Origin of the sequence: Streptomyces sp. NPDC050485 (assembly GCF_044458185.1) — a bacterium.
Lineage (GTDB): Bacteria > Actinomycetota > Actinomycetes > Streptomycetales > Streptomycetaceae > Streptomyces.
Genome location: NZ_JBITHR010000003.1, coordinates 224,387 through 337,609 on the forward strand (window position 1 = coordinate 224,387; position 113,223 = coordinate 337,609).

At 71.4% G+C, this 113,223-nt stretch carries 105 protein-coding genes and 1 pseudogene (1 of these 106 running past the window's edge); 31 read left to right on the forward strand and 75 right to left on the reverse strand.

The window, feature by feature from the left end; all coding sequences use genetic code 11:
* Window positions 1-278, reverse strand: partial view of an SIMPL domain-containing protein gene (locus ACIBK6_RS07615; RefSeq protein ID WP_399049646.1) — the beginning only. It extends 418 nt beyond the left edge of the window; 278 of the gene's 696 nt are visible here — the first part of the coding sequence; the start codon lies at window positions 276-278; its stop codon lies beyond the left edge, outside the window.
* A gap of 160 nt (window positions 279-438) precedes the next feature.
* Between ACIBK6_RS07615 and ACIBK6_RS07620 the strand changes: the two genes are divergently transcribed.
* Window positions 439-2,259 carry a bifunctional metallophosphatase/5'-nucleotidase gene (locus tag ACIBK6_RS07620; RefSeq protein ID WP_399049648.1) on the forward strand — a complete coding sequence of 607 codons (1,821 nt, stop codon included), beginning with the start codon at window positions 439-441 and terminating at the stop codon, window positions 2,257-2,259.
* A 46-nt stretch (window positions 2,260-2,305) separates the two neighbouring features.
* On the opposite strand, the gene ACIBK6_RS07625 is transcribed toward ACIBK6_RS07620, so the two are convergent.
* The 5 genes from ACIBK6_RS07625 to ACIBK6_RS07645 form a co-directional block, all read right to left on the reverse strand.
* On the reverse strand, window positions 2,306-3,718 hold the full coding sequence (locus tag ACIBK6_RS07625; RefSeq protein WP_399049651.1) for a lysine N(6)-hydroxylase/L-ornithine N(5)-oxygenase family protein: 1,413 nt from the start codon (window positions 3,716-3,718) through the stop codon (window positions 2,306-2,308).
* Window positions 3,715-5,145 (reverse strand): pyridoxal phosphate-dependent decarboxylase family protein, encoded by a 1,431-nt coding sequence (locus tag ACIBK6_RS07630; protein WP_399049653.1) that lies wholly within the window; start codon window positions 5,143-5,145, stop codon window positions 3,715-3,717. Before ACIBK6_RS07630 ends, ACIBK6_RS07625 begins: the two co-directional genes overlap by 4 nt.
* A gap of 260 nt (window positions 5,146-5,405) precedes the next feature.
* Window positions 5,406-7,898 carry an aminopeptidase N gene (gene pepN / locus ACIBK6_RS07635; RefSeq protein WP_399049655.1) on the reverse strand — a complete coding sequence of 831 codons (2,493 nt, stop codon included), beginning with the start codon at window positions 7,896-7,898 and terminating at the stop codon, window positions 5,406-5,408.
* A gap of 174 nt (window positions 7,899-8,072) precedes the next feature.
* Window positions 8,073-8,381, reverse strand: coding sequence for a chorismate mutase (locus ACIBK6_RS07640; protein WP_399049657.1), 309 nt, complete (start codon window positions 8,379-8,381; stop codon window positions 8,073-8,075).
* 5 nt (window positions 8,382-8,386) lie between these two features.
* The gene (locus ACIBK6_RS07645) at window positions 8,387-9,274 is read right to left on the reverse strand and encodes a helix-turn-helix domain-containing protein (protein ID WP_399049659.1); all 888 of its coding nucleotides are present in this window, start codon (window positions 9,272-9,274) and stop codon (window positions 8,387-8,389) included.
* 126 nt (window positions 9,275-9,400) lie between these two features.
* On the opposite strand from ACIBK6_RS07645, the gene ACIBK6_RS07650 reads away from it, so the two are divergent.
* The gene (locus ACIBK6_RS07650; protein WP_399049661.1) at window positions 9,401-11,161 is read left to right on the forward strand and encodes a beta-galactosidase family protein; all 1,761 of its coding nucleotides are present in this window, start codon (window positions 9,401-9,403) and stop codon (window positions 11,159-11,161) included.
* 152 nt (window positions 11,162-11,313) lie between these two features.
* Here the strand turns inward: ACIBK6_RS07650 and ACIBK6_RS07655 are convergent, their stop codons facing one another.
* From ACIBK6_RS07655 to ACIBK6_RS07665, 3 genes are all read right to left on the reverse strand, one after another.
* The gene (locus tag ACIBK6_RS07655; protein WP_399049663.1) at window positions 11,314-14,394 is read right to left on the reverse strand and encodes an endo-alpha-N-acetylgalactosaminidase family protein; all 3,081 of its coding nucleotides are present in this window, start codon (window positions 14,392-14,394) and stop codon (window positions 11,314-11,316) included.
* A gap of 159 nt (window positions 14,395-14,553) precedes the next feature.
* Entirely contained in the window at window positions 14,554-15,699 is a 1,146-nt protein-coding gene (locus ACIBK6_RS07660; RefSeq protein WP_399049665.1) for a sensor histidine kinase, read from the reverse strand.
* Window positions 15,700-15,706: 7 nt separating this feature from the next.
* The gene (locus ACIBK6_RS07665; RefSeq protein WP_399049667.1) at window positions 15,707-16,360 is read right to left on the reverse strand and encodes a response regulator; all 654 of its coding nucleotides are present in this window, start codon (window positions 16,358-16,360) and stop codon (window positions 15,707-15,709) included.
* Between the two features lie 169 nt (window positions 16,361-16,529).
* On the opposite strand from ACIBK6_RS07665, the gene ACIBK6_RS07670 reads away from it, so the two are divergent.
* The 8 genes from ACIBK6_RS07670 (at window position 16,530) to ACIBK6_RS07705 (ending at window position 24,003) form a co-directional block, all read left to right on the forward strand.
* Complete coding sequence (locus ACIBK6_RS07670; protein ID WP_399049669.1) at window positions 16,530-17,423, forward strand: hypothetical protein; 894 nt, start codon at window positions 16,530-16,532, stop codon at window positions 17,421-17,423.
* 105 nt (window positions 17,424-17,528) lie between these two features.
* A complete protein-coding gene (locus ACIBK6_RS07675; protein ID WP_399049671.1) occupies window positions 17,529-18,464 on the forward strand; it encodes a hypothetical protein in 936 nt (311 codons plus the stop codon).
* A gap of 140 nt (window positions 18,465-18,604) precedes the next feature.
* Window positions 18,605-19,816, forward strand: a complete 1,212-nt coding sequence (locus ACIBK6_RS07680; RefSeq protein ID WP_399049672.1) for an ABC transporter substrate-binding protein — start codon at window positions 18,605-18,607, stop codon at window positions 19,814-19,816.
* Window positions 19,817-19,823: 7 nt separating this feature from the next.
* Window positions 19,824-20,717: an ABC transporter permease gene (locus ACIBK6_RS07685; RefSeq protein WP_399049674.1), complete on the forward strand. Its 894-nt coding sequence runs from the start codon at window positions 19,824-19,826 to the stop codon at window positions 20,715-20,717.
* A complete protein-coding gene (locus tag ACIBK6_RS07690) occupies window positions 20,705-21,547 on the forward strand; it encodes an ABC transporter permease (RefSeq protein ID WP_399049676.1) in 843 nt (280 codons plus the stop codon). Before ACIBK6_RS07685 ends, ACIBK6_RS07690 begins: the two co-directional genes overlap by 13 nt.
* Window positions 21,547-22,596, forward strand: coding sequence for an ABC transporter ATP-binding protein (locus tag ACIBK6_RS07695; RefSeq protein ID WP_399049678.1), 1,050 nt, complete (start codon window positions 21,547-21,549; stop codon window positions 22,594-22,596). The genes ACIBK6_RS07690 and ACIBK6_RS07695 overlap by 1 nt, the downstream gene beginning before the upstream one ends.
* Window positions 22,593-23,240, forward strand: a complete 648-nt coding sequence (locus ACIBK6_RS07700) for an HAD family hydrolase (protein WP_399049680.1) — start codon at window positions 22,593-22,595, stop codon at window positions 23,238-23,240. The genes ACIBK6_RS07695 and ACIBK6_RS07700 overlap by 4 nt, the downstream gene beginning before the upstream one ends.
* A gap of 10 nt (window positions 23,241-23,250) precedes the next feature.
* Entirely contained in the window at window positions 23,251-24,003 is a 753-nt protein-coding gene (locus tag ACIBK6_RS07705; protein ID WP_399049682.1) for a GntR family transcriptional regulator, read from the forward strand.
* A gap of 99 nt (window positions 24,004-24,102) precedes the next feature.
* On the opposite strand, the gene ACIBK6_RS07710 is transcribed toward ACIBK6_RS07705, so the two are convergent.
* The 3 genes from ACIBK6_RS07710 to ACIBK6_RS07720 are packed head-to-tail and all read right to left on the reverse strand — an operon-like array spanning window position 24,103 to window position 26,274.
* Window positions 24,103-24,921 (reverse strand): class I SAM-dependent methyltransferase, encoded by an 819-nt coding sequence (locus tag ACIBK6_RS07710; protein ID WP_399049684.1) that lies wholly within the window; start codon window positions 24,919-24,921, stop codon window positions 24,103-24,105.
* Window positions 24,918-25,862 (reverse strand): XRE family transcriptional regulator, encoded by a 945-nt coding sequence (locus ACIBK6_RS07715; RefSeq protein WP_399049686.1) that lies wholly within the window; start codon window positions 25,860-25,862, stop codon window positions 24,918-24,920. The genes ACIBK6_RS07710 and ACIBK6_RS07715 overlap by 4 nt, the downstream gene beginning before the upstream one ends.
* Complete coding sequence (locus tag ACIBK6_RS07720; RefSeq protein WP_399049688.1) at window positions 25,846-26,274, reverse strand: hypothetical protein; 429 nt, start codon at window positions 26,272-26,274, stop codon at window positions 25,846-25,848. Before ACIBK6_RS07720 ends, ACIBK6_RS07715 begins: the two co-directional genes overlap by 17 nt.
* Window positions 26,275-26,643: 369 nt before the next feature.
* On the opposite strand from ACIBK6_RS07720, the gene ACIBK6_RS07725 reads away from it, so the two are divergent.
* The gene (locus ACIBK6_RS07725) at window positions 26,644-26,868 is read left to right on the forward strand and encodes a hypothetical protein (RefSeq protein WP_399049689.1); all 225 of its coding nucleotides are present in this window, start codon (window positions 26,644-26,646) and stop codon (window positions 26,866-26,868) included.
* Window positions 26,865-27,047, forward strand: a complete 183-nt coding sequence (locus tag ACIBK6_RS07730; protein WP_399049691.1) for a hypothetical protein — start codon at window positions 26,865-26,867, stop codon at window positions 27,045-27,047. The genes ACIBK6_RS07725 and ACIBK6_RS07730 overlap by 4 nt, the downstream gene beginning before the upstream one ends.
* 111 nt (window positions 27,048-27,158) lie before the next feature.
* On the opposite strand, the gene ACIBK6_RS07735 is transcribed toward ACIBK6_RS07730, so the two are convergent.
* The 3 genes from ACIBK6_RS07735 to ACIBK6_RS07745 form a co-directional block, all read right to left on the reverse strand.
* Window positions 27,159-27,575: a ribonuclease domain-containing protein gene (locus tag ACIBK6_RS07735; protein WP_399049692.1), complete on the reverse strand. Its 417-nt coding sequence runs from the start codon at window positions 27,573-27,575 to the stop codon at window positions 27,159-27,161.
* A gap of 130 nt (window positions 27,576-27,705) precedes the next feature.
* Complete coding sequence (locus ACIBK6_RS07740) at window positions 27,706-28,632, reverse strand: SDR family oxidoreductase (RefSeq protein ID WP_399049693.1); 927 nt, start codon at window positions 28,630-28,632, stop codon at window positions 27,706-27,708.
* The gene (locus tag ACIBK6_RS07745) at window positions 28,629-29,405 is read right to left on the reverse strand and encodes an SDR family oxidoreductase (protein ID WP_399049695.1); all 777 of its coding nucleotides are present in this window, start codon (window positions 29,403-29,405) and stop codon (window positions 28,629-28,631) included. Before ACIBK6_RS07745 ends, ACIBK6_RS07740 begins: the two co-directional genes overlap by 4 nt.
* A gap of 56 nt (window positions 29,406-29,461) precedes the next feature.
* Between ACIBK6_RS07745 and ACIBK6_RS07750 the strand changes: the two genes are divergently transcribed.
* From ACIBK6_RS07750 to ACIBK6_RS07765, 4 genes are read left to right on the forward strand one after another with little or no spacing between them, the layout of a single operon-like run.
* On the forward strand, window positions 29,462-30,223 hold the full coding sequence (locus ACIBK6_RS07750) for an enoyl-CoA hydratase family protein (RefSeq protein WP_399049697.1): 762 nt from the start codon (window positions 29,462-29,464) through the stop codon (window positions 30,221-30,223).
* Complete coding sequence (locus ACIBK6_RS07755; RefSeq protein WP_399049698.1) at window positions 30,220-31,062, forward strand: CoA transferase subunit A; 843 nt, start codon at window positions 30,220-30,222, stop codon at window positions 31,060-31,062. The genes ACIBK6_RS07750 and ACIBK6_RS07755 overlap by 4 nt, the downstream gene beginning before the upstream one ends.
* A gap of 20 nt (window positions 31,063-31,082) precedes the next feature.
* Window positions 31,083-31,817 carry a CoA-transferase subunit beta gene (locus ACIBK6_RS07760; RefSeq protein ID WP_399050166.1) on the forward strand — a complete coding sequence of 245 codons (735 nt, stop codon included), beginning with the start codon at window positions 31,083-31,085 and terminating at the stop codon, window positions 31,815-31,817.
* Window positions 31,818-31,837: 20 nt separating this feature from the next.
* Window positions 31,838-32,881 carry an NAD(P)H-dependent flavin oxidoreductase gene (locus ACIBK6_RS07765; RefSeq protein ID WP_399050168.1) on the forward strand — a complete coding sequence of 348 codons (1,044 nt, stop codon included), beginning with the start codon at window positions 31,838-31,840 and terminating at the stop codon, window positions 32,879-32,881.
* 110 nt (window positions 32,882-32,991) lie between these two features.
* Here ACIBK6_RS07765 and ACIBK6_RS07770 read toward each other — a convergent pair whose 3' ends face one another.
* The 5 genes from ACIBK6_RS07770 to ACIBK6_RS07790 all read right to left on the reverse strand — a co-directional run bounded on the left by ACIBK6_RS07770 (window position 32,992) and on the right by ACIBK6_RS07790 (window position 37,756).
* Window positions 32,992-34,617: a DEAD/DEAH box helicase gene (locus ACIBK6_RS07770; protein ID WP_399049699.1), complete on the reverse strand. Its 1,626-nt coding sequence runs from the start codon at window positions 34,615-34,617 to the stop codon at window positions 32,992-32,994.
* Window positions 34,618-34,738: 121 nt separating this feature from the next.
* Window positions 34,739-34,942 carry a cold-shock protein gene (locus ACIBK6_RS07775; protein ID WP_053727847.1) on the reverse strand — a complete coding sequence of 68 codons (204 nt, stop codon included), beginning with the start codon at window positions 34,940-34,942 and terminating at the stop codon, window positions 34,739-34,741.
* A gap of 205 nt (window positions 34,943-35,147) precedes the next feature.
* Window positions 35,148-36,305, reverse strand: a complete 1,158-nt coding sequence (locus ACIBK6_RS07780; RefSeq protein WP_399049701.1) for an acetyl-CoA C-acetyltransferase — start codon at window positions 36,303-36,305, stop codon at window positions 35,148-35,150.
* A gap of 26 nt (window positions 36,306-36,331) precedes the next feature.
* A complete protein-coding gene (locus ACIBK6_RS07785) occupies window positions 36,332-36,946 on the reverse strand; it encodes a TetR/AcrR family transcriptional regulator (protein ID WP_399049702.1) in 615 nt (204 codons plus the stop codon).
* A gap of 21 nt (window positions 36,947-36,967) precedes the next feature.
* Window positions 36,968-37,756, reverse strand: a complete 789-nt coding sequence (locus tag ACIBK6_RS07790) for an SDR family oxidoreductase (protein WP_399049704.1) — start codon at window positions 37,754-37,756, stop codon at window positions 36,968-36,970.
* 54 nt (window positions 37,757-37,810) lie between these two features.
* On the opposite strand from ACIBK6_RS07790, the gene ACIBK6_RS07795 reads away from it, so the two are divergent.
* Window positions 37,811-38,980, forward strand: coding sequence for an acyl-CoA dehydrogenase family protein (locus ACIBK6_RS07795; protein WP_399049705.1), 1,170 nt, complete (start codon window positions 37,811-37,813; stop codon window positions 38,978-38,980).
* Window positions 38,980-39,960, forward strand: coding sequence for an acyl-CoA dehydrogenase family protein (locus ACIBK6_RS07800; protein ID WP_399049707.1), 981 nt, complete (start codon window positions 38,980-38,982; stop codon window positions 39,958-39,960). The genes ACIBK6_RS07795 and ACIBK6_RS07800 overlap by 1 nt, the downstream gene beginning before the upstream one ends.
* 26 nt (window positions 39,961-39,986) lie before the next feature.
* Here ACIBK6_RS07800 and ACIBK6_RS07805 read toward each other — a convergent pair whose 3' ends face one another.
* From ACIBK6_RS07805 to ACIBK6_RS07835, 7 genes are all read right to left on the reverse strand, one after another.
* Complete coding sequence (locus tag ACIBK6_RS07805) at window positions 39,987-40,511, reverse strand: pyridoxamine 5'-phosphate oxidase family protein (RefSeq protein WP_399049709.1); 525 nt, start codon at window positions 40,509-40,511, stop codon at window positions 39,987-39,989.
* Window positions 40,512-40,552: 41 nt separating this feature from the next.
* Window positions 40,553-41,107 carry a HutD family protein gene (locus ACIBK6_RS07810; protein ID WP_399050169.1) on the reverse strand — a complete coding sequence of 185 codons (555 nt, stop codon included), beginning with the start codon at window positions 41,105-41,107 and terminating at the stop codon, window positions 40,553-40,555.
* Window positions 41,108-41,243: 136 nt separating this feature from the next.
* On the reverse strand, window positions 41,244-42,350 hold the full coding sequence (locus ACIBK6_RS07815; RefSeq protein WP_399049711.1) for a hypothetical protein: 1,107 nt from the start codon (window positions 42,348-42,350) through the stop codon (window positions 41,244-41,246).
* Window positions 42,347-42,565, reverse strand: coding sequence for a hypothetical protein (locus tag ACIBK6_RS07820; protein WP_399049712.1), 219 nt, complete (start codon window positions 42,563-42,565; stop codon window positions 42,347-42,349). Before ACIBK6_RS07820 ends, ACIBK6_RS07815 begins: the two co-directional genes overlap by 4 nt.
* Window positions 42,566-42,763: 198 nt before the next feature.
* Entirely contained in the window at window positions 42,764-44,224 is a 1,461-nt protein-coding gene (locus tag ACIBK6_RS07825) for a glutamate synthase subunit beta (RefSeq protein ID WP_399049713.1), read from the reverse strand.
* Window positions 44,217-48,782, reverse strand: a complete 4,566-nt coding sequence (gene gltB / locus ACIBK6_RS07830) for a glutamate synthase large subunit (RefSeq protein ID WP_399049715.1) — start codon at window positions 48,780-48,782, stop codon at window positions 44,217-44,219. The genes ACIBK6_RS07825 and gltB overlap by 8 nt, the downstream gene beginning before the upstream one ends.
* Before the next feature lie 397 nt (window positions 48,783-49,179).
* On the reverse strand, window positions 49,180-49,911 hold the full coding sequence (locus ACIBK6_RS07835) for a VIT1/CCC1 transporter family protein (protein ID WP_399049717.1): 732 nt from the start codon (window positions 49,909-49,911) through the stop codon (window positions 49,180-49,182).
* Between the two features lie 216 nt (window positions 49,912-50,127).
* Between ACIBK6_RS07835 and rbsK the strand changes: the two genes are divergently transcribed.
* Window positions 50,128-51,015: a ribokinase gene (gene rbsK / locus ACIBK6_RS07840; RefSeq protein ID WP_399049718.1), complete on the forward strand. Its 888-nt coding sequence runs from the start codon at window positions 50,128-50,130 to the stop codon at window positions 51,013-51,015.
* 196 nt (window positions 51,016-51,211) lie between these two features.
* On the opposite strand, the gene lgt is transcribed toward rbsK, so the two are convergent.
* The 9 genes from lgt to ACIBK6_RS07885 form a co-directional block, all read right to left on the reverse strand.
* Window positions 51,212-52,159: a prolipoprotein diacylglyceryl transferase gene (lgt, locus tag ACIBK6_RS07845; protein ID WP_399049720.1), complete on the reverse strand. Its 948-nt coding sequence runs from the start codon at window positions 52,157-52,159 to the stop codon at window positions 51,212-51,214.
* Window positions 52,160-52,238: 79 nt separating this feature from the next.
* Window positions 52,239-53,072: a DsbA family protein gene (locus ACIBK6_RS07850; protein WP_399049721.1), complete on the reverse strand. Its 834-nt coding sequence runs from the start codon at window positions 53,070-53,072 to the stop codon at window positions 52,239-52,241.
* Window positions 53,073-53,156: 84 nt separating this feature from the next.
* Window positions 53,157-53,972 carry a tryptophan synthase subunit alpha gene (gene trpA, locus ACIBK6_RS07855; protein ID WP_399049723.1) on the reverse strand — a complete coding sequence of 272 codons (816 nt, stop codon included), beginning with the start codon at window positions 53,970-53,972 and terminating at the stop codon, window positions 53,157-53,159.
* On the reverse strand, window positions 53,969-55,207 hold the full coding sequence (trpB, locus tag ACIBK6_RS07860) for a tryptophan synthase subunit beta (protein WP_399049725.1): 1,239 nt from the start codon (window positions 55,205-55,207) through the stop codon (window positions 53,969-53,971). Before trpB ends, trpA begins: the two co-directional genes overlap by 4 nt.
* Before the next feature lie 152 nt (window positions 55,208-55,359).
* The gene (gene trpM / locus ACIBK6_RS07865) at window positions 55,360-55,503 is read right to left on the reverse strand and encodes a tryptophan biosynthesis modulator TrpM (protein WP_399049726.1); all 144 of its coding nucleotides are present in this window, start codon (window positions 55,501-55,503) and stop codon (window positions 55,360-55,362) included.
* A 9-nt stretch (window positions 55,504-55,512) separates the two neighbouring features.
* A complete protein-coding gene (trpC, locus tag ACIBK6_RS07870; RefSeq protein WP_399049728.1) occupies window positions 55,513-56,322 on the reverse strand; it encodes an indole-3-glycerol phosphate synthase TrpC in 810 nt (269 codons plus the stop codon).
* 166 nt (window positions 56,323-56,488) lie between these two features.
* The gene (locus ACIBK6_RS07875) at window positions 56,489-56,941 is read right to left on the reverse strand and encodes a DUF2752 domain-containing protein (protein ID WP_399049729.1); all 453 of its coding nucleotides are present in this window, start codon (window positions 56,939-56,941) and stop codon (window positions 56,489-56,491) included.
* A gap of 70 nt (window positions 56,942-57,011) precedes the next feature.
* Window positions 57,012-57,281, reverse strand: coding sequence for an HGxxPAAW family protein (locus ACIBK6_RS07880; RefSeq protein ID WP_399049731.1), 270 nt, complete (start codon window positions 57,279-57,281; stop codon window positions 57,012-57,014).
* Between the two features lie 176 nt (window positions 57,282-57,457).
* Entirely contained in the window at window positions 57,458-58,111 is a 654-nt protein-coding gene (locus ACIBK6_RS07885; protein ID WP_399049733.1) for a TIGR02234 family membrane protein, read from the reverse strand.
* Window positions 58,112-58,408: 297 nt separating this feature from the next.
* On the opposite strand from ACIBK6_RS07885, the gene ACIBK6_RS07890 reads away from it, so the two are divergent.
* On the forward strand, window positions 58,409-59,626 hold the full coding sequence (locus ACIBK6_RS07890; protein ID WP_399049734.1) for a peptidase S8: 1,218 nt from the start codon (window positions 58,409-58,411) through the stop codon (window positions 59,624-59,626).
* A gap of 15 nt (window positions 59,627-59,641) precedes the next feature.
* Here the strand turns inward: ACIBK6_RS07890 and ACIBK6_RS07895 are convergent, their stop codons facing one another.
* The gene (locus tag ACIBK6_RS07895) at window positions 59,642-61,132 is read right to left on the reverse strand and encodes an anthranilate synthase component I (RefSeq protein WP_399049735.1); all 1,491 of its coding nucleotides are present in this window, start codon (window positions 61,130-61,132) and stop codon (window positions 59,642-59,644) included.
* Between the two features lie 5 nt (window positions 61,133-61,137).
* A complete protein-coding gene (gene hisI / locus ACIBK6_RS07900; protein WP_399049736.1) occupies window positions 61,138-61,488 on the reverse strand; it encodes a phosphoribosyl-AMP cyclohydrolase in 351 nt (116 codons plus the stop codon).
* Between the two features lie 83 nt (window positions 61,489-61,571).
* Between hisI and ACIBK6_RS07905 the strand changes: the two genes are divergently transcribed.
* On the forward strand, window positions 61,572-62,204 hold the full coding sequence (locus tag ACIBK6_RS07905) for a TIGR03085 family metal-binding protein (protein ID WP_399050171.1): 633 nt from the start codon (window positions 61,572-61,574) through the stop codon (window positions 62,202-62,204).
* Window positions 62,205-62,237: 33 nt separating this feature from the next.
* Here ACIBK6_RS07905 and ACIBK6_RS07910 read toward each other — a convergent pair.
* The 10 genes and pseudogenes from ACIBK6_RS07910 to hisD form a co-directional block, all read right to left on the reverse strand.
* Window positions 62,238-63,058, reverse strand: a pseudogene (locus ACIBK6_RS07910) (MFS transporter); the annotation flags it as partial.
* 42 nt (window positions 63,059-63,100) lie between these two features.
* Window positions 63,101-63,337: a hypothetical protein gene (locus ACIBK6_RS07915; protein WP_399049738.1), complete on the reverse strand. Its 237-nt coding sequence runs from the start codon at window positions 63,335-63,337 to the stop codon at window positions 63,101-63,103.
* Window positions 63,338-63,627: 290 nt separating this feature from the next.
* On the reverse strand, window positions 63,628-64,383 hold the full coding sequence (hisF, locus tag ACIBK6_RS07920) for an imidazole glycerol phosphate synthase subunit HisF (RefSeq protein WP_399049739.1): 756 nt from the start codon (window positions 64,381-64,383) through the stop codon (window positions 63,628-63,630).
* A complete protein-coding gene (locus ACIBK6_RS07925; RefSeq protein WP_399049740.1) occupies window positions 64,380-64,781 on the reverse strand; it encodes a RidA family protein in 402 nt (133 codons plus the stop codon). The genes hisF and ACIBK6_RS07925 overlap by 4 nt, the downstream gene beginning before the upstream one ends.
* Complete coding sequence (gene priA, locus ACIBK6_RS07930; RefSeq protein WP_399049741.1) at window positions 64,778-65,509, reverse strand: bifunctional 1-(5-phosphoribosyl)-5-((5-phosphoribosylamino)methylideneamino)imidazole-4-carboxamide isomerase/phosphoribosylanthranilate isomerase PriA; 732 nt, start codon at window positions 65,507-65,509, stop codon at window positions 64,778-64,780. Before priA ends, ACIBK6_RS07925 begins: the two co-directional genes overlap by 4 nt.
* Entirely contained in the window at window positions 65,509-66,153 is a 645-nt protein-coding gene (gene hisH / locus ACIBK6_RS07935; RefSeq protein WP_399049742.1) for an imidazole glycerol phosphate synthase subunit HisH, read from the reverse strand. The genes priA and hisH overlap by 1 nt, the downstream gene beginning before the upstream one ends.
* On the reverse strand, window positions 66,150-66,314 hold the full coding sequence (locus ACIBK6_RS07940; RefSeq protein ID WP_399049743.1) for a hypothetical protein: 165 nt from the start codon (window positions 66,312-66,314) through the stop codon (window positions 66,150-66,152). Before ACIBK6_RS07940 ends, hisH begins: the two co-directional genes overlap by 4 nt.
* A gap of 2 nt (window positions 66,315-66,316) precedes the next feature.
* On the reverse strand, window positions 66,317-66,910 hold the full coding sequence (gene hisB, locus ACIBK6_RS07945) for an imidazoleglycerol-phosphate dehydratase HisB (RefSeq protein ID WP_399049744.1): 594 nt from the start codon (window positions 66,908-66,910) through the stop codon (window positions 66,317-66,319).
* Window positions 66,907-68,010 carry a histidinol-phosphate transaminase gene (locus ACIBK6_RS07950; RefSeq protein ID WP_399049746.1) on the reverse strand — a complete coding sequence of 368 codons (1,104 nt, stop codon included), beginning with the start codon at window positions 68,008-68,010 and terminating at the stop codon, window positions 66,907-66,909. Before ACIBK6_RS07950 ends, hisB begins: the two co-directional genes overlap by 4 nt.
* Window positions 68,007-69,332, reverse strand: a complete 1,326-nt coding sequence (gene hisD / locus ACIBK6_RS07955; RefSeq protein WP_399049747.1) for a histidinol dehydrogenase — start codon at window positions 69,330-69,332, stop codon at window positions 68,007-68,009. Before hisD ends, ACIBK6_RS07950 begins: the two co-directional genes overlap by 4 nt.
* Before the next feature lie 135 nt (window positions 69,333-69,467).
* On the opposite strand from hisD, the gene ACIBK6_RS07960 reads away from it, so the two are divergent.
* The 4 genes from ACIBK6_RS07960 to ybaK all read left to right on the forward strand — a co-directional run bounded on the left by ACIBK6_RS07960 (window position 69,468) and on the right by ybaK (window position 73,546).
* A complete protein-coding gene (locus ACIBK6_RS07960) occupies window positions 69,468-71,072 on the forward strand; it encodes an oxidoreductase (protein ID WP_399049748.1) in 1,605 nt (534 codons plus the stop codon).
* A gap of 151 nt (window positions 71,073-71,223) precedes the next feature.
* On the forward strand, window positions 71,224-72,261 hold the full coding sequence (locus ACIBK6_RS07965) for a hypothetical protein (protein WP_399049749.1): 1,038 nt from the start codon (window positions 71,224-71,226) through the stop codon (window positions 72,259-72,261).
* Window positions 72,262-72,266: 5 nt separating this feature from the next.
* Complete coding sequence (locus tag ACIBK6_RS07970; RefSeq protein ID WP_399049751.1) at window positions 72,267-73,037, forward strand: LON peptidase substrate-binding domain-containing protein; 771 nt, start codon at window positions 72,267-72,269, stop codon at window positions 73,035-73,037.
* Between the two features lie 17 nt (window positions 73,038-73,054).
* Window positions 73,055-73,546: a Cys-tRNA(Pro) deacylase gene (ybaK, locus tag ACIBK6_RS07975; RefSeq protein ID WP_399049752.1), complete on the forward strand. Its 492-nt coding sequence runs from the start codon at window positions 73,055-73,057 to the stop codon at window positions 73,544-73,546.
* A 187-nt stretch (window positions 73,547-73,733) separates the two neighbouring features.
* Here the strand turns inward: ybaK and ACIBK6_RS07980 are convergent, their stop codons facing one another.
* The 4 genes from ACIBK6_RS07980 to ACIBK6_RS07995 all read right to left on the reverse strand — a co-directional run bounded on the left by ACIBK6_RS07980 (window position 73,734) and on the right by ACIBK6_RS07995 (window position 77,618).
* Window positions 73,734-74,417 (reverse strand): hypothetical protein, encoded by a 684-nt coding sequence (locus ACIBK6_RS07980; protein WP_399049754.1) that lies wholly within the window; start codon window positions 74,415-74,417, stop codon window positions 73,734-73,736.
* 34 nt (window positions 74,418-74,451) lie between these two features.
* Window positions 74,452-75,258, reverse strand: coding sequence for an ABC transporter permease (locus ACIBK6_RS07985; RefSeq protein ID WP_399050172.1), 807 nt, complete (start codon window positions 75,256-75,258; stop codon window positions 74,452-74,454).
* A gap of 32 nt (window positions 75,259-75,290) precedes the next feature.
* Window positions 75,291-76,298 carry an ABC transporter ATP-binding protein gene (locus ACIBK6_RS07990; protein ID WP_399049755.1) on the reverse strand — a complete coding sequence of 336 codons (1,008 nt, stop codon included), beginning with the start codon at window positions 76,296-76,298 and terminating at the stop codon, window positions 75,291-75,293.
* A 72-nt stretch (window positions 76,299-76,370) separates the two neighbouring features.
* The gene (locus ACIBK6_RS07995; RefSeq protein ID WP_399049756.1) at window positions 76,371-77,618 is read right to left on the reverse strand and encodes an NYN domain-containing protein; all 1,248 of its coding nucleotides are present in this window, start codon (window positions 77,616-77,618) and stop codon (window positions 76,371-76,373) included.
* Between the two features lie 265 nt (window positions 77,619-77,883).
* Between ACIBK6_RS07995 and ACIBK6_RS08000 the strand changes: the two genes are divergently transcribed.
* Window positions 77,884-78,072, forward strand: a complete 189-nt coding sequence (locus ACIBK6_RS08000; protein ID WP_399049757.1) for a hypothetical protein — start codon at window positions 77,884-77,886, stop codon at window positions 78,070-78,072.
* A gap of 68 nt (window positions 78,073-78,140) precedes the next feature.
* Here ACIBK6_RS08000 and dnaE read toward each other — a convergent pair whose 3' ends face one another.
* Window positions 78,141-81,680, reverse strand: a complete 3,540-nt coding sequence (dnaE, locus tag ACIBK6_RS08005; RefSeq protein WP_399049759.1) for a DNA polymerase III subunit alpha — start codon at window positions 81,678-81,680, stop codon at window positions 78,141-78,143.
* A 222-nt stretch (window positions 81,681-81,902) separates the two neighbouring features.
* On the opposite strand from dnaE, the gene ACIBK6_RS08010 reads away from it, so the two are divergent.
* The 3 genes from ACIBK6_RS08010 (at window position 81,903) to ACIBK6_RS08020 (ending at window position 84,894) form a co-directional block, all read left to right on the forward strand.
* Complete coding sequence (locus ACIBK6_RS08010; protein WP_399049760.1) at window positions 81,903-83,231, forward strand: DUF2252 domain-containing protein; 1,329 nt, start codon at window positions 81,903-81,905, stop codon at window positions 83,229-83,231.
* 125 nt (window positions 83,232-83,356) lie between these two features.
* Window positions 83,357-84,031, forward strand: coding sequence for a hypothetical protein (locus ACIBK6_RS08015; RefSeq protein WP_399049762.1), 675 nt, complete (start codon window positions 83,357-83,359; stop codon window positions 84,029-84,031).
* 50 nt (window positions 84,032-84,081) lie between these two features.
* Window positions 84,082-84,894 carry a thioredoxin domain-containing protein gene (locus ACIBK6_RS08020; RefSeq protein ID WP_399049764.1) on the forward strand — a complete coding sequence of 271 codons (813 nt, stop codon included), beginning with the start codon at window positions 84,082-84,084 and terminating at the stop codon, window positions 84,892-84,894.
* A 67-nt stretch (window positions 84,895-84,961) separates the two neighbouring features.
* Here the strand turns inward: ACIBK6_RS08020 and ACIBK6_RS08025 are convergent, their stop codons facing one another.
* Window positions 84,962-85,555, reverse strand: coding sequence for a dienelactone hydrolase family protein (locus tag ACIBK6_RS08025; RefSeq protein WP_399049765.1), 594 nt, complete (start codon window positions 85,553-85,555; stop codon window positions 84,962-84,964).
* A 30-nt stretch (window positions 85,556-85,585) separates the two neighbouring features.
* On the opposite strand from ACIBK6_RS08025, the gene ACIBK6_RS08030 reads away from it, so the two are divergent.
* A complete protein-coding gene (locus ACIBK6_RS08030; RefSeq protein WP_399049767.1) occupies window positions 85,586-86,638 on the forward strand; it encodes a mechanosensitive ion channel family protein in 1,053 nt (350 codons plus the stop codon).
* A 21-nt stretch (window positions 86,639-86,659) separates the two neighbouring features.
* Here ACIBK6_RS08030 and ACIBK6_RS08035 read toward each other — a convergent pair whose 3' ends face one another.
* From ACIBK6_RS08035 to ACIBK6_RS08055, 5 genes are all read right to left on the reverse strand, one after another.
* Window positions 86,660-88,246 (reverse strand): Na+/H+ antiporter, encoded by a 1,587-nt coding sequence (locus ACIBK6_RS08035; protein WP_399049769.1) that lies wholly within the window; start codon window positions 88,244-88,246, stop codon window positions 86,660-86,662.
* A gap of 116 nt (window positions 88,247-88,362) precedes the next feature.
* Complete coding sequence (locus ACIBK6_RS08040) at window positions 88,363-88,821, reverse strand: GNAT family N-acetyltransferase (RefSeq protein ID WP_399049771.1); 459 nt, start codon at window positions 88,819-88,821, stop codon at window positions 88,363-88,365.
* On the reverse strand, window positions 88,818-89,759 hold the full coding sequence (locus ACIBK6_RS08045; RefSeq protein WP_399049773.1) for an RluA family pseudouridine synthase: 942 nt from the start codon (window positions 89,757-89,759) through the stop codon (window positions 88,818-88,820). The genes ACIBK6_RS08040 and ACIBK6_RS08045 overlap by 4 nt, the downstream gene beginning before the upstream one ends.
* Before the next feature lie 44 nt (window positions 89,760-89,803).
* Window positions 89,804-90,370, reverse strand: coding sequence for a signal peptidase II (lspA, locus tag ACIBK6_RS08050; protein WP_399049775.1), 567 nt, complete (start codon window positions 90,368-90,370; stop codon window positions 89,804-89,806).
* A 61-nt stretch (window positions 90,371-90,431) separates the two neighbouring features.
* Entirely contained in the window at window positions 90,432-91,388 is a 957-nt protein-coding gene (locus ACIBK6_RS08055) for a TraR/DksA family transcriptional regulator (RefSeq protein WP_399049776.1), read from the reverse strand.
* A gap of 568 nt (window positions 91,389-91,956) precedes the next feature.
* Here ACIBK6_RS08055 and ileS point away from each other — a divergent pair.
* Entirely contained in the window at window positions 91,957-95,097 is a 3,141-nt protein-coding gene (ileS, locus tag ACIBK6_RS08060; protein ID WP_399049778.1) for an isoleucine--tRNA ligase, read from the forward strand.
* 177 nt (window positions 95,098-95,274) lie between these two features.
* Here the strand turns inward: ileS and ACIBK6_RS08065 are convergent, their stop codons facing one another.
* From ACIBK6_RS08065 to rsmH, 16 genes are all read right to left on the reverse strand, one after another.
* Window positions 95,275-96,456 (reverse strand): DivIVA domain-containing protein, encoded by a 1,182-nt coding sequence (locus ACIBK6_RS08065; RefSeq protein WP_399049780.1) that lies wholly within the window; start codon window positions 96,454-96,456, stop codon window positions 95,275-95,277.
* Window positions 96,457-96,505: 49 nt separating this feature from the next.
* Window positions 96,506-96,790, reverse strand: a complete 285-nt coding sequence (locus ACIBK6_RS08070) for a YggT family protein (protein ID WP_399049781.1) — start codon at window positions 96,788-96,790, stop codon at window positions 96,506-96,508.
* 72 nt (window positions 96,791-96,862) lie between these two features.
* Window positions 96,863-97,480: a cell division protein SepF gene (locus ACIBK6_RS08075; RefSeq protein WP_399049783.1), complete on the reverse strand. Its 618-nt coding sequence runs from the start codon at window positions 97,478-97,480 to the stop codon at window positions 96,863-96,865.
* Window positions 97,481-97,620: 140 nt separating this feature from the next.
* Window positions 97,621-98,340 (reverse strand): YggS family pyridoxal phosphate-dependent enzyme, encoded by a 720-nt coding sequence (locus ACIBK6_RS08080; RefSeq protein WP_399049784.1) that lies wholly within the window; start codon window positions 98,338-98,340, stop codon window positions 97,621-97,623.
* Window positions 98,341-98,346: 6 nt separating this feature from the next.
* Window positions 98,347-99,054 carry a peptidoglycan editing factor PgeF gene (pgeF, locus tag ACIBK6_RS08085; RefSeq protein ID WP_399049786.1) on the reverse strand — a complete coding sequence of 236 codons (708 nt, stop codon included), beginning with the start codon at window positions 99,052-99,054 and terminating at the stop codon, window positions 98,347-98,349.
* A gap of 52 nt (window positions 99,055-99,106) precedes the next feature.
* Window positions 99,107-100,309: a cell division protein FtsZ gene (gene ftsZ, locus ACIBK6_RS08090; RefSeq protein WP_399049787.1), complete on the reverse strand. Its 1,203-nt coding sequence runs from the start codon at window positions 100,307-100,309 to the stop codon at window positions 99,107-99,109.
* A gap of 277 nt (window positions 100,310-100,586) precedes the next feature.
* Window positions 100,587-101,393 carry a cell division protein FtsQ/DivIB gene (locus ACIBK6_RS08095; RefSeq protein WP_399049788.1) on the reverse strand — a complete coding sequence of 269 codons (807 nt, stop codon included), beginning with the start codon at window positions 101,391-101,393 and terminating at the stop codon, window positions 100,587-100,589.
* 23 nt (window positions 101,394-101,416) lie between these two features.
* Window positions 101,417-102,502: an undecaprenyldiphospho-muramoylpentapeptide beta-N-acetylglucosaminyltransferase gene (gene murG, locus ACIBK6_RS08100; RefSeq protein WP_399049789.1), complete on the reverse strand. Its 1,086-nt coding sequence runs from the start codon at window positions 102,500-102,502 to the stop codon at window positions 101,417-101,419.
* A gap of 6 nt (window positions 102,503-102,508) precedes the next feature.
* On the reverse strand, window positions 102,509-103,900 hold the full coding sequence (ftsW, locus tag ACIBK6_RS08105; protein WP_399049791.1) for a putative lipid II flippase FtsW: 1,392 nt from the start codon (window positions 103,898-103,900) through the stop codon (window positions 102,509-102,511).
* A gap of 58 nt (window positions 103,901-103,958) precedes the next feature.
* Window positions 103,959-105,398, reverse strand: a complete 1,440-nt coding sequence (murD, locus tag ACIBK6_RS08110) for a UDP-N-acetylmuramoyl-L-alanine--D-glutamate ligase (protein ID WP_399049793.1) — start codon at window positions 105,396-105,398, stop codon at window positions 103,959-103,961.
* Window positions 105,380-106,450: a phospho-N-acetylmuramoyl-pentapeptide-transferase gene (gene mraY, locus ACIBK6_RS08115; protein ID WP_399049794.1), complete on the reverse strand. Its 1,071-nt coding sequence runs from the start codon at window positions 106,448-106,450 to the stop codon at window positions 105,380-105,382. The genes murD and mraY overlap by 19 nt, the downstream gene beginning before the upstream one ends.
* Window positions 106,447-107,853, reverse strand: a complete 1,407-nt coding sequence (gene murF / locus ACIBK6_RS08120; RefSeq protein ID WP_399049796.1) for a UDP-N-acetylmuramoyl-tripeptide--D-alanyl-D-alanine ligase — start codon at window positions 107,851-107,853, stop codon at window positions 106,447-106,449. The genes mraY and murF overlap by 4 nt, the downstream gene beginning before the upstream one ends.
* Window positions 107,854-107,857: 4 nt before the next feature.
* A complete protein-coding gene (locus ACIBK6_RS08125) occupies window positions 107,858-109,525 on the reverse strand; it encodes a UDP-N-acetylmuramoyl-L-alanyl-D-glutamate--2,6-diaminopimelate ligase (RefSeq protein WP_399049798.1) in 1,668 nt (555 codons plus the stop codon).
* Between the two features lie 14 nt (window positions 109,526-109,539).
* Window positions 109,540-111,459, reverse strand: coding sequence for a peptidoglycan D,D-transpeptidase FtsI family protein (locus tag ACIBK6_RS08130; RefSeq protein WP_399049800.1), 1,920 nt, complete (start codon window positions 111,457-111,459; stop codon window positions 109,540-109,542).
* 4 nt (window positions 111,460-111,463) lie between these two features.
* The gene (locus tag ACIBK6_RS08135; protein ID WP_399049802.1) at window positions 111,464-111,976 is read right to left on the reverse strand and encodes a cell division protein FtsL; all 513 of its coding nucleotides are present in this window, start codon (window positions 111,974-111,976) and stop codon (window positions 111,464-111,466) included.
* Window positions 111,973-112,923, reverse strand: a complete 951-nt coding sequence (gene rsmH / locus ACIBK6_RS08140; protein WP_399049804.1) for a 16S rRNA (cytosine(1402)-N(4))-methyltransferase RsmH — start codon at window positions 112,921-112,923, stop codon at window positions 111,973-111,975. The genes ACIBK6_RS08135 and rsmH overlap by 4 nt, the downstream gene beginning before the upstream one ends.
* Between the last annotated feature and the right edge of the window lie 300 nt (window positions 112,924-113,223).

Sequence of the window (113,223 nt, forward strand, 5' to 3'; positions counted from 1 at the left end):
GTCTTCACGCGTTCGCCTCGGCCGTGTTTGGTGAGTTGGGGGCTGAGGGAGAAGGCGCTGGTTTCGAGTTTGTCGACGGCGTCGCCGTAGGTCTTGATGAGGTCGGTGACGTGGGTGTTGCGTCGGGTGAGGTCGTCCAGTGCGGTGCGGCGGTCGGTGCCGCGTGCGGTGACGGTGATGGTGATGCGGGCGATTTCGGGGTCGGCTTCGAGGTGGGCTTCGCCGTGGACGGCGAGGCGGGGGGCGTCGGGGGTTCCGTAGGGCTGGGTGGTCGTCATGGGTTCACTGTGGCATCCGGTTCTGTCAGGGTCCGGTCATCAGATAGAAACCTGCTGGGGGTGTTGCGGGGGGTTGGTTCTGCGTCAGAATCCGGGGGTCTACGCGCGTCGCCGTCTCCGTGCAACTTCTACGCGCGTCACACGACTTCAGGGAGAGACCATGCCGCTGAACCGCAGGACGTTCCTGGGCCGTACGGCCGCCGCCGGGGCCGGTGTCGCCGTCGCCACGGGCACCGCGCTGCCCGCCGAGGCCAAGGACCGGGACCGTGACCTGGACCATGGGCACGGGCACGCGCCGAAGCGGTACGCGTTCACCGTGATGGGCACCACGGATCTGCACGGTCACGTCTTCAACTGGGACTACTTCACGGACAAGGAGTACGACGACGCGGCGCACAACGACGTCGGTCTGGCGAAGATCTCGACGCTGGTGGAGCAGGTCCGCAAGGAGAAGGGCCACCGCAACACGCTGCTGATCGACGCGGGTGACATCATCCAGGGCACCCAGCTGTCGTACTACTACGCGCGGGTGGAGCCGATCACGGGTTCGGGCGGCAGGCGGGGCCCCAAGCATCCGATGGCGCTGGCCATGAATCACATGCGGTACGACGCGGCGGCGCTGGGCAACCACGAGTTCAACTACGGCATTCCGACGCTGCGGGCGTTCCAGGAGCAGTTGGACTTCCCGCTGCTCGGCGCGAACGCGCTGCACGCGAAGACGCTGAAGCCGGCGTTTCCTCCGTACACGGTGCGCCGTCTGAAGGTGCCGCACGGTCCGGATGTGAAGGTCGGGATCCTGGGTCTGACCAACCCCGGCATCGCGATCTGGGACAAGGCCAATGTGCAGGGGCAGATGACGTTCCCGGGTCTGGTGGAGCAGGCGAAGATCTATGTGCCGAAGCTGCGGGCGCTGGGCTGTGACGTGGTGATCTGTACGGATCATTCGGGTCTGGACGGCAGTACGTCCTACGGTGATGCGCTGCCGTATCCGGAGAACGCGTCGTCGCTGGTCGCGGAGCAGGTGCCGGGTATCGACGCCATTCTGGTGGGGCACACGCACAAGGAGGTGGCGTCGCGGACGGTGGTGAACGCGGAGACCGGGAAGTCCGTGGTGCTGTCGGAGCCGTACATGTGGGGCATGCGGCTGAGTGTCTTCGACTTCGCGCTGGAGTTCTCGAAGGGGCGCTGGCACGTGACGTCGGTGACGGCGGATGTGCGCAACGCGAACGCGGTGGCCGAGGATCCGGTGGTGGCGAAGCTGGTGAAGGCGGAGCACGACAAGGTCGTGGCGTACGTCAATCAGGTGGTGGGCACCAATGGTGCGGTGATGCGGTCGACCGAGGCTCCGTACAAGGATGTGCCGATCATCGACCTGATCAATCACATTCAGGCGGAGACGGTGAAGGCGGCGCTGGCGTCGACGGCGTACGCGTCGCTGCCGGTGCTTTCGCAGGCGGCGTGTTTCTCGCGGTCGGCGGTGATTCCGGCGGGCAAGGTGACGATCAAGGACGTCGCGGGCCTGTATGTGTACGAGAACACCCTGGAGGCACGGCTTCTGACGGGGGCTCAGATGCGGGCGTATCTGGAGTTCTCGGCGAACTACTACGTGCAGACGACGGGCAAGGTCGATCCTGCCGCGATCACCAACGCGAACAACACGCCGGACTACAACTACGACGTGGTGAGCGGCGTTTCGTACGAGGTCGATATCGCCAAGCCTGCCGGTTCGCGGGTGGGGAAGGTGATGTTCCAGGGCAAGCCGCTGGACGACAAGGCGCAGTTCGTGCTTGCGGTGAACAACTACCGGGCCAATGGCGGCGGCAATTTCCCGGGGGTGGCCGCCGCCAAGCAGGTGTGGGCGAACTCCGACGAGATCCGTAACACGATGATCGCGTGGGTGAAGGCGAAGGGTGTCATCGATCAGGCGGAGTTCGCTTCGGTGGACTGGAAGCTGACGCAGAACGGTGTGCCGGTGTTCTGAGCCGCTCGCGGACTCCTCACCGCTGTTTGAATCACCGTTGTTCGACTCACCGTTGTTCGACGAGCGGGACCAGGCCCTCCGGCTGCCGTGCCGGGCGGGTCTGGTCTTTTTTGTCGAGGCCGAAGGTGGTGAAGGCGGTGCGGGCCGGCAGCGGGTAGGGCTCCTTGCCGGTGACGGAGTTGAGGATGGCGGCGCTGCGCCAGGCGGCGAGGCCGAGGTCGGGGGCGCCGACGCCGTGGGTGTGCTTCTCGGCGTTCTGGACGTAGACGGAGCCGGTGACGTGGGGGTCGAGGACGAGCCTGAACTCCTCGTCCACGCGGGGGCGTTCGCCGGCGTCGTAGCGCATGTACGGGTCGAGTCCGGCGAGGATCCGGCCGAGGGGGCGTTCGCGGTAGCCGGTGGCGAGGACGACGGCGTCGGTGGTGAGGCGGGAGCGGGTGCCCTGCTGGATGTGTTCGACGTGGAGTTCGACCTTGGTGGTGGCGACGCGTCCGGCGGTGCGCACGGTGACGCCGGGGGTGAGCGTGGCGTCGGGCCAGCCGCCGTGCTGGGTGCGGCGGTAGAGCTCGTCGTGGATGGCGGCGAGGGTGTCGGCGTCGATGCCTTTGTGGAGCTGCCATTGGCGGGGCACGAGCTGGTCGCGTACGGGTTCGGGCAGGGCGTGGAAGTAGCGGGTGTAGTCGGGGGTGAAGTGTTCGAGGCCCAGCTTGGAGTACTCCATGGGTGCGAACGCTTCGGTGCGGGCGAGCCAGGTGAGCTTCTCGGCGCCGACGGGCCGGTTCCTGAGGAGGTCGAGGAAGACTTCGGCGCCCGACTGGCCCGAGCCGATGACGGTGATGTGGTCGGCGGCCAGGAGCCGTTCGCGGTTTTTGAGGTAGTCGGCGGAGTGGATGACAGGGACGGCCGGGGCGTCGGCGAGTGGTTTGAGGGGTTCGGGTACGTACGGTTCGGTGCCGATGCCGAGGACGAGGTTGCGGGCGTAGCTGCGGCCGAGTGCTTCGACTTCGCCGTTGACGTCGAGCTGGGTGAAGTCGATTTCGAACAGGGCGCGTTCGCCGTTCCAGCGTACGGCGTCGACCTGGTGGGAGAAGTGCAGGTCGGTGAGGTTTTCGCTGACCCAGCGGCAGTAGGCGTCGTATTCGGTGCGTTCGATGTGGAACTTTTCGGCGAAGTAGAACGGGAAGAGCCGGTCGCGGTGCTTGAGGTAGTTGAGGAAGGACCAGGGGCTGGCGGGGTCGGCGAGGGTCACCAGGTCGGCGAGGAAGGGGACTTGGAGGGTGGTGCCTTCGATGAGCAGACCGGGGTGCCAGTGGAAGGCGTGGCGCTGTTCGTAGAAGGCGGTGTCGAGTCCGCCGGGTACGCCGTGGGCGAGGGCGGCAAGGGAGAGGTTGAAGGGGCCGATGCCGATGCCGACGAGGTGGTGGGGCTGTTCTTCGGCGGTGGGGGGCTGGGGCGTCATCGGGGGCTGCCTTCCGCGTGGATGGGGGGTGCGGTGGTACTGAGTGCCGCATCGAGGAGGGTGTGCAGGTCGTGGGGGGTGAGGTGGGGGTTGAGCAGGGTGGCTTTGAGCCAGAGCCGGCCGTCGGCGCGGGCCCGGCCGAGTACGGCGGTGCCGTCGGTGAGCAGGGTGCGGCGGATGTGGGCCACGGTGTCGTCGTCGGCGCCGTACGGCCGGAACAGGACGGTGGAGATGGCGGGGGTTTCGTAGAGCTCCAACTGTGGGTGCTGGTCGATGAGTTGGGCGAGTTCGCAGGCGGCCGCGCAGACGCGGTCGACGAGTGCCGCGAGGCCGTCGCGGCCCAGGGCGCGCAGGGTGACGGCGATTTTGAGGATGTCGGGGCGGCGGGTGGTGCGCAGGGAGCGGCCGAGGAGGTCGGGCAGGCCGGCGTCGGTGTCGTCGTCGGCGTTGAGGTAGTCGGCGGTGTGCGCGAGAGGGGCGAGGCGTCCCGGGTCGGGGACGGCGAGGAGGCCCGCGGCTACCGGCTGCCAGCCGAGTTTGTGCAGGTCGAGGGTGACGGAGTGGGCGCGTTCCAGGCCGGCCAGTTGGTGTCGGTGCCGGTCGCTGAAGAGGAGGGGCCCGCCGTAGGCGGCGTCCACGTGGAGTTCGGCGCCATGTGCGGCGCACACATCGGCGATGGCGGGCAGCGGGTCGATGGCGCCGGTGTCGGTGGTACCGGCGGTGGCGACGACGAGGGTGGGGTGGGGGGAGGAGTTGAGGGCTTGGGGAAGAAGCCGAGAGCTTGGGGAGGGGTGGTGGAGGGCGGCGTCGAGGGCGGCGGGGTCGACGGTGCCGGCGGGGGCGGGCAGGACGACGGGTTCGGGCAGGCCGAGCAGCCAGGTGGCCCGGTGGACGGAGTGGTGGGTGTGGGCGCCGCACACGACCTGGACGGGGCCGTGTCGTTCTCGGGCGAGGAGGAGGGCGAGCTGGTTGGACTCGGTGCCGCCGGTGGTGACCAGGGCGTCGCCGTCCGGCCAGATCTCGGCGGCCAGGGTCCGGGTGACGAGGGCTTCCAGCGTGGAGGCGGCCGGGGCCTGGTCCCAGGAGTCCAGGGACTGGTTGAGGGCGGATGCGGCGAGGTCGGCGGCGGCCGCGAGGGCGAGGGGCGGGGTGTGGAGGTGGGCGGCGCAGTGCGGTTCGGCGGGGTCGGCGGCGCCCTCGGCGAGGGTGCGGACGAGGGTGGCGAGGGCTTCTTCGGCGCCGGTGCCGTGTGGGGGGAACACGGCGTGGGCCGCTTGGCGTACGCGCTGGGCGACGGCTTCGGCCCCGCCGCCGGGGAGCGGGCCGCCCCTGGCTCGCGCGCCCTGGTGCAGGGCGTCGAGTACGACGTCGAGGAGGGGGCGCAGGGCGGTGGGGCCTGCGGTGCCTCCGGCGAGGGGCGGGTGCATGGGGGTTCCTTCGGGTGTGCGCAGCTCGGCTGCTCCAGCGTGGGGTGGGGGGCGCTGGTGTGGCCGTCGTACGCAACGATCTCTACCCGAAAGTGGTACTGCCTTGCGGTTGGGGGGAGTTGGGGTGGGTGGGGGGTGCTATGGCCCTGCGGGGCTTGTTCCCCTACCCGCCCCTTCCCGAACTGGGGCTCCGCCCCAGACCCCGCTCCTCAAACGCCGGAGGGGCTTGATTTTTGGCTGAGCTCAGCTGAAAGCTCGGGTTACGCGCCCCGTACCTTCAGTGCCCTTCGTAGGTCGTCCACCTGGTCGGCCAGTTTGCGGCGGAGGGCCGGGAGGAGGTCGTCCTGGGTCAGGCACGCCTCGCCCAGGGCCAGCGTCTCCTTGTCCACCGCGTACAGCGGGAAGCCGTGGCGGCCCGCTGCCTCGGCGATCGCGGGGCCCCGGCGGGTGGCCAGGGGGACGACGTCCTGGTAGTAGCGGGCGACGTACGGCTGGAGCAGTTCGGCCTGCTCGGGCTGCCAGAAGCCCTGGGCGGTGGCGGTGAACAGGTAATTGGAGAGGGCGTCGCCGGTGAACATCGCGGACCAGGCGGCTTCCTTCGCGGCGGCGGTGGGCAGCGCGGCCCGGCAGCGGGCGGCGCCTTCCTCGCCGGTGGCGCTGGGGTCGTCGGTGAGGGCGGCGGCGATTTCCCGCTCGTCGCCGGCGCCGAGCACCGCGAGCCGGGTGAGGATGCGCCAGCGCAGCTCGGGGTCGAGTTCGGGGCCGCCGGGCACGCTGCCGTCGGTGAGCCAGGCACGCAGGGTGTCGGGCTGGGCGGCCGCCGCGATGAAGTGGCGTACGCCGGTGAGGCGCAGGCCGGGGTGGGAGCCGTCCTCGGTGCGGCGGATCAGGTCGCGGGTGAGGTCGGTGAGCAGCGCGAGGGCGGCGGGGCGGTCGGTGGCGGGCAGGTAGCGGTCGGCGATCTGGGTGCGGGCGAAGAGGAGGACGCCCTGGACGATGGCGAGGTCGTGTTCGCGCGGGAGGTGGGTGCGGGCGGCTTCCAGGTAGGCGGCGGGGGCGAGTTGGCCGTCGCGGACCATGTCGCGGGCGGCGTTCCAGATGACGGCGCGGGTCAGGGGGTCGGGGAGCCCGGACAGGGAACGCAGCGCCGTGTCCCAGGAGTCGGCGTCGAGGCGGACCTTGGTGTAGGTGAGGTCGCCGTCGTTGAGGAGGAGCAGGGCGGGGCGGCTGCCGGGGCGCAGTGCGACAGATTCGCCCTGGGGTACGTCGAGTTCGAAGCGTTCGCGCTGGATCAGGCGGCTGTTGTCGGCGGGGTCGGTGTCGTAGGCGCCGGCGGTGATGCGGTGGGGGCGGCTGCCGGTCTGGTCGACGGTGAGGTGCCAGCCGCCTTCCATTTCGCCGATGTGGGGGGTGAGGGTGTCGACGCCGGTGGTGCCCAGCCAGGCCTCGGCCCAGGCGTGGACGTCGCGGTCGGTGGCGGAGGCGAGGCTGTCGATGAAGTCGGCGAGGGTGGCGTTGGCGAACTTGTGGCGGGCGATGTGGGTGTTGATGCCGGCGAGGAAGTCCTTCTCGCCGAGCCAGGCGACGAGTTGGCGCAGGGCGGAGGCGCCCTTGGCGTAGGAGATGCCGTCGAAGTTGAGCATCGCGGAGGCGGTGTCGGGGACGGCGTCGGGGGCGGGGGCGACGGGGTGGGTGGAGGGCCGCTGGTCGGCGTCGTAGCCCCAGGACTTGCGGGTGATGCCGAAGTCGACCCAGGTGTCGGTGAAGCGGGTGGCTTCGGTGAGGGTCTGGTAGCCCATGTATTCGGCGAAGGACTCGTTCAGCCAGATGTCGTCCCACCAGCGCAGGGTGACGAGGTCGCCGAACCACATGTGGGCCATTTCGTGGGCGATGACCATGGCGCGGGTCTGGCGTTCGGTGTCGGTGACGGCGGAGCGGTAGATGAATTCGTCGCGGAAGGTGACGAGTCCGGGGTTCTCCATGGCGCCCGCGTTGAATTCGGGGACGAAGGCCTGGTCGTAGGAGTCGAAGGGGTAGGGCTCTTCGAACTTCTCGTGGTAGCGGTCGTAGCACTGCCGGGTGATCTCGAAGAGTTCGTCGGCGTCGGCGTCCAGGTGGGGAGCGAGCGAGCGCCGGCAGTGCAGGCCGAAGGGCAGTCCGGCGTGTTCGGTGCTGACCGAGTGCCAGGGGCCTGCGGCGACGGCGACGAAGTAGGTGGCGAGCAGGGGGGTGCGGGCGGCTTTCCAGCGGCCGTCGCCGTGCTGCTCGGTGATGCCGTTGGCCAGCACGCTCCAGCCGTCGGGGGCGGTGACGGTGAGGTCGAAGACGGCCTTCAGGTCGGGCTGGTCGAAGGCGGCGAAGACGCGCTGGGTGTCTTCCATGAAGAGCTGGGTGTAGACGTAGCTCTCGCCGTCGGCGGGGTCGGTGAAGCGGTGGAGGCCTTCGCCGGTGTGCGAGTAGCGCATGACGCAGTCGACGCGCAGTTCGTGGGGGCCCTCGGTGAGTGCGGTCAGCGGGAGCCGGTTCTCGACGAGGGTCTCCGGGTCGAGGTGGTGTCCGTCGAGGGTGACCGTGCGCAGGGTGGCCGGCTTGAGCTCGACGAAGGTGTCCCCGGTGCTGCGTGCGGTGAAGTGGATGACGGTGCGGGAGTCGAAGGTGTCCTCGCCGGTGGTGAGGTCGAGGTCGACTTCGTACCGCTGGATGTCGAGGAGTTGGGCTCGGGTCTGCGCTTCGTCGCGCGTCAGTACGGACATGGGGCCATGCTGCCTGACGTGGCGGGTTGCGCACAGTGGATTGGTGGCGTGGGCGGGGTGGGGGCTCGGCGCCGGTGTTCTGACCCCGGCCGGATCAGGCGGTGCGGGCGCCGGGCGCCGGTATGCGAGGCGGCCGGGGCCCACTGCGTCGGGCGGGGCAGCGGGCCGCTGTCGTCAGGCGGACTTGGCGATCGTCTCGTGGTGTCTGATGACTTCGGCGATGATGAAGTTGAGCAACTTCTCGGCGAAGGCCGGGTCGAGTTTGGCGTTCTCGGCGAGGCTGCGCAGCCGGGCGATCTGTTCGGCTTCGCGGGAGGCGTCGGCCGGGGGGAGTTTGTGTGCGGCCTTGAGGTGGCCGACCTGCTGGGTGCATTTGAAGCGTTCGGCCAGCATGTGCACGACGGCCGCGTCGATGTTGTCGATGCTGTCGCGGAGCCTGGTCAGCTCTGCCTGCACGGAGGGGTCGATCGTGGTCATGGTCATCGAGCTTACGTGGCGGGGCCCGCGATGGTAGGCGGATGTTCAGGATGCGGGATCCGGTTGCTCCAGCCTCCGGGTACGGCGCGGCCCTGCTGCTCGCGGAAGCGTACGGGGGCGAGGCCCACTCGGCGGGTGAACAGGCGAGAGAAGTAGGCGGGGTCGTCGTAGCCGACGCGGCGGGCGATGGCCGCTACGGGCAGTTCGGTGGCGGCGAGGAGTTCCTTGGCGCGGCCGAGCCGGATGCCGAGGAGGTAGTCCTTGGGGCTGCATCCGGCGCCCCTGCGTACCGCGGTGCGCAGTTCGGCGGGGGTCATGCCGTGCCGGGCGGCGTGTTCGGCGACCGACAGGGGCCGGCAGGCGTCGCGGGCCAGGGCCTGGAGCACCGGGTCGCCGTCGGGGGCTTCGTCGGCGCGGGCCCGGCGCAGTGCGACGAGCAGTTCGTGGACGGCGGCCGCGGTCTCGACCTCCAGGAGCGGGTTGCCGCGGCGGGCGGCTCTGGCTATCCGGCCGACGGCGGCGCGGGCGCCGACGGTGTCGCCGAGGGGGACGACGGGGCGGTCGGGTTCGATGAAGCCGAGTTCGGTGTAGGTGGCGGTGGCGGGGCCGGTGAAGTCGACGAAGGACTCGTCCCAGCCGGTGGCTGGGTCGGGCCCGTAGTGGTGGGGCACACCGGGGGTGAGCCAGATCAGGGCGGGTGCGGTGACGGTGGTCCGGCGGCCGTCGGCGCCGCGGAACCAGCCGCTGCCCGCGCCGATGACGACGGCGACGTGGTGGTCGAGGGTGCGGGGTCCGACGGTGGGCAGGGTGCCGTGCTGGAGTCCCACGCCGAGGCAGACCAGGCCGAGCCGGTGGTGGGCCGGACTCGGGGTGAAATACCGCATCCAGGTGTGATACATGGCGGTTCGCCCTCTCCCGTGTCCCCCTTGTGTCCAATCAGCGCCGATCTTTGTCCATGGACCGGCACCGCGCCAGGGGCGAGAGTGGCCGGGCGTTGTGATCCAGAGAGATGGGCGGGCTGGCCGGTGGCCGACTTCACCGTGGGGAACGAGGATTTTCTGCTCGACGGGCGGCCGGTGCGGCTGCTTTCGGGCGCGCTGCACTACTTCCGGGTGCACGAGGCGCAGTGGGGGCACCGGCTCGCGATGCTGCGGGCGATGGGCCTGAACTGCGTGGAGACGTATGTGCCGTGGAACGTGCACGAGCCGTTCCTGGGCCGGTACGAGGATGTGGGGGCGCTGGGCCGGTTCCTGGACGCGGCGCACGAGGCGGGTATGTGGGCGATCGTGCGGCCGGGGCCCTACATCTGTGCCGAGTGGGAGAACGGCGGTCTTCCGCACTGGCTGACCGGCCGGCTGGGGCGGCGGGTGCGGACGGACGACCCGGAGTACCTGGTGCATGTGAACCGCTGGTTCCGCGCCCTGCTCCCCCAGGTCGCCGAACGGCAGATCGACCGGGGCGGGCCCGTGCTGATGGTGCAGGTGGAGAACGAGTACGGCAGTTACGGCAGTGACCGGGGCTATCTGCGCCATCTCGCCGATCTGCTGCACGAGTGCGGGATCACGGTGCCGTTGTTCACCTCGGACGGGCCGGAGGACCACATGCTGTCCGGGGGCTCGCTGCCCGGTCTGCTCGCCACGGCGAACTTCGGCAGCGGGGCGCGGGAGGCGTTCGAGGTGCTGCGCCGCCATCAGCCGTCGGGGCCGCTGATGTGCATGGAGTTCTGGTGCGGCTGGTTCGACCACTGGGGTGCGGAGCATGTCGTACGCGGTGCGGTGGACGCGTCGGCGACGCTGCGCGAGATCCTGGAGTGCGGGGCGTCGGTCAACATCTACATGGCGCACGGCGGCACCAGTTTCGCGGGCTGGTCGGGTGCGAACCGGGCCGGTGAGCTGCATGTGGGCGCGCTCGAACCGACGGCCACGTCGTACGACTACGACGCGCCGATCGACGAGGCGGGGCGGCCCACGGAGAAGTTCTGGCGTTTCCGCGAGGTGCTCGCTCGGTATCAGGAGGGCCCGCTGCCCGAACTGCCGCCGGAGCCGGTGGAGTTGGCGGGTACGCATCCGGTGCGGCTGGACGGCTGGGCGCCGCTCCGCGATGTCCTGGACGTCCTGGGCGGCGACGAGATCGAATCGCCGGTCCCGCCGACGTTCGAGGAGCTCGACGTCGACCGGGGCCTGGTCCGCTACCGCCTGGACGTTCCCGGGCCCCGGCAGCCGTATCCGCTGGGCGTGCTCGGTCTGCGTGATCTGGCGACGGTGTACGTCGACGGGGAGCGGGCCGGGGTGCTGGACAGCGAGGACGCGACGCTGCCGGATCCGGTGCCGGGGGGCGCGGTGGTCGAGCTGTGGGTGGAGTCGCTCGGGCGGGTCAACTACGGGCCGCGCAGCGGTGAGCCGAAGGGGATCACGGGCGGGGTGCTGCATGAGCGGCAGTATCTGCACGGGGTGCGGGCCCGGGGGCTGCGGCTGGATGCGGTCGGGGCGGTGGGGGTGGCGAAGGTGCCGTTCCGGGAGCCGTCGCGGGCGGGGGCGGTCGGGCTGTACCGGGGGTGGGTCGATCTGCCGACAGACGCGGTTTCCGCTTCCTCTGCGGAGCTTCGACTCCCCGGGTGGGGGCGGGGGTTCGTGTGGGTGAACGGGTTCTGCCTGGGGCGGTACTGGTGGGTGGGGCCGCAGCGGGGTCTGCATGTGCCGGGGCCGGTACTGCGGGCGGGGGCGAATGAGGTGTGGGTGCTTGAGCTGGAGGGGGCGGTGGAGGTGGGCGGGGTGACGCTGGGCTGACTTTCCCCTACCCGCCCCTTCCCGAGACCCTCCGGGGGTGAGATTCGGTGCGGGCCGGTGGTCCTGGGGCTCCGCCCCAGACCCCGCTCCTCAAACTCCCCCAAGGCCTTAAGGGCCAGGGGGACCCCCATGAGGGGCTTAACTTCTGGGGGCTATATCTCCCTCACCTCGAAGGCGTCCAGCGTGAATTCCGCCGCCCCGTCGGCCCCCACCTTGCGCAAGCCGACCCAGGCCTCCCCGGCCCCCGGCGCCGTGAACTCGTAGGAGAACAGGGTGGGTTCGGTCGCGGCCGGGAGGGCGGAGCGTGTCAGTTCGCGCGGGGCGGGCTCGTCCACCGCCGTGATCCAGGCGTACTGGCCGGCCTTCTCGTTCTCGTAGCGGAACGAGATGCGGTAGCGGCGGCCCGGCTGGAAGCGGACGGTGTGCGGGACCGTGCGGTAGACCAGGCCGTCGTTCTCGCCCCGCGACTTCAGGGATTCCGTGCCGTCCACGATGTCGTCGATGGCCTTGCCGTTCCAGCCGCGCTGGGTGAACGGGGCGTGCCGCTGGGCGATGTGGGTGCGCGGGTCGGTGGAGCCGCCCGCGTCGCCCTTGACGAAGACGCCCCAGCCCTGGGGGACGTTCTGGAAGTCCTCATACGCGAGCGTGCCCGGTTTGGTGGTGGGGGTGGCGGGGACGACGCGGACGTTGTCGAAGCGGACCCGGGCGGCGCCCGCGTCGGCGCGCAGGGTGAGGGTGACGGGGCCGCCGCCGGCCGGGACGGTGAAGGGGGTGGACATGCGCTGGAAGCGGGTGTCGTGCTTGCGGTCGGCGGCGACGTAGTTGCCGGCGGTGGAGGTGTCCGTCCAGTTGGTGGCGGTCACCCCGTCCGCGGTGCGGATGTCGAGGGCGGCCCGGCGCCGCTCCCCCGCGCTTGTGCCGACCTCGACCTGGACGCAGGCCACATAGGTGCCGGGGGCCAGCCGGGCCAGGCGCTGGGAGACGGCCGCCGCGCCCGCGCCGGGCAGCACGAGTTCGTAGTCGCCGAGCGGGCTGAGGGCGACCTTCGCGGTGCCGGTGACCTGCCAGCCGTTCAGGGAGCCGGAGTTGAACCCGGGGTCGTGGACGGGGGTGAACTGGCCCCAGCCAGGGTCGCCCTGGGCGGGGGCCCGGTCCCTGTACACCACGTACGGCCGGCCCGCCGCCGCGCCGTCGATGGTGATCCGGCCGGCCCGGACCGCAAGGTCGCGGACGTGCACCCGGCCCTGGTCGGTGAGCTGGTACAGGGCCACCTTGCGCAGGCCCGACCAGCCGCGCGGCAGCCGCCAACTGCTGGTGCCGCCCGCCGGGTTGTAGTGGTAGAGCTTCGCCGGGTCGGTGGCGTTGCGGGGCTCCCACGGCAGCAGGTAGGTCCCGCCGTCGTACACCAGCCGGGTGTCGGTGGTGATGCGGCGGGCGCCGGAGGCGTCGGAGACGGAGGTGCGGGTGGGGCCCGAGAAGGTGACTTCGTGGTCGGTCCACCGCTGGATGGGGTACGCCTGGAGGTACTTGGCGGGCAGTGACTCGGTCCAGATCAGGTCGTAGAACGTCTTCCAGTCGGTCTTGCCGGTCCAGCCCTCGAAGTTGCCCATGTGGACGTGGCCGAGCAGGGTGGGCCACTTGTTGGCGAAGACGTCCTTCTGGTGGTGGCGGATGAAGCGGATCAGCTGGGAGTTGATGCCGCGCGAGGTGTCGGGGCCGTAGTCCGTCTCGTTCGCCCAGTGCGACCACACCGAGGAGCGCTCCAGGCCGTGGGCCCATTCGGAGGCCACCAGCCAGCCCTGGTCGCGCAGGGCGCGCTGGAGGCGGTCGGAGGTCCAGCCGGATTCGCGGAACACGTCGATGTAGACGGCGTTCAGGGCCGGGTCGGCGTCGCGGCGCAGATCGGCGAAGCGCCGGACGATGTCACCGGAGACGAGATCGCGGCGCTGGTCGATGCGGTACGACTGGTCGAGCCAGTCCCACTGCGGGTCAGTCCTGTCGACGAGGGTGTCGGAGAAGGCGTGGGCGACCGGGTAGGACTCGGTGGCGTTGACGTGGACGGCGAAGTCGCTGTTCCACTTCTTGCCTTCGCGCACCAGGGAGTTGAGGTCGGCGAGGCCGCCCGCCCGCTTGTTGTAGTTGCCCGCGTAGTCGGGGTGGGCGGAGTCGTGGCCCTCCGACTGGTAGCCCTTGAGCAGGGTGTACTGGCGCAGCCCGTCGGTGGCGAGCGAGATCCGCTTCACGTTGTCGAGGGTGGCCAGGAACGGGTTGGTGGCCTGCGAGGCGAAGTTGAAGGGGATGTGCGGGACGACCCTGAGGTGCTGTTCGTCGGCGCCGAGCGGGGTGACCATGATGTCGCGGAACGCGATGGCGGCGTCCTGCCAGTCGACCACGCCGTCGCCATTGCGGTCGCCGGTGATGATGACGGTGGCGTACGGGAGCGGCTCGGTGTCGCCGGTGGCGGCGGTCGCTGCGCGGTGGGTCCACTGTCCGGGTGCCAGCTGCGCCTTGACGTAGCCGTCCCTCTTGAGGGTCTGGCGCCACAGCCGGCCGTTCTCCCAGGTGGCCCCCGGGCTGCTGTCTGGCTTGTCGTAGACGGTGTTGGTCTCGATGGCGCCGCCGAGTGCGTGGTGGGCGAGGACGGCGTACGCGCAGCCGGTGGGCGCGGCGTCCGGGGTGGTCGTGGCGGTGGGCGTGAGCAGGGTGTCGCCGCTCTTGGACTTGTCCAACTGGAGCCTGGCCGCGAGGAGTTGGGCGCCGCTCTGGTCGCTGCGTACCGACAGCAGGGCGAGGCCCGGGATCTGGAGGGTGCCGACGCGCAGGGCCGCGGTGTCGTCGATGCGGGTGACGCGCCAGTCGACGCGATGGCCGTCGGCGCGGATCTCGATGCCGATCTCGGTGCCGCCGTCGAAGGCGAGGGTGTAGGCGATGCGGTCGGTGCCCGGGCGCGACGTCACCCGGGGGGTGCGCGGGGCGCCGTCGATGAGGACGTCGGTGACGGTGTCCTCCTGGCCGTGCAGTACGGCGCCGCTCGCGCGGTCGGTGTACGAGACGACGCGCGGGAATGCGGTGTCGACGCGCACGTCGAGTGCGGCGGAGCGCACCACGGCTTCCCCGGCCGTGCGGGCGGCGGCGAGCGCCGTCGAGGGGATGCCCAGGGCGGCTCCGGCTCCCGCGAGCGCGGTGGCCGCGACCACCGTCCTCCGCTTCGGCCCGTGCAGTTCGGCGTTCACGCTCGCTCCTCCTCGTGACGGCTTCGGGTGCACGCCACGATGGGCCGAGGTGCGCGGGTGCGCCCATGGACAAAGGAGGGACAGGTGTTGGACTAAAGGGGTCCGGCGGGCTCCGCGTCCAGCGGCAGGGGGGCGGGCGCCTGCTGGATCCGTGGGTGCCTACTCGGCGTCCAGCGGCAGGACCGCGGTGACCTGCCAGCCGCCTTCGGGGGCGGGGCCCGCGGCGAGTTCGCCGCCCATCGCGGTGACCCGTTCGGTCAGGCCGGCCAGGCCGAAGCGGCCGCCGCGGGCCTGCTCGGCGAGCTTCACCGCGCTCGATCCGTCGTCCGCGACGCGCACTTCGAGTCCGCCGCCGGTGACGCGGATGCCGATGCGTACCGCCGTGGCGTTCGCCGCGTGTTTGCGGACGTTGGTCAGCGACTCCCGCACCACCCGGTGGGCGACGGCCGCCACGTCGCCGGGCAGCCACTCCTCCAGGCCGGCCGCCACGTACAGCACGGCGGGCGGCCCGGCGCGTGAGAAGCGTTCGGTGAGCGCGCGGACCTGGGCGATGCCGGCCACCGGCTCGGTCTCCGCGGCGCCCTCGCGCAGCACCCGCACCAGGCGCCGCATCGCGCCGAGGGCCTCGCCGCCGGCCTCCTCGATCCGGGCGAAGGACGCGGCGGCGCGCTCGCCCGAGACGGCGGTGAAGCGGGCGGCCTGGGCCTGGACGACGATGCCGGTGACGTGGTGGGCGACCAAGTCGTGGAGTTCGCGGGCGAGTTCGATGCGCTCCGCGGCGCGGACGGCTTCGAGGTCGCGGACCCGCTGGCCCAACTGGGCGCGCATCAGCAGCGAGTACGCGCTGACCACGACGGCAAGCACGGCGAACAGCAGGGTGAAACGGCCGGGGTTGGCGTCGCGTACCGGCACCGCCGTGCAGCCGAGGCCGAGCAGCGGGCCGAGGACGGCGGCGGTGCGGGCCGGGGCGTACAGGAGCACGGAGGACAGCAGCACCAGGAGGGCGATCGCCTCGCCCATCCCCCAGACGATCTCGGGCCGCCCGGCGAAGAGCAGGCCGGTCGCGGTCCAGCTGATGGCGGCCGCGGTCCAGGCGCGCGGGATGAGCGGGATCTTCGGCCAGGGCACCGCGCAGACGCACACCATGATCCCGGCGCTCCACACGATGGCGTGCGGCCGGGTGGGCTGGCGGGCCAGCGCGACGCCTTCGTAGGTGACGAGGGTGACGAGGACGGCGGCGAGCAGCAGCGGGGCGGTGGCCGCGGCGCGCGGATGGCGCCCGAACCAGCTGCGTACGGGGCTCACCGGCGCCTCACGCGGCGCTCGTGGCGAGTCCGCTCTCCCAGGCCCAGGCGGCGATCTCGACGCGGTTGCGGGCGCCGAGTTTGCCCTGGACGTTGGCGAGGTGGGTCTTCACGGTGGACAGAGACACGTACAGCTCGCCGGCGATCTCGGCGTTGGTGGCGCCGCGGGCCAGGCAGCGCACGACGTCGCGTTCGCGTTCGGTGAGGGGTTCGGAGGGGCGGCGCCCGCCGTCGGCGGGGCGGGCCGAGGCGAGTTCCTTGAGGAGCCGGACGGTGATCGCGGGTGAGACGAGGGCGTCTCCGGCGGCCGCCGCGCGCACCGCTTCGACCAGCATTTCGGGGCTGGCGTCCTTGAGGAGGAAGCCGCAGGCGCCGCCGTGCAGCGCGGCGTGGACGTATTCGTCGAGGTCGAAGGTGGTGCAGATGACGATGCGGGGGCGGTCGCGGCCGGCCAGGCGGCGGGTGACTTCGAGGCCGTCGAGGCCGGGCATCCGGATGTCGAGGAGCAGTACGTCCGGGTCGAGGCGTTCGACGGCTTCGAGGGCGGCGAGCCCGTCGACCACGTCGTCCAGGACCTCGATGTCGGGCCTGCTCTCCAGGATCATGCGGAAGCCGGTCCGGACCATTTCCTGGTCGTCCGCGATGACCACTGTGAGAGACATGACCCTATATGAGCAGGTTGGGCCGGATGCCCGCAAATTCGGGGCGCCCGGCCGGACACCCCCTCCAGGGTGCTCGCCGCCGGTGCGACGGTCGCCCCGGCCGGTCCCCCGCCGGGCCCGGCGCCCGTACAGTGGGATCCGGTCCGCGGTTCGGAACGGGGGTGGCAGCGTGGGCGCCGGCAGTCCGGTCGTGCACGGCTATCCGCACCTCGACACGGTGCGCGCGGCGATCACCGCGCTGCACCGGCGGCTGTCCTACGACGGGCTCCAGGGGTACGCGACCAGCGTGCTCCCCGCCGACGTGGCCTTCGCCGACCACGACGACCTGTATCTGGGGGCCCAGCGGGTGGCCCGGGCGCTGGTCCAGCACCTGCGGCTGCCGGAGGCCCGGATGATCGTCAGCTTCCGCGAGATGGAGCACGCGGCGAGCGTCGAACTGGCCGCGGGGCCGGAGTACTTCATCGAGCTGAACGACCGGTTCCGCCGCCATCGCAGGGACATCGGGGCGGCGCTCGCGCACGAGATCACCCATGTGCTCCTGCACCGCCTGGACCTGGCGTTCCCCGGCACCCGCGACAACGAGATCCTCACCGACACCGCGACCACGTATCTCGGCGCGGGCTGGCTGCTGCTCGACGCGTTCCGCGAGGACGGGGTCTCCAGCCAGAAGCTGGGCTATCTGACCCCGGAGGAGTTCGGGTACGTGCTCGCCAAGCGGGCCGAGCTGTTCGGCGAGGACCCCTCGCCGTGGTTCACCAGCCCGCAGGCGTATCCCGCGTACACGGCGGGCGCGGCCCGCTCGCGCGGCGATGGGCAGCGGCCCCCGCTCGTCGCGGCCGGCTGGGCGGGGCGGCGGCGCTACGCCCAGGACCGCAGGTATGCGCGGGAGCACGGCGGCACCTGGGACCGGGCCGGCTCCCCCTACTCCTTCGAGCCGGGACCGAACGGCCTGCGGGTCTGCTTCGCCTGCCCTACCTGCCGCCAGCGGATCAGGGTGCCGGTGCGCGGCCGGGTCCGGGCCCGCTGCGGTCTGTGCCGCACGGTGCTGGAGTGCGACACCTGATCGGGGGCCCTCGTGGGGAGGAGCCCGCCGAACGCCAACTAGGCTTCCTGGCAGGGGGCTTGTGACGAGGGAACTGCCCCGGGGAGCGATGGGGTGGTGGGACGCATGAGTGCGCAGCGGACGGTCCGGGCACGGCGGGTCAGGGAGTGGTTCACCGGGGCACCGGCGCCCGAGCCGAGAACGCTGTCCGACGCGCTCGGCCTCGCCGAGAACGCGTCCGAACTGCAGCGCCTGTGGCGGTGGCAGCCGCAGCAGCTCGACCGGATCGAGCAGCTGTACGCGGCGGCCCAGCGGGCCTTCGAGCGGCGCACCCGCGACGACGTGTGCCGGGCCCTGGAGCAGGCGGTGCGGGGCGGTGTGCGGATGGCCGCGGTCGAGCACGCCGAGACGCGCGCCGCGGGCGCCGAGCGCCTCAAGGACGAGGCGGACGCGGCGGCCCGGCGGCTGGACGCCGACGCGGCGCTGGCCAGCGGCCGCGGGCTCAACACCGGGCTCGCCTTCGGCATGGTGCTCAGCCCGGTCGTGCTGGTCCTGGTCTTCGCCGTGGGCGAGGCGGTGCCCGCGCTGTTCCACAGCAAACTGGCCTGCCCGGAGCAGCTGAGTCTGATGCACGCGCTGGTGTGCTTCGCGGGCGGGGCGCTCGGCGCGGTGTTCAGCGTGATCGTCCGGCTGCGCAACGCCTACCAGCTGATGCAGCGGGCGCCGGGCCGCGGCGGGGTGCAGAACATACCCGCCGATCCCCGCCAGCTGGCCCAGATCATGCGGCAGGAGGGCTGGTACCGGGTGGTGGTCGGCTGGTTCCTGGCCACCTCGCTGTTCCTGCTCATCAACGGCGGTGTCCTCACCATCTTCGCGCCGCCCGCCACCCCGGCGGGCCTGTGCGGCGTGGGCCCGCTGTCCCTGGACGCCCACGAGGCCCTGATCAAGGCGTTCTTCTTCTGGGGCACGATCGGCTTTCTCGCGGGCCTGAACGAACGCTGGGCATACGGACTGCTGCGCCGCGGCGGCGGCGACCGCCACCCGAGCGACCCCGCCTCCTGAGCGGCCCGCCCCGCTCCGAGCACACGACCCGCGCCGGGCACCCCGCCCCGCGTGGCTGAAATCAGCTGACCGGATCCGTACGCCAACGGCATCGCGCCCGTCGCCCGGCGTTAACCGCCGGGTCATCCACCACCCCCGTAATGGAGTTGTCTGTACAACAGTTGTCCGTACAACTTGGAGCTCCCGTGATCGCCCCACGCATACGCACCGCAGGCCTCGCCGTGACCCTGGCCGCCTCCGCGCTCACCCTCGCCGCCTGCGGCGCCAAGCCCGGCGCCTCGACCGGCGCGGCCGACGCCGGCAAGGGCGGCAAGAGCCCCGCGACCGCCGCCTCGGCGAAGGACGCGGGCGGCCTGGACGCCCTGGCCGCCGCCGCGAAGAAGGAAGGCACGCTGAACGCGATCGCCATCCCGCGCGACTGGGCGAACTACGGCGCGGTCATCGACGGCTTCCAGAAGAAGTACGGCGTCAAGGTGTCCGTCGAGAACCCGGACGGGACCAGCGCCGACGAGATCAACGCCGTGAAGACCCGCAAGGGCCAGGACCGCGCCCCCGATGTGCTCGACCTCGGCGCCTCCTTCGCGCAGTCCGCCGGCCAGCAGGGCCTGACGGCCCCGTACCAGGTCGAGGCGTTCGACAAGATCCCCGCGAAGCAGAAGGACGCGCAGGGCCGCTGGTTCAACGACTACGGCGGCTACGTCTCCATCGGCTGCGACGCCCAGCGCGTCAAGGTGTGCCCGGCCACCTTCGCGGACCTCCTGAAGCCCGAGTACAAGGGCAAGGTCGCGCTCAACGGCAACCCCACCAAGTCCGGTTCGGCCTTCGCCGGGGTGTACGCGGCAGCGCTCGCCAACGGCGGCTCGCTCGACAACATCCAGCCCGGCCTGGACTTCTTCGCCAAGCTGAAGAAGGCCGGCAACTACAACCCGGTCGAGTCGACCCCGGCCACCGTCGAGAAGGGCGAGACGCCGATCTCCATCGACTGGGACTACCTGAACGCGGGCTACGCCGACGAGTTCAAGGCCAAGGGCCTGGACTGGAAGACCGTCGTCCCCTCCGACGGCGTCTACGCCCAGTACTACTCGCAGGCCATCAACAAGGACGCCCCGCACCCGGCGGCCGCCCGGCTGTGGCAGGAGTACCTGTACTCCGCCGAGGGCCAGAACCTGTGGCTGAAGGGGTACGCCCGCCCGGCGCTCATGGCCGCCATGGACAAGGACGGCACGCTCGACAAGGCCGCGGCCGCCAAGCTCCCCCAGGTCACCGGCACCCCCACCTTCCCCACCGAGGCGCAGAACACCCAGGCGAAGAAGGTCCTCGCCGACGGCTGGGCCAAGGCGATCTCGGGCTGATCACCTCATGACTGTCGCCACCACTTCAACCCCCGCCGCCACCACGGCAGTTGTGCGCACGGAGCAGCGCCGGGCCCGCAGGCACCCCGGCGCCTGGCTCGCCGCCCTCCCGCTGCTCGCCTTCGTCGCACTCGCCTTCGGCCTGCCCGCGTTCGCCATGCTGAACGGGGCGCTGTCCGTCGACGGCTCGTACGGGCTCGGCAATCTGAGCCAGTCCCTCCAGGGCGCGTACTGGACCGCCCTGCTCGGCAGCGTGAAGCTCGCGGCCACCACCGCCGCCATCGCCGCCGTGCTCGGGCTGCTGCTCGCGCAGGCCGTCGTCACCTCGCGTGGCAAGGCGCTGCGCGAGGCCGTGCTCACCGCCTCCGGGGTGCTCGCCAACTTCGGCGGCGTCCCGCTCGCCTTCGCCTTCGTCGCCACCCTCGGCAACGCGGGCGTCCTCACCACCAAGCTCGGTCTGGCCGAGCACGGCTGGAGCCTCTACAGCTTCTGGGGACTGGCCCTGACCTATCTGTACTTCCTCGTTCCGCTGATGGTGCTCACCGTGGCACCGGCGCTCGACGGGCTCCGCCCGCAGTGGCGCGAGGCGGCCCGCAACAACGGGGCCAGCGCCTGGCAGTACTGGCGCCACGTCGGCATCCCGGTGCTGCTGCCCACCCTGCTCGGCGGCTTCGTCCTGCTGTTCGGCAGCGCGTTCGCCGCGTACGCCACGGCCGCCTCCATGGTGGGCAGTTCGGTGCCGCTGGTCACCCTGCAGATCGCGGACGCGCTGTCCGGCAACGTGCTGGTCGGCCAGGAGAACGTGGCGCTCGCGCTCAGCCTCGACATGGTGATCGTCGCCCTCCTGGTGATGGCCGTCCATCTGCCCCTTCAGCGAAGGAGCGCCCGATGGCTCGCCTGACACATCCCCTGCGCCCGTGGCGCGGCGCGGTCCTGCTCGTCGCGGGCACCTACTTCCTGGTCCCGCTGCTCGCCTCCCTCGTCTTCACGGTGGACGTCCCCGGGACGGGCTTCACGCTCTCCTCGTACACCCAGATCTTCGCCGCCGACGGCTTCACCGCAGCGCTGCTGCGGTCGCTGGGGCTCGGCCTGTGCACGGTCGCGCTCGCGCTGCTGCTGACCCTGCCGGCCGCGCTCGCGGTGCGGCTCTCGGGTTCGGGGCGGCTGCGGGCGGTGCTCGAAGTGGTGTGCACGCTGCCGCTGGTGGTGCCGCCGGTGGCGCTGGTGGCCGGATTGGGGACGGTCCTCAAATGGGGCCCGGACCACCTCGCCGCGACCCCGCTGTACGCGACGTTCGCCGCGGTCCAGAACCCGAGCTTCCCGCTGGTCCTGGTCTTCGAGTACGTCGTGATGGCGCTGCCCTTCGTGTACCGCTCGCTGGACGCGGGGCTGCGGGCCGTCGATGTGCGCACGCTCGTCGAGGCCGCCCGCGACCTGGGCGCGTCCTGGCCGCGCGCGCTGTTCGCCGTCGTCCTGCCCAATCTGCGCACCGCGCTCCTCAACGCCTCGTTCCTGGCGCTCGCGCTGGTGCTCGGCGAGTTCACCGTGGCCTCGCTGCTCGGATTCCAGCCGTTCGCGGTGTGGATCGTGCAGGCCTCCGGCTCCAACGCCCAGCTGTCGGTGGCGGTTTCGCTGCTCAGCCTGCTGCTCACCTGGGGGCTGCTCCTCGTGGTGACCGCCCTCGCCCGCCCGCGCGGCACCCGTACGTCTCGCAAGAAGGAAGCCGTTTGATGACCACCGCACCGCCGCGCACCGGCACCGCCCTCACGATCCGGGGGCTGCGCCGCACCTTCGGGTCCGCCGTGGCCCTCGACGGGCTCGACCTCGATGTCGCGCCGGGTGAACTCCTGGCGCTGCTCGGCCCGTCCGGCTGCGGCAAGACCACCGCACTGCGGGTCCTCGCGGGCTTCGAGCGCCCCGACGCGGGCGAGGTGCTGCTCGACGGCGAGGACATCGTGCCGGTGCCGGCCAACCGGCGCGACACCGGGATGGTCTTCCAGTCGTACAGCCTCTTCCCGCATCTGAGCGCCGCCGACAACGTGGCCTTCGGCATGAAGATGCGCAAGGTCCCGGCCCCCCAACGGCGCGCGCGGGCCGCCGAGTTGATGGAGCTCGTCGGGCTTCCCGAGCACGGCGGCCGCTTCCCGCACCAGCTGTCCGGCGGCCAGCAGCAGCGCGTGGCGCTCGCCCGCGCGCTCGCCCTCCAACCAAGGCTGCTGCTCCTGGACGAACCGCTCTCGGCCCTGGACGCCAAGGTCCGCGTCCAGCTGCGCGAGGAGATCCGGCGCCTCCAGCTCGAACTCGGCATCACCACCGTCTTCGTCACCCACGACCAGGAGGAGGCCCTCTCGATGGCCGACCGGGTCGCGGTGATGCGGGGCGGGCGGCTCGAACAGTGCGCGGCCCCCGCCGAGTTGTACGACCGTCCGGCGACCGCGTTCGTGGCGTCCTTCATCGGCACGATGAACCGCGTGCCGGGCAAGGTCACCGACGACGGCCGCGCCGACGTGCTCGGCGTGCGCCTCCCGGTGGACGGCCCCGCGACGGGCTCGGTGTTCCTGCTGCGCCCGGAGGCCCTGGAGGTGACGGACGGCGGACCGGACACGGTGACCGGCAGTTCCTTCCACGGCGCGAGTACCCGGCTCAGCGTCCGCCTCGCCGACGGCACCGAGGTCAAGGCCGACCTGCCGTCGCACGCCGCCGGTTCCTTCGGCGCGGGCAAGAGCGTCACCGTACGGCCGCAGCCGCGTCCCGTGCTCGCGGCGGGTGAGGACGCGTGAGCGGGCTGCGAGCGGTCCTGTTCGACATGGACGGCACCCTCGTCGACACCGAGGAGGCCTGGGTCGAGGTCGTCGAGCAGGTCGCGGCCCGCTACGGCCACGAGCTGGCCGGCGAGCGCCGCCGGGCGGTGTACGGGCGCTCCGTCGAGGACACCGCCGAGCTGCTGTACGAGCAACTGGGCGCCCAGCGGGAGCAGTTGGCCGCCGAACTGGGCGCGGACTTCACGGCGCGCGTCGCCGACGGCGCCGAGCCCCGGCCCGGGGCGCTCCGGCTGCTGCGCTCGCTGCGGGAGTCAGGGGTGCTCACCGCGCTGGTGTCGGCGTCGCCGAGCGCCGTCGTGCGCGGGGTGGCGACCTCGCTGGACGGCCATCGCTTCGACGCGGTGTACGGGGCCGAGGACACCGAACGCACCAAGCCCGCCCCCGATCCCTACCTCGCGGCGGCCGCGGCGCTCGGCGCGGACCCGGCGTGCTGCGTGGCGGTCGAGGACACCGCGACGGGGGTCGCCTCGGCGGAGGCCGCGGGCTGCGCGGTGCTCGCGGTGCCGTCGGTGGAACCCATAGCGCCCGCCCCCGGCCGGACGGTCCTGACTAGTCTGGAGGAGGCGGACCTCACCTTGCTCCGCTCACTGATCGGCAGTTGAGGGGGTCGGGGTGTCCAGCAAGTCGCCGCTCTACCGGAAGGTGGCCGCGGATCTGCGGACCGCGATAGCGGCCGGTGAGTACGGTTCGGGGGCGCGGCTGCCCGCCGAGGACGAACTCGCCCGGCGCTACGGCGTGTCCCGGGGCACGGTCCGCCAGGCGCTGGCCGCGCTGCGCGTCGACGGTCTGGTGACCTCGCGGCGCGGCGCCCGCCGGGTGGTGCTCGGCGGGTCGGCCCGGTTGCAGAGTTTCGCGGAGCTGAGCTCGTTCGCCCGCTGGGCGCGCTCGCTGGGTGAGGAGCCGGGCGGCCGGACCGTCGCCGCAGACCCGGCGGCGGCGGACGAGGAGGAGGCCCTCCATCTCCAACTGCCCACCGGGACACGGGTGTTCAGGGTGCTCCGGGTGCGCACGCTGTCGGGCGCGCCGGTGATGGTGGAGCGGACGACCTATCCGGAGCGGATCGGCGAGCTGGTGGCCGCACTTGCGCCCGACGCGGTGTCGCACACCGACCAACTGGAGCTGCACGGCGTCCTGTTCACCGATGCCCAGCACACCATCGACGTGGTGCACGCGGACCCGGACGACGCGGAGCTGCTCGGCTGCCCGTCCGGACAGGCGCTGCTGCGCGAGCGGCGGCGTTCCACCGACCCGGCGGGCACCCCGGTCGAGTGGTCGCAGGACCGCTATCTGCCGGGGACGGTGGCGTTCACGGTGCACAACTCGACGGCGACCAGCGCGCTGGGACGCCGGTTCGGCGAGGAATGAGCCCGGGGAGCTACGGCGGGGCCCGCCCCGTCCCGCCCCGCCCCGGAAGGGGTGCTGGTCTGCCTCCGCCACGCGGGCCGTACGCAAGGCCGGGCGCCTTCAGCGGGAGCAGATCAACAGGCCGCCCAGACACGTGATCTCGAACGTGCCGTGCTGGTCGATGTGGTCGGCGAGGATGCCCCGCGCTCGTTGAATCGTCTCGTCGAACGGCACCTCATGATGGCCCGCCCACGCCCGGTAAGAAGCCATGTGCGCGATTACCGGACCGGGTTCGCGGACATTGATGGTCCCCGGCAGCTCGATGGTCTCGATCCTGGCGAACTCTTCACCGAGCAGTTGGGGCGCCTCCTCCAGCGAGAACCGAGCGCTGAGCGAGATCCTCGACGGGCCTTTCTCAATGCCGAGTACATCGCCGGCGGCACGCTCCCACAGCCGGTCCAGCTCAGCCTTGTCGCGCTCGCTGTTCGTGGACGCGATCACGATCCCGTTCTCGGTCACCACGCGGGCGAGTTCGCTGACCGCCGCCGGGATGTGTTCGACGTGGTACAGCATGTGGAGCGCCAGCGCGGCATCAAGGCTTGCGGACCGCAGCGGGAGCCGCGCGGCGTCCGCCGCCGCTACGGGGCCGGGCACTCCAGCGAGGATGCCCGGCGAGACGTCGAGCCCGAGAAGGCGGAGATCGGGGCGATCCTGCCGCAGGCGGCACAGGAACTTGCCGTTCCCGCACCCGATGTCGGCAACCGTCCCGTGCACCTCGCGAAGCTGCTCGGCGACGAGCCCCGGGAGGTCGTAGCGCGGCGTCTGAAACTGGTATAGCGACTGGCGGGCCGAAAGGTCACGGTCGGTGCTGTACGCGCTCGTGGTCAGGATGGCGCGGTCGGTCACGGCTGCGTCGTGCTCGGCGGACAGGTCGCTCACGTCGGCGGCTCCGGAAGGTCAGCGGTGGGCGGGGCTGCGGGGGTAGCGGCGTACTTGATGCGCTCGCGCAGGCGCGTGACCTGCACGGCACCACGGTACTGCGGGGCTCCCAACTCGCGACCGAGGGCGTCCAATCGCGTCAGGATGCTGGCCGAGAGCTTGCCCGGCGGACTGTCGAGCACGAAGCCCACAAGGGACTCGGTGCCGTCGAGGTCGCCGTTCAGCATGTGGCCACGCGCGATGTCGAGGTGGGCGGCGAACAGGTCACCGGTCGACTGATCGTCATCGGCTGCTCGGCGGTAGAGGTCGACAGCCGCTTGTGCACAGTCGATCGCCGTCAGGACGCTGGAGCGCCCTCCTATCGCCAGGTGGGTTGTTCCCGCGTACGCGTACTGCTTAGCCATGGGGAAGTTGAAGATGCCCGGATCTTCGTCGCCGCCACCTGCCCGTTCACGGGCGCGGTCGGCCGTCTCCAACGCGCTTGCGGCCCCCGCCGCATCACCGGATACCGCGAGCGCGCGCGCCTCCAGGCTCGCCAGCCGGACCCCGATGCTCCCCGGGCTCGAAAACTCCTGGCCGGCCTTGGCGAGTTGAGCGGCCTGCCTGGGCCTCCCGTTCCAGAAAGCAATGAGAGATTCGACGGACCGCACCCATGCCCGTAGTTCATTGTTCTCGGCCGCTTCCGCGCAAGCCCACACCGTACGGGCGTGCGTCTTCGCCGACGCATAGTCTCCGACGTCCAGGCAAACATGGGCCGAGAGCCCACACAACCGTCCCGCCATGATGTATAGGTCCGTGGTCTGCCGGGGGAATTGGCGCCCCCTCAGCAGCTCGAACGTCTCATCTCGAAGCCCTCGGATCTCGGCGAACAATTCCGAGAGCGGGTGGCTGACGAACTGGCGGGCGAGACGGGCGACATCGGAGTCAAGCTGCTCGACCACTGTCTCGTCCGCGTTCCATCGCGATGAGGCGGGTGAAGCGTGCGCAAGCGGCGGCGTCCACCGCCAACGGATCACGGAGCGAGACGCTCTCAGGGACGGCGCTGCGCGACTCGGCCCTCTCTGGCTCCCAGGGACGGCGACTGAGACCCAGCAGATGACCGGGGATGTGGAAGGCGTCTGCGATCTGCTCGAAGATCGCGAGCTTCTCCACTCGGCTCTTGCCATTCATGTAGTCGTAGAGACGTCCCTGCGTGACATCTACGGCCGCCGCGATGCGCCGAGTGCCCACGCCTCGGTGGTTCAGCAACCGAAACAGAGCACCGGCATCCCGTGCAGCACAGGCAGCAAGGAGCCGCTGGTCACCGAGCATCCCGGCGACAATCTCGCGAATGTCCGGTACTTGACGTTCCATCAAAAACCCCTCGCAGAAGTGCACTCCAGGGTATGACCTCCGGCTGTTCCCCGACCTCAAGTTGGAGTCACCCGACTTGGGGTCTCCTTGCCTCCCGGCTGGGCCGTTGACTGGCGACAGCCGCCCGGGGGAGCCGACTGAACCCGGCTCCCCCAGCGCCCTGGGCGGCTCCCATCTGCCGCCCGTAGGAGTCCGGATGACCAGCCCCCTCCCTCGCAGAATGCCGGACGAGAGCGCCCCGCGCCGCGCCCCGGATGAACAGACCTGGAACGCCTTCGGTGCGCCTTCACGCAGCCTTCTCAAACGGGCCGAGCAGGGCCTCGTCCGGTTTCTCCAGCGCCGGGCGCAAGAACCCGAGGACACCACGTCATGACCAAGCCGCGCAGTACATCCCCCACCCGGCGCGGGCTCGTCGACGCGCCGACTGTCCGTGCCGAGACGCTGAGCGCGGCGCAGAAGGACGGTCGGTCATGCTGCTGGTGCTCGGCCTGGGCCAACGAGCGCTTCCCGGTGCCGATACTGCGCGGCTCGGCGAACCTGCACGCCTGCGGGACCTGCGCGGGCGCGTACGGGGTACCGGCGGTGACCGCGTGACCACCGACGACACGTCGTTCCCGGCCGCCCTCGACCGCTGGACCGACGCGGACTGGTCCGACTACCGGCAGCGCGTCGAGGACGGCGAGCGCTCGTGCGCGGCGATCGACGCGGTCAACCGCCGCCTCCGGCAGACGGCACAGGAGGAGACCCGCGCGAGGGCGGAAGCGCCCCAGTGAGGGGGCGTCACGCGGCCGAGGCCCGTCCGAGCGCGGCGCTGCACGAACAACGAAGGCCCGCCCCACCCCTGGGAGGGGACGGAGCGGGCCCGAGTTGCTGCGGCTGCCGGCTCAGCAGCCGAAGTCGACGAGGCTGAACGTGGCGTAGTGGTCGGAGGTGTAGTAGTCCTCCTGGGACTGCTCACCCGTCACGATCCGGCGGGCGCCGCGCGTCGGCGCACCCGGCGTGATCACGGTGTACTCGTGGTAGTAGCCGCTGCTCTGGCTCGGCAGCACCTGCTCGCGGTTGGTGAAGACGACGCCGTCCTGGCGGTACGGGAACGGGCCGCCCTGGTCGATGAGGTCGAGGGTGTCGTGCGCCTGGGAGGGCAGCGCCGAGTAGCAGACGCTGCCGACGGACTGCACGGATACGGAGGCGGCGGTGGCCACGGGGGCGGCCGACGCGGTTGTGGCGACCGGTCCGGCGAGGAGGGCGGCGGCTACGGCGAAGGCGCCGCCGAGGGCTGCGATGCGTGGGGGGATTGTCATGTGCACCATGATGACGCGCGTAGAGCGGGGGCCGTCAACGCCAACTCCGTTGATTTTTCTACCTGTTAACCAAGCGGGCCGACCGCGTAACGCAAGCGCCGCCGCATCTTAAGCCGTACGCAACCTAAGATCATCCGCGGCTGTGCTGCGAGCCGTACACCGCCCCCGGCGGCTCCGCTTCGGCCAGAAGTTTCAGTGCCGTATCCCCCGCCTCCCGCGGGGTCCAGCGCGCCCCCTTGTCGCTGGTCGGGCCCGGGCGCCAGCCCTCCATCACGGTGATGCGGCCCGCCTCCGCCTCGAAGACCCGGCCGGTCACGCCCGCGCTCGCGGCCGAGCCCAGCCACACCACGAGCGGTGAGACGTTCTCGGGGGCCATCGCGTCGAAGGCCCCCGCCGCACCCGGCGCCGCCATGGTGTCCGCGAAGGTCCGCTCGGTCATCCGGGTGCGGGCGGCCGGGGCGATGGCGTTGACCTGGACTCCGTAGCGGCCCATCTCGGCCGCCGCGACCAGGGTGAGACCCACGATCCCGGCCTTCGCGGCGCTGTAGTTGCCCTGGCCCACCGAGCCCAACAAGCCAGCTCCGGAACTGGTGTTGACCACCCGCGCCGCGGCCTCGCGGCCCGCCTTCGCCTCGGCGCGCCAGTACGCGGCGGCGTGCTTCAGCGGCAGGAAGTGGCCCTTCAGGTGGACCCGCATCACCGCGTCCCAGTCGTCCTCCTCCAGATTGACCAGCATCCGGTCGCGCAGGAACCCCGCGTTGTTGACCAGCGTGTGCAGCGCGCCGAACGTCTCGACCGCCGTCGTGACGAGCGAGGCCGCGCCCTCGGTGGTGGCGATGTCGCCGCCGTGCGCCACCGCCGCGCCGCCCGCCGCGCGGATCTCGTCCACCACCGACTGCGCGGGCCCGCCGGACCCGCCCGCCCCGTCGAGTCCGACACCCAGGTCGTTGACCACGACCCTGGCCCCCTGCTCGGCGAACGCCAGCGCGTGCGCACGGCCGAGCCCCCGTCCCGCGCCGGTCACGATGACGACCCGGCCCTCGCACAATCCGCTCATCTTCCGTCCCCTTCAGGCTTGTTGACATTGGCCGCGTCCAGGAAGGCGGGGCGTTCGCCGCCGCCGTGGACCAGGAGGGACGCGCCGCTGATGTAGGACGCCCGCGCGGAGGAGAGGAAGACCGCGGCCGCGCCGACCTCCGCCGGCTCGGCGAGCCGGCCCAGCGGCACGGTCCTGGCCACCTCGGCGACACCCTCCGCGTCCCCGTAGTGCAGCGCGCTCAGTTCGGTGCGGACCATCCCGAGGACCAGGGTGTTGACGCGGACTTCGGGCGCCCATTCCACCGCCATCGAACGGGCCAGGTTCTCCAGGCCCGCCTTCGCGGCGCCGTACGCGGCAGTGCCCGGCGAGGGCCGCGCCCCGCTCACGCTGCCGATCATCACGATCGAGCCGCGGGAGGCTTGAAGATACGGCCGGGCGGCAAGAGATGCCTTCAGCGGGGCGGTGAGGTTCAGCGCGATGACCCTCACATGGTGCTCCGCCTCGCCCTCACCCAGCAGCCGGTACGGCGTGCCGCCCGCGTTGTTCACCAGCACGTCCAGCCGCCCGCGGTCGGCCGCGACCGCCGCGAAGAAGTCCCGTACGGCGTCCGGCTCGCGCAGGTCGAGCGGGCGGAACTCGGCCCGGCGGCCGCCGGATTCGACGGCCGCGCCGGGCGGTCTGCGGGCGCACACGATCACGTCCGCGCCCGCGTCGAGAAACGCCCTCGCGATCCCCGCGCCCACGCCCCGGGTGCCACCGGTGACGACGACTGCCTTCCCGGCCAGCTCCATCCGCTGCTACCTTCCTCACCTAACAAACGTTTGGTGGAAAGGTAGCTGATCCGCCCATGGGTGTCTCCACCGCAAGCCCCGAGAAGGGCATTCACGTCGTCACGGTCGACTTCCCGCCCGTCAACGCCCTTCCCGTACGGGGCTGGTACGAGCTCGCCGACGCGGTGCGCGTGGCCGGCCGCGACCCTGAGGTCCGCTGCGTCGTGCTGGCCGCGGCGGGCCGCGGCTTCAACGCCGGGGTCGACATCAAGGAGTTGCAGCGCGACCGCGGCCACACCGCCCTCATCGGCGCGAACCGGGGCTGCTACGAGGCCTTCGCCGCGGTGTACGAGTGCGAGGTGCCGGTCGTCGCGGCGGTGGGCGGGTTCTGCCTGGGCGGCGGCATCGGCCTGGTGGGCAACGCGGACGCCATCGTGGCGAGCGACGACGCCGTGTTCGGCCTGCCCGAGCTGGACCGCGGCGCGCTCGGCGCCGCCACCCACCTCGCCCGGCTCGTCCCGCAGCACCTCATGCGCGCGCTCTACTACACCTCGCGCACCGCGACGGCCCAGGAGCTGCACACCCACGGCTCGGTGTGGAAAGTCGTCCCACGGGCCGAACTAGCCGCCGCCGCGCTGGAGTTGGCGCGTGAGATCGCCCGCAAGGACGGCACCCTCATCCGGCTCGCCAAGGCCGCCATCAACGGCATCGACCCCGTCGACGTACGCCGCAGCTACCGCTTCGAGCAGGGCTTCACCTTCGAAGCCAATCTCAGCGGCGTCGCCGACCGCGTCCGCGACACGTTCGCAGCGTCAGGCACCGAGGAGGCTGACCGGTGACGGACAAGACCATGACGCCCGAGGACGTCGTCGCGCGGCTGCGCAGCGGCATGACCATCGGCATCGGCGGCTGGGGCTCGCGCCGCAAACCCATGGCGCTGGTGCGGGCGCTGCTCCGCTCCCCGGTCACCGACCTCACCGTGATCTCCTACGGCGGCCCCGATGTCGGCCTGCTCGCGGCCGCCGGACGGATCCGCAAGCTCGTCGCCCCCTTCGCCACGCTCGACTCGATCCCCCTGGAGCCGCACTTCCGCACGGCCCGCCAGACCGGCGCCTTCGAGCTGATGGAGGTGGACGAGGCGATGTTCATGTGGGGGCTGCACGCGGCCGCCAACCGGCTGCCGTTCCTGCCGGTCCGCGCGGGCCTCGGCTCCGACGTGATGCGGGTCAACCCGCAGCTGCGCACGGTCACTTCACCGTACGAGGACGGCGAGCGCTTCGTCGCGATGCCCGCCCTGCGGATGGACGCGGCCCTGGTCCACCTCAACCGGGCCGACCGGCTCGGCAACGGCCAGTACCTGGGCCCCGACCCGTACTTCGACGACCTGTTCTGCGCGGCCGCCGACAGCGCGTACGCCTCCTGCGAGCGCGTCGTGGACGGCTTCCGGGACGCCGTGCCGCAGACCCTCCTGGTCAAGCGGTACGCCGTCACCGGAGTCGTGGAGACCCCGAACGGCGCCCACTTCACCTCCTGCGCCCCCGACTACGGCCGCGACGAGCCCTTCCAGAAGCTATACGCGACCACGCCCTGGCCCGAGTTCGCCGAACGCTTCCTGTCCGGGCCCGACGAGAAGTCCTACCAGTCGGCCGTGCAGGCCTGGCACGAGGAGCGGAAGTGAGGACGGGTGTGAGTACGGAGGTGACGGCCGTGACCCGCGCCGAGTACTGCGTGATCGCCTGCGCCGAGGCCTGGCGCGACAACGGGGAGGTGCTCGCCAGCCCGATGGGCCTGATCCCCTCGGTCGGGGCCCGCCTGGCCCGGCGCACCTTCTCCCCCGATCTGCTGCTCACCGACGGCGAGGCGCTGCTGGTCGGCCCCGACGGCGAGCCGGAGGGCTGGCTGCCGTACCGCCAGCACCTCGCCATGGTCACCGGCGGCCGGCGGCACGTCATGATGGGCGCCGGCCAGATCGACCGCTTCGGCAACCAGAACATCTCCTGCATCGGCGACTGGTCCCGGCCCGCCCGCCAGCTCCTCGGGGTGCGCGGCGCCCCGGTCAACACCCTGAACAATCCGGTGAGTTACTGGGTGCCCAGGCACTCGACCCGGGTCTTCGTGCCGAAGGTCGACATGATCAGTGGGGTCGGCTACGACAGCGCGGCCGCCGCGGGCCCCTCCGCGACCCGCTTCCACCGCATCCCGCGGGTCGTCACCGATCTGGGCGTCTTCGACTTCGCGACACCGGACCACGCGATGCGGCTTGCCTCGCTGCATCCCGGGGTGACGGTGGAGCAGGTGCGGGAGGCGACCGCGTTCGAGCTCGCGACGGCCGACGAGATCCCGTACACCCGCGCCCCCACACCCGAGGAACTCCACCTCATCCGCGACGTGATCGACCCGGAGAACCTGCGCGACCGCGAGGTGGGGCCATGACGGCGCCCGCTCCTGACCGCATCGAGACCGCGCTCACCGAACTCGTCGGCGTCCGGCATCCGGTCGTGCAGACCGGCATGGGCTGGGTGGCGGGCCCGCGCCTGGTCTCGGCCGCCGCGAACGCGGGCGCGCTCGGCATCCTCGGCTCGGCGACCATGACGACGGCGCAGCTGAAGCAGGCGGTCCGGGAGGTCAGGTCCCGTACGGACGCGCCGTTCGGGGTGAACCTGCGGGCGGACGCCGGGGACGCGCGGGAGCGGGTGCGCATCATCGTCACCGAGGGCGTGAAGGTGGCGTCCTTCGCGCTCGCCCCCTCCCGCGGGCTCATCGCCGAACTGAAGGACGCGGGCGTCGTCGTCATCCCGTCCATCGGCGCCAGACGGCACGCCGAGAAGGTCGCGGCGTGGGGCGCGGACGCGGTGATCGTGCAGGGCGGCGAGGGCGGCGGCCACACCGGGGAGGTGGCAACTACCGTGCTGCTCCCGCAGGTTGTGGACGCGGTGGACATCCCCGTCGTCGCGGCGGGCGGCTTCCATGACGGGCGGGGCCTGGTGGCCGCGCTCGCCTACGGGGCGGCGGGCATCGCGATGGGCACCCGCTTCCTGCTCACCTCGGACTCGACCGTGCCCGATGCAGTGAAGGCCGCGTATCTGGCGGCGACGGTCAGGGACATCACCGTCACGACGGCCGTGGACGGGTTGCCGCACCGCATGCTCCGTACGGAACTCGTCGCCTCGCTCGAAGGGGCGGGGCGGGCGGTGGCGCTGTCGCGGGCGGTGCGGCGGGCGGCGGGGTTCCGGAAGCTCTCCGGGCTGTCCTGGGCCCAACTGGTCCGGGACGGCCTGGCGTTGAAGCACGGCAAGGATCTGACATGGAGTCAGGTGCTGCTTGCCGCCAACACTCCGATGCTGCTGCGGGCGGCCATGGTGGAGGGTCGCACGGACCTCGGCGTGATGGCCTCCGGCCAGGTCGCCGGGGTGATCGAGGACCTCCCGAGCTGCGAGGAGCTGCTCGGGAGGGTGATGAGGGAGGCGGCGGAGGTGCTGGCGACGCTGGCCGGGTGAGGAGTCGTTCCCCACCCCGCCCCTTCCCGAACTGGGGGCTTTGCCCCCAGACCCCCAGTCCTCAATCGCCGGACGGGCTGAAGAAGTTAAGCCTCGCCGGCGTTAGAAGATCAGCCCCGGCCCGCGCCGCCGCCCTGGCCGCGCCCGCGACCGCCCTGGGGACGGCCACCCTGACCAGAACCCTGGGGACGGCCGCCCTGGCCGGAGCCCTGCGCACGCGGCGCACGAGCGCCCTGCCCGGAGCTCTGCGTACGCGCACCCTGGCCGGAGCCGGCGCCGGAGCTCTGGGCACGCGTGCCCTGGCCGCCGCGGCGGCCCCGGCCACGCCCCCCGGAGGGCGCCCGCTTCGGCTCCGGCTGAACCGGCACCTCGATGACCACCGGCACACCGGACGGCTCCCGCGCCCCCGTGACCCGCACGAGCTCCTCGGAGCTCGACTTGACCTCGGCCGTCCGCGGCCGGATCCCCGCGAACGACATGAGCTTGGTCATCTCGCGCTTCTCGTCGGGCAGCACCAGCGTGACGACGCTGCCGGACTCCCCGGCCCGCGCGGTGCGCCCGCCGCGGTGGAGGTAGTCCTTGTGGTCCGTCGGCGGGTCGACGTTCACCACGAGGTCCAGGTCGTCCACGTGGATGCCGCGCGCCGCGACGTTCGTCGCCACCAGCGCGGTGACCTGGCCGTTCTTGAACTGGTCCAGGGTCCGGTTGCGCTGCGGCTGCGAACGTCCGCCGTGCAGCCCGGCCGCGCGGACCCCGCTCGCGAGCAGCCGCTTGACCAGCCGGTCCACGGAGCGCTTGGTGTCCAGGAACATGATGACGCGGCCGTCGCGGGCCGCGATGCGCGTGGTGACGGCCTTCTTGTCGGTCTCGTCGAGCACGTACAGCACGTGGTGTTCCATCGTGGTGACCGCGCCGGCCGACGGGTCGACGGAGTGCACCACCGGGTCGGTGAGGAACATCCGGACCAGGCGGTCGATGTTGGCGTCCAGGGTCGCCGAGAACAGCATCCGCTGGCCGTCCGGCTCGACCTGCTTGAGCAGCGCGGTGACCTGCGGCATGAAGCCCATGTCGGCCATCTGGTCGGCCTCGTCGAGGACGGTGATGCCCACGTTCTCCAGCGAGCAGTCACCCCTCTCTATGAGGTCCTTGAGCCGGCCCGGGGTGGCCACCATCACTTCGGCGCCGCGGCGCAGCGCGTTCGCCTGCTTGGTGATGGAGAGCCCGCCGACGACGGTGGTGAGGCGGAGATTCACGGACGTCGCGTACGGCGTGAGCGCGTCGGTGACCTGCTGCGCGAGTTCCCGGGTGGGTACGAGGACGAGCGCGAGCGGCGCCTTGGGCTCGGCCCGCCGGCCCGCGGTGCGGGCGAGCAGTGCGAGGCCGAAGGCGAGGGTCTTGCCGGAGCCGGTGCGGCCGCGGCCGAGGATGTCGCGGCCCGCGAGCGAGTTCGGCAGGGTGGCGCCCTGGATCGGGAACGGCTCGGTCACGCCCTGCGCGTCGAGCGTCTTGAGGAGCGCCGCGGGCATGTCCAGGTCGGCAAAGGCCTCGACGGCGGGCAGCGCGGGGGTGAGGGACTCCGGCAGCTTGAATTCGCCCTGCGGCGCCATCGTCCTGCCCTTGGCGGGCTTGGCGGAGGGTCGGCCGGAGCCCCTGCGGGGACCGGAGGTGGAGCCGGAACCGGAACGGGAGCCGGTGCCGGCACCGGAGCCCGAGCGCTTGCTGGTCATGCGCGTCATACGGTTTTGCCTTCCTGGGACAAGACAGCACAAGCCGGGACCCGCACCTGAGGGTGCGGGCCCCGGCTGCGAAATTCGCGAACCGCGGCGTGCGCGGCTGCAAAATACGCCTCGTCGGCGATTAGGCGGGGAGAATGTTCTCCGCCTGCAGGCCCTTCTGGCCCTGGGTGACCTCGAAGGAGACCTTCTGGCCCTCAAGGAGCTCACGGAAGCCGGAGGAGGCGATGTTGGAGTAGTGGGCGAAGACGTCGGGGCCGCCGCCGTCCTGCTCGATGAAGCCGAAGCCCTTTTCCGAGTTGAACCACTTCACGGTGCCAGTAGCCATGTCATTTCTCCTAAGACAGGGGCAGTTCCGGAAATCCGCGGATTTACGGATTCCTCGTCGCCGCATTGAGCCCATCCGGAGAAACCCGGAAAACAAATATGCGCCTGAGGAGCATTCCCGTCAGGCGCACATAAAGTATATGGGTACCAAAACTGCAACAGCCCCCACGATAGCATGCCGCCGCGCGGGGCAGCCGTGACGCCGGTTACAGCCGCTCGATGATCGTCACGTTGGCCTGGCCGCCGCCCTCGCACATCGTCTGGAGGCCGTAGCGGCCGCCGGTGCGCTCCAGCTCGTGCAGCAGTGTCGTCATCAGCTTGACGCCGGTCGCGCCGAGCGGGTGGCCGAGCGCGATCGCGCCGCCGTTGACGTTGACCCGGGCCGGATCGGCGCCGGTCTCCTTGAGCCAGGCGAGCACCACCGGCGCGAAGGCCTCGTTGATCTCGACCAGATCGATGTCGTCGATCTTCATGCCGGTCTTCTTCAGGGCGTACGCGGTCGCCGGGATGGGCGCGGACAGCATCCGGATGGGGTCCTCGCCGCGTACCGAGAGGTGGTGGATGCGGGCGCGTGGGGTCAGTCCGTGGTCGGCGACGGCACGCCCGGAGGCGATGAGCAGGGCGGCGGCTCCGTCGGAGACCTGGGAGGAGCAGGCCGCGGTGATGGTGCCGCCGGGCAGGACGGGCCCCAGGCCCGCCATCTTCTCCAGGGTGGTGTCCCGGCGCGGTCCCTCGTCCACCGTGGCCTCGCCGTACGGGACCGTCTCGCGCTCGAAGCGGCCCGCGTCGATGGCGCGGATCGCGCGCCGGTGGGAGCCGAGCGCGAACTCCTCCATGTCCCGGCGCGAGATGCCCCACTTCTCGGCGATGAGCTGGGCGCCGTGGAACTGGTTCACGGGTGCGTCGCCGTACCGGGCCCGCCAGCCCGCGCTGCCGAGGTAGGGGCCTTCGGCGAGGCCGAGCGGCTCGGCGGCCTGCCGGGAGGCGAAGGCGATGGGGATCATCGACATGTTCTGGGTGCCGCCCGCGACCACCAGGTCCTGGGTGCCGGACAGGACGCCCTGGGCCGCGAAGTGGACGGCCTGCTGGGACGAGCCGCACTGGCGGTCGATGGTGACGCCGGGCACCTCCTCGGGGAGTCCGGCCGCCAGCCAGGCCGTCCGGGCGATGTCGCCGGCCTGCGGGCCCACCGTGTCCAGACAGCCGAAGACCACGTCCTCGACGGCGGCCGGGTCGATGCCCGAGCGCTCGATCAGCGCCCTCAGCACATGGGCGCCGAGGTCTGCGGGATGGACCGCCGAGAGCCCTCCCCCGCGCCGCCCCACCGGGGTGCGTACCGCTTCGACTATGTAGGCTTCGGCCATGCCAACTCCCCATCCACACAGTTGAGTTACGTACGTACGGCGATTCCGTCCAGGACCATGGAGAGGTACTGACAGGCGATCTCCTCCGGGCTGTGCCGGCCGCCGGGGCGGTACCAGGACGCGGCCACCCACACGGTGTCGCGGACGAAGCGGTAGGTGAGCCGGATGTCCAGGTCGGCCCGGAAGGCGTGGGCGGCGACCCCGCGCTCCAGCGTGCCCAGCCATGCCTTCTCGAACTTCTGCTGCGAGTCGGCGAGGTAGTGGAAGCGTTCCTGGTCCACCAGGTGCTTGGCCTCCTTCTGGTAGATCGCGACGGCGGCGCGGTGCCGGTCGATCTCCCGGAAGGACTCGGTGACGAGGGCCTCGATGGTCTCCCGGGGGCCGAGCCCGGCGGCGAGCACGGTGTCGTACCCCTCCCAGAGCTCGTTCAGGAAAGCCGAGAGGATCTCGTCAAGCATCGATTCCTTGGAGTCGAAGTGGTAGTAGAGGCTGCCCGCGAGCATGCCCGCCTCGTCCGCGATCCTGCGGACGGTGGTGGCGTTGTACCCCTGGGCGGCGAACACCTCGGCCGCCGTGGCGAGGAGTTCACGGCGCCGCTCGGGCGAGGCGGTCACCTGCGTCTTCTTCTTGTTCGTTGGCACCCGACCATTGTGCTGCTCCCGTCAGGCGTGCTGGCTGCTGACGGAGAGGACCTCGCCGGTCAGGTACGAGGAGTAGCCGCTGGCCAGGAAGACGATGACGTTGGCGACCTCCCAGGGCTCGGCGTACCGGCCGAACGCCTCGCGGGCGGTGAGCTCTTCGAGCAGTTCGGCGGAGGTGACCTTCACCAGGTGGGGGTGCATGGCCAGGGACGGCGCGACCGCGTTGACCCGGACCCCGAAGCCGGCGGCCTCGATCGCCGCGCACCGGGTGAGCGCCATGACGCCCGCCTTGGCCGCCGCGTAGTGGGCCTGGCCGGCCTGGGCGCGCCAGCCGACGACGGACGCGTTGTTGACGATCACGCCGGCGCGGCCGGAGTCCTTGAAGGCGCGCAGGGCCGCGCGGGTGCAGCGGAAGGTGCCGTTCAGGGTGACGTCGAGGACCTTGGACCACTGCTCGTCGGTCATGTCGAGAAGTGAGCAAGTACCGCCGAGGCCCGCGTTGTTGACGACGATGTCGAGTCCGCCGTGTTCGCGGGCGGCGAGCGCGAAGAGGGCGGCGACCTGCTGTTCGTCCGTCACGTCGCACGGCAGGGCGGCGACGTTGTGCGGGCCGAACTCTCCGGCGAGCGCCTGCTCGGTCTCCTTGAGGCGGCGGGCGTGCGCGTCGCCGATGACGATCCGGGCGCCCTCCTCCAGGAGCCTGCGGGCGGTGGCGCCGCCGATTCCGGCGCCGGCCGCCGCCGTGACGACGGCGGTGCGGCCGTCGAGCAGCCCGTGTCCCGGCACGTACCGGGCCTTGTTGTCCGTCACGGCGCCACGCTAACCTACCAAACACTTGTTAGGGAAGGATGGTGCACCCCGACCATGGACCTGGACCCCACCCCCGACCAGGAGGCCCTGCGGGCCGAGGCGCGGGACTGGCTCGCCGCGCACGTCCCCGCCGCCCCGCTCCCCTCCCTGGAGACCGAGGCCGGTTTCGCCGCCCACCGCGCGTGGGAGGCGGAGCTGGCCGCGGACCGCTGGTCGGTCGTGTCGTGGCCCAAGGAGTACGGGGGCCGGGGCGTCGACATCTTCACGTGGCTGGCCTTCGAGGAGGAGTACTTCGCGGCGGGCGCCCCCGGCCGCGTCTCGCAGAATGGCATCAACCTGCTCGCGCCCACCCTGTTCGACCACGGGACGCCCCAGCAGCGGGCGCGGATCCTGCCGGACATGGCGAGCGGCGCGACGGTCTGGGCACAGGCCTGGTCGGAGCCGGAGGCGGGTTCCGACCTCGCCTCGCTGCGGTCCAAGGCCGTGCGCACTCAAGGGGGTTGGCTGCTGTCGGGGCAGAAGACGTGGTCGTCGCGGGCCGCGTTCGCCGACCGCGCCTTCGGCATCTTCCGTACGGATCCGGACGCGGCCAAGCCCCATCAGGGCCTGACCTATCTGATGTTCGACCTGCGGGCACCGGGGGTGACGGTCCGGCCCATCGGGCGCCTCGACGGCAAACCGGCCTTCGCCGAGCTCTTCCTGGACGGCGTGTTCGTCCCGGACGAGGACGTGATCGGCGAGCCCGGGGCGGGCTGGCGGATCGCCATGTCGACCACCGGCAACGAGCGGGGTCTGATGCTGCGCTCCCCCGGCCGCTTCCTCGCCTGCGCCGCGCGCCTCATGGAACTGTGGCGCGCGAGTGGCGATCCGGCCGACACGGCGCTGCGGGACCGGGTCGCGGACGCGGTGATCGGGGCGCGCGCCTACCAGCTCTTCACCTGCGCCAACGCCTCCCGCTTCGCGGCGGGCGAGTCGATCGGCGCCGAGTCCAGCCTCAACAAGGTGTTCTGGTCGCACTACGACATCGCCCTGCACGAGACGGCGCTCGACCTCCTCGGCCCCTACGGCGAACTGTCCGACGCCGCCAACGAGGCTCCTGCACACGGCAGTTGGTCGGAAAACTATGTCTTCTCACTCGCCGGTCCAATCTACGCCGGTACGAACGAGATCCAGCGCGACATCATCGCCGAGCGGCTGCTCGGCCTCCCGAAGGGCCGGCGCTGATGAGGTTCCTGCTCGATGCGGAACAGCTCGACTTCGCGCGCTCCCTGGACGCGATGCTGACCGCCGCCGAAACGCCTTCGGTGGTACGGGAGTGGGGTGCGGGGAATCCCGGGCCCGGCCGCGCCCTGTGGTCCCGCCTCGCCGGGGCCGGGGTGTTCGCGCTCGCCGCGCCCGAGGCGTACGAGGGCGTCGGACCGCTGCCCGTCGAACTGGCCGTGGCCTTCGTGGAGTTGGGGCGCCACGCGGTGCCGGGTCCACTGGTCGAGACGGTCGCCGCGACGGGCCTGCTCGCCCGGCTCGCGGAGCTGGGCGAGAGCGGCCCGGCCAAGCGGCTGCTGCCGGGGATGGTCGCGGGCGAGTGCGTGGCGAGCGTCCTGTTCCCGGGCCGGGGCCCGTACGCGCTCGACGCGGACGCGGCGGATGCGGTGCTGGCCGTCGGCGGCGGTGAGCTGCGGCTCGCCCCGGGGCACGGGCCCGTCCAGCCCTCCATCGACCCGGCCCGGCGCCTGTCCCGGCCACTGCCCGGCGGTGAACTCATCGCCACCGCACCGCAGTTGGCGGATGCCGTCGCGCATGCCACGGGGTGGGCGCGGCTCGCGGCGGCCGCGCAGTGCCTCGGGGTCGCCGAGACCCTGCTGCACCGGACGGTGGCGTACGTCAAGCAGCGCACCCAGTTCGGTACGCCCATCGGTTCCTTCCAGGCGGTCAAGCACCGGCTCGCGGACACGCTGGTCGCGGTGGAGTTCGCGCGGCCGCTGCTCTACGGGGCGGCGCTGTCGCTCGCGCCGCGCGATGTCGCGGCGGCGAAGGTGACGGCGGGAGAGGCCGCGTACGCCGCCGCCCGCACCGCACTGCAACTGCACGGCGCGGTCGGCTACACCGACGAGCTCGACCTGTCGCTGTGGCTGCGCAAGGCGCGGGCGCTGCGGGAGGCGTGGGGGTCGCCCGGCGAGTGCCGGGCCGAGGTGCTGGCCGGCTGAGCTCGCCGCCCCTCGGGCGCCAGGGCTCAGGCGTCCTCGCGGACTCCCTCGTCGCTGTTGCCGCGCCTGAGGGTGCGCAGGGCGGCGCCGGGTCGCCAGGCCCGTACGACCAGTTCACCGTTCTCGACACCGGTGCGCACGACTTCGGTCAGCTCGGCGCGGAAGAGGTGGAAGGGTTCGGGCGGCGCCACCTGGGAGGCGAACCGTGCCAGCACCGCGGGGTCGGTGACCTCCACTGCGCGCCCGCTGACGCGTACGTCGCCGTCGGCCATCTCGGCGTCCGGGCCGGGGTTCGCCTGGACGGCGAAGCGCGGATCGCCGCGCAGGTCGAGCGCCTTCATCGAGTTGGGCATCATGCCGAGCCACAGCTCGCCGTCCCGGAACTCCACCTCCAGGCCGGTCACCCGGGGCGAGCCGTCCTTGCGGAGGGTCGCGAGGACATGGTGCTTGTACTGCTTGAACCGCGCCTCGACGGTCTTTGCGAACTGCGGCTCCGCACCGCGGAAGTCCGACCAGCCGACCGCCGTGCGCGCTGTCTCGTTGGATGCCATGGTTCCAGCAAACCGCAGACAGCGGACAAGCTCTGTCCTGATTACTGCATCGGCGACGCGACCTCGCCCGAGCGCGGCAACGTGACGACGGCGGCGCGCCCCTCGGCCCGTACCGTCGCGCCGCCCTCGTCGGTCAGCACCGCGTCGTACCGGTCGAGGGTCACGCCGTCGACCCGTGCGGGCGCGTCGAGCGCGACGACCAGCGCGGGCCCGGCGACCGTCAGGGCGCCCCGCACCACGGCGACCGTCGGCGCGGGGCGCCCCCGGCGGTACATCACGTTGAAGTTGACGACGGGCCCGGCCAGGAGACGGCACTCGGTGGGGGCGTCGCCCGGGAAGCTCTGGGGCGCGAACTGCTCGTCCACCAGCCGTCGTTGGCCGCCGACGGTGAGGTCCATTCCGGCGCCCTCGACCACCGTCAGGATCCGGTCCACGCCGGGAAAGCCGGAGAAGGGGCCGTCCGCGCCGACCTCGGCGAGGCTCACCCGCCACTCGAAGTCGGCCGTCCCGGCGCCTTCGGGGTGGGCGGCGATGCTCCGCGTCACACCGCCGCCGTTCTTCCACGGCACGGCCGTCCTGTCGGTGGCCCGCAGCATCCTCACCGTACGATCCCTTCCGCAGCAGCCGGTGGAGTGGTGAGGTTACGCCACCGGGCCACCACGGCCGCTACCCCGCCCAGGGGGTGTCCGGCGGGTCATGGCCGGGGTCCGACCCTGACCCATCGGACACCCCTTAGCCCTGGAAGGCGGGCAGCGCGAAGATCCGCTCCTTGGCGGCGTCGTCCATCAACTCGACCAGCGGCATGACCGGTTCCCACAGGTTCTGCTTGTCGATCTCGCGGGCCAGCGCGTCCAGGTCCTCGTCCGCGAGGGCGCCCGCCACGTCGGCCATGACCTTGCGGGACCGCTCGGGCAGCAGCTCGACCAGCGGCAGGAACTCCGCCCACAGCGCGGTCGCCACGACCGCCGGGACGATCCCGGCGAGCACGGCGGGATCCGCCAGGGACGGCAGTACGGCGACGGCCCGGCGGTCCTCCTCGCCGAGCAGCGCCACCAGCGGGAGCAGGGACTCCCACAGGTCCTGCTCGGCGACCGTCCGCACCAGCGAGTCGAGCCGGTCCTCGGGCTGCCGGGCGGCGAGCGCGGCGATCTTGCCGCGCCGCTCCCCGGGCACCATCGCGGCGACGGCGAGCGCCTCGGGCCACAGCCCGTCGGCGGCCGATGCGACGACCTCGGCGAGCCGCTCCTCGCCCATCAACTCGATGATCCTGCCGAGGCGTTGGGGCAGATCGATGGCGAAGCCGGTGCGCAGGACGACGGCGTCGCCGACCTGGGGCAGGATGCGGATCAGCGCCGAGTCGCGCAGATGGCCGACGAACCGGCCCATGGTGAGGTGGTCGCCGCGCTCGGCGAGCGCGACCGAGATCCGTACCAGGAGGTTCTCGTCCAGGCGGTCCACGATCCCCGCGATGCGCCGCGGGTCCAGGTGGGCGCAGGACTCGGCGGTGAACGGCACCGGGAGCTTCTCGATGATGTCGGCGGCCCGCGCCGGTTCCAGCTTGCCCGCGACGGCGGCGGCGAGGCGCGGCCCCAAAGCCTTCTGCGAGATGGCGGCGGCGACGCCAGCCGGGACCAGTCTGGTGGCCCTGGCGATCCGGTCCAGCAGGTCGGGCGTGCCGTCGAACAGCGCGGCGACGGCCTGCTCGCGCAGCGTGCGTACGTCGTCGGCGGGCAGGGCGTCGAGGAAGGCAAGGCGGTCGGGGTCCGCGCCGAGCAGCGCGGCGATCTTCTCGGTCTCGGCCCGGTTGCGGAGCTTGTCCATCTGGATCACCCGGCTCACTTGAAGAGGATGCGGCGGACGGGACCGCGGGCGAGGGCGGGCACGAGGGTGAGCGCCGCTTCGGCGGCCTCTTCGAGCCCGGCGGCCCGCGCCTCGCGTTCCGTGCGCAAGGCGTCGGCGAGCAGGGCGAGTTGACTCTCCGTCAGCTTGGCGAATCCGTCCGGGGGCGCCGCCCCCAGCTCCGTACTCAACTGCGACAGCGCTTCGTTGCTCACGGGACCTCCCGGTGGCGGACGGCGGCTCGTCCCGAGAGTGGAGCGGAATTGACTTTTAGTCAATAGAGCGGGCAGGGGTGGCCCACGGCCGGGCCGGAACGCGCGCGGCGCCCGCCCTGTCGTCCGGTCGGGGACAGTTGGGCAGGCGCCGTGCTCAGTTCCGTACGTCGTTGTACGGGACGTCTGTGCGGAGCGGACTCAGACCGTGAGGGCCCGGTCCGTCGGGCGGATCGGGGCCGGCAGGTCGCTCGCGCCCGTCAGGTAGCGGTCGACGCCGCGGGCGGCCGAGCGGCCCTCGGCGATCGCCCACACGATCAGGGACTGGCCGCGGCCCGCGTCTCCGGCGACGAACACGCCGTCGACGTTGGTCGCGAACTCCGCGTCGCGGGCCACGTTGCCGCGCTCGTCCAGCGCCAGGCCGAACTGCTGGACGAGGCCGTTGGCCTGGTCGGTGCCGGTGAAGCCCATGGCGAGGGTGACCAGCTGGGCGGGGATCTTCCGCTCGGTGCCCGGCTTCTGGGTCAGCTTGCCGTCGACGAACTCGACCTCGACGAGGTGCAGGAACTGCACGTTGCCGTCCTCGTCGCCCTCGAAGTGGGTGGTCGAGACGGAGTAGACCCGCTCGCCGCCCTCCTCGTGCGCGGAGGTGACCTTGTAGAGCATCGGGAAGGTCGGCCAGGGCTGGCCCGCCGCACGCTCGTCGCCCGGCTTCGGCATGATCTCCAGCTGGGTGACCGAGGCAGCGCCCTGGCGGTGGGCGGTGCCCACGCAGTCCGCGCCGGTGTCACCGCCGCCGATCACGACCACGTGCTTGCCCGCCGCCGTGATGGGCGGGGCCACGAAGTCGCCCTCCTGGACCTTGTTGGCGAGCGGCAGGTACTCCATCGCGAAGTGGATGCCGGTCAGCTCGCGGCCCGGGACCGGCAGGTCGCGGGAGACGGTCGCGCCCGCCGCGATCACCACGGCGTCGTACCGCTTGCGCAGCTTCGCGGCGTCGATGTCGCGGCCGATCTCGACCTCGGTGCGGAACTTGGTGCCCTCCGCGCGCATCTGCTCGATGCGGCGGTTGATGTGCACCTTCTCCATCTTGAACTCGGGGATGCCGTAACGGAGCAGACCGCCGATGCGGTCGGCGCGCTCGTACACCGCGACCGTGTGGCCGGCCCGGGTCAGCTGCTGGGCGGCGGCCAGGCCCGCCGGGCCCGAGCCGATGACCGCGACGGTCTTGCCGGAGAGGCGCTCGGGCGCCTGGGGCCTGACGTCGCCGGTGTCCCACGCCTTGTCAATGATCGAGACTTCGACGTTCTTGATCGTGACGGCGGGCTGGTTGATGCCCAGCACGCACGCCGACTCACACGGAGCCGGGCACAGCCGCCCGGTGAACTCCGGGAAGTTGTTCGTGGCGTGCAGGCGCTCGGAGGCGGCCGACCAGTCCTCGCGGTAGGCGTAGTCGTTCCACTCGGGGATGAGGTTGCCCAGCGGACAGCCGTTGTGGCAGAACGGGATGCCGCAGTCCATGCAGCGCCCGGCCTGCTTGCTGATGATCGGCAGCAGCGAACCGGGAACGTAGACCTCGTTCCAGTCCTTGAGGCGCTCGCCCACCGGGCGGGTCGTGGCGACCTCGCGCCCGGTGGTCAGGAAGCCCTTGGGGTCAGCCATTGGTCGCCGCCTCCATCATCTTCTCGGTGGTCTCCTGCTCGGAGAGACCGGCGAGCTCAGCGGCGTCCTTGGCGGCGAGCACTGCCTTGTACGTGGTCGGGATGATCTTGCTGAAGCGGTCCACGTGCACGGACCAGTCGGCGAGCAGCTTCTCGGCGACGGTCGAGCCGGTCTCCTCGAAGTGGCGGCGCACGACGTCGTGCAGCCACTGCCTGTCGGTGTCGCTCAGGGCCTCGACGGCGTTCAGGTTCCCGGAGTTGACGTTGTCCCGGTCCAGGTCGATCACGTAGGCGATGCCGCCGGACATGCCCGCCGCGAAGTTGCGGCCGGTCTCGCCGAGGACCACCGCGTGGCCGCCGGTCATGTACTCGCAGCCGTGGTCGCCCACGCCCTCCGAGACGACCGTCGCCCCGGAGTTGCGGACGCAGAACCGCTCGCCGGTGCGTCCCCGCAGGAACAGCTCGCCGCCGGTCGCGCCGTACGCGATCGTGTTGCCCGCGATGGTCGAGTACTCGGCGAGGTGGTCGGCGCCCCGGTCCGGGCGGACGATGACGCGGCCGCCGGAGAGGCCCTTGCCGACGTAGTCGTTGGCGTCGCCCTCCAGGCGCAGCGTCACGCCGCTCGGGAGGAAGGCGCCGAAGGACTGGCCGGCCGAACCGGTGAAGGTGATGTCGATGGTGTCGTCGGGCAGGCCCGCACCACCGAACTTCTTGGTCACCTCGTGGCCGAGCATGGTGCCGACGGTCCGGTTGATGTTCCGGATCGCGATCTGGGCGCGGACCGGCTGGGCGGCCTCGGCGGAGTCGGCCTCCAGGGCGTCGGAGGCGAGCTTGATGAGCTCGTTGTCGAGCGCCTTCGCAAGGCCGTGGTCCTGCGCGGTCACCGCGTGGCGCACGGCACCCTCGGGCAGCTCGGGGACGTAGAAGAGCGGCTCCAGGTCGAGGCCCTGGGCCTTCCAGTGCGTCACGGCCCGGTCGGTGTCGAGGAGTTCGGCGTGGCCGACGGCCTCCTCGATCGTACGGAAGCCGAGCTCGGCGAGGATCTCGCGGACCTCTTCGGCGATGAACTCGAAGAAGTTCACGACGAATTCGGGCTTGCCCGAGAAGCGGTCGCGCAGCACCGGGTTCTGGGTGGCGATGCCGACCGGGCAGGTGTCCAGGTGGCAGACGCGCATCATGACGCAGCCGGAGACGACGAGCGGCGCGGTCGCGAAACCGAACTCCTCGGCGCCGAGCAGCGCCGCGATGATCACGTCTCGGCCGGTCTTCAGCTGGCCGTCGGTCTGCACGACGATGCGGTCGCGCAGGCCGTTGAGCAGCAGCGTCTGCTGGGTCTCGGCGAGGCCCAGCTCCCAGGGGCCGCCCGCGTGCTTGAGCGAGGTGAGCGGGGAGGCGCCCGTACCGCCGTCGTGGCCGGAGATGAGGACGACATCCGCGTGCGCCTTGGAGACACCCGCGGCGACCGTGCCGACGCCGACCTCGGACACCAGCTTCACGTGGATGCGGGCGGCCGGGTTGGCGTTCTTGAGGTCGTGGATCAGCTGAGCCAGGTCCTCGATGGAGTAGATGTCGTGGTGCGGCGGCGGCGAGATCAGACCGACACCCGGGGTGGAGTGCCGGGTCTTGGCGACCCACGGGTAGACCTTGTGGCCGGGCAGCTGGCCGCCCTCGCCGGGCTTGGCGCCCTGCGCCATCTTGATCTGGATGTCGTCCGCGTTGACCAGGTACTCGGACGTGACGCCGAAGCGGCCCGAGGCGACCTGCTTGATGGCGGAGCGGCGCGCCGGGTCGTACAGGCGGTCCGCGTCCTCGCCGCCCTCACCGGTGTTGGACTTGCCGCCCAGCTGGTTCATGGCGATGGCGAGCGTCTCGTGCGCCTCGCGCGAGATCGATCCGTACGACATGGCACCGGTCGAGAAGCGCTTGACGATCTCGGAGACCGGCTCGACCTCGGCGATGGGGATCGGGCCCCGGTCGCTCTTGAAGCCGAAGAGCCCGCGCAGCGTCATCAGGCGCTCGGACTGCTCGTTCACGCGGTCGGTGTACTTCTTGAAGATGTCGTACCGCTTGGTACGCGTGGCGTGCTGGAGGCGGAAGACCGTCTCCGGGTCGAACAGGTGCGGCTCGCCCTCGCGGCGCCACTGGTACTCGCCGCCGATCTCCAGGGCGCGGTGCGCGGACGGGACGCCGGAGGCGGGGTAGGCCTTGGCGTGCCGGGCGGCGACCTCCTTGGCGACGACGTCGAGACCGGCGCCGCCGATCTTGGTGGCCGTACCGATGAAGTACTTCTGGACGAAGGCCTCTTCGAGACCGACGGCCTCGAAGACCTGGGCGCCGCGGTAGGAGGCGACCGTCGAGATGCCCATCTTGGACATGACCTTGAGGACGCCCTTGCCGAGCGCGTAGATCAGGTTGCGGATGGCCTGCTCGGGCTCCAGGCCCTCGATGAAGGTGCCGGCCCGGACCAGGTCCTCGACGGACTCCATCGCGAGGTACGGGTTGACCGCCGCGGCACCGTAGCCGATGAGCAGCGCGACGTGGTGCACCTCGCGCACGTCACCGGCCTCGACGAGCAGGCCCACCTGGGTGCGCTGCTTGGTGCGGATGAGGTGGTGGTGGACGGCCGCGGTGAGCAGCAGCGAGGGAATCGGCGCGTGCTCGGCGTCGGAGTGCCGGTCGGACAGGACGATCAGGCGGGCGCCGCCCTCGATCGCCGCGTCGGTCTCCTTGCAGATGGCGTCGATGCGGGCGGCCAGCGCGTCGCCGCCGCCGGAGACCCGGTAGAGACCGGAGAGCGTGACGGCCTTCATGCCCGGCATGTCGCCGTCGGCGTTGATGTGTATCAGCTTCGCCAGCTCATCGTTGTCGATGACCGGGAAGGGCAGCGTGACGCTGCGGCAGGACGCGGCGGTCGGCTCCAGCAGGTTGCCCTGCGGGCCGAGCGTGGAGCGCAGGCTCGTCACCAGCTCTTCGCGGATGGCGTCCAGCGGCGGGTTGGTGACCTGCGCGAAGAGCTGGGTGAAGTAGTCGAAGAGCAGCCGGGGGCGCTCGGAGAGCGCCGCGATCGGCGAGTCGGTGCCCATGGAGCCGAGCGGCTCGCCCGCGGTGCGGGCCATCGGCGCGAGGATGACGCGGAGCTCTTCCTCGGTGTAGCCGAAGGTCTGCTGGCGGCGGGTGACCGAAGCGTGCGTGTGCACGATGTGCTCGCGCTCGGGCAGGTCCCCCAGCTCGATCCCGCCGGCTTCCAGCCACTCCTTGTACGGGTTCTCGGCGGCGAGCGCCGCCTTGATCTCGTCGTCCTCGATGATGCGGTGCTCGGCGGTGTCGACCAGGAACATCTTGCCGGGCTGGAGGCGGCCCTTGCGGACGACCTTCGCGGGGTCGATGTCGAGAACACCGACTTCGGAGGAGAGAACCACGAGGCCGTCGTCCGTCACCCAGTACCTGCCCGGCCGCAGACCGTTGCGGTCGAGGACCGCGCCGACCTGGGTGCCGTCGGTGAAGGTGATGCAGGCAGGGCCGTCCCAGGGCTCCATCATCGTGGCGTGGAACTGGTAGAAGGCACGGCGTGCCGGGTCCATCGACTCGTGGTTCTCCCACGCCTCGGGGACCATCATCAGCACCGAGTGCGGCAGCGAGCGTCCGCCGAGGTGGAGGAGTTCGAGCACCTCGTCGAAGGACGCGGAGTCGGAGGCGTCCGGCGTACAGACCGGGAAGATGCGGTCGAGCTTGCCGGCGCCGGAGTTGAAAAGACCGGAGGCGAGCTGGGACTCGCGAGCCACCATCCAGTTGCGGTTGCCCTTGACCGTGTTGATCTCGCCGTTGTGCGCGACGAAGCGGTACGGGTGGGCCAGCGGCCAGGACGGGAAGGTGTTGGTGGAGAACCGCGAGTGCACGAGGGCGACGGCGGTGGCGCAGCGGTGGTCGGAGAGGTCCGGGAAGAACGGCTCCAGCTGGCCCGTGGTCAGCATGCCCTTGTAGACGATGGTCCGGGCGGAGAGCGACGGGAAGTAGACACCGGCCTCCCGCTCGGCGCGCTTGCGCAGCACGAAGGCCTTGCGGTCGAGCGCGATCTGGGACGAGCTGCCGTCGCCCACGAACAGTTGGCGGAAGGCGGGCATGGTGGCGCGGGCGCCGTTGCCGAGCAGTGCGGGCGTGACGGGAACCTCGCGCCAGCCCAGCACGGTGAGGCCTTCTTCGCCGGCGATCGTCTCAATCTTCGAGACGGCTTCGGCGTTCTCTTCCAGGGGCAGGAAGCCGATGCCGACAGCGTACGAACCCGCCTCGGGCAGGTCGAAGTCGGTGACCTCGCGGAGGAACGCGTCCGGGACCTGGAGCAGGATGCCGGCGCCGTCACCGGAGTCGGGCTCGGAGCCGGTGGCACCCCGGTGTTCGAGGTTGCGCAGTACGGTCAGCGCCTGTTCGACCAGCTCATGGCTGGCAACACCGGTGAGGGTGGCCACGAACCCTACGCCGCAGGCGTCGTGTTCGTTACGGGGGTCGTACATCCCCTGCTGGGCGGGTCGACCGTCCATGGGCGACCAGGCGTCGGAACGCATCGGCTCTCCCGTCGTCGTCTTGGCAGATGGGGCCTCCCCTGCTCGAGCGAAGTCGAGAACTTGGGGAAGCAGTGCCGAGGGACGACGTTGGCCCTCTGCGAAATTTCGTGCAGGTTACATGATGGAACGCATCTCGGGAACTGGATAGTCCGTTCCAGCATGCGGACACCGAGGGGTGCGGGCTCCATTGCCCACGGGGGCGCACGGGGGTGCGATTCTCGGGTGTGTACGGGCCTATGCCCAGCGGTAAAAGATGCGAAACCGCCGAGTAACGGTTATTTATGTGGCCGCTTGCATACTCCGCCATTCTACGGCGCGGAGCCGGAAACCGCGCAGGACGTACGTCACACGGGGCGGGGCCGACGGCCCCACCCCGTGTCCTGCGCCGCGGTGCCCGTCAGCCGACGGCCGCACCGAACAGGCCGCCGAGCCCGAAGGTCAGCGCGGCCGCCGCGCCGCCGAGGACCAGCTGCCGCAGCCCGCTGAACCACCACGAGCGGGCCGTGACCTTCGCGACCACCGCGCCGCAGCCGAACAGGCCCACCAACGCGAGCAGCACCGCCGGCCACAGCGCGGTCGCGCCGAGCAGATACGGCAGCAGGGGCAGCAGCGCGCCGAGCGCGAAGGAGGCGAACGACGACACGGCGGCCACGGTGGGCGAGGGCAGATCGGACGGGTCGATGCCGAGCTCCTCACGGGCGTGGATCTCCAGCGCCTGCTCGGGGTCCTGCGACAGCTGGCGGGCGACCTCGCGGGCGAGGCCGGGCTCGACACCCCGGGACATGTACAGCTCGGCGAGCTCGCGCTCCTCGTCGGCCGGGTGCTTGCGCAACTCCCGCCGCTCGATGTCGAGTTCGGCCTGTACGAGCTCGCGCTGCGAGGCGACCGAGGTGTACTCTCCGGCCGCCATCGAGAAGGCGCCGGCCGCGAGTCCGGCGAGGCCGGTGATGATGATGGTCTGCTGCGCGACCGCGCCGCCGGCGACGCCGGTCATGAGGGCGAGGTTGGAGACCAGGCCGTCCATCGCGCCGAACACGGCCGGGCGCAGCCAGCCACCGTTGACATCGCGGTGGGTGTGGTTGTCGCGGTGCGCCTCGTGCAGCGTCGCTTCGGTATCGATGATGGACACAGCTATCCCCTTGCGTTCAGCAGCGGGCACCGTTCGCGTCCCGCACCCCTCAACAGAGTCGAAATTACGCTCGATGTAAGGCCCGCGCCAGCAAGCAAGGCCTTACTTAGTGAGGTGGGGCTCAGTCGGGACCCGAGGGCGTCGGCACCGGTCCCGGTGAACTCGCCGGGCCGCCCGCACCCGCCGAAGCGGCCGCCCAGGGTGGACAATTCCCGCATGACCCGTATCGCCGTGCTCGGCAGCACCAACATGGACCTCGTCGCGTACGTCACCACCGCGCCCCGCAGCGGCGAGACCGTCACCGGGCACGAGTTCCGCACCGCCCCCGGCGGCAAGGGCGCCAACCAGGCCGTCGCCGCCGCCCGCGCCGGGGCGGAGGTGTCGATGATCGGCGCGGTCGGCACGGACGACTTCGGCGACCGGCTGCGCACCTCGCTGGAACAGGCGGGCGTCGACATCGATCTGCTCCGCACCACCGAGGGCCCCTCGGGCACCGCCCATATCGTGGTCGACGGCGACGGCGGCAACGCGATCGTCGTCATCCCCGGCGCCAACGGCTCGGTCACCTCGCTCAGCCACGCCGACCGGGCGCTGATCGCCGAGGCCCAATCCCTGCTGCTCCAGCTGGAGTTGCCGATGAGCGTGGTCGTCGCGGGCGCCGAGGTGGCCCGCCGCAACGGCGTCCGTACGATCCTGACCCCCGCGCCCGCCCAGCCGCTGCCCGCCGAACTCCTCGCCGTCACCGACCTGTTGGTGCCCAACCAGCACGAGGCGGCCACCCTCACCGGCATCTCCGGCGACCCCGAGCGGGCCGCCGGGGCGCTCCTCGCCACCGTGCCCGAGGTCGTGATCACGCTCGGTGCGCGAGGCTGTCTGTACGCGTCGAGGGCGCAGCGGGAGCCGGTCGCCGTGCTCGCCCCGCCGGTCACCGCGGTGGACACGACGGGGGCGGGCGACACGTTTGTGGGCGCCCTCGCGGTGGCGCTGGGCGAGGGCCGCCCGATGACTGACGCGCTGGCCTGGGCCTCTGCCGCGGCGGCGCTGTCCGTTCAGCGGCCGGGGGCGGCCACATCGATGCCGTACCGGGCGGAGATCGATGCCTGAGGTTGTGGCGGGGGGTTCGCTGATTGCCCCGCGTTGCGCAGGGGGCCAGTACCGCGGGGGCTCCGCCCCCGAACCCCCGCTCCTCAGACTCCCCCAAGGACTAAAGGTCCAGGGGGGACCCCCATGAGGGGCTGGATTTTGCCCCGCCCGGCGCCAACCGGAGAGGCCTGATTTTGCCCCGCCCGGCGCGGAAGCCTCAGGCTTCCTTTGGCTCCGGGTGGCGCGGCGCCGAGTCGGCCTTGGCGTTGGTCTCGGTGTCGGCGGTCGGCTCGGTGGTGTCGGGCTGCTCGCCGGCGTCGGGCTTCCCCGGACCCTCGCCCTCCGCCGCCTGCGCGCCCGGCTCGACGATCTCCTCGCGGCCCGGGCGCAGCTTCGACGAGATCACGATGTAGGCGACCGCCAGCAGGAAGACCCCGCCCGCCGTCCAGTCGTTCAGGCGCAGGCCCAGGATGTGGTGGGCCTCGTCAACCCGCATGTACTCGATCCAGAACCGGCCCACGCAGTACGCGGCGACGTACAGCGCGAACGCCCGGCCGTGGCCCAGCTTGAAGCGGCGGTCGGCCCAGATGACCAGGAACGCCACGCCCACGCACCACAGCGACTCGTACAGGAAGGTCGGGTGGTAGGTGCCCGCGATCCGGTTCGGGCCCTCGCTGATCTTCAGCGCCCACGGCACGTCCGTCGGCTTGCCGTACAGCTCCTGGTTGAACCAGTTGCCCCAGCGGCCGATGGCCTGGGCGAAGGCGATGCCGGGGGCCAGGGTGTCGGCCCAGGCCGGCAGCGGGATGCCGCGGCGGCGGCAGCCGATCCAGGCGCCGACCGCGCCGAGCGCGATCGCGCCCCAGATGCCGAGGCCGCCCTCCCAGATCTTGAAGGCGTTGACCCAGTCCTCACCCTCGCTGAAGTACAGCTGGTAGTCGGTGATGACGTGGTAGAGCCGACCGCCGACGAGTCCGAAGGGGACCGCCCAGACGGCGATGTCGGCGACGGTGCCGGAGCGGCCGCCGCGGGCGACCCACCGCTTGTTGCCGTACCAGACGGCAACGAAGACACCGATGATGATGCAGAAGGCGTAGCCGCGCAGCGGGATCGGTCCGAGGTGGAGCACCCCGGTCGACGGGCTGGGGATGAAGGCAAGTGTCATGGCAGGGTCGACGCTACCGTGCCGGGCGGGCACAACGGGAACCCGCCCGGCAACTTATGAGTAACGGGAGACCGGGTGCTCAGGACGCCGGGGGCGTGGCCGCCGGGGTGGCCTTGCCCGGGTGCTTGCCCTTGTTGGCCTCGGTCACCCACTTCTTCAGGTTGGCCGGGGTGATGTTCTCGTTCCCCTTCTTCGGGAAGACCGACTCGCCGTTGAGCTGAACGGTCGGTGTCCCGCTGAACTTGCCCGCCTGGAACGCCTGGTTGGACTTCACGACCCAGCTGTCGTGCGTGCCGTTGTTGACGCAGGAGCGGAAGGCGGGCGTGTCCAGACCCGGGACCTTCCCGGCCAGCTCGATCAGCTTGCCGTTCTTGGCGTAGGCGTCGTCCGTCTCCTCCGGCTGGTTGGTGTAGAGGACGTCGTGGTACGCGGAGAACTTGCCCGCGTCCTGCGCGCAGCCCGCCGCGTTGGCCGCGCGCAGCGAGCCGCTGCCGCCCATGTTGCCGTCGATGAGGGTGGCCAGGTGGTACTGGACGCGGAGCTGGCCGCTGCTCTCCAGCTCGTGGACGGTGGTCCGGAAGCCGTTCTCGAACGCCGCGCAGGCCGGGCAGCGGAAGTCCTCCCACACCGTGAGGGTGGACGGTGCGTCGGCGGCGCCCACCGGGATGGCGAGGCTTTCCTTTTCGTCGGCCCCGGCCGGGGACACCGGCGGTCTGGCGGTGGCGCTCTTGCCGCTGTCGCCGCCGCCCGCGTTGGCGGCGATCACTCCGATCACGGCGGCCAGGCCCAGCACGCCCACGACGGCGCCGGCCACGATCAGCTGCCGCCGCCGCTGCTCGCCCGCCTTCTGCTGCTCGCGTTCTTTGATGAGCCGGTCTCGCGCGGCCCGTTTCGCATCACGGTTGTCACTCACACCCGCAGCAACGAACCGGGGAGGCACGGTCGTGCCTCCCCGGTCCCAGTTCCACTCGTACGGGTTATCTGTGTGATCGGCGCGCTACCGGGCCCGGCGAACGCCCTCGGCGAGCTCGGCCGCCAGTTCCCGTACCGCGGCCAGACCCGCCGCCTCGTCCGGTGCGTCCAGCATCCGCTTGACGAAGGCCGAGCCGACGATCACGCCGTCGGAGAAGGCCGCGACCTCCTTGGCCTGGACCGCGTTGGAGACGCCGAGGCCCACGCAGACCGGGAGTTCGGTGGTGGCCCTGGTCCTGCGCACCAGGTCCTCGGCCGAGGCGCCGACCGACTCGCGGGTGCCCGTGACGCCCATCAGCGAGGCCGCGTACACAAAGCCGGAACCGGCCGCCGTGATCTTGGCGAGGCGCTCGTTCCTGCTGCTGGGCGCGACCACGAAGACCGTGCCGAGGCCGTGCTTCTCGGCATGCTCGCGCCACACCCCGGCCTCCTCGACCGGCAGGTCGGGCAGGATGCAGCCGGCGCCACCCGCCTCGGCCAGCTCGGCGGTGAAACGCTCGACGCCGTAGCGGTCGATGGGATTCCAGTACGTCATGACCAGGACGGCCCTACCGGTGGCCGCGTGGGCCTCACGGACCGTGCGCAGCACGTCGGCGATCTTCACGCCGCCCTTGAGAGCGATGTCGTCGGCGGTCTGGATGACCGGGCCGTCGAGCACCGGGTCGCTGTGCGGGAGTCCGACCTCGACCACGTCGGCGCCGCCGTCGAAGGCGGCCTTGACCGCTTCGATGCCGCCGTCGACGGTCGGGAAGCCGGCCGGGAGGTAGGCGATGAGCGCGGCCCGGTTCTCGGCCTTCGCCTTGGCGAGGGTGTCGTTCAGGAGCTGTACGTTCCCGCTCACTTCGCTTCCTCCGTGTCGTACAGGCCGAAGTAGCGGGCCGCCGTGTCCATGTCCTTGTCGCCGCGCCCGGACAGATTGATCAGGATCAGTCCGTCCTTGCCGAGCTCCTTGCCGACGTCGAGGGCGCCCGCGAGCGCGTGCGCCGACTCGATGGCCGGGATGATGCCCTCGGTGCGCGACAGCAGGCGCAGGGCCTGCATCGCGGCGTCGTCGGTGACCGCGCGGTACTCGCCGCGGCCGGTGTCCTTGAGGTAGGAGTGCTCCGGGCCGATGCCGGGGTAGTCCAGGCCCGCGGAGATCGAGTAGGGCTCGGTGATCTGGCCCTCCTCGTCCTGGAGGACGTAACTGCGTGAACCGTGCAGGATGCCGGGCTCGCCCTTGGTCAGGGTCGCCGCGTGCTCGCCGGTCTCGATGCCGTGCCCCGCGGGCTCGCAGCCGATGAGGCGTACGCCGGTGTCGGGGATGAAGGCGTGGAACAGGCCGATGGCGTTCGAGCCGCCGCCGACGCAGGCCACGGCCGCGTCGGGCAGCCGCCCGGCGCGCTCCAGGATCTGGCGGCGGGCCTCGACGCCGATCACCCGGTGGAAGTCGCGGACCATCGCGGGGAAGGGGTGCGGTCCCGCGACCGTACCGAAGAGGTAGTGGGTGCGGTCTACGTTGGCGACCCAGTCGCGGAACGCCTCGTTGATGGCGTCCTTGAGGGTGCGGCTGCCGGAGGTGACCGGGATGACCTCGGCGCCGAGCATCCGCATGCGGGCGACGTTCAGTGCCTGGCGCTGGGTGTCGATCTCGCCCATGTAGATGGTGCATTCGAGGCCGAACAGGGCGCAGGCGGTGGCGGTGGCGACGCCGTGCTGGCCGGCTCCGGTCTCGGCGATGACCCGGGTCTTGCCCATGCGCTTGGTGAGCAGCGCCTGGCCGAGCACGTTGTTGATCTTGTGCGAGCCGGTGTGGTTGAGGTCCTCGCGCTTGAGGAAGACCCGGGCGCCGCCGGCGTGCTCGGCGAACCGGGGCACCTCGGTCAGCGCGCTCGGCCGGCCGGTGTAGTTGACCATGAGGTCGCCCAGCTCGGCGGCGAAGGCGGGGTCGTGCTTGGCCTTCTCGTACTCGACGGCCACCTCGTCGACCGCGGCGACCAGCGCCTCGGGGATGAACTTGCCGCCGAAGGCGCCGAAGTAGCCTTCGGCGTTGGGGACTTGGCCCTCGGGGTCGGGGATGAAGAACTCGTTGGACATGCGGTTACCTCGCAGGGGCGTTGCAGCCCCGGGTCCTGGGTTGGCGTGTTGTCGCGTACGCCGAGCGCCGATGCGGGTGCGCGCGGTTCTGCGTCCGCCCGCCGTCGTCGGCTGGTCGCGCAGTTCCCCGCGCCCCTATAGGGGCGCTCAGCTCAGCGGCGTCGCCATCGCATGCCGTTGACCTGGCCGGGCTCCGAGCCGATGGCGTACCGCACGCGCCGTCCGTGCACCCGGCGCGCGGGGGCGCGGCAGCCGCGGGGGCGGCAGCCGGGGGCGAGGCGGACGGCAATGGCCATGGTGACGGGTCAGCTCCGCCCGTGGCGCAGGGCCGGGTGGGCGCCTGCGGCGACCAGGTCGGCGACGGCCGCGCGCGGGTCCTTGCCGGTGACCAGCGACTCGCCGACGAGCACGGCGTCGGCACCGGCGTTGGCGTACGCGATGAGGTCGTGCGGTCCGCGCACGCCCGACTCGGCGATCTTGACGATGTGGTTCGGGATCTCCGGGGCGACCCGCTCGAAGGTCGTGCGGTCGACCTTGAGGTCCTTGAGGTTGCGCGCGTTGACGCCGATGATCTTCGCGCCGGCGTCGACGGCCCGGTCCACCTCGTCCTCGTCGTGCACCTCGACCAGCGGGGTGAGCCCGATCGACTCGGCGCGCTCGATCAGCGACACCAGGGCCGGCTGGTCCAGGGCCGCCACGATCAGCAGCGCCAGGTCGGCGCCGTACGCACGGGCCTCCCACAGCTGGTAGGCGGTGACGATGAAGTCCTTGCGCAGGACCGGGATGTCGACCTTGGCGCGGACCGCCTCCAGGTCGGCGAGCGAGCCGCCGAAGCGGCGCTGCTCGGTCAGTACGGAGATGACGGACGCGCCGCCCGCCTCGTAGTCGGCGGCGAGCGCGGCCGGGTCCGCGATGGCGGCGAGCGCGCCCTTGGAGGGGCTGGAGCGCTTGACCTCGCAGATGACCTTCACGCCGTCGCCGCGCAGCGCGGCGACGCCGTCACGGGCCCGGGGCGCCTTGTCGGCGCGCTCCTTGAGCTCGTCGAGGCTGACGCGCGCCTGCCGCTCTGCGAGGTCGGCGCGGACGCCTTCGATGATCTCGTCGAGCACACTCACGCGAGCGGCCCCCTTCCGGGACGGTGATGTCGGTCAGGACAAGGGTGACCGTCAGGAACGGTCACGATCAGCCATCTCGATGGTATCCGCACCGGGCCGAAGGGCTCGCATCCGGTTGACGGGCGTCCCAGCAAGTGGGACGTCACCTGCGGATTCGCCGGGCGCGTCATGGCGCGAGCGCCGATCCGAACGGAAGGTTCCGGACCACCGAGAAGATCAGCACGACGGTTCCGATGATCCACCAGTGGCGGTCGCCGAGCATGATCTTGAAGGGCAGCCCGCGGGCCGAGCGCACCGCCCACAGGACCCATCCCGCGGCGAAGAGCAGATAGCCGGCGACGGCGAGCGCGTTGGAGTGGACGGCCGCGGCGAAGTGGCCGGTGATGAAGTCGTGCGCGCTGCGCAGCCCGCCGCAGCCCGGGCAGTAGACGCCGGTGAGCCGGAACAGCGGGCAGACCGGGTAGTGGCCAGGGTGGTTCGGATCGACCAGGCCCACGTACGCGAAGGCGGCGGCGACCGCGCCGAGGGTGCCCAGCGGCACCAGGAGCCTGCGGGCCGGGGTGCCCGCGCCGGGCGCGTACACCGGGGCTGGGGCGGGGTTCGGCTTGGCTGCGTCCACTTGGTGATTGTCCCCGTTCACAGGGAAAGGCGCAGCCCGGAAGGGGCTGCGCCTTGCAGGGTGGCCGGGTTCAGCCGGCCTGGGCCTCAAGCCGGGCGCGGGTCGCGGCGGCGGCGGCCTCGCGCATGCGCTGGATCTCGGGCGTGTCCTTGGGGGTGCCGAGGCCGGCCATCTTCATGACGCCGCCGACGACGGCGGAGATGCCGAGGAGTGCGATGCCGGCCCAGAAGCCCACCGGGTTGGCGGCCACTATGAAGACGCAGGTCACGCAGAATCCGATGAAGGCAATGATGACACCGGTCCAGGCTGCCGGGGTGTGGCCGTGGCCGCTCTTCGCCATGGGGGTTGCTCCTCGTAGGTGTTTCCGTGTTGTCGTCGCCGTTGTCGCCGTCGCCGGACCCGACGCTCCCGCCATTGTCCCGTATCGCGGTAAGTGCGTGAGTGCGGGGGTCAGCTCAAGCGGGCGCCCTTGTGCGGGGTGGTCAGCTCTCAGGGGTTGCCCTTGTGCGGGGTGGGTCAGCTCTCGCGCGTCGGGTCCTCGCCGCGGTCCAGTGCCTTCCAGAGTTCCTCGGGGCGCTCCGGGTCGGGTGCGGTGCGGGTCCTGCGGGGGCGGGGGGTGCCGTCGCGCTCGTAGCGGCCGCCCATCGCGGGCCAGGCCGCGCCGCAGCGGAGCGCGAGCAGTCCGGCGAGCAGCAGCAGGACGCCGCCCGCGACGGCGACGTAGGGCCAGCCGGTGTGGGTGAGCGCGCCGATCGTGGCGGCGGCGTCGCCGCTGGTCCTGGCCGCCTTCTCGTCCAGGGCGGCGCTGTCGCCGACGCCGAGCCAGGCGGTCACCGCGGCTCCGGCCCCGCTCAGGGTGAGCAGCGCCGCGACCAGGACGCGGCCCGCGCCGCGGACGGCGAAGACGGCGACCAGCGCGGCGAGGCCCACGATCGCGAGGGCGGAGGGGACGCCGGTGATGTCACCGCCGGACGCCTTCAGCGGCAGCGTGCCGCCGCCGACGGCCGCGTTGCCGTCGGCCCAGGTCTGCCCGGAGGCCAGCAGGACGACGGCGGCGCCGACGGCGCCGGCGAGCAGTGCGGCGGCGAGACTGCGGCGCCCGCCGCGGGCGGACGGCGCGGCTGCTTCGGCGCGGGGCTGGGGTACGGATGCGGCACTCACGTACTCCACTATCGCCTGCGCGCGGCACGTCGTGTCACCCGGGGCCCGCGCGCTTCCCACACGGTGCCGCCCACGGGAACCAAGAGGGGGCAAGGGATCGGCCATCGAATGGCCGTGAACAGCCTGCGAAATGTCCTTGAACGGCCTGTGAAGGCAAAGCGGCGATAGAGACTCCGGCCCCGTTCTTGTTGGCATGCCCTGGTCACTCATAGGTTCACCCCCGGTCCGTGTCGCGAACCACGCGTCACGTCCTGCACAGCGCACCCGCACGTACTCCCGGTTCACCCACCTCACGGAGGCAGTAAGTTGCGCAGAACCCTCTCCCCCACCGCCGTGGCCGCCACTCTGGCCGCGGCAGCGCTCGCCCTGGCAACTCCCCTGGCCCAGGCGGCGAGCTCTTCCACCGCGGCGCACGTCACCACCGTCCGCTCCTGCGCGACCCCGGCGCACAAGGACGTCATGGCCTGCAAGGCGCTCAAGGTGACCGGCGGCACGGTCAAGTCCGCCAACGCCGAGCGTGCGCTGACCACCGCGGCCGCGCCCTCCGGCTACGGGCCCGCCTCGCTCCAGGCGGCGTACAAACTCCCGTCCTCGTCGGCCGGTTCGGGCCGGACGGTGGCGATCGTGGACGCCTATGACGACCCCAACGCCGAGTCCGACCTCGCCAAGTACCGTGCGCAGTACGGCCTTTCGGCCTGCACCACGGCCAACGGCTGCTTCAAGAAGGTCGGTCAGACCGGCACGTCCACGCTGCCGACCGCGGACGCGGGCTGGGCCGAGGAGATATCCCTCGACCTCGACATGGTCAGCGCGGCCTGCCCCAACTGCAAGATCCTGCTCGTCGAGGCCAAGTCGGCGTCGATGGCCAACCTGGGCACGGCCGTCAACGCCGCCGTGAAACTGGGCGCGAAGTACGTCTCCAACAGCTACGGCGGCGGTGAGTCGTCCGCCGACTCCTCGTACGACACCAAGTACTTCAACCACCCGGGCGTCGCCATCACCGTGAGCTCCGGCGACGGCGGCTACGGCGTCGAGTACCCCGCGGCCTCCCGCTATGTCACGGCCGTCGGCGGCACCTCGCTCAGCACCGCCTCCAACACGCGCGGCTGGACCGAGAGCGCGTGGAGCGGCGCCGGTTCCGGCTGCTCCGGCTACGACGCCAAGCCGAGCTGGCAGAAGGACACCGGCTGCGCCAAGCGGACCGTGGCGGACGTCTCGGCGGTCGCCGACCCGCAGACCGGTGTCGCGGTGTACGACACCTACGGCAGCGACACCGGCTGGGAGGTGTTCGGCGGCACCAGTGCCTCCTCGCCTCTGATCGCCGCGGTGTACGCGCTGGCGGGCGCCCCGTCCTCCGGCTCCACTCCGGCCTCGTTCCCGTACGCCCACACCGGCTCGCTCAACGATGTGACGAGCGGCTCGAACGGCAGCTGCTCCCCGAGCTACCTGTGCACGGGAGGCAGCGGCTACGACGGTCCGACGGGGCTCGGCACCCCGAACGGCACCGCCGCGTTCACCGGCTGAGCGGGCTGAGCCGACTCAGGCTCCGCCTCCCAGCCGATTGGCCGTGTTGACGGCGCGCAGCACGGCGGCCGCCTTGTTGCGGCACTCGTTGTCCTCCGCCACCGGGTCGGAGTCGGCCACCACACCGGCTCCGGCCTGCACGTACGCCGTGCCGTCCCGCAGCAGTGCGGTGCGGATGGCGATCGCCGTGTCCAGGTCGCCCGCGAAGTCGAGGTAGCCGACACAGCCCCCGTAGAGCCCGCGGCGGCTGGGCTCCAGCTCCTCGATGATCTGCATCGCGCGGGGCTTGGGGGCCCCGGAGAGCGTGCCGGCCGGGAAGCAGGCCGTCAGGACGTCGAACGCGGTGCGTCCCGGGGCCACCCGGCCGGTCACGGTCGACACGATGTGCATCACGTGTGAGTAGCGCTCGATCGACATGAAGTCCACGACCTCCACCGAGCCGGGCTCGCAGACCCGGCCCAGGTCGTTGCGGCCGAGGTCCACGAGCATGAGGTGCTCGGCGCGCTCCTTGGGGTCGCCGAGCAGCTCGTCGGCGAGCGCCTGGTCGTGCTGCGGGGTGGCGCCGCGCGGCCGGGTCCCGGCGATCGGGTGGACCATCGCCCGCCCGTCCTCGACCTTGACGAGCGCCTCGGGGCTGGAGCCCACGACGTCGAAGCCGTCGAAGCGGAAGAGGTACATGTACGGCGACGGGTTGGTGGCCCGCAGCACCCGGTAGACGTCCAACGCGCTGGCCGCGCAAGGGGTTTCGAACCGCTGCGAGGGCACCACCTGGAAGGCCTCGCCCGCCCGGATGCGCTCCTTGATGTCCTCGACGGCCGCCTGGTAGGCCGGGCCGCCCCACAGCGCCGTGTACTCGGGAAGCTCCGAATCCGGCAGCGCGACCGGCGCGTACTCGGCGGGCCGGGCGAGGTCGCGCTCCATCGCGTCGAGGCGCGCCACGGCGTCCGCGTACGCCTCGTCCACGCCGGTGTCGAGGTCGTTGTGGTTGATCGCGTTGGCGATCAGCAGGACCGAGCCGTCCCAGTGGTCGAGTACCGCGAGGTCCGAGGTGAGCAGCATGGTCAGCTCGGGCAGTTTCAGGTCGTCGCCGCCGTGCTCGCCGATCTTCTCCAGGCGCCGCACGATGTCGTACCCGAGGTAGCCGACCATGCCGCCGGTGAACGGGGGCAGCGAGGCGGCCAGGTCGCGCGGGGTGTGCAGGGCCTCGACGGTGGCCTTCAGGGCCCGGAGCGGATCACCCGAAGTGGGGACGCCGACCGGCGGCCTGCCGATCCAGTGGGCCTCGCCGTCGCGTGCGGTGAGGGTCGCCGCGGACCGTACGCCCACGAAGGAGTAGCGGGACCAGGAGCGACCGTTCTCGGCGGATTCGAGGAGGAAGGTGCCGGGCCGCTCGGCGGCGAGCTTGCGGTAGAGGCCGACCGGGGTGTCGCCGTCCGCGAGGAGACGGCGGTGGACCGGGATGACCCGGCGGTCGACGGCGAGCTTGCGGAAGGTCTCCAGATCCATGGGGGCTACTTCCCGAGGTCGAGTACGTCGGCGTCGAAGCAGGTGCGGTCGCCCGTGTGGCAGGCCGCGCCCACCTGGTCGACCTTGACCAGCACCGTGTCCCCGTCGCAGTCAAGCGCGACCGATTTCACGTGCTGGACGTGCCCGGAGGTGTCTCCCTTGACCCAGTACTCCTGGCGGCTGCGCGACCAGTACGTGCAGCGGCCGGTAGTCAGGGTGCGGTGCAGGGCCTCGTCGTCCATCCAGCCGAGCATGAGCACCTCGCCGGTGTCGTACTGCTGGGCGATGGCCGGGACCAGACCGTCGGCGCTGCGCTTGAGGCGGGCGGCGATGGCGGGGTCGAGATTGCTGGTCATACCCCCATTCTGCCGTGGTCCCCGGGCCTTCCGGACGGTGCGTCCACTGTCCGGACGACTCCGGCGGCCGTACGCTGGCGGGCATGTCGACCCATGCCAAGCGTGAACGGCTTCTGCTCGCCGACCTGTTGGAGGCGGCGGGTCCCGAGTCGCCGACCCTCTGCGAGGGCTGGACGGCCCGCGAGCTCGCGGCCCATGTCGTGGTGCGCGAGCGGCGCCTCGACGCGGCGGGCGGGATCCTGATCCCCGCGCTGAAGAACCGCCTCGACCGGGTCCAGGCGGAATTCGCCGCGAAGCCGTACGAGGAACTGATCCAGCTGATCCGCACCGGCCCGCCGAAGTACTCCCCGTACAACCTCAAGCAGGTGGACGAGGGCGCCAACGCGGTGGAGTTCTACGTCCATGCCGAGGACGTCCGCCGGGCCCAGCCGGACTGGACGCCCCGCGAGCTCGACCCGGTGTTCTCGGACGCGCTGTGGTCCCGCCTTGAGAAGGCGGCCCGGGTGATCGGCCGCAAGTCGCCGGTCGGCATCGTGCTGCGCCGCCCGGACGGCCAGACGGCGGTGGCGCACAAGGGCACCCCGGTGGTCACGGTCACCGGCGAGCCGGGCGAGCTGACGCTCTTCGCGTACGGGCGCCAGGAGGCGGCGCAGGTGGAGCTGGAGGGCGACAAGGAGGCCTCGCTGCGGGCGCTGGAGGCGAAGCTGGGGCTCTGAACTCCGGCTGCTACTGGGGGAGTTGGGCAACTCGGGGAGTTCGGCGCGGCGCAGGTTCCTGGACGCCAGGCCGGTCAGGGCGCCCGCCGCGCACACCCCCGCGCTGACCAGGAAGACGGGCGCCGTCCCCCAGGCGCCGATCGCGGCGCCCGTCACCGGGTAGCCGAGCGGCGCGATGCCGAGGGTGAACAGGGCGGCCACCGAGCTGACCCGGCCGAGGTAGGCCTGGTCGGTGGCGAGCTGGAGCAGCGCCCCGCACAGGGCGCCGCTCAGCCCGGCGAGCAGGCCGATGAAGAGCCCGGCGGTGGCGGCGAACGTGGCGGCCGTGCCGCCGAGCGCCACGGCGCGCCCGCCGAGCGGGGCGCCGGTGATGTTGGCGATGCGGGCGGCGAGGCCCTTCAGGCCCTGGATACGGGCGAGTTGGCCCGGCCCGGTGATGCGGGGCGGCAGGGCGCCCACGGCGGGCAGGAACACCGCGTCCACCGCGCCGAACACCAGCGCCACCGCGATCAGCAGCCACAGGCCGGGGCTGCTGAGGAGCAGCGTCGCGGCCATCGCGAGGATCACCAGGCAGCGCACCGCGTCGCTGCCGATGACGACGCGGCGCGGTCCGAACCGGTCGGCGATGACTCCCCCGCCGAGCATCAGAACCGCCCGCGGCACCGCGCCCACCGCGAGCACCAGGCCCGCCTGGGCGGCGCTGCCGGACTGGGCGGCCGCCCAGACAGCGCCATGTAGTAGACGCTGTCGCCGACCAGCGAGGAGGTGTAGGCGCCCAGCCAGCGCAGGACGTTGCCGGCCCGGTGCGCGGGGCGCTCGGCGGGGGCTACGGGGGCCGTGGCGGTGGCGCTCATGGGAGGGGCAGGTCCTCTCGGGCGGGGAAGGGGCGGGCGGCGTCAGGCGCGGAAGGGGAAGCCGTACAGGTGGAGGGCGACGTTCTCGCGGCCCTCGGCGTCGCCGTCCGCCTCGGCGGCCCGGCCCTCCTCGTCGTACTTCCGGATCAGGGCGAGGATCTCGTCGGTGAGCGCGGCGAGTTCGCCGGGGTTGAGCCGGGCGACGGAGTCGGAACTGGAGGCGGCGCCCCTCCACTCGTCGCTCCAGGCCGGCGCCTCGTCCAGGTAGCGGAGGTACATGTCGCTGCGCTGCTGGAAGATCAGCCGGGTGACCGAGGCATGTGGGGCGGTGGCCGGGGCCGACTTGTTCCCCGCCCCGCCCCTTCCCGAGACCCTCCGGGGGTGGGGGTGGAGTGCGTCGGTGGCTTCTGGGGCTCCGCCCCAGACCCCGCTCCTCAAACTCCCCCAAGGCCCAAAGGGCCAGGGGACCCCCATGAGGGGCTGATTCCTGCCCTGCTTTGCCGGGGTCTAGGGGCGGCAGCCCCCGTGGGGTCCGGGGCGGGGCCAAGCGGGGCAGCGGGCCCGGCGTCTCAGCGGACCGGGTGGCCCGCTTCCCGCAGCGCGTTCTTGACCTCTGCGATGCGCAGGTCGCCGAAGTGGAAGACCGATGCGGCGAGCACCGCGTCCGCGCCCGCCGCGATCGCGGGCGGGAAGTGCTCCAGGCGGCCCGCGCCGCCGGACGCGATCACCGGCACGGTGACGTGGCGGCGGACCGCCGCGATCATCTCCGTGTCGTAGCCGTCCTTCGTCCCGTCCGCGTCCATCGAGTTGAGCAGGATCTCCCCCGCCCCCAACTCCGCCGCCCGGTGCGCCCATTCGACCGCGTCGATACCGGCGGACCTGCGGCCGCCGTGGGTGGTCACCTCGAAGGAGCCGGACGGGGTCCGGCGCGCGTCGACCGAGAGGACGAGGACCTGGCGGCCGAAGCGCTCCGCGATCTCGCGGATCAGGTCGGGCCGGGCGATGGCGGCCGTGTTCACGCCCACCTTGTCCGCGCCCGCCCGCAGCAGCTTGTCGACGTCGTCGGCGGAGCGGACCCCGCCCCCCACCGTCAGCGGGATGAAGACCTGCTCGGCCGTGCGGCGCACCACGTCGTAGGTGGTCTCGCGGTTGCCCGACGACGCCGTGATGTCCAGGAAGGTCAGTTCGTCCGCGCCCTCGGCGTCGTACAGCTTGGCCATCTCGACCGGGTCGCCCGCGTCGCGCAGGTTCTGGAAGTTGACGCCCTTGACGACCCGGCCGTTGTCGACGTCCAGGCAGGGGATGACTCGTACCGCCAGCGTCATGCCGACGCACCTCCTCGGTACGCCTCGACCTCGACCTCGACCACCAGGCTGGGGTCGACAAAACCGGACACGATCAGCATCGAGGTCGCCGGACGCACATCGCCGAACAGCTCCTTGTGGGCGCGGCCCACCTCGTCCACGTCACGCGCGTGCGTGATGTACATCCGGGTGCGCACGACGTCCTCGCGGCCCAGGCCCAGGCTCTCCAGGGCCTCTATGGCGACACCGAACGCGGCGACCGCCTGCTGGTACGGACCGCCCTCGTCAATGCGGCCGTTGCCCGTCGACGTACAACCGGCAACCAGCACAAGGCCGTTGGGGAGTTCGACGGCGCGGGAGTAGCCGAAGCGCTCCTCCAGGGGGGCGCCGGAGGAGATCCTGCGGACTTCGCCGCTCATCCGGAGACCGCCTGGAGCGCCTCTTCCAGCGTGAAGGCCTTCGCGTACAGCGCCTTGCCGACGATCGCGCCCTCGACGCCGGCCGGGACCAGCTCGGAGATGGCCCGCAGGTCCTCCAGGGAGGAGACGCCGCCGGAGGCGACGACCGGCTTGTCGGTCGCCGCGCACACGTTGCGCAGCAGCTCCAGGTTCGGGCCCTGGAGCGTGCCGTCCTTGGCGATGTCGGTGACGACGTAGCGCGCGCAGCCCTCGGAGTCCAGGCGCGCCAGGGTCTCGTACAGGTCGCCGCCGTCGCGGGTCCAGCCGCGGCCGCGCAGCGTCGTACCGCGTACGTCCAGACCGACCGCGATCTTGTCCCCGAACTCGGCGATGACCTTGGCGACCCACTCGGGGGTCTCCAGGGCGGCGGTGCCGAGGTTGACGCGGGTGCAGCCGGTGGCGAGCGCGGCGGCCAGCGAGGCGTCGTCGCGGATGCCGCCGGACAGCTCCACCTTGATGTCCATGGCGCCCGCGACCTCGGCGATCAGCGCGCGGTTGTCGCCGGTGCCGAACGCGGCGTCCAGGTCGACCAGGTGCAGCCACTCGGCGCCGGAGCGCTGCCAGGCGAGGGCCGCCTCCAGGGGGGAGCCGTAGGAGGTCTCCGAGCCGGACTCGCCGTGGACGAGGCGTACCGCCTGGCCGTCGCGGACGTCGACGGCGGGGAGGAGTTCGAGCTTCTTCGCGGGCATCAGAGGGTACCGATCCAGTTGGTGAGGAGCTGGGCTCCGGCGTCGCCGGACTTCTCGGGGTGGAACTGGGTCGCCCACAGCGCACCGTTCTCCACCGCGGCGACGAACGGCTCGCCGTGGGTGGCCCAAGTGACCCTGGGCGAGCGGATCTTGGGGTTGGTGACTTCGAGGCTCCAGTCGTGCACGGCGTAGGAGTGCACGAAGTAGAAGCGGGCCTCGGCGTCCAGGCCGGCGAACAGCTCGCTGTCCTCGGGCGCCTTGACGGTGTTCCAGCCCATGTGCGGCACGATGGGAGCCTTCAGCGGCCCGACCACGCCGGGCCACTCGTCCAGGCCCTCGGTCTCCACGCCGTGCTCGATGCCGCGCTCGAAGAGGATCTGCATGCCGACGCAGATGCCCATGACCGGGCGACCGCCGGACAGCCGCCGCCCGACGATCCAGTCGCCGCGGGCGTCGCGCAAGCCCTTCATGCAGGCGGAGAAGGCACCGACGCCGGGGACGAGCAGCCCGTCGGCGTTCATGGCCGTCTCGTAGTCGCGGGTGATCTCGACGTCGGCCCCGACGTGGGCGAGGGCGCGCTCGGCGGACCGGACGTTGCCGAATCCGTAGTCGAAGACGACGACCTTCTTGGCGGCCCCGCTCATGACCAGACGTCCAGTCGCATGATGCCCGCGACCAGGCACATCGCGGCGCCGATGGACAGCAGCACGATCAGGCTCTTCGGCATCCCCTGCTTGACGAAGGAGATCACTCCACCGATCAGGAAGAGGCCGACCACGATCAGAATGGTGTTGAGACCGTTCATGCTTACAGCGCACCCTTGGTGGAAGGAAGGATTCCGGCAGCGCGCGGGTCACGCTCCGAGGCATAGCGCAGCGCGCGGGCGAGCGCCTTGAACTGGCACTCCACGATGTGGTGCGCATTGCGTCCGTACGGTACGTGAATGTGCAGGGCGACCTGCGCCTGGGCCACGAAGGACTCGAAGATGTGCCGGGTCATCGTGGTGTCGTACTCGCCGATCATCGACGCCATGTTCGCGGGCTCGGTGTGCACGAGGTAGGGGCGGCCGGAGAGGTCGACGGTGACCTGGGCGAGCGACTCGTCGAGCGGCACGGTGCAGTTGCCGAAGCGGTAGATGCCCACCTTGTCGCCGAGCGCCTGCTTGAAGGCGGCACCGAGCGCGAGGGCGGTGTCCTCGATGGTGTGGTGGGTGTCGATGTGCAGATCGCCGTCGGTCTTGACCGTCAGGTCGAACAGGCCGTGGCGGCCGAGCTGGTCGAGCATGTGGTCGTAGAAGCCGACGCCGGTCGACACATCGACCTTGCCAGTGCCGTCCAGGTCGATCTCCACGAGGACGGAGGTCTCCTTGGTGGTGCGTTCCACCCTGCCAACGCGGCTCATGCGCTCTGCTCCTTCTTCAGTTGACGGACCGCGTCGAGGAACGCGTCGTTCTCGGCCGGGGTGCCCGCGGTGACCCGCAGCCAGCCCGGCACTCCGTTGTCACGGACCAGGACACCCCGGTCGAGGATCTGCTGCCATGCGGTGTGGCTGTCGGCGAACCGGCCGAACTGGATGAAGTTGGCGTCCGATTCGGTCACCTCGCAGCCGATCGCGCGCAGCTCGGCGACCAGCCGGTCCCGCTCCCGCTTCAGCTGCTCGACATAGCCGAGCAGCGTGTCCGTGTGCTCCAGGGCCGCGAGCGCGGTCGCCTGGGTGACGGCGGACAGGTGGTACGGCAGCCGTACGAGCTGCACGGCGTCCACCACCGCCGGGTGCGCGGCGAGATAGCCCAGGCGCAGCCCGGCCGCGCCGAAGGCCTTCGACATGGTGCGCGAGATCACCATGTTCGGGCGGCCCTCGATGAGCGGCAGCAGCGAGTCGCGGTGGCTGAACTCGACGTACGCCTCGTCCACGATCACCATCGAGGGCTTCGCGGCCTGCGCGGCCTCGTACAGCGCGAGGACCGTCTCGGCGGCGACCGCGGTGCCCGTCGGGTTGTTGGGCGAGGTGATGAAGACGACGTCCGGCGCGTGCTCGGCGATGGCCCGCTGGGCCGCCGCGAGGTCGATGGTGAAGTCCTCGTCGCGGGGCCCGGAGATCCAGCCGGTGCCGGTGCCCCGGGCGATCAGCGCGTGCATCGAGTACGAGGGCTCGAAGCCGATCGCCGTGCGGCCGGGGCCGCCGAAGGTCTGGAGCAGCTGCTGGATGACCTCGTTGGAGCCGTTGGCCGCCCACACGTTCTCGACACCCACCGGGTGCTTGCCCGTCCGGGTCAGGTACCCGGCGAGCTCGGTGCGCAGCTCGATGGCGTCCCGGTCCGGGTAGCGGTTCAGCGTCCGGGCCGCCTCGGCGACCCGCTCGGCGATCCGCTCGACCAGCGGCTCCGGCAGCGGGTACGGGTTCTCGTTGGTGTTCAGCTGGACGGGAGTGTCCAACTGGGGCGCGCCGTATGGGGACTTGCCGCGCAGCTCGTCCCGTACGGGAAGATCGTCGATGTTCATGACGGGCTCGGTACCTTCCACCCGAAGCGGGCCTTCAGGGCGGCGCCGTGCGCCGGCAGGTCCTCGGCCTCGGCCAGGGTCACCACGTGGTGGGCGACCTCGGCGAGCGCGTCGCGGGTGTAGTCCACGATGTGGATGCCGCGCAGGAAGGACTGGACGGACAGGCCCGAGGAGTGGCAGGCGCAGCCGCCGGTGGGCAGCACGTGGTTGGAGCCCGCGCAGTAGTCGCCGAGCGAGACCGGGGCCCAGGGGCCGACGAAGATCGCGCCCGCGTTGCGCACCCGGCCGGCCACGGCCGCGGCGTCGGCGGTCTGGATCTCCAGGTGCTCGGCGCCGTACGCGTCGACCACCTTGAGGCCGTCTTCGAGCGAGTCCACCAGGACGATCGCGGACTGGCGGCCCGCGAGGGCGGGCTTGACGCGGTCCTCGATGTGCTTGGTGGCGGCGACCTGCGGGCCCAGCTCCCGCTCGACCGCTTCGGCGAGCCGCGGCGAATCCGTCACGAGGACGGCGGCGGCGAGCGGGTCGTGCTCGGCCTGGCTGATCAGGTCGGCGGCGACGTGCGCCGGGTCGGCAGTGTCGTCGGCGAGGACGGCGATCTCGGTCGGGCCCGCCTCGGTGTCGATGCCGATGCGGCCGGTGAAGTAGCGCTTGGCGGCGGCGACCCAGATGTTGCCGGGGCCGGTCACCATGTTCGCCGGGGCGCACTCCTGCGTTCCGTACGCGAACATCGCGACGGCCTGGGCGCCGCCCGCCGCGTACACCTCGTCGACGCCGAGCAGCGCGCAGGCCGCCAAGATCGTCGGGTGCGGCAGTCCGCCGAAGTCGGCCTGGGGCGGGGACGCGAGCGCGATCGACTCGACGCCCGCCTCCTGCGCCGGGACCGCGTTCATGATCACGGAGGACGGGTAGACCGAGCGGCCGCCGGGCGCGTACAGACCAACGCGCTCGACCGGCACCCACTTCTCGGTGACGGTGCCGCCGGGCACGACCTGGGTGGTGTGGGTGGCGCGGCGCTGCTCGCGGTGGACGATCCGGGCGCGCCGGATGGACTCCTCCAGAGCGGCCCTGACCTGCGGGTCGAGCTCTTCCAGGGCCTCCTTCAGCGCCTCGGCGGGCACCCGCACCCGGGTGAGCCGCACGCCGTCGAACTTCTCCGCGTACTCGATGAGCGCCGCGGTGCCGCGATGATGCACGTCCTCGCAGATGGGCCGCACCTTCTCCAGGGCGGCTTCCACGTCAAACTCGGCACGGGGCAGCAGGTCGCGCAGGGCGCCACCCTCGGGGAGGGTGTTGCCGCGCAGATCGATTCGGGAGATCACGTCATCAATTCTCTCAGACGGCTCGGAAGCACTGGACGCCTGTATCAGTGGCTGATACGCAACCCGGGCGTCACCCGCTGTCACCCCCGGGCACTAGCGTTACTCCTGTCAGGGTGGACGGCGAGGGGGACGGCATTGACCGAGGCGCCCGATGTCGGTGCGGCACCGGACTGGCTCAGTCCGGCGGAGCTGGGCCTGTGGCAGGCCTTCCGCAACGGCAGTACGTACGATCTGCGCACCCGCAATCCGGTGCGCGACGATCCGTTCTCGGTGCGCCCCTGGGGCCCCGAGCGCAGTGTGCGGGCCCGGGTGGTGGCCCTGCTGCTGCTCAGCGGGCCGCCCGCGCTGCCCGGGCGGGTCGCCGCGCTGAAGCTCAACGGGGTACAGATCACCGGCACCCTCAACCTGTCCGGCGGCACCATCACCCCGTACGTCGAGCTGAACAACTGCCGCTTCGAGAACGAACTCCTGCTCCCCGAGGCGCACTTCACCACGGTGCGCCTGGTGAGCTGTGCGATTCCGCGGATCGAGGCGGCCCGGCTGACCACCGAGGGCGATCTGCACCTGCCGCGCTGCCGGGTCGCAGGCGGCATCCGGCTGACCGACGCGCACATCGGCACCGACCTCCTGATCAGCCAGGTCGTGGTGCACGCCGACCGCAGGGGCCGGGCGATCGCGGCCGACGGACTCTCCGTCGCCCAGGACCTGCAGGCCGATCTGATCGAGTCGTACGGGGAGGTGAGCCTGCGGGCCGCGAAGGTCGGCGTGACGCTGAGCCTGCGCGGCAGCAGGCTGATCAACCCGGACGGCCAGCGGGCGCTGAACGCCCCGCAGCTGACCGTCGAACGGACCCTGTATCTCACCTCGGCGGCCGTCTACCCGAGCGGCAACCAGGCGGGCACCACACCGCCGTACGGGACGAACTACACCAACACGCCCGTGCGGGGCACCCTGATCCAGCCGTTCGAATGCCGGGGCGGGCTGCGCCTGGACGACGGGCGGTTCGGGGACGCGGTGGACCTGGCGCAGTCCCGGATCGTCATGACCGATTCCCAGGAACTGTCGCTGCGCCGCATCCAGACCCCGGAGCTGCGCTTCACCGGGCAGCGCCCGGAGCGCGGCAAGGTGGTCCTGTCCGGGGCCCGGGTGGTGAACCTGGTCGACATGGCGGACAGTTGGCCGGGGCCCGGCAGCCTGGCGATGAACGGCTTCGCCTACGAGAACCTCATCCCCATCGGCACCTTCACCCTGGCCGAGCGGCTCGACTGGGTGACCGCGGCGACCCCGGAGTACGCGCCGGAGCCGTACGAGCGGCTTGCCGCCGTGCTGCGCAACAGCGGCGAGGACGCGGACGCCCGCGAGGTGCTGCTCGCCAAGCAGCGCCGGCGCCGCGAGACGCTGCCGCTGGCCGCGAAGGCGTGGGGCGTGCTCCAGGACCTGACGGTGGCGTACGGCTACCGGCCGGGCCGGGCCGCGCTGTGGATGGCGGTCCTGTGGGCGGCGAGCGCCCTCGCCTTCTCCCGCTACGACCCCCAGCCGATCAAGGCCGACGAACACCCCGAGTGGAACGCGCCGCTCTACGCGCTCGACCTGCTCATCCCGGTGGTCAACCTGGGCCAGGACGGCTACTGGAAGCTCACCGGCCTGTGGCAGTGGGGGGCGGCCCTGCTGATCATACTGGGCTGGATCCTGGCGACGACGGTGGCGGCGGGCGCTTCGCGGCTGCTGCGGAGGGGGTGAGCCGGGGGCGCTCGCGGCTGCTGTGGAGGGGTGAGCCGAAGGCGCTCGCGGCCGAATTTGCCGGGCCTTGACCACGCAGCGTACAACCCTCACCACCGATACAGAAGCTTCACAGCGGCCCCCCTGGCGCCGCCCCCACCTGCGGATTTCAATGGTCCGCACCATGACTTTCGTATCCGCGCTGATCCGCACCGCACGGCGGGCCAGGCACACGCCGCACCTCGCCGCCGGCTTGCCGGATGGCCGGGAAGTGCTGCTCGACGCCCCCGACGCCCGGCTCGCTCCCGCGCTGGTCTCGGCCGCGCTCGGCGAGTACGGGGCGGCGGCGAAGCTGCTCGCCATCACCCGCGAGCTGGCCGAGTGGGAGAACCGCGACCGCTACACGATGCGGCTCGCGGCGTTCGCGGTCGGCAGACCGGACTGGCTCGCCAACTGGCTGGCCGAGGCACCCCGCGACCCGGACGCCCTGCTCGTCAAGGCCGAACTCGCGATCGTCCGGGCCTGGGGCTCGCCCGCCCGCGCCGAGCGGCTGCGCGAGGTGGCCCCGCTGATCCTCTCGGCGGCCAACGGCGACCCGGCCGACCCGGTGCCCTGGCGGATCGCCCTCGACCACGCCCGCGGCACCCATGCGCCGCACACCGTCTTCGAGGAGTTGTGGGACGAGGCCATACACCGCTCCTCGCACCACTACGGCTGTCATGTGGCGGCGCTCCAGTACCTCTCGGCCCAGTGGTACGGCTCGCACCGCGAGTGCTTCGACTTCGCCGAGCGGGCCGCCGAGGACTCGCTGCCGGGCTCCCTGATCCGCGCGCTCCCGGCCCGCGCGGCCTTCGCCTACCTGGTGGGCGGCGCGGGCCGGGCGATCCCGTACGAGCGCATCGACGCGGCGGCCGACCTCGCCATCGAGCTGTCCGCCGCCTACGAGCCGGGCGACCCCTGGCCGGCCGAGGTCCGCAATCTGCTCGCCTATGTGCTCGCCGTCCGTGGACGCTGGCCGGAAACGCTGGAGGAATTCCGGCGTATCGGGCCGTATGCGACGTCCTTTCCGTGGCTGCATCTGGCCGCCGATCCGCTGGGGCAGTTCCTCGAACTGCGCGAGTTCGTACGAACCGAGGTCGCCGCGGGCATGCCGTGGGGACGGGAGCGGGCGAAGCCCGGACAAGCCCGCTCCGGCGGCCATTACGCTTGAGCGTTGTGACCACCGCACGCCTCCCACTCTTCCCGCTCAACTCGGTGCTGTTCCCCGGGCTCGTCCTCCCGCTGAACATCTTCGAGGAGCGCTATCGCGCCATGATGCGCGATCTGCTGAAGACCGGCACCGACGCATCCGGCACCGCGGACGGGGCCGGCGACGAGCCGCGCCGCTTCGCCGTCGTGGCGATCCGGGACGGCCGGGAGGTCGCGCCGACCGCGCCCGGTCTGCCCGACCAGACCGCGCAGCCCGAGAAGGGCCCGGCGGCCGGCTTCGGCCCCGACCCGATCCAGGCCTTCCACCGGGTCGGCTGCGTCGCGGACGCGGCGACGATCCGAGAGCGCGCGGACGGCAGCTTCGAGGTGCTCGCCACCGGCACGACCCGGGTGCGCCTGCTCTCGGTCGACGCGAGCGGGCCGTATCTGACCGCCGAGATCGAGGAGATCCCGGAGGAGCCGGGCGAGGAGGCGGGCGCGCTCGCCGAGGGCGTCCTGCGGGCCTTCCGTTCGTACCAGAAGCGACTGGCCGGGGCCCGCGAGCGATCCCTCGCCGGCACCACGGAACTCCCCGACGAGCCCTCGGTGGTGTCCTATCTGGTCGCCGCCGCCGCGGTCCTCGACGTCCCGGCCAAGCAGCGGCTGCTCCAGGCCCCCGACACCGCGACCCGGCTCCGCGAGGAACTGCACCTGCTGCGCCAGGAGACCGCGGTCATCCGCCACCTCCCCTCGCTCCCCGCGGTGGACCTGACCCGCGCCCCCACGAGCCCCAACTGACCGACCGGAGAGCCGCCTTGGCCAAGAAGAAGCAGTCCGCGGGCACCCCGGCGACGGTGGCGCTGACCGCCGCGGGCACCGCGTTCACCGTGCACGCCTACGAGCACGACCCGGCGTCCGCCTCGTACGGGGAGGAAGCGGCGCAGGCCCTCGGGGTGAGCGCCGAGCGGGTCTTCAAGACGCTGGTCGCCGACGTGGACGGCGAGCTGACGGTGGCGGTGGTCCCGGTGGCGGGCTCGCTCGATCTGAAGGCGCTGGCCTCGGCGGTCGGCGGCAAGCGCGCGGCGATGGCCGACCCGGCGGCGGCCGAGCGCACCACCGGCTATGTGCGGGGCGGCATCTCCCCGCTGGGCCAGCGCAAAAAGCTGCGCACGGTGCTGGACGACTCGGCGTCCGCGCACCCCACGATCTGCGTCTCGGCGGGCCGCCGCGGCCTGGAGGTCGAGCTGACCCCCACCGACCTGGCCGCCCTCACCGGAGCCCTGCTGGCCCCGATCGGCCGCGCGTAAGAACCCGCGTCCCAGGGGCTCGACGTATCCGCCGTCCTCGACTAGAACCCGAGGACGGGAGGTACGCCCATGTCGAAGCGGACCCGCAAGCGGAAGTGGCGCATCAGGAAGGGCCGGGCCAACCACGGGAGGCGGCCCGCTTAGCCCTAGGGCGCGATGAGCACTACGGCGCCCGCGTAGCCCCGCCCTACGGCCGCGGTGACCCGGGCGGCCCGGAGTCGAGCGGCCCGGGGTCGAGCGGCCCGATCTCGTCCATCGGGCCCGGCGGCCACGGCTGGTCCGCGTCGCGCGGCCCGAACACGGCGGTGAGGCCCAGGTGGACGGCCATCGCCGCGAACGGCCAGGCCAGCAGGGCGCCCTTGGCGTTGAGCTTGAGCGGGGCGTCGAAGGTGACGCCCTTGCCGGCCGCCTTCGCCGCCGCCACCACGTCCTGGTTGGGCCCGAGCCAGATGCCCAGACGCCAGGCGAGCACGGAGCCGAGCAGGGCGCCGACCGCGAGGCCGAGGACCACCGCGATGCCGCCGGCCTTGCGGAACAGGAAGACCGCGCCTGCGGTGAGGGCGCCGAGGCAGAGCGCGAGCAAGAAGAACGTTCCGTCGCCCCCGATCGCCTGCTCTCCCTCGGTGTCCTTGAGGAAGACGGCCTTGTCGTCGGCGATCAGCGGCACCCGGGGCGCCAGCCACAGCCACAGGAGCCCGAGCACCACTCCGGCCAGCGTCACCGCGAGGGCGACGAGCACCGCGTCCCGCAAGTCCTTCTTCACGGCGGGCGCCTCCTCGACGGGCCCGGGGTGCGCGCCCCCGGCGTGCGGCTGCCCCGGGTCGTCGCCCGGCGGCTGCTGGTGAGGAGGTGGTGTCAGAGGTGCGGTCACCCTGACATCGTGCCAGGCGTGTCTGTGCGCTGCCTCACCGGACCGCCGCCCGGCGGTAGGCCCACGTCGCCACCGCCAGCGAGACGACGCCGACGGCCGCGCACACGGCGAGATCGAGCCCCACGACGCCCCAGTCGGGGTGCGCGTCGAAGCTGTGCGCGAAGGCCTCCACACCGTAGGTGGAGGGCAGCAGATCACGTGCGGAGGCGATGGGGCCGGGCAGCCGGCCGGCCGGGAGCACCCCGAGCAGCAGCGCCGCCGACATCCCCAACTGGCCGAACAGCGTGGCGAGTTCCTGGCGCGGCGCGAGCAGCCCGAGGGCCGCGCCGAGCCCGGCGAGCGCGGCCCCGGCCAGCGGGACCACCGCGGCGAGCACCCACAGGTGCCCCATCGGCAGCCCGAACAGGACGCATCCGGCCACGGCCGTCACGGCCGTCCCGGGCACGGTGAAGGAGGCGTACGCAGCGGCCGCGCCGAGCACCACGGACGCGGGCGGCACGGGCAGCGTCGCGTAGTGGTCGAGCCCGCCGCCCGCCCGCAGCTGCCCGAAGTACTGGGCGAGCAGGTTGAGCGCGACGAAGGCGACGACGAGCACACTGGACCCGGCGACCACCGCCCGGGCTCCGCTCCCGTCGTCCACCACCCCGCGCATCAGGATCATGATCCCGACGGACTGGAAGGTCGCGACGAACAGCAGCGGGATCCGGGCCACCCGGGCCCGGGAGAGCTGGGCGCGGTAGACGGCGGCGAGCGCGGGCAGCAGCCGGGCACGGGGGGCGAGCGGGGCGGCGGCGGGCGCGGTGCGCGGCGCGGGGCCACTAGCCTCGGCGAGGTCGCCGATCGGCTCGACGCCGCTCTCCAGGGGAATGGCGCTCACGCCTTCACCAGCCCTTCCGTGCGGCCGCCGAGGGCGAGGTAGACGTCTTCGAGGCTCGGGGTGGCCAGGGTGAAGTCATCGAGGGCCGCGAAGGCCGGGCCTCCGGTGACGGTGGCCACGGCGGCCCGCGCCCGCTCGGGGCTGAGCCGCAGCGTCCAGCGCCGCCCGGATTCCTGGGCCGCCGCGCGCAGCGCCGCGACCTCGGGCACCTCGACCGGCGCCCGGTCCCGCCACACGAGCTCGACCCGCACCTCGTCGGCGACGCGCGCCTTGAGGCCGGCGGGGGTGTCGCAGGCGATGACCCTGCCGCGTTCGATCACGGCGACCCGGTCGAGCACGGTCTCGGCCTCGATGACGTTGTGGGTGACGAGCAGCACGGTCGCGCCGCGCTCGGCCCGGCGCCGGTCGACGGCGGCCCACACCGCCCGCCGGGCCACCGGGTCCATGCCGGTGGTGGGTTCGTCCAGGACGAGGACGGGGCGTTCGCCGACGAGTGCGGCGGCGAAGCAGGCGAGCCGGCGCTGGCCGCCGGAGAGCTTCTTGAGCGGCCGCCCGGCGATCTCGCCGAGCCCCAGTTCGGCCAGCACGTCGTCGCGTTCGGCGCGCGCCGCGTGCCGGGTGAGTCCGCGCAGCCGGCCGGTGGTCTCGGCGGCGAGCGAGACGGTCAGCTCGTCCAGGGCGGTGGATTCCTGGCCGAGGTAGGCGATGAGCCGGGCGGCCCGTTCGGGGTGGCGCACCAGGTCGTGCCCGAGCACGTCGACGGAGCCCGCGTCGGGCCGCATGAGCCCGGTCAGCTGGCGTACGAGGGTGGACTTGCCGGCGCCGTTGGGGCCGAGCAGGCCGAAGATCTCGCCGCCCCGCACCTCCAGGCTGATCCCGTCGGTGGCCCGGACCTCGGGCGTACCGGGCGCGCCCCGTCCGCCCCGCGCCCCGGGGTACGTCTTGACCAGGCCCCGCACCGCGCAAACGGTGCCGGCCCGCGCCGCTGCTGTGCCGGTACTCACGGGGAACGAGCCTAAGGGGTCGCAGGACCCGCCCCGCCCCGGGGGCGGTTCTAAGCCACCCTGTCCGGCTGCCTACTCGCCGACCGGCTGCCGCTCGGCCGCCGCCCGGACGTCGATCTCGCGCCAGAAGCCCGCCCGGATCGCGTACCGGTCGTGCTCGTCGATCTGGTCGTCCTTGTGCGCGAGGAGGCCGAACCGGGCCGCGTACCGCAGGAGTTCGCCGTCGATGCGGTGCGGGATGCGCGGGTACATCGTGGACAGCTTCTGGACGTGCGAGGGCTCCGGGAGGCGTTCCATCCAGCGCCGCGCGAAGACCTGGCCCACTTCGTAGGGGTCGCCGCCGACCGTGGTGATGTCCTCCTCGCGGTCGGCCCAGCGCTGCTCGGCGCTGGTGAGCTGGGCAAGCGTCGGCAGGGAGGCCGTCTCGGGCGACTCGCCGAGCGCCGAACCGGGGCGCTCCACCCAGCCCTTGTCGGAGGACCAGCGCAGGGTCGCCGATGCGGGCTGGGGCGGCGCGGGGGTGCTGCCGGGCCCGCGCAGACCCGCGAGGTCCTTCGGTGTCGGTACGCCCTTGCCGCCGCCCGCGGCGGGCACCGCGGCGCCGTTCTCGCCGGGGGCCACGGGCTGCGCGGTGCCGTTGCGGGCGGCCGCCGTCTGGGCCTCGGCGGCCCGCTCGGCCGATGCGGCGAGCGCCGACTCGGGCAGCGGCGCGGAGAGGATCGCGGCGATCTCGGGGCGGGGCGCGGGGGCCGGGGAGCAGATCCCGCTGAGGTCCTTGGCCCGTACCGCCTGGGTGATCCAGGAGCGGTCGAGCACCCGGCGCTCGTCGGCCTCGGCGACCAGGTCCTCGGACTGGTTGTAGTCGCCGTCGGCGGCCTGCACGGCCCACAGGTGGACGGCGACGCCGTGTTCCTTCGCGGACATCAGGCCCGGCAGCAGATCGCCGTCGCCGGTCACCAGGACCACGTCGGAGCAGGCGCGGTTGCGGGCCAGTTCGGTCAGCTCGGCGTGCATGGCGGCGTCCACGCCCTTCTGCGCCCAGCGGCCGTCACTGCGGGTCAGCGCGCCGAGGCGGACCGTCACCCTGGGCATCACGCGCAGCCGCCGGTGCTCCGGCTGCGGCACCCGGTCGGGGGCGCCGTCGAACCAGTAGATGCGGAGCAGCGGCTGCTGGGTGTCGGCCTCGGCGCGCTCTCGGAGCCCCTGGATCAGGGCGGCGTGGTCGACGGTGATGCGCGAACGGGCCGGTTCTCCGGCGAGCAGACTCGCGGCGGCGCCGAGCAGGTAACCGGCATCCACCAGGACGACGCAGCGGTCCATGCGTTCCACCCTCTTTCGGGAACCGAAAAGCCAAATAAAAGAAGAATCAGGAGCGGGGGTTGGGGAGATCTCCGAATGAACTCGGGGTTTCCTTCGAGTCTGCCCGACCGCGCAAGGGTTGACGTCCGGAACTCGATCATCGGCGTGGCGGATTGGGAAGAGACCGCGCAATCACACTCGGTAATGGCCCGAAATGCGCTCTTTGTCGTGATGTGTGAGTCTGACAGCGGCCCTGGCCCCGAGTTCCCCCACAGGAGGCATCCCCATGGCCAAGAACAAGAACCGCAAGTCGGCCCAGCAGGACAAGTCCAGCGACAAGTCCAGCTCCGCCGTACGCGGTCAGGAGCAGGCGAAGTCCACCGCCTTCGAGTCCCAGGCCATGCCGCAGACGCAGGCTCAGGGCAGCCCGGCGGATGTTGCCCGTAAGCACCAGCGTCGATTCGGTCACAACTAGCCGTTACGGCAAGAAAGGGGCGCACCCGGTGGGTGCGCCCCTTTCTCCTGCCCGACCGTACGGAGAGCTCAGCCGGCCAGGCAGGACGGGCCGAGCAGCACCTTCAGGTCACCGAAAAGGGCCGGATCCGGCTGGACCCGGTGCCGGTCCAGGCGCAGGACCGTGGTCGAGCGCGGTCCCTGGAGCTTGATCCGTACCTCGGTGTTGCCCTTGTGGTGCTTCAGGATCTCGCCGAGCCGGCTGACCATCGGCGGGGTGACCTTCACGGTGGGGATGGTCAGGACCACCGGCGCGTTGGTGCCCGCCGACGACAGGTCGGGGACCATCAGCTCCATCGCGACCAGGCGCGGGATGTCCTCGCGCTTGTCGAGCCGCCCCTTGACGAACACCACGGCGTCCTCGACCAGTTGGGTCGACACCAACTGGTAGGTCGCCGGGAAGAACATGCACTCGATGGAGCCGGCCAGGTCCTCGACGGTGGCGATCGCCCAGGCGTTGCCCTGCTTGGTCATCTTGCGCTGGAGGCCGGAGATGATGCCGCCGATGGTGACGATCGAGCCGTCCGAATAGTCACCGCCGGTGAGCTGCCCGATGCCCGCGTCTGCCTTGTCGGACAGCACGTGCTCCAGGCCGAAGAGCGGGTGGTCGGAGACGTACAGGCCGAGCATCTCCCGCTCCTGGGCGAGCAGGTACGACTTCTCCCACTCCACGTCGCCGAACTCGACGTCGAGGCCGAAGCCCGGCTCGCTGGTGTCCGCCTCGCCCATGCCGCCGAAGAGGTCGAACTGCCCCTCGGCCTCCTTGCGCTTGACCTGCACCACGTTGTCGATCATGGGCTCGAACTGGGCGGTGAGGCCCTTGCGGGTGTGGCCCATCGTGTCGAAGGCGCCCGCCTTGATGAGCGATTCCGTGGTGCGCTTGTTGCAGGCGGCGGCCTCGACCTTGTCCAGGTAGTCGGGGAAGGAGGCGAACTTCCCCTTCGCCTTGCGGGAGCGGATGATCGAGTCCACCACGTTCGTACCGACGTTGCGGACGGCCTCCAGGCCGAAGAGGATCACGTCGTCGCCCTGGGCGGCGAAGTTGTGCACCGACTCGTTCACGTTCGGCGGCAGCACCTTGATGCCCATGCGCCGGCACTCGTTCAGGTAGACGGCCGACTTGTCCTTGTCGTCCTTCACCGAGGTGAGCAGCGCCGCCATGTACTCGGCCGGGTAGTTCGCCTTCAAGTACGCGGTCCAGTAGGTGACCAGGCCGTACGCCGAGGAGTGCGCCTTGTTGAACGCGTATCCGGCGAACGGGACCAGGACGTCCCACAGGGCCTGGATGGCCTTGTCCGAGAAGCCGTTCTTTCGGGCGCCCTCCTGGAAGATGGTGAAGTTCTTCGCCAGTTCCTCGGGCTTCTTCTTGCCCATCACGCGGCGCAGGATGTCGGCCTCGCCGAGCGAGTAGCCCGCGATGATCTGCGCCGCCTTCTGTACCTGCTCCTGGTACACGATGAGGCCGTAGGTCAGACCGAGCGTCTCCTTGAGCGGCTCCTCCAGCTCCGGGTGGATCGGGGTGATCTCCTGGCGGCCGTTCTTGCGCTCCGCGTAGTTCGTGTGCGAGTTCATGCCCATCGGGCCCGGCCGGTACAGGGCCGAGACGGCGGAAATGTCCTCGAAGTTGTCGGGCTGCATCTGGCGCAGCAGCGAGCGCATCGGCCCGCCGTCGAACTGGAAGACGCCCAGCGTGTCGCCGCGGCAGAGCAGTTGGTAGGTCTTGGGGTCGTCCAGCGGCAGCGCCAGGAGCTCCAGATCGACGCCCTTGTTGGACCGCACCATCTTGACGGCGTCGTCCATGATCGTCAGGTTGCGCAGGCCCAGGAAGTCCATCTTGATCAGGCCGAGGGACTCACACTGCGGGTAGTCCCACTGCGTGATGGTCACGCCGTCGGTGTGCCGCACCCAGATCGGCGCGTGGTCGACGATCGGCTCGCTGGACATGATGACGCCGGCCGCGTGCACGCCCATCTGCCGGACCAGGCCCTCGACACCCTTTGCGGTGTCGATGACCTTCTTCACGTCCGGCTCGTTCTCGTACATCCCCCGGATCTCGCCCGCCTCGCTGTAGCGCGGGTGGCTCGGGTCGGTGATGCCGCTGAGGTCGATGCCCTTGCCGAGGACGTCGGCGGGCATGGCCTTGGTGAGGCGGTCGCCCATCGCGTACGGGTAGCCGAGGACGCGGGCGGAGTCCTTGATCGCGTTCTTGGCCTTGATCTTTCCGTACGTACCGATCATGGCGACCTTGTCGGCGCCGTACTTCTCGGTGACGTAACGGATCACCTCGACGCGCCTGCGCTCGTCGAAGTCGATGTCGACATCGGGCATGGAGACGCGCTCGGGGTTGAGGAAGCGCTCGAAGATCAGCCCGTGCTCGATCGGGTCGAGGTCGGTGATGCCCATGGCGTACGCGACGATCGAGCCTGCGGCCGAACCACGGCCGGGGCCCACCGCGATGCCGTTGTTCTTGGCCCACATGATGAAGTCGGCGACCACCAGGAAGTACCCGGGGAAGCCCATCTCCAGGATGATCCCGATCTCGTACTCGACCTGCTTCTGGCGGTCCTCGGGGACGCCCCCCGGGTAGCGCCGCTTCATCCCGCGCGCGATCTCCTCGCGGAACCAGGTGATCTCGGTGTAGCCCTCCGGGATGTCGAACTTCGGCATCAGGTTCTTCTCGGCGAACATCCCGTCGGTGTTGATCTGCTCGGCGACCAGGAGCGTGTTGGCGCAGCCCTGCTGCCAGGCGTCCGAGGAGTCGATGGCGTACATCTCGTCCGTGGACTTCAGGTAGTAGCCGGTGCCGTCGAAGCGGAAGCGGTCCGGGTCGGAGAGGTTCTTGCCGGTCTGGATGCACAGCAGCGCGTCGTGCGCGGTCGCCTCGTGGGCGTAGGTGTAGTGCGAGTCGTTGGTGACCAGGGGCGGGATGCCGAGCTTCTTGCCGATCTCCAGGAGCCCGTCGCGGACCCGGCGCTCGATCTCGATGCCGTGGTCCATCAGCTCCAGGAAGTACTTGCCCTCGCCGAAGATGTCCTTGTAGTCGGAGGCCGCCTGCACCGCCTCGTCGAACTGGCCGAGCCGCAGCCGGGTCTGGACCTCGCCCGAGGGGCAGCCGGTGGAGGCGATGAGCCCCTCCGACCACTGCGAGATCGTCTCCTTGTCCATCCGCGGCCACTTCTGCAGCCAGCCCTCGGCGTACGCGTCGGAGGACAGCCGGAAGAGGTTGTGCAGACCGGTCTTGTTGTGCGCCCAGATCGTCTTGTGCGTATAACCACCCGAACCGGACACGTCGTCGCGCTTCTGGTGCGGCTGGCCCCACTGGATCTTGCGCTTGTTGCGCCGCGACTCGGGGGCGACGTACGCCTCGATGCCGATGATCGGCGTGACGCCCGCCTTCTTCGCCGAATGGAAGAAGTCGTAGGCACCGTGGAGGTTGCCGTGGTCGGACATGGCGATATGCGTCATGCCCATCTCATTGCAGGCGTTGAACATGTCCTTGAGCCGCGCGGCACCGTCCAGCAGCGAGTACTGGGTGTGGACGTGAAGGTGCGTGAACGGCGGCTTGGACACGGTTGTGGCCTCCAGCGGCAGGGGGTTCGCAGAGCGAGGGGGACAGCCTCGGAGTCTACGTCGCCCCGCCGACAGTCGAGGGGGAACCGCGGCGCGAAGCGCCTCGATGAGGGGCGGTGGTCGGGCGACGGGCGGGCACTCCGGGGTACGGTCGCGCGTTGGAAGGGGCACGGACACCGTCCCGATCGTGACGCACGCAGTACGCACCAGGAGGCACCAGCGATGTCGGTCCCGCAGCCCAGCGCTGAGCAGCGCGGCGAGCAGATACTCGCCGTTTTCGAGACCGCGTTCGGCGAGCTCCTGGCCGCCGACCCGGCCGCTTTCCGGGTCAAGTTCCGCAAGATGGCTGCCTCGGCGTTCGCCTTCTACCGGGGCACGGCCTGCCTGTTCTACGCCGACCTGGCCGAGCACGGGCGCGGCGGTCCCTACCTGGACGAGCGCACCGGCCGGGTCTGGATCCACGGCGATCTGCACGCCGAGAACTTCGGCACCTACATGGACGCCAACGGCCGGCTGATCTTCAACGTCAACGACTTCGACGAGGCGTACGTGGGCCCCTTCACCTGGGACCTGAAGCGGCTCGCCGCCTCGCTCGCGCTGATCGGCTACACCAAGGCGTTCAGCGACGAGCAGATCACCGCCCTGGTGCGCACCTACGCCGGCGCCTACCGCGAGCGCGTCCACGCGCTGGCCGGCGGCGCCAAGGAGGACGAGGTGCCGCCCTTCACCCTGGACACCGCCGAGGGCCCGCTGCTCGGCGCGCTGCGCGACGCCCGCGCCCGGACCCGGTTCGCGCTGCTCGACTCGATGACCGAGATCCGGGAGCACGAGCGCCGGTTCACCGAGGGCGACGGCTCGATCGAGCTGGACGCGGCCACCCGCTACAAGGTGCTCGCGGCCTTCGACGGCTATCTGGAGACGCTGCCCGAGGAGAGCCTGGTGCGCCCGGACTCCTACCGCGTGAAGGACGTCGTGGGGCGGCGCGGCATCGGGATCGGCTCGGCCGGGCTGCCCTCGTACAACATCCTTCTGGAGGGGCACAGCGACGCCCTGGAGAACGATGTGGTGATCTACATCAAGCAGGCGCAGACCCCGGCGGTGTCCCGGCACGTCACGGACCCGGCGGTGCGCGGCTACTTCCAGCACGAGGGGCACCGCACGGTGATCTCGCAGCGGGCGCTGCAGGCCGCCGCCGACCCGTGGCTGGGCTGGACCGAGCTGGACGGCGCGGGCCAGCTGGTCGCCGAGGTCTCGCCGTACGCGGTGGACCTGGACTGGTCGGACATCGACGACCCCGAGGAGATCGCCTCGGTCGTCGCCGACCTGGGCCGGGCCACCGCCGCCATGCACGCGGCGGCCGACGACCAGAGCGGCCACTTCGAGCTGGTGCCGTTCTCCACCGAGCGGGCCATCGACGCGGCGATAGCGGCCGACGAGGAGGGCTTCGCCGAGCTCCTGGTGGACTTCGCGCACTCCTACGGGGCGCGGGCCCGGGCCGACCACCAGATCTTCGTGGACCTGTTCCGCAACGGCCGGATTCCGGGTCTTTAGCGTCCCGAAGCCGTCACCGAAGAAGTCACCGAAACCGTCACCGACGTCGCAGACGCACTCCCGGCCGAACTCTTAGCCGAATTCTTGGGCACGGCGCACAGCGGGACATGGCACACTCCTCCGCGATGGACATATCAGGGACGCAGCTCAGAGCGGCACGCGCGGCGCTTTTCACGGCGCTCGTCGTGACGCTCTCCGCCGCGTCCCATGTGCTGCTCTCGCGCGTCCCGCTGCCGCTCACGCTGGTGGCGTCGGCGGCTGGCGCGGTGTTCGTCATCGCGTACGCGCTCGCCGGGCGCGAGCGCGGTTTCTGGGCCATCGCCGGGGCGCTGGTTCCGCTGGAGCTGACCGCCGACACCGTGTTCACCACCGGCCAGCACGTCTGTTACGGGCCGGCCGGCGGGCCCGTCGCCGGCGCTCTGCGCGCGGTCGGCGTCGACGTGCTGTGCGGCGGCGGCACGCTGGGGGCCATGCGCACCCCGGCGAACGCGGCCACCCTGCTGACCCACCCCGGCCCGGCCGTGCCCTGGCTGCTGCTCGCCGCCCACTTGGCCGTCGGCCTGCTCGCCGCCCTGTGGCTGCGGCGCGGCGAGGCGGCGCTGGCCCGGCTGCTGCGCGCGGTGGCCGCCTTCGCCTTCCGGCCGCTGCTGCTCGCGGCGGCCGCGGTGGGCGGCGCCGCCGATCGCGTACACCCGCGCGGGTGCCCGGCGCACCGGAGCCCGGGCCACTCGCACACCCGCCTGCTGGTGCACTCCGTGGCACGGAGGGGACCTCCCTGCCCGTCGCTCGGCCTCGCCTGAGCACAGCAGTCCCCCATCACTTTCCCCACCTGCCATCCGGAGAAAAAATCATGAGTTCCCGCAACAGCCAGGCCAACAAGGCTGCCGCCCGCGATCGACTGCGAGCGGAGCGCGAGCGTCAGGCCAAGAAGGACAAGGCGCGTCGGCAGGTCATCGTGGCCGCGTCCATCGTCGGCGTGCTCGCCATCGCGGGTGGCGCGAGCTACCTGGTGATGCAGAACATGAAGCCCACCGCGTGGGAGGCCGCCAAGGACAAGACGCTGGTGAAGCCCGCGAACACCACGGGCACCGACGGTACGACCGTCGTCATCGGCAAGGCCGACGCGAAGAAGACCCTCGAAATGTACGAGGACCCGCGCTGCCCGATCTGCTCGCAGTTCGAGCAGACCGTCGGCCCGTCGATCCGCAAGGACGTCGACGCGGGCAAGTACAAGGTCCAGTTCATCGGCGCCACGTTCATCGACAACGGCAGCCCCGGCGTGGGCTCCAGGACCGCGCTGAGCGCCCTTGGCGCGGCGCTGAACGTCAGCCCGCAGGCGTTCCTGGACTACAAGTCGGCGCTGTACTCGGCCAAGTACCACCCGGACGAGACCCAGGACAAGTTCAAGGACCGCGACTACCTGATCCAGATCGCCGACACCGTTGCGGCGCTCAAGGGCAACGCGGCGTTCGACAAGGCCGTGAAGGACGGCACCTACGACAAGTGGGCGCTGACCATGTCGGACAAGTTCAACAAGAGCGGTGTCCAGGGCACCCCGACGCTCAAGATGGACGGCAAGAAGATCACCGACGGCCAGTCGGACAACGCCCCGATGGACCCGGCGACGTACACCGCGGCGATCGACAAGGCCCTCAAGGGCTGATCACGGCGGCCGCCGCTGACGAACGGGCAGGCCCAACTCCCCGGTCCGGCCTGCCCGTTCGGCGTCTCTACTCCCCGGACTCCCCGGCGGGCTCCAGGCTGTCCAGGAAGCCCAGTGCGGTGCGCCAGGTCAGTTCGGCGGCCGCCTCGTCGTAGTCCGGGAGCCGGGGGTCGGTGTAGATGTGGCCGGCGCCCGGGTAGCGGTAGATCTCCACGTCGGCGCCGGCCCGCTGCATCTGCAGGTACCAGGAGTTGAGCCAGTCACCCGGCTCGAACGGGTCCGGGTCCGCGACGTGGAGCTGTACGGGCAGTTCGTCCACGGCGGTGTCCTCGGCCATGTCCGAGGTGCCGTGGAGCAGCAGCAGACCGCGGGCCTTCTCGTCGCCGAGCGCCAGGGTCTGCGCGATGGACGCGCCGAGCGAGAATCCGGCGTAAACGAGGCCGCGCTCCGAGTAGGGGGCGGCGGCGAGAATGGCGCGCTTGAGGAGCTCGTCCTTGCCGATCTCGTCCTTGATCTCCATGCCCTCCTCCACGGTCTCGGTGGTGCGGCCCTGGTACAGGTCGGGGACGTGCACCTCGTGACCCGCGGCGCGCAGCCGTTCGGCCGCCTCATGCACGGCGGGGCGCAGGCCGTAGGCCGAATGGAAAAGCAAGATGTTCATGGGGTCATCGTGCCAGTTACGGTCGAAGGCATGGAGAACGTGCTGCGTCCGTTGATCGTCATCGGCGGCTCGGTCGTGCTCACGCTGCTGCTGGGATGGCTGGTCGACCGGCTGCTCCGGCGAGCCGGCTCCCGGCACCGCGAGACCCCGCTGTGGGGCCTGCTGCGCCGCTGCCGCATACCGCTGCGGGTCGTCCTGCTCGCCGCCCTGCTCAGAGGCTCCTACCGGCAGATCGCCTGGCGGCCCGTACGGGAGAACGGGCCGGCCCTCGGCCAGTTCCTCACGCTCGTCCTGATCGGCGCGAGCGCCTGGCTGGTGGTGCGGATCGCGGCCGCGGTGGTGGAGTCCTCGTACGCCCGCTACGCGGTCACCGCCCGCGATCCGGCGCGGCTGCGCCGGGTGCGCACCCAGGTCACGCTCATCCAGCGGGTGGTCACCGCGATCGTCGGTGTGGTGGCGGTCGCCGCGATGCTCCTGACGTTCCCGCCGATGCGCGCGGCCGGTGCCTCGCTGCTCGCCTCGGCCGGCATCCTGGGCATCGTCGCCGGTGTGGCGGCCCAGTCCACCCTCGGCAACCTCTTCGCCGGATTCCAGATCGCCTTCGGCGACATGGTGCGGATCGGCGACACGGTGGTGGTCGACGGGGAGTGGGGCGTCGTGGAGGAGATCACGCTCACCTTCCTCTCGGTACGCACCTGGGACGAGCGGCGCATCACCATGCCGGTGTCGTACTTCACCAGCAAACCGTTCCAGAACTGGTCGCGCGGCGGCGTCCAGATGACCGGCACGGTCTTCTTCCACCTGGACCACTCGGCGCCGCTGCCGCTGATGAGGGAGCGGCTCGCTCTGATCCTCAAGGAGTGCCCGGCCTGGGACGGGCGGGACTTCTCCCTCGTGGTGACGGACACCACGCCGTCCACGATCCAGGTGCGGGCGGCCGTCACCGCCAAGGACGCGAACGACATCTGGACGGTGCGGTGCGTGGTGCGGGAGCAGATGGTGGCGTGGCTGTACGAACACCATCCGTACGCCCTGCCGCGCATCAGCACGGGGCCTGCGGCCCCGCCTCCCCCGACTGTCTGAGCGCCGCGGCGAAGCCCCGGCTCACCTCAGGCTTCGTACGTCCAGCTGCCGCAGCACCCGGTCCACGATTTCCGGGTCGGCGCCGGGCTCGCTGCGGGCGGACAGGACCTCGTGCCGGGCCGCCGACATCATTTCGCGCTGGATGCGCTGCACCGCCCTGATCCGCTCCACCCGCTTCGCGTACGACTCGCGGCGCTCCTCGTCGACCATATCGGGGCTGATCCGCGCGCCCACGTCGTAGGCCCGTCGCAGCAACTGCTCCATGACGTCCTCGGGCAGTTCCTCGACGTCCTCGATCTCCTTCAGGCGCCGCTTCGCGGCCTTCGCGGCGCGGATCGCCAGGTCCCGCTCCAGGCCGCGCTCGGCGTCCGTGTCGGCCCGTACGCCCAGCTTCCTGACCAGCCAGGGCAGGGTGAGCCCCTGGAAGACCAGGGTGGTCATGATCACCGCGAAGGCGATGAAGACGATCTCGTCGCGGCCGGGGAAGGGCGAGCCGTCGTCCGTCTTCAGCGGGATGGCGAGCGCGAGGGCCACCGAGGCCACGCCGCGCATCCCGGACCACCACATCACGACGGTCTCCCGCCAGGACACCGGGATCTCCTCGTCGTAGTCGCGCTTGGTGTGCAGCCGCTTGGCCAGCCAGGTGGCGGGCAGCAGCCACAGCAGCCGTACGCCGACGACGACGCCCACCACGGCCGCCGCCCAGCCGAACATGTGCAGTTCGCGGCCGGTCGCCGTGCCGAAGACCTGGTGGAGTTCAAGGCCGATGAGGCCGAAGGCGACCCCGGTGACCAGGGTGTCGACGATCTCCCAGAACGTGGCTCCGGCCAGCCGGCCCTGCACGTCGTCGGCGTCCATCGTGTGCTCGGCGAGGAACAGCGCCACGGTGAGGACCGCGAGCACCCCGGAGCCGCCGAACTCCTCGGCCAGTACGTAGCCGACGAACGGGACCAGGAGCGTGAGGCCGATCTGCAGGGTCGCGTCCCCGAGCAGCCCCATCAGCTTGTCGGCGGCCCAGCCGAGCGCGAGGCCCACCACGACCGCGACCACGGCCGAGAGCACCAGTTCACCGGCGGCCGACGCCCACGAGAAGCTGCCGCTCACGGCCGCCGCGATCGCCACGTGATAGAGCACGATCGCGGTGACGTCGTTGAACAGCCCCTCGCCTTCCAGGATCGACACCAGCCGGCGCGGCAGCCCGAGCGAGCCCGCGACGGCGGTCGCGGCGACCGGGTCGGGCGGTGCGACGAGTGCGCCGAGCGCGACGGCGGCGGCGATCGGCAGCCCCGGCACGATGGAGTTGGCCACGGCGGCGACGGCAGCCGTGGTCACGAAGACGAGCGCCACCGCGAGCAGGAAGATCGGCCGGACGTTGGCCGTGAACTGCCGCCAGGAGGTGCGCTGTACGGAGGCGTAGAGCAGCGGGGGCAGCACCAGCGGCAGGATGAACTCCGGCGCGATGGACACGTTCGGCACGAACGGCAGCAGCGCCATGACCATCCCGGCGAGCGTCATGAGCACCGGTGCGGGCAGACCGAGCCGGTTGCCCAACGGGACCATCACCACCGCGCCCAGGAGAAGCACGAGCAGCAGGGCCAGCTGATCCACGGATGCCCTCCGGGGCGGTGCGGGCCGGAACGGCCTTGACGATCAAGGCCTCCAGCGTGCCACGCAATCCGCCCGAACCGCCCATCGGGGGCGGGAACCGCACGAGGCGGACAGGTTCAGAGGGCCCGGCGCATCGCCCGGTGCGCGATCCCCGCGTCCGGGAACTCCGGTCCGTACGCCTCGTACCCGAGCCGCTCGTAGAAGCCCAGTGCCCGCGTCTGCGCGTGCAGGTCCACCGCGGTCAGGCCGTGCGCGCGGGCCGCGTCCTCGATGGCGCGCACCAGCGCCGCGCCGACGCCGAGGCCGCGGGCCGCCGCGGTGACCGCGAGCCGGCCGAGCGAACCGACGCCCGCGTCACCGGTCTTGGCCAGCGCCTCGGGGCCGTGCAGCAGCCGCCCGGTGCCGAGCGGGCCTTCGGCGCCCTCGGCGAGGACATGCAGGGCGGTCGCGTCGTACGCGTCGTACTCCAGGTCCTCGGGCACCCGCTGTTCGACCACGAACACCTGCCGGCGCACCGCGAAGCAGGCCTCCCGGTCGGCCGCGTCGGCGGCGAGGCGGACCTGGAAGGCCGTCATTCGCTCTCGGCCCGGATCGTGTCGAGGGCGTACTGCAGATCGGCCGGGTAGTCGCTCTCGAACTCGACCCACTGGCCGTCGGAGGGGTGCTCGAAGCCCAGCCGCACCGCGTGCAGCCACTGGCGGGTCAGCTTGAGGCGCTTGGCGATGGTCGGGTCCGCGCCGTAGGTCAGGTCGCCGACGCAGGGGTGGCGGTGGGCCGACATGTGGACGCGGATCTGGTGCGTGCGCCCCGTCTCCAGCTTGATGTCGAGCAGCGAGGCGGCGCGGAAGGCCTCGATCAGGTCGTAGTGCGTGACCGACGGCTTGCCCTCGGCGGTCACGGCCCACTTGTAGTCGTGGTTGGGGTGGCGGCCGATCGGGGCGTCGATGGTGCCGCTCATCGGGTCCGGGTGGCCCTGCACCAGGGCGTGGTAGCGCTTGTCCACGACCCGCTCGCGGAACTGCTGCTTGAGCAGCGTGTACGCCCGCTCCGACTTCGCCACGACCATCAGGCCGGAGGTGCCGACGTCCAGGCGGTGCACGATGCCCTGGCGCTCGGCGGCGCCGGAGGTGGAGATCCGGTAACCCGCCGCGGCGAGACCGCCGATGACCGTGGTGCCGGTCCAGCCGGGGCTCGGGTGGGCGGCGACGCCCACCGGCTTCACGATGACCACGATGTCGTCGTCGTCGTGGATGATCTCCATGCCCTCGACCGGCTCGGCCACAATCTGCACCGGCGCGGGCGCCTGCGGCATCTCGACCTCCAGCCAGGCGCCGCCGTGCACCCGCTCGGACTTGCCGACCAGGGCGCCGTCGACCTGCACCTTCCCCGCCGCGGCAAGCTCGGCCGCCTTGGTACGGGAAAACCCGAACATGCGGGAGATGGCGGCGTCGACGCGCTCGCCTTCGAGGCCGTCGGGAACGGGCAGGGTGCGGATCTCGGGAATCGTACTCACCCGTCGAGTATGCCTTGCCCCACCGACATCGCCTTACCCGCGGATCAGTCCTTGTGGACGGTGCCGTCCGGGTCCAGGCCGCGGAACGAGAGGATCACGATCAGGAAGCCGCCGCAGACGATCGCGGAGTCGGCCAGGTTGAAGACCGCGAAGTGGGCCGGCGCGATGAAGTCGACCACCGCGCCCTGGAAGATGCCGGGCGAACGGAAGATCCGGTCGGTGAGGTTGCCGAGGGCGCCGCCGAGCAGCAGGCCGAGCGCGATCGCCCAGGGCAGGCTGTAGAGCTTGCGCGCCAGGCGCGCGATCACCACGATGACGGTGGCCGCGATGATCGTGAAGATCACCGTGAACGCCTCGCCGATCCCGAAGGCGGCACCCGCGTTCCTGATCGCGTTCAGTTGCAGCAGATCACCGATGATCCTGATCGGCTCGTGGTGCTCCAGCCTGGCCACCACGAGCATCTTGCTGCCGAGGTCGAGCAGGTAGGCGAAGGCCGCCACCGCGAACAGCACGGCGATCCTCCGCTTGCCCCTGGGCCGCTCGGCAGCGGCCGCCGAATCGTCGGCCCCTTCCACATCCGGCGTACCGATGATGCGCTCCGCCTCTGCCACGTGAGTCCCTCAACGACTAGGTGCCTGACTGAGCACGAGGGTACGGCACACCCCTCGGGAGTCAGCCGCGGCGTTCCTGCTTCTGCTTGTCCTCGACGCACAGGGTGGCCCGCGGGAACGCCTGCATCCGGGCCTTGCCGATCGGTTTCCCGCAGATCTCGCAGTAGCCGTACGTCCCGGCGTCCAGCCGCCCCAGGGCGTGCTCGGTCTGCTCCAGGGTCTCGCGGGCGTTGGCGGCGAGCGCCATCTCGTGCTCGCGGGTGATGTTCTTGGTGCCGGTGTCGGCGTCGTCGTCGCCCGCGCCGTCGCCGGAGTCGCGCATCAGCCCGGTCAGCGCCGCCTCCGAGGCCTCGATCTCGCTGCGCAGCCGCAGGATCTCGCTGGACAGCTCGTTGCGGGCCTCGGCGACCTCGGCCGGGGTCCAGGGGTCCTCGCCCGGCCGGACCGGAAGCTCCCCGGCAGCCGTGGCGACGGCACGGGCGGCCGGCACCGCCGACGCCGCGGCGGTGGACTTCCTGGCCGCCGTCGCCCCTCCCGCAGTCTTCTTCGCAACCACCTTGCTGGCTCCCGTCTGTTCCGCGGCCGCAGCCGCCCCCTGGGCCGCGGTCGCGGCCCTCTTGGCGCCCGCCCCGGCCGACTTCACCGGCGCCGTCTTGTCGGTCGCCTTGTCGGACGCGGCCCGTGCCGTCCCGGTTGCCTTTTTGGCCGCCGTCTTGCCGGCCGCGCTCTTCTTTGCCGCCTTCTTGGCGGGCGCCGCCTTCTTGGCGCCCGCTTCCCCGCCCCCCGCCGCGTCCTCGGCCGCCGCCTTCTTGGCGGTCGTCCCGGCGGCCGCCGCCTTCTTCTTGGCCGCCGCCTTCTTCGCCGGGGTGGTCTTCTCCGCCGCCTTCTTGGCGACGGCGGACTTCTTCCCGTCGGTCTCCTCGGCCGCCGGGCCCGTGGAGGCACCTGCGGCAGCACGTGTGGCATCGGCTCTCTTGGACGCCGTTGTGGTCTCTACGGCGGTCTTCTTCGCCACCATGGCCGCGGCCCCTTCACATATTGTGATCTTGCTCGCGAATCGTGCTGGGACGATAAATCGACCCCAGGCCCGCGGCAACGGGGCACGCCGCCGGTTCGCCCCGCCCCGGAGCGGCGGCAAGACGAACCTGCATCCGTTGTGCCCAGCTCCCGCCCGGGTGAATCCGCCGGACGGGCGGAGCCGGACTCCGCCGGGGCCCGTATGACCATTCGGGTCATGGCCGCGCCCCGGACCCGGCCCGCCGAAAACCGGTCAGCCGTCCTTCGCCGGGCCCCGTACACTGGCCCCAGCGAGAGGCGTGGACGGGACGAGTAGCGGCGTACGCAGCCAAGAGCGATCCGGGGACGGTGTGAGCCCGGAGGCGAGCGCGAAGTGAAGATCACCCCCGAGCCGCCGGAAGAAAGACCCCGCATGCGACGGGGCCGAGTAGACCCGGCTTCGCGACCCCAATGAGGGGGCGGTGTGTTCCGCACGCCGCCAAGGAGGGTGGTACCGCGGGAGCGCCCCACGAGGGCGGCCTCTCGTCCCTCCGACGGAACCGCACGACGATCCGCCGGAGGATGAACGGATGTCGCAGTACCGCCAGGTGCCCGCCCAGGTCGACCTGCCCGCTCTTGAGCACGCCGTGCTCGAATTCTGGGAGCAGTCCAAGGTCTTCGCCAAGAGCCTCGAACAGTCCGAGGGCCGCCCCGAGTGGGTCTTCTACGAGGGCCCGCCCACCGCCAACGGCATGCCGGGCGCCCACCACATCGAGGCCCGCGTCTTCAAGGACGTCTTCCCCCGCTTCCGCACGATGCGGGGCTACCACGTGGCCCGCAAGGCCGGCTGGGACTGCCACGGCCTGCCCGTCGAGCTGGCGGTCGAGAAGGAGCTCGGCTTCAACGGCAAGAAGGACATCGAGGCGTACGGCATCGCCGAGTTCAACGCCAAGTGCCGCGAGTCCGTGACCCGCCACACCGACGCCTTCGCCGAGCTCACCACCCGGATGGGCTACTGGGTCGACCTGGACGACGCCTACCGCACCATGGACCCGCAGTACGTCGAGTCCGTGTGGTGGTCGCTGAAGGAGATCTTCAACAAGGGCCTGCTGGTCCAGGACCACCGCGTCGCCCCCTGGTGCCCGCGCTGCGGCACCGGCCTCTCGGACCACGAGCTGGCGCAGGGCTACGAGACGGTCGTCGACCCGTCGGTCTTCGTCCGCTTCCCGCTGACCGGCGGCCCGCTCGCGGGCGAGGCGGCCCTCCTGGTGTGGACCACGACCCCGTGGACCCTGGTGTCCAACACGGCGGTCGCGGCCCACCCGGAGGTCACCTACGTCGTCGCCACCAACGGCGAGGAGAAGCTGGTCGTCGCCCAGCCGCTCCTGGAGAAGGCGCTCGGCGAGGGCTGGGAGCCCACCGGCCAGAGCTTCACCGGCGCCGAGATGGAGCGCTGGACCTACCAGCGCCCGTTCGACTTGGTGGAGTTCCCCGCGCCCGCCCACTACGTGGTGAACGCGGAGTACGTCACGACCGAGGACGGTACGGGTCTGGTCCACCAGTCCCCCGCCTTCGGCGCCGACGACCTCCTGGTCTGCCGGGCCTACGGACTGCCGGTCGTGAACCCGGTCCGCCCCGACGGCACCTTCGAGGAGGACGTCCCGCTCGTCGGCGGCGTCTTCTTCAAGAAGGCCGACGAGAAGCTCACCGAGGACCTGCGCGAGCGCGGGCTGCTGTTCCGCCACGTCCCGTACGAGCACAGCTACCCGCACTGCTGGCGCTGCCACACCGCGCTGCTCTACTACGCGCAGCCGTCCTGGTACATCCGCACCACCGCCGTCAAGGACGCGATGCTGCGGGAGAACGAGAAGACCAACTGGTTCCCGGAGTCGGTCAAGCAGGGCCGCTTCGGCGACTGGCTGAACAACAACATCGACTGGGCGCTGTCCCGCAACCGCTACTGGGGCACCCCGCTGCCCATCTGGCGCTGCGAGGAGAACCACCTCACGTGCGTGGGCTCGCGCGCCGAGCTGAGCGAGCTGTCCGGCACCGACCAGTCCGCCCTGGACCCGCACCGCCCGTACATCGACGACGTGACGTTCACGTGCACCGCCGAGGGCTGCTCCCTCGAAGCGGTCCGGGTGCCCGAGGTCATCGACGCCTGGTACGACTCGGGTTCGATGCCGTTCGCGCAGTGGGGCTACCCGCAGCAGAACAAGGAACTCTTCGAGTCCCGCTACCCCGCGCAGTTCATCAGCGAGGCCATCGACCAGACGCGAGGCTGGTTCTACACGCTGATGGCGGTCGGGACGCTCGTCTTCGACAAGTCGTCGTACGAGAACGTCGTCTGCCTCGGCCACATCCTGGCCGAGGACGGCCGCAAGATGTCCAAGCACCTGGGCAACACCCTGGAGCCGATCGCGCTGATGGACCAGCACGGCGCGGACGCGGTGCGCTGGTTCATGGCGGCCGGCGGCTCCCCGTGGGCGGCCCGCCGGGTGGGCCACGGCACCATCCAGGAGGTCGTGCGCAAGACCCTCCTCACCTACTGGAACACGGTCGCCTTCCAGGCCCTGTACGCGCGGACCTCCGGCTGGGCGCCGAGCGCGGCGGACCCGGCCCCGGCCGACCGCACGGTCCTGGACCGCTGGCTGCTGAGCGAGCTCAACTCCCTGGTGGACCAGGTCACTTCGGCCCTGGAGTCGTACGACACCCAGAAGGCGGGCAAGGCGCTCTCCGCCTTCGTCGACGACCTCTCCAACTGGTACGTACGCCGCTCGCGCCGCCGCTTCTGGCAGGGCGACAAGGCGGCGCTGCGCACCCTGCACGACGTGGTGGAGACGGTCACCCGGCTGATGGCCCCGCTGACGCCGTTCATCGCCGAGCGCGTCTGGCAGGACATGATCGTGCCGGTGACCCCGGACGCCCCGGAGTCGGTCCACCTGTCGTCCTGGCCGACGGCGGACCAGGCGGCGATCGACCCGACGCTCTCCTCCCAGATGACGCTGGTACGTCGCCTGGTGGAGCTGGGCCGGGCGACGCGGGCCGAGTCGGGCGTGAAGACGAGGCAGCCGCTGTCCCGCGCGCTGGTGGCGGTGGCGGGCTTCGAGTCGCTCTCGCCCGAGCTGCACGCGCAGATCACGGAGGAGCTGAACGTCAGCTCGCTGGCCTCCCTCTCCGAGGTCGGCGGCTCGCTGGTCGACACGACGGCGAAGGCCAACTTCCGTGCGCTGGGCAAGCGTTTCGGCAAGGGCGTGCAGGATGTGGCGAAGGCGGTGGCGGCCGCCGACGCGGCGGCGCTTTCGGCATCCCTGCGCGACACGGGCGAGGCCTCGGTGGAGGTCAACGGCGAGACGGTGACGCTGGCCCCCGACGAGGTCATCATCACCGAGACGCCGCGCGAGGGCTGGTCGGTCGCCTCGGACTCCGGTGCGACGGTCGCCCTCGACCTGGAGATCACGCCCGAGCTGCGTCTTGCGGGCCTGGCCCGTGACGCGATCCGGCTGATCCAGGAGGCGCGCAAGAACAGCGGCCTGGACGTCGCGGACCGGATCGCGGTGCGCTGGCAGTCCACGGATCCGGAGGTGTCCTCGGCGCTGACGGCCCACGCGGAGCTGATCGCGGACGAGGTCCTGGCGACGGACTACGCGTCCGGCGAGGCGGATGCCGCCTACGGCACCCCGTTCACGGACGAGCCCCTGTCCCTGACGTTCCGCCTCCGCAAGGCATAACACCGGCCCCAGCCGCTTTCCCCCCCACCCCTTCCCGAAGGGGCGGGGTGGGGGATTCCTCGTCGGAGGCACCCGTCTGCGGCCGCGCACGGCAAAAGGGCCGGGCCCCTGGGAAACCAGGGGCCCGGCCCTTGCAGCCTGCCGACGGCTACGCGCGTGTCACGCGCGCAGAGCCCGTCAGTTGTCGTCCTCGTCGATCAGGAAGCCCCGCATCGGCGACGGAGCCTGCTGCATCGGCGACGGCCCCTGCGGCCGCACCGGAGCCATCGGCTGGGTCATCGCCGGCGACATCTGCTGCTGGCCACCGTAGGACGGCGCGCTCGGCATGGACGGCTGGCCGCCCATCGACGGGTTGCCACCCATCGGGTGCCCCATCGCACCGGCACCGGCCGACGCCATGGACCCGCTCATCTGCGGGGCCGGCGGCAGCGAGGCCGTCGCCGGGGTGCGCGGCGGCGCGAGCGAGTCGTCCGCCTGGGTCTCCAGCTGGCGCAGCTGGGACTCCAGGTAGGACTTCAGCCGCGTACGGTACTCGCGCTCGAAGCCGCGCAGGTCCTCGACCTTGCGCTCCAGCGTGGCGCGGGCGGACTCCAGCGAGCCCATCGCGACGCGGTGCTTCTCCTGCGCGTCCCGCTCCAGGGCGTCCGCCTTGGAGCGGGCGTCGCGCTCAAGACCCTCGGCACGCGAACGAGCCTCGCCGACGATCTTGTTGGCCTCGGAACGGGCCTCCGCGATCGCCTGGTCGGCGGTCTGCTGGGCGAGCGAGAGCACCCGGGCGGCGCTGTCGCCACCGGGCGCCTGGGCCGGCTGTCCCATCTGCGGACCGTGGCCCATGGGGCCGCCCATCTGCTGGCCCATGGGGCCCTGGCCGAGCTGGTTCTGGCCCATGGGGCCCTGACCCAGCTGGTTCTGGCCCATCGGACCCTGACCCATCGGACCCTGGCCCATGGGGCCCTGACCCATGGGACCCTGGCCCATCTGGCCCGGACCGTGCTGGCCCTGCGGGCCGTGGCCGCCAGGTCCCGCGGGCAGCTGCGGCGCACCGCTGGGCAGCTGGGGCGGACCCATCTGCGGCTGCTGCTGGACCTGCGGCGGACCGGATATGGCGGCGGGTACGGGAGCACCCGGACCTCGGCCGTCCTGCGGCTCCGGCTTGCGCATGCCCTGCTGCTGGTTCTGCGCGGCGGCGCGGGTGGCGGCAGCCAGCTTGGCGCGCAGGTCCTCGTTCTCGCGGAGCAGTCGCGTCAGCTCGGACTCGACCTCGTCGAGGAAGGCATCGACCTCGTCCTCGTCATAGCCTTCTCGGAGGCGGACGGTCGTGAACTGCTTGTTCCGCACGTCCTCGGGGGTCAGCGGCATCTCTTCTTCACCTCTACGTAGTCGTCGGCAGTCGGCAGGACCGTATCGTTCACAGCCTGACCACGATGCTGATCAGGACGGAAACGATAATCATCAGAACGAAGAAGGACAGGTCGAGTGCCACGCCCCCGAGACGCAGCGGCGGAATGAACCGCCGCAGAAGCTTGAGCGGTGGATCGGTGACAGTGTAGGTGGCCTCAAGAATGACCACCATCGCCTTACCGGGTTCCCATGAACGGGCGAACTGGAAGACGTAGTCCATGACGAGCCGGAAGATCAGCACGATGAGGAAGCACATCAGCGCGATGTAGACCACCTGTTGTGCTACGCCCATCTCGCGCTTCCCTCTCCCCTTGCTTCAAAGCCCCCGGCCTGGTACTGGCCGGATTGTTCCCGGTGTCGTGTCTCAGCTCTGGTTGAAGAAACCGCCCTCTGCGATGCGGGCCTTGTCCTCCGCCGTGACATCGACGTTAGCAGGAGACAGCAGGAACACCTTCTGCGTCACCCGCTCAATGCTGCCATGCAGCCCGAAGACGAGGCCGGCGGCAAAGTCGACAAGTCGCTTCGCGTCCGTGTCGTCCATCTCCGTGAGATTCATGATCACCGGAGTGCCCTCGCGGAAGTGTTCCCCGATGGTACGGGCCTCGTTGTAGGTCCGCGGGTGCAGCGTGGTGATGCGGTACGGCTCCCGCTCGGACACGACCTTGGGCATGATCACCGGTGCGTTCTTCTCCAGGTTCGGACGTTCAGGTGTGATGGACGCCACGGGGGCGATTCGTGCCGGACGTCCGATTTCTACCGGTAGCTGAACCGGTTCTCTCGGGGCCGGAGGCTGAGTTACTCGTACCGGTTCGTCCCGTTCCTCCTGGAGCGAGGACTGGTGCGGAGGCTGATGCCGCCGACGGTCGCGCTCCGGTTCGGGCTCGGGTTCGAAATCGTCGTCGGGGTCGAACCCCCGGCCGTCGTACCCATCGTCCTCCACGAGGCCGAGGTAGACCGCCATCTTGCGCATCGCGCCGGCCATGCTCAGATTCCTCCGCTCTGTCGTGGATCGCTCCTGTCGCCAAGTGGCAGCGTCACCAAGGGCCCACGATCCACGCGGTCCTCCCACCGAAGAGTGGGAATGACCATATTTTCTGCTGTGGTCCGACTTGCTTCGCGACGTTACCCGAGCCGGGGTCGGACTCCGAGTACCGCCGTTCCGACGCGTACATGTGTCGCTCCGGCCGCCACGGCCTCTTCGAGGTCCGCACTCATCCCTGCTGACACCATGTTCGCAGCCGGATGGTCCGCGCGCAGGCGGGATGAGAATTCCAGCAGCCGCTCGAAGGCGGCCCGTTGGCGGCCCGCGTACTCGCCCGCGAGCGGCGCCACGGTCATCAGGCCGTCGAGCCGGAGCCCGGGCGCCTCGGCGACCAGTGCCGCCAACTCGCCGATTCCGTCCGGCGCGACGCCGCCGCGCTCGCCCCGGGCGCCGGACTCCGCGTCAAGGGCGACCTGGATGAGGCAGCCCAGCTCCCGCTCCGCCCCGACCGCCGCGGCGGAGAGCGAGGCGACGAGCTTCGGTCGGTCGATCGACTGCACCATATCGGCATAACTGGCCACAGAACGAACCTTGTTCGTCTGCAATTGGCCCACGAAGTGCCAGCTCAGATCGAGGTCCGCACAGGCCGCCGCCTTGGGGGCGGCGTCCTGGTCCCGGTTCTCCGCGACATGGCGTACGCCCAGTTCGTGCAGCAGCCGCACATCGCTCGCCGGGTAGGTCTTGGTGACCACGATGAGGGTCACTTCCGCCCGCTTGCGCCCGGCCGCCGCACAGGCGGAAGCGATACGTTCCTCCACCTGTGCCAGGTTTGCGGCGAGTTCGCTCTTGCGATCCGTCATCAGTCGTCAGTCCAGCCAGACATATCCGGCGAGCCGCCCAGTGGTGCGGTCGCGGCGGTACGAGAAGTGGTCGCTCGATTCGAGCGTGCAGACCGGCGAGGCCGCCAGGTCCGTGACGCCGAGCGCGGTGAGCTGTGCGTGCACCCCGGCGGTGACGTCCACCGCGGGCGTGCCCCAACTGGTCTCGGACCAGGCAGCGGGCTCGACCTCGGCGACCTCGGCCCGCATCCGCTCGGGCACTTCGTAGCAGCGCCCGCAGACGGCGGGTCCGGTACGGGCGAGGATCCTGGCCGGGTCGGCGCCGAGCGAGACCATCGCGGAGACCGCGGCGGGCACGACGCCCGCGACCATTCCGGGCCGCCCCGCGTGGGCGGCGGCCGCGACCCCCGCCACCGGGTCGGCCAGCAGGACCGGGGTGCAGTCCGCGGTGAGCACGGCGAGGGCGGTGCCCCGACGCGCCGTCACCACCGCGTCCACGGCGGCCGCGCCGTCCGGACCCCAGGGTCCGTCGACCACGGCGACCTCGCGTCCGTGCACCTGGTTCATCCAGACCACCCGCGCCGGGTCGAGCCCGAGCGCCTTGGCGGCGAGCCCGCGGTTGGCGCGTACCGAGGCGGGGTCGTCGCCGACCGCACCGCCGAGATTGAGCTGCTCGTACGGAACGGCGCTCACCCCGCCCCACCGGTCGGTGAAAGCGAAGTGCGCGCCGCTCACAGTGCCCTGCTCTCGTATCACTTCAAGAGACCGCTTCGAAACGTCACTTCGGTCACTTGAGGAAGTCCGGGACGTCCAGCTCTTCCGCCTGGCTGTCCGAGTAGGGACGGGCCGTCGGGATGGACGAGGGGGCCGGGGCCTCGTTGACCGGGGCGGGCTCGACCGGCATCGGGGCCGGCGGCTCCTCGCGGATGCCGACCGTGCCGAGTCCGCCGAGCGGGCGGGACGTCTCGGTCGGACGCGAGGGGGCGGGCTCGTCGCGCTTGTTGGTGTTGCCGCCGAGCACGGTGTCCCGGCGGGCCGGCGGCTGTCCGCCGTCGAAGCCGGCCGCGATGACCGTGACGCGCACCTCGTCGCCGAGCGCGTCGTCGATGACCGCGCCGAAGATGATGTTGGCCTCGGGGTGGGCGGCCTCGCTGACCAGTTGGGCCGCCTCGTTGATCTCGAAGAGACCGAGGTCCGAGCCGCCGGAGATGGAGAGCAGCACACCGCGCGCGCCGTCGATGGACGCCTCCAGGAGCGGCGAGGAGATCGCCATCTCGGCGGCGGCCACCGCGCGGTCGTCGCCGCGGGCCGAGCCGATGCCCATGAGCGCCGAACCGGCCTCGGACATGACCGACTTGACGTCGGCGAAGTCCAGGTTGATCAGGCCCGGGGTGGTGATGAGGTCGGTGATGCCCTGGACGCCGGAGAGCAGCACCTGGTCGGCCGACTTGAACGCGTCGAGCACGCTGACCTGGCGGTCCGAGATGGACAGCAGCCGGTCGTTGGGGATGACGATGAGGGTGTCGACCTCTTCGCGGAGCTCGGCGATGCCGTCCTCCGCCTGGTTCGCGCGGCGCCGACCCTCGAAGGTGAACGGGCGGGTGACCACGCCGATCGTCAGGGCGCCCAGCGAGCGCGCGATGTTGGCGACGACGGGGGCGCCGCCGGTGCCGGTGCCGCCGCCTTCGCCGGCGGTGACGAAGACCATGTCGGCCCCCTTGAGGACCTCCTCGATCTCCTCGCGGTGGTCCTCTGCCGCCTTGCGGCCGACTGCCGGGTTGGCTCCGGCCCCGAGGCCGCGGGTGAGTTCACGGCCGACGTCGAGCTTGACGTCGGCGTCGCTCATCAACAGTGCTTGTGCGTCAGTGTTGATCGCGATGAACTCGACGCCCTTGAGACCGACCTCGATCATTCGGTTGATGGCATTGACACCACCGCCGCCGACACCGATGACCTTGATGACTGCGAGGTAGTTCTGCGGTGCTGCCACGTCGAAGGCCTCTCGCCTCGAGTTACGGGTCGTCACTTCGCGGTTGCCGCAAGGTGACGACGAATGCCGATTGGGACGGTCCGTATCGCCGACCCGAACCCTAACGTTGAAGTTTAGGGTTACCAGTGTGTCTGTTCGCTGGACTCTTCCGAACAGGACACTAAGTCGACAAGTGGCGCACGTTCAACGAACACGCCGAACCTCCCGTTTTTCTTTTCACCCTATGTGATCACCCATGTCGCTGACCAACCAGGGTGCTGGCCAGCGCATATGTCCGTCAACTACCCGATACCGCAGGGGCAGTGGGCGCACTCACATCGAAGCGGGTCGACTTCGGCCGGGCTTTCATCAGTGCACTGAGGGTACGTCCCTTCAGCTCACCCTCCTCGTCGCTTCCCCACACCACGCTGCGACCGCCGGTCAACTCCAGCGTGACGGAGTCGTACGAGGAAATCTTGACGGAACTCGTCTCCTCGGCGACGGCGGGCGGGAGTTCGCCCGCCACCCGCACCGCTTCCAGGACCAGCCGGTCGGTGCCGAAGCGGCGCAGACTCGGGGACTGGGACACCGTCAATTCGAGCAGCGGGATGCCCCTCGCGGGCTGTTGGACCGTGGCGAAACGCACACCCTTCGCGTCCACTTCGTCGAACTTCGCACCATTCTTCATGAGCAGTGCGGGCTTGCGTTCGGTCACTTTCAGACCGATCCCGTGCGGCCATGAACGTACGACCTCGACAGTGCCGATGCGCGGCAGTTTCTGGCGCAATCGCGCCTCAATCGCCCCCGTATCGACGGAAATCAGCGGCGACCCGATCGGCACCGCGGCGGCCGCCTCGACCTCACCGGGCGTCAGAACCTGTGTCCCGGTGGTCTTCACGTGCTCGACGCGCAGCCAGGTGGAGCCGTACAGCACCCAGATGAGGCCCGCGCCGAGCAGGACGACGCCGATGAGAACGAGCAGTGGACCGCGGCGGCGGGGCAGCCGGAGGCGGCCGCCGCGCCGGGGACGGGGCCCGGACCGGCCGGACTTCGCGGACTTCTTGATCCGTCCGCCACCGCGCTGGGCGGTCGCCTGTCCGGCCACGGTCCTTGCCTTCCGTCAGTTGATCAGCGTCCTGCGATGGCCTCGTACACCATCTGCACGAGGAGTTGGTCGGCGTCGCGCCGCCCGAACTCGGCGGCGGAGCGCGACATCTCGTACAGCCGGTGCGGATCGGCGAGCACCGGAAGGACGTTGCCCTGCACCCACTCGGGAGTGAGTTCGGCGTCGTCGACGAGCAGTCCGCCGCCGGCCTTGACCACCGGCTGGGCGTTCAGCCGCTGTTCGCCGTTGCCGATCGGCAGCGGTACGTAGGCGGCGGGCAGTCCGACGGCGGAGAGTTCGGCGACGGTCATCGCGCCCGCGCGGCAGAGCATCATGTCGGCCGCGGCGTACGCGAGATCCATCCGGTCCACGTACGGTACCGGGACATACGGCGGCATTCCGGGCATGTGCTCGACACGCGGCATTTCGTTCTTCGGGCCGACCGCGTGCAGGATCTGGATGCCGGAACGCTGGAGCACCGGGGCGATCTGCTGGATCACCTCGTTGAGGCGGCGGGCGCCCTGCGAGCCGCCGGAGACCAGCAGCGTCGGCAGGTTGGGGTCGAGCCCGAACGCGGCGCGCGCCTCGGGGCGGACCCGGGCGCGGTCCAGGGTCGCGATCGAGTAGCGCAGCGGGATGCCGATGTAGCGGGAGTTGCGCAGCTTGCTGTCGGGGGTGGCGACGGCCACCCCGGCCGCGTACCGCGAGCCGATCTTGTTGGCGAGGCCCGGACGGGCGTTGGCCTCGTGGACCACGATCGGCACCCCGCGCCGCTTGGCGGCAAGGTAGCCGGGCAGCGCCACATAGCCGCCGAAGCCGACCACGCAGTCGGCCTTGGTGCGCTCCAGGATCTGCTCGGCGGCCTTGATGGTGCCGCGCAGCCGCCCGGGGACGGTGATCAGTTCGGGGGTGGGTTTGCGTGGCAGCGGGACGGCCGGGATGAGCGCGAGCTCATAGCCGCGCTCGGGGACGAGCCGGGTCTCCAGGCCCTTCTCCGTACCGAGTGCCGTGATCCCCACGGTGGGGTCCTGCCTGCGCAGGGCATCCGCGAGGGCGAGCGCGGGCTCGATGTGGCCGGCGGTCCCCCCACCGGCGAGTACGACATGCACCGAAATTCACCGCTCTCCGGACGGACGCTTCTTGACGCGCCGTCTCATCGACTTCCAACTCACCCGAGGCTGCCGCATGGCCAGCGCCGCCCGCGCCGCGGGGTCGTCCCGCGCGAACGCGACGAGCAGCCCCACGGCGAACATGGTCGGCAGCAGGGCGGACCCACCGTAGGAGAACAGCGGGAGCGGGACACCGGCGATCGGCAGCAGGCCGAGCACCGCACCGATGTTGATCACGGCCTGGGCCACGATCCAGGTGGTCACACCTCCCGCGGCGTACCTCACGAAGGGGTCCTCCGTGCGTCCGGCCACGCGGATACCCGCATAGCCTAGAGCCGCGAAGAGGGCGACCACCGACAGCGTCCCCGCCAGACCCAGTTCCTCGCCGGTGATGGCGAAGATGAAGTCGGTGTGCGGCTCGGGGAGTTGGCCCCATTTCTCCACACTTGCACCGAGGCCGGATCCGAACCATCCGCCGGAGGCCAGCGCGTAGATTCCGTGCACCGCCTGCCAGCACTGGTCCTGCGGCCCCGGGTCGGTGGCCCCGATGCAGTTCAGCCGGCCCATCCGGTGCGGGCTGATCTTGATGAAGAGGGCGGCGAGCGTGCCCGCGATGCCCAGGACGCCCGCGAAGAGCCGGGTGGGGGCGCCGGCCAGCCAGAGCAGGCCGAAGAGGATCGCGGTCAGGATGATCGTGGTGCCCATGTCGCCGCCGAGCATGATCAGCCCGAGCAGCAGGAAGGCGACCGGCACCAGCGGCACCAGCATGTGCTTCCACTCGGTGAGCAGCCGCTTGTCCTGTTTGCGGGCCAGCAGGTCGGCGCCCCACAGGAGCAGTGCCAGCTTGGCGAACTCGCTGGGCTGGAGCTGGAAGGGGCCGCCCAGGTAGATCCAGTTCTGGTTGCCGTTGACGGACTTCCCTATCCCGGGGACCTGCACCAGGACCAGCAGGAAGACGGTGCCGGCCAGTATCGGGTAGGCCAGCGCCCGGTGCAGCTTGGCGGGCATCCTGGCCGCGGCGATCATCAGCCCCGCTCCGATGGCGGCGGCGAGGAACTGCTTGCGGAAGAAGTACGAGCCCGGCAGCGACAGTTCCAGGGCCTTGATCATCGAGGCCGAGTACACCATCACAAGCCCGAGCACGGTGATGAGCAGGGCGCTGCCGAGGATCAGGTAGTACGCCGTCAGCGGCCGGTCCCAGGCCCTCCTGGCCTGTTCCAGGAGCCGCCGGGGGCCGCGCGGTCCGCGCGGCCGGGGCGTGCCCGTACCGCGGCGGCGGACGGCCGGGCCGCGCACGGATGGGGCGGTACGGCTGCGCAGGACGAGACCGGCGAGTGCGGGCACCCCGCGCGCGCCGCGCCCGGCCGCGCCGGAGCCGCCAAGAACATCGGCCGCCATGTGTGCTGTCCCCTCCAGTCGTGCCCGGCGCCGCCGGTCCGTGGAACGGGTGGTCCGGCTAGGCGCGCCCGGCGGCGAGTTCGCGGACCGCTTCCGCGAAGGCCTCGCCGCGCTTGTTGTAGTTCGCGAACATGTCGAACGAGGCGCAGGCCGGGGCCATCAGTACGGTGTCCCCCGGCTCGGCGAGCCCTGCCGCCTCGCGGACCGCCGCCGACATCGCCCCAGTGTCGGTCCGGTCGAGGTCCACCACCGGGACCTCGGGGGCGTGTCGCGCCAGGGCTTCGGCGATCAGGTGGCGCTCGGCGCCGATCAGGACGACCCCGCGCAGCCGCTTCGCCGACTTCTGGACGAGCTCGTCGAAGGAGGCGCCCTTGGCGAGTCCCCCGGCGATCCAGACGATCGGGTCGTACGCCGCCAAGGAGGCCTCGGCGGCATGGGTGTTGGTGGCCTTGGAGTCGTCGATGTAGGCGACCTGGGCGACGTCGGCGATGTGCTCGATGCGGTGCTCGTCGGGGCGGAACGCCCGCAGTCCGTCCCGTACCGCCTTGGGCTCGACGCCGAAGGCACGGGCCAGGGCGGCGGCGGCCAGGGCGTTCGCGATGTTGTGCGGGGCCGGCGGGTTGACGTCGGCGACCTCGGCGAGCTCCTGGGCGTTCTTCTGCCGGTTCTGCACGAAGGCCCGGTCGACCAGGATGCCGTCGACCACGCCGAGTTGGGAGGGGCCGGGGGCGGCGAGGGTGAAGCCGATCGCGCGGCAGCCCTCCGCCACATCGGCCTCGCGCACCAGGTCCTCGGTCGCCTTGTCCTCGGCGTTGTAGACGCAGGCGACCGTGTTGCCCTCGTAGACGCGGCCCTTGTCGGCGACGTACGCCGCCATGGAACCGTGCCAGTCGAGGTGGTCCGGGGCCAGGTTGAGCACGGCCGCGGAGTGGGCGCGCAACGAGGGCGCCCAGTGCAGCTGGTAGCTGGAGAGCTCGACCGCGAGCACGTCGTACTGCTCCTCGCCGAGGACCACGTCGAGCAGCGAGACGCCGATGTTGCCGACGGCGGCGGTGCGCAGGCCCGCCGCGCCGAGGATCGAGGCGAGCATCCGGGTGGTGGTGGTCTTGCCGTTGGTGCCGGTGACCGCGAGCCAGGGCGCGGGCGTGCGGCCGTCCAGGTCTCGCAGCCGCCAGGCCAGTTCGACATCGCCCCAGACGGGGACGCCCGCCTCGGCGGCCGCCGCGAACAGCGGCTTGTCGGGCCGCCAGCCGGGCGCGGTGACGACCAGTTCGGTGCCTTCCGGCAGGGTGTCCCCGTCCCCGAGGCGCACGGTGATGCCCTGCGCCTCAAGCTCCGCGGCCTGGGCGCGGGAGCGCTCGTCGGCGCCGTCGTTGACGGCCGTGACGACGGCGCCGAGCCCCTTGAGGACCCGGGCCACCGGCATCCCGGAGACACCGAGACCGGCCACCGTCACGCGCTTGCCCTGCCAGGTGGTGCTCACTTGTCCGCTGCCCATCCCGCGTAGAAGAGACCGAGACCCACGATCACGCACATGCCCTGGATGATCCAGAACCGCACCACGACAAGGACTTCGGACCACCCCTTGAGTTCGAAATGGTGCTGGAGCGGCGCCATCCGGAACACCCGCTTGCCGGTCATCTTGAACGAACCGACCTGGATGACCACGGACATCGTGATCAGTACGAACAGGCCGCCGAGCAGGGCGATCAGGAACTCCGTACGGGAGCAGATCGCCAGACCCGCGAGCGCGCCGCCGAGGGCCAGTGAACCGGTGTCGCCCATGAAGATCTTGGCGGGCGAGGTGTTCCACCACAGGAAGCCGAAGCAGGAGCCCATCAGGGCGGAGGCGACGACCGCGAGGTCGAGCGGATCGCGCACCTCGAAGCAGGCGTTGGGGTTGGTGAGGGTCTGCGCGTTGGCGCAGGACTCCTGGAACTGCCACAGACCGATGAAGGTGTACGCGCCGAAGACCATCACGGACGCGCCGGTGGCCAGGCCGTCCAGACCGTCCGTCAGGTTCACGCCGTTCGACATCGCGAGGATCATGAACAGCGCCCAGACCACGAAGATGACCGGGCCGACCGACCAGCCGAAGTCGTTGATGAACGACAGCTTGGTGGAGGCCGGGGTGTTTCCGCGGGCGTCGGCGAACTGGAGGGCGAGCACCGCGAAGGCGATGCCGACGATCAGCTGTCCGGCCATCTTCGCCTTGGCCCGCAGGCCCAGCGAACGCTGCTTGACGATCTTGATGTAGTCGTCGAGGAAGCCGACCATGCCCATGCCGGCGGTCAGGAAGAGCACGAGCAGACCCGAGAAGGTCGGGGACTCGCTGGTGATCACCTTGGTCAGCGCGTACGCGATCAGCGTGGCCAGGATGAAGGCGATGCCACCCATGGTGGGTGTGCCCTTCTTCCCGGCGTGGCCGCGCGGGCCGTCGTCGCGGATGAACTGGCCGTAGCCCTTGCGGGCGAGCAGCTTGATCAGCAGCGGGGTTCCGACCAGGGTCAGGAAGAGACCGATGGCTCCCGCGAAGAGGATCTGCCTCATCGGGCGGTGACCTCACCCTCGACGGCGGTCTCGAGCAGCGCCAGTGCCACCCGCTCCAGGCCGATCGACCTGGATGCCTTCACCAGCACGACGTCTCCCGGGCGCAGTTCACTGCGCAGCAGGTCGACGGCCGCCTGTGCGTCGGACACGTGCACCGACTCCTCACCCCACGAACCCTCGTTATATGCGCCCAGTTGCAGCCAGGACGCTTCCCGGTCCCCGACTGCCACGAGCTTGCTGACGTTGAGCCGGACGGCGAGCCGTCCGACCGCGTCGTGCTCGGCGAGCGACTCGTCGCCGAGCTCGGCCATCGGACCGAGCACCGCCCACGTACGGCGCCCCTTGCCCATGGCCGCGAGCGCGCGAAGAGCGGCTCGCATGGATTCGGGGTTCGCGTTGTAGGCGTCGTTGACGACCGTCACACCGTCCGGACGCTCGGTGACCTCCATACGCCAACGGGAGAGGGTGCCCGCCTCGGAGAGCGCGCGGGCGATCTCGTCTGCGGACATGCCCAGCTCATGGGCGACGGCGGCCGCGGCGAGCGCGTTCGACACGTGGTGCTCACCGTACAGGCGCAACGTCACATCGCTGCACCCGGAGGGTGTGTGAAGCCTGAAGGAGGGCTGTCCGGACGCTGTGAGCCGGACATTCTCGGCGCGTACGTCGGCGTCCTCGGCCTCGCCGAAGAGCAGCACGCGCGCCTTGGTGCGGGCGGCCATGGCCCGTACGAGGGGGTCGTCCGCGTTCAGGACGGCGCAGCCGTGCTCCGGCAGCACCTCCACCAACTCGCCCTTGGCCAGGGCGATCTGGTCCCGGCCGCCGAACTCTCCGATGTGGGCGGTCCCCACATTGAGCACGAGGCCGATCCGGGGCGGGGTCAGACCGGTGAGGTAGCGGATGTGGCCGACGCCGCGCGCGCCCATCTCCAGGACCAGGTGCCTGGTCTCCTCGGTGGCGGTGAGCGCGGTGAGCGGCAGACCGATCTCGTTGTTGAGGGAGCCCGGCGTGAAGACCGTCGGCGCGTGGCGCTGGAGCACCTGCGCGATCAGGTCCTTGGTGGACGTCTTGCCGGACGAGCCGGTGAGGGCGACGACTTGGGTGCCGAGACGGCGTACGGCATCGCGGGCGAGCGCGCCGAGCGCACTCTGCACGTCGTCCACGACGATCGCGGGCACGCCGACCGGGCGGGCCGCCAGGACCGCCGCCGCGCCCGCCTCGAAGGCGCGCTGCGCGTAGTCGTGGCCGTCGACGTGTTCACCGGCGAAGGCCACGAACAGCGAACCGGCCGCCACCTGACGGGAGTCGATGACGACGGGTCCGGTGACGCGGACGGACGGATCCGGTATGTCGTGCGGCTGCCCGCCGACGATTTCGGCGATCTCGGCGAGGGAGAGGGCGATCACTACTTCATCCCTGACTTTTCTGGATGGCGGCGCGAAGCACCAGGCGGTCGTCGAAGGGGCGTACCACTCCGTTGACGTCCTGGCCCTGTTCGTGGCCCTTGCCCGCGACGAGGACGGTGTCGCCCGGCTGGGCGCGGGCCACCGCCGCCGCGATGGCGGCGGCCCGGTCGGCCTCGACCAGCACGTCGCCGCGCTCGTGCGCGGGCACCTCGGCGGCGCCCGCCAGCATCACGGCGAGGATCGCGAGGGGGTCCTCGGAGCGGGGGTTGTCGGAGGTCAGTACGACGGTGTCGGCGAGCCGGGCGGCGGCGGCGCCCATCGGGGCCCGCTTGGTCTGGTCGCGGTCGCCGCCGCAGCCGAGCACGATGTGCAGCTTGCCCTCGGTGACCTTGCGCAGCGAGCGCAGGACCGATTCGACGGCGTCCGTCTTGTGGGCGTAGTCGACGACGGCGAGGTAGGGCTGGCCCGCGTCCACGCGCTCCAGGCGGCCGGGCACGCCGGGTACGGCGGCCACTCCGTCGGCGGCGGTCTGCGGGTCCAGGCCGGCGGTGGCCAGCGTGACGACGGCGGCGAGGGTGTTCGCCACGTTGAAGGGGCCGGGCAGCGGGGCGGTGGCCGAGACCCGCTCGCCCTTGGGCCCGACGACGGTGAAGGTGCTGCTGTCCTGGCGCACCCGCACGTCCTCGGCCCGCCAGTCGGCGTCCGGGTGGCCCTCGGCGGAGAAGGTGGTGACCTCGATGCCCGCCTCCTTCACCAGCCTGCGGCCGTACTCGTCGTCGTAGTTCACGACTCCGCGCCTGGCCCGCTGCGGGGTGAAGAGCTGCGCCTTGGCCCGGAAGTAGTCCTCCATGTCGGAGTGGAACTCCATGTGTTCCGGGCTGAGGTTGTTGAAGACGGCGACGTCGAAGACGCAGCCGTCGACCCGGCCGAGGACCAGGGCGTGGCTGGAGACCTCCATGGCGACCGAGTCGACTCCGCGCTCGCGCATGACAGCGAACAGCGCCTGGAGGTCGGTCGCTTCGGGGGTGGTGCGCTCGGACTTGATCCGCTCGTCGCCGATCCGCATCTCGACCGTGCCGATCAGACCGGTGGCGTGCCCGGCGCCGCGCAGCCCGCCCTCCACGAGGTAGGCGGTCGTGGTCTTGCCGGAGGTGCCGGTGATGCCGATCTGGAGCAGCCCCTCGCCGGGGTGGCCGTAGATCTCCGCGGCGAGCTCCCCCATCCGGCCGCGCGGGTCACCGGCGACCAGGACCGGCAGTCCGGTCGCGGCGGCGCGGTCCCGGCCGGCCGGGTCGGTGAGGACGGCGACGGCGCCGAGACTCGCGGCCTGGGCGGCGAAGTCCGCGCCGTGCAGCCGGGCGCCCGGCAGAGCGGCGTACAGGTCTCCGGGGCGTACCGCCCGGGAGTCGTGCGTGATGCCGGTGACCTCTCCCGGCCCGGGGTCGCTCGTCCCCAGTCGCTCGGCCAGCTCGCTGAGCGGGGTCGGACGGGCCTGTTCCGGTCGGGGCGCTCCCGGCTGTTTCGCGGGGGCGTCCTTCGGGGCGGTTCGGTACTGATCAGCGTGTGGCACGGCGGTGAGCGTACCGGGCGCACCCGCCGGGTCGCCAAAAGAGGGGGGCGAGGCGTCCTGGGTCCCGTCCTGGTTCCCAGGACCCTGGGTGATGGTTGTCACTGAGGCTTCCGGATTCAGTCGTTGCCGCCGAAGGAGACGGGCAGGTTGGGAGGCTGGGCTCCGGTCGGCGGGATCTGCAGGGTCTTGAGGGCGAACTCCATGACCTGCTTGTAGATGGGTCCGCAGATCTGGCCGCCGAAGTAGCTGCCCTTGGTGGGGTTCTGGATGGCGCAGTAAACGGTGATCTTGGGGTTGTCGGCGGGGGCGAAGCCCGCGAAGGACGCGGTGTAGCCCCGGTAGGTGCCGGTCTTGGGGTCGATGCGGTTGGCGGTGCCGGTCTTGCCCGCGACCCGGTAGCCGGGGATGGCGGCCTTGGTTCCGGTGCCCTCGGCGTCGCCGACGACCGATTCGAGCATCTGGGCGACGCTCTTGGCGGTCTTCTCGCTGACCACCCGGGTCTGCTTGGGCGCGGGCGCCGGGGTGAACCGGCCGTCCGGACCCCGGGTGCCGCGCACCAGGGTCGGCTCGACGCGTACGCCGCCGTTGGCGATGGTCGAGTACACCGAGGCGGCCTGCATGGCGTTGAGCGAGAGGCCCTGGCCGAATCTGACCGTGTACTGCTGCGAGGTGGACCACTTGCTCGCGGGGGCGAGGATGCCCGGGGTCTCGCCGGGGAAGTCCAGACCGCTCGGCGAGCCGATGCCGAACTTCCTCAGGTACGAGTACAGGACGCTGTCGGCCTGGGCGTCGGTCTTGCCCAGCTGCTCGACGGCGAGGATCGTGCCGATGTTGCTGGACTTGGCGAGCACGCCGTTGAGGGTCAGGCTCCAGGTGGCGTGGTCGATGTCGTCCTTGAAGAGGCGGTCGCCGCGCTGCAGCCGGTTGGGCACCACCACATGGGTCTCGGGGGTGGCCACGCCTTCCTCCAGGACCGCGGACATGGACATGACCTTGGCGGTGGAGCCGGGTTCGAAGGCGTCCTGGAGCGCCGCGTTGCCCATGGCGGCCGAGTTGGCCTGGGCGAGGTTGTTCGGGTCGAAGCCGGGGGCGTTCGCCATGGCCAGGACCTCGCCGGTGTCGGACCGCTGCACTATGACGTAGCCGCGATCGGCCTTGGACTCGGCGACCTGGTCGGAGATCGCCTTCTGGGCCATCCACTGGATGTCCCGGTCGATGGTCAGCTCGACGTCGGAGCCGGGCACGGCCGGGGTTTCATGGGTGCCCGCGGTGGGCACCCGGCGGCCGCCGGACTGAGCGTAAGTGATCTTGCCGTCGGTGCCGGCCAGCTCCTTGTTCAGCGACGATTCCAGGCCGCCGCCGCCCTTGCCCTCGGCGTTGACGTAGCCCAGTATCCCGGCGGCGAGGTCGCCGTTCGGGTAGACCCGCTTGGTGCTGGACTCGTTCAGCACCCCGGCCAGCACATTGGCTCCGGGACCGCCCTTGGCGCGGTCGGCGGACGCCTTCTCGGCGAAGACCTTCTTCAGGTCCTTGATCTGGTTCCAGACCTGCGGGGTCTGCCGCCGGGCGAGGACCACATAGCGGGTCCTGGGGGTCTTGAGCTTCTTGGTGAGCTCGGCCTGGTCCTTGCCGATCAGCGGCGCGAGCAGCGCGGCCGCCTGCTCGGCGGCGTCCGGGATCCTGGTGGCCTCGGGGGTGAACAGGGTGGGGTCGGCGGTGATGTCGTACGCGTCGACGCTGGTGGCGAGCGCGATCCCGGCCCGGTCGGTGATCCGGCCGCGCTCGGCGGGCAGTGCGTAGCTGGCGTACCGGTTCCTTTCGGCCTTGGCGGCGTAGGCGCTGGCGTCCACGGCCTGCACCTGGAGCAGCCGTACGACGAAGGCCAGCATGATCAGGGTGAGCCCGAGGCTGACCAGGCGCAGCCGGGGCCGGTGGCTGCCCAGCTTGAGCTTCTTGGCGGCCGCGGGGCGGCGGGCCGGGGGCCTGGGCCGCGCGGGCCGGGGCACCCGGCGGCGGACGGGTTCCTTGGGGCTCACTGCGTCACCTGCCGGGGGTCGGGGAGGTCTTCGCGGGCTGCCGGGGCCGGGTGGCCGGGGTGTGGTGTCTGGGCCGCTGGGCGGCGGCGCCCGCCGCCGGCAGCGGGACCGGCTCGGCGGCCTCGGCGGGCGAGGGGTCGCCGGCGGCGCCGGGGACGCCCTTGACGGTGCCGTCGGGGCCCAGGAAGACCGGGCTGCCGCCGGGGACCATGCCGAGGTCCCCGGCCCGGCGGGCCAGCGCGTCGGGGGCGGACAGATCGTCCACGTCCCGCTGGAGCGCCTGCTGTTCGTCGGTGAGTTGGGTGGTCTGCCTGCGGTACTCGCTGAGCTGGAACGAGCCCGCGTTGAGCGCCGAGTTCAGCACCAGCAGGGTGATGAGACCGCCGCCGAGGAGAGTCACGACAAGGAGTACGAACGGCGTGCGGGCGGCGCTGTTCGGTCCCTTGGGTCCCTGTGAAGGCATCAGCCTGCCGAGCCGCGCGGCGGTGCCGCGCAGCTGCCTGGCCGGTTTGCTCACACGTCCTCCCTGATCCGCTGGACCCCCCGGAGCCGGGCGGGGGCCGCCCGCCGGTTCTCGGCGACCTCCTCCTCCGTCGGGAGTTCGGCACCGCGGGTGAGGAGCTTGAGCCGCGGCTGGTAGCGCTCGGGCACCACCGGCAGCCCGGGCGGCGCGGTGTTGGCGGCGCCCGCCGTGAACACCTGCTTGACGATGCGGTCTTCGAGGGACTGGTAGGAGAGCACCGCGACCCGGCCGCCCACCGCGATGGCCGCGACCGCCGCGGGGATGGCCCGCTCCACGCTGGCGAGTTCGCCGTTGACCTCGATGCGCAGCGCCTGGAAGGTGCGCTTGGAGGGGTTGCCGCCGGTTCGCTTGGCGGCCTGCGGCAGCGAGTCGCGGATCAGCTCGACCAGCCGGGCGCTGTTGCTGAACGGCTCCTTCTCCCGCTCGCGGACGATCGCCGAGACGATCCGCTTGGCCTGCTTCTCCTCGCCGTACGCCCGCAGGATCCGCACGAGTTCACCGGCCGGGTAGGTGTTGAGCACCTCGGCGGCGCTCATTCCGGTCGACTGGTCCATGCGCATGTCCAGCGGCGCGTCCTGAGCGTAGGCGAAGCCGCGGTCGGCCTCGTCCAGCTGCATGGAGGAGACGCCGAGGTCGAACAGGACGCCCTGGACGCGGGGGGTGCCGAGACGTTCCAGCACCTCGGGGAGCTCGTCGTAGACGGCGTGCACCAGGGTGGCGCGCGCACCGAAGGGGGCGAGCCGCTCACCGGACAGGCGCAGGGCCTCCTTGTCCCGGTCGAGGCCGACCAGGCGCACCTCGGGGAACTGGGTGAGCAGGGCCTCGCTGTGGCCGCCGAGGCCGAGGGTGCAGTCGACGACGACCGCCCCCGGCGCTGTCAGGGCCGGGGCCAACATGTCCAAGCATCGCTGGAGCATCACCGGGACGTGTCGCTGGCTCAAAGCCGCCCTCTCAAGGATCCGGCGCACCGTCGCACATACGCGCCGGATCCCCGCTCCCCCGGGAAAAATGGGGGGACGAACGGCTGGCGCCGGGGAAGGGGCGTCAGCCGACCGGAGAGCGGGAGAAGGCCGAGCCGTACGTGCGCCGGGCACGCGGTAAACGTATGGTCCGGGAGGCCGTGCTTCCCGGAGGTTGGGATTGTGCAAAGGGGGAGACCGTGCGTCACGCCTCCCACTTCGCGCCACTTTAGTCCACTCGTCCGTAGGGTCAATCAACCCTCCAGCGCGCCGCCGGGCACT

Bases quoted from the DNA above. Each gene is read 5' to 3' on its own strand.
- ACIBK6_RS07620 (WP_399049648.1), top strand. From the start codon at position 439: ATGCCGCTGAACCGCAGGACGTTCCTGGGCCGTACGGCCGCCGCCGGG.
- ACIBK6_RS07625 (WP_399049651.1), bottom strand. From the start codon at position 3,718: ATGACGCCCCAGCCCCCCACCGCCGAAGAACAGCCCCACCACCTCGTC.
- ACIBK6_RS07630 (WP_399049653.1), bottom strand. From the start codon at position 5,145: ATGCACCCGCCCCTCGCCGGAGGCACCGCAGGCCCCACCGCCCTGCGC.
- pepN (WP_399049655.1), bottom strand. From the start codon at position 7,898: ATGTCCGTACTGACGCGCGACGAAGCGCAGACCCGAGCCCAACTCCTC.
- ACIBK6_RS07640 (WP_399049657.1), bottom strand. From the start codon at position 8,381: ATGACCATGACCACGATCGACCCCTCCGTGCAGGCAGAGCTGACCAGG.
- ACIBK6_RS07645 (WP_399049659.1), bottom strand. From the start codon at position 9,274: ATGTATCACACCTGGATGCGGTATTTCACCCCGAGTCCGGCCCACCAC.
- ACIBK6_RS07665 (WP_399049667.1), bottom strand. From the start codon at position 16,360: ATGTCTCTCACAGTGGTCATCGCGGACGACCAGGAAATGGTCCGGACC.
- ACIBK6_RS07675 (WP_399049671.1), top strand. From the start codon at position 17,529: ATGAGTGCGCAGCGGACGGTCCGGGCACGGCGGGTCAGGGAGTGGTTC.
- ACIBK6_RS07680 (WP_399049672.1), top strand. From the start codon at position 18,605: ATGGAGTTGTCTGTACAACAGTTGTCCGTACAACTTGGAGCTCCCGTG.
- ACIBK6_RS07685 (WP_399049674.1), top strand. From the start codon at position 19,824: ATGACTGTCGCCACCACTTCAACCCCCGCCGCCACCACGGCAGTTGTG.
- ACIBK6_RS07690 (WP_399049676.1), top strand. From the start codon at position 20,705: ATGGCTCGCCTGACACATCCCCTGCGCCCGTGGCGCGGCGCGGTCCTG.
- ACIBK6_RS07695 (WP_399049678.1), top strand. From the start codon at position 21,547: ATGACCACCGCACCGCCGCGCACCGGCACCGCCCTCACGATCCGGGGG.
- ACIBK6_RS07720 (WP_399049688.1), bottom strand. From the start codon at position 26,274: ATGGAACGTCAAGTACCGGACATTCGCGAGATTGTCGCCGGGATGCTC.
- ACIBK6_RS07725 (WP_399049689.1), top strand. From the start codon at position 26,644: ATGACCAAGCCGCGCAGTACATCCCCCACCCGGCGCGGGCTCGTCGAC.
- ACIBK6_RS07735 (WP_399049692.1), bottom strand. From the start codon at position 27,575: ATGACAATCCCCCCACGCATCGCAGCCCTCGGCGGCGCCTTCGCCGTA.
- ACIBK6_RS07740 (WP_399049693.1), bottom strand. From the start codon at position 28,632: ATGAGCGGATTGTGCGAGGGCCGGGTCGTCATCGTGACCGGCGCGGGA.
- ACIBK6_RS07745 (WP_399049695.1), bottom strand. From the start codon at position 29,405: ATGGAGCTGGCCGGGAAGGCAGTCGTCGTCACCGGTGGCACCCGGGGC.
- ACIBK6_RS07750 (WP_399049697.1), top strand. From the start codon at position 29,462: ATGGGTGTCTCCACCGCAAGCCCCGAGAAGGGCATTCACGTCGTCACG.
- ACIBK6_RS07770 (WP_399049699.1), bottom strand. From the start codon at position 34,617: ATGACGCGCATGACCAGCAAGCGCTCGGGCTCCGGTGCCGGCACCGGC.
- ACIBK6_RS07775 (WP_053727847.1), bottom strand. From the start codon at position 34,942: ATGGCTACTGGCACCGTGAAGTGGTTCAACTCGGAAAAGGGCTTCGGC.
- ACIBK6_RS07780 (WP_399049701.1), bottom strand. From the start codon at position 36,305: ATGGCCGAAGCCTACATAGTCGAAGCGGTACGCACCCCGGTGGGGCGG.
- ACIBK6_RS07795 (WP_399049705.1), top strand. From the start codon at position 37,811: ATGGACCTGGACCCCACCCCCGACCAGGAGGCCCTGCGGGCCGAGGCG.
- ACIBK6_RS07800 (WP_399049707.1), top strand. From the start codon at position 38,980: ATGAGGTTCCTGCTCGATGCGGAACAGCTCGACTTCGCGCGCTCCCTG.
- ACIBK6_RS07805 (WP_399049709.1), bottom strand. From the start codon at position 40,511: ATGGCATCCAACGAGACAGCGCGCACGGCGGTCGGCTGGTCGGACTTC.
- ACIBK6_RS07810 (WP_399050169.1), bottom strand. From the start codon at position 41,107: ATGCTGCGGGCCACCGACAGGACGGCCGTGCCGTGGAAGAACGGCGGC.
- ACIBK6_RS07825 (WP_399049713.1), bottom strand. From the start codon at position 44,224: ATGGCTGACCCCAAGGGCTTCCTGACCACCGGGCGCGAGGTCGCCACG.
- gltB (WP_399049715.1), bottom strand. From the start codon at position 48,782: ATGCGTTCCGACGCCTGGTCGCCCATGGACGGTCGACCCGCCCAGCAG.
- rbsK (WP_399049718.1), top strand. From the start codon at position 50,128: ATGACCCGTATCGCCGTGCTCGGCAGCACCAACATGGACCTCGTCGCG.
- lgt (WP_399049720.1), bottom strand. From the start codon at position 52,159: ATGACACTTGCCTTCATCCCCAGCCCGTCGACCGGGGTGCTCCACCTC.
- trpB (WP_399049725.1), bottom strand. From the start codon at position 55,207: ATGTCCAACGAGTTCTTCATCCCCGACCCCGAGGGCCAAGTCCCCAAC.
- trpM (WP_399049726.1), bottom strand. From the start codon at position 55,503: ATGGCCATTGCCGTCCGCCTCGCCCCCGGCTGCCGCCCCCGCGGCTGC.
- ACIBK6_RS07880 (WP_399049731.1), bottom strand. From the start codon at position 57,281: ATGGCGAAGAGCGGCCACGGCCACACCCCGGCAGCCTGGACCGGTGTC.
- ACIBK6_RS07895 (WP_399049735.1), bottom strand. From the start codon at position 61,132: ATGGATCTGGAGACCTTCCGCAAGCTCGCCGTCGACCGCCGGGTCATC.
- hisI (WP_399049736.1), bottom strand. From the start codon at position 61,488: ATGACCAGCAATCTCGACCCCGCCATCGCCGCCCGCCTCAAGCGCAGC.
- ACIBK6_RS07905 (WP_399050171.1), top strand. From the start codon at position 61,572: ATGTCGACCCATGCCAAGCGTGAACGGCTTCTGCTCGCCGACCTGTTG.
- ACIBK6_RS07915 (WP_399049738.1), bottom strand. From the start codon at position 63,337: ATGTACCTCCGCTACCTGGACGAGGCGCCGGCCTGGAGCGACGAGTGG.
- hisF (WP_399049739.1), bottom strand. From the start codon at position 64,383: ATGACGCTGGCGGTACGAGTCATCCCCTGCCTGGACGTCGACAACGGC.
- ACIBK6_RS07925 (WP_399049740.1), bottom strand. From the start codon at position 64,781: ATGAGCGGCGAAGTCCGCAGGATCTCCTCCGGCGCCCCCCTGGAGGAG.
- priA (WP_399049741.1), bottom strand. From the start codon at position 65,509: ATGCCCGCGAAGAAGCTCGAACTCCTCCCCGCCGTCGACGTCCGCGAC.
- hisH (WP_399049742.1), bottom strand. From the start codon at position 66,153: ATGAGCGGGGCCGCCAAGAAGGTCGTCGTCTTCGACTACGGATTCGGC.
- ACIBK6_RS07940 (WP_399049743.1), bottom strand. From the start codon at position 66,314: ATGAACGGTCTCAACACCATTCTGATCGTGGTCGGCCTCTTCCTGATC.
- hisB (WP_399049744.1), bottom strand. From the start codon at position 66,910: ATGAGCCGCGTTGGCAGGGTGGAACGCACCACCAAGGAGACCTCCGTC.
- ACIBK6_RS07950 (WP_399049746.1), bottom strand. From the start codon at position 68,010: ATGAACATCGACGATCTTCCCGTACGGGACGAGCTGCGCGGCAAGTCC.
- ACIBK6_RS07965 (WP_399049749.1), top strand. From the start codon at position 71,224: ATGGTCCGCACCATGACTTTCGTATCCGCGCTGATCCGCACCGCACGG.
- ACIBK6_RS07995 (WP_399049756.1), bottom strand. From the start codon at position 77,618: ATGGACCGCTGCGTCGTCCTGGTGGATGCCGGTTACCTGCTCGGCGCC.
- ACIBK6_RS08000 (WP_399049757.1), top strand. From the start codon at position 77,884: ATGGCCAAGAACAAGAACCGCAAGTCGGCCCAGCAGGACAAGTCCAGC.
- ACIBK6_RS08010 (WP_399049760.1), top strand. From the start codon at position 81,903: ATGTCGGTCCCGCAGCCCAGCGCTGAGCAGCGCGGCGAGCAGATACTC.
- ACIBK6_RS08015 (WP_399049762.1), top strand. From the start codon at position 83,357: ATGGACATATCAGGGACGCAGCTCAGAGCGGCACGCGCGGCGCTTTTC.
- ACIBK6_RS08020 (WP_399049764.1), top strand. From the start codon at position 84,082: ATGAGTTCCCGCAACAGCCAGGCCAACAAGGCTGCCGCCCGCGATCGA.
- ACIBK6_RS08025 (WP_399049765.1), bottom strand. From the start codon at position 85,555: ATGAACATCTTGCTTTTCCATTCGGCCTACGGCCTGCGCCCCGCCGTG.
- ACIBK6_RS08030 (WP_399049767.1), top strand. From the start codon at position 85,586: ATGGAGAACGTGCTGCGTCCGTTGATCGTCATCGGCGGCTCGGTCGTG.
- ACIBK6_RS08040 (WP_399049771.1), bottom strand. From the start codon at position 88,821: ATGACGGCCTTCCAGGTCCGCCTCGCCGCCGACGCGGCCGACCGGGAG.
- ACIBK6_RS08055 (WP_399049776.1), bottom strand. From the start codon at position 91,388: ATGGTGGCGAAGAAGACCGCCGTAGAGACCACAACGGCGTCCAAGAGA.
- ileS (WP_399049778.1), top strand. From the start codon at position 91,957: ATGTCGCAGTACCGCCAGGTGCCCGCCCAGGTCGACCTGCCCGCTCTT.
- ACIBK6_RS08065 (WP_399049780.1), bottom strand. From the start codon at position 96,456: ATGCCGCTGACCCCCGAGGACGTGCGGAACAAGCAGTTCACGACCGTC.
- ACIBK6_RS08070 (WP_399049781.1), bottom strand. From the start codon at position 96,790: ATGGGCGTAGCACAACAGGTGGTCTACATCGCGCTGATGTGCTTCCTC.
- ACIBK6_RS08075 (WP_399049783.1), bottom strand. From the start codon at position 97,480: ATGGCCGGCGCGATGCGCAAGATGGCGGTCTACCTCGGCCTCGTGGAG.
- ACIBK6_RS08080 (WP_399049784.1), bottom strand. From the start codon at position 98,340: ATGACGGATCGCAAGAGCGAACTCGCCGCAAACCTGGCACAGGTGGAG.
- ftsW (WP_399049791.1), bottom strand. From the start codon at position 103,900: ATGGCGGCCGATGTTCTTGGCGGCTCCGGCGCGGCCGGGCGCGGCGCG.
- murD (WP_399049793.1), bottom strand. From the start codon at position 105,398: ATGGGCAGCGGACAAGTGAGCACCACCTGGCAGGGCAAGCGCGTGACG.
- mraY (WP_399049794.1), bottom strand. From the start codon at position 106,450: ATGAGGCAGATCCTCTTCGCGGGAGCCATCGGTCTCTTCCTGACCCTG.